The sequence below is a fragment of the Vibrio sp. 10N.261.52.C2 genome (assembly GCF_041471425.1).
In the GTDB taxonomy this organism is placed as follows: domain Bacteria; phylum Pseudomonadota; class Gammaproteobacteria; order Enterobacterales; family Vibrionaceae; genus Vibrio; species Vibrio crassostreae_C.
Window position 1 is genome coordinate 1 of the sequence record NZ_JBFROH010000003.1, and the last position, 91,771, is coordinate 91,771.

The 91,771-nt window shown below is 44.7% G+C and carries 70 protein-coding genes and 2 pseudogenes; 34 read left to right on the forward strand and 38 right to left on the reverse strand.

Annotated features, from left to right (window positions below):
- Nucleotides 1–111 precede the first annotated feature (111 nt).
- Entirely contained in the window at nucleotides 112–1,482 is a 1,371-nt protein-coding gene (locus AB4307_RS00410) for an L-serine ammonia-lyase (protein WP_017068616.1), read from the reverse strand.
- 356 nt (nucleotides 1,483–1,838) lie between these two features.
- Between AB4307_RS00410 and AB4307_RS00415 the strand changes: the two are divergent.
- Nucleotides 1,839–2,719: pseudogene (locus AB4307_RS00415) on the forward strand (YdcF family protein).
- Between the two features lie 130 nt (nucleotides 2,720–2,849).
- Here AB4307_RS00415 and AB4307_RS00420 read toward each other — a convergent pair.
- A complete protein-coding gene (locus AB4307_RS00420; RefSeq protein WP_017059521.1) occupies nucleotides 2,850–3,110 on the reverse strand; it encodes a putative hemolysin in 261 nt (86 codons plus the stop codon).
- Nucleotides 3,111–3,412: 302 nt separating this feature from the next.
- Between AB4307_RS00420 and AB4307_RS00425 the strand changes: the two genes are divergently transcribed.
- The 5 genes from AB4307_RS00425 to AB4307_RS00445 all read left to right on the forward strand — a co-directional run bounded on the left by AB4307_RS00425 (nucleotide 3,413) and on the right by AB4307_RS00445 (nucleotide 8,736).
- A complete protein-coding gene (locus tag AB4307_RS00425) occupies nucleotides 3,413–3,931 on the forward strand; it encodes an NUDIX hydrolase (RefSeq protein WP_017059522.1) in 519 nt (172 codons plus the stop codon).
- A 228-nt stretch (nucleotides 3,932–4,159) separates the two neighbouring features.
- A complete protein-coding gene (locus AB4307_RS00430) occupies nucleotides 4,160–5,923 on the forward strand; it encodes an ABC transporter ATP-binding protein (RefSeq protein WP_372130754.1) in 1,764 nt (587 codons plus the stop codon).
- Nucleotides 5,917–7,701 (forward strand): ABC transporter ATP-binding protein, encoded by a 1,785-nt coding sequence (locus tag AB4307_RS00435; protein WP_372126011.1) that lies wholly within the window; start codon nucleotides 5,917–5,919, stop codon nucleotides 7,699–7,701. Before AB4307_RS00430 ends, AB4307_RS00435 begins: the two co-directional genes overlap by 7 nt.
- 235 nt (nucleotides 7,702–7,936) lie before the next feature.
- Nucleotides 7,937–8,203, forward strand: a complete 267-nt coding sequence (locus tag AB4307_RS00440; RefSeq protein ID WP_017067627.1) for a hypothetical protein — start codon at nucleotides 7,937–7,939, stop codon at nucleotides 8,201–8,203.
- 98 nt (nucleotides 8,204–8,301) lie between these two features.
- On the forward strand, nucleotides 8,302–8,736 hold the full coding sequence (locus tag AB4307_RS00445) for a hypothetical protein (RefSeq protein WP_372126013.1): 435 nt from the start codon (nucleotides 8,302–8,304) through the stop codon (nucleotides 8,734–8,736).
- Nucleotides 8,737–8,816: 80 nt separating this feature from the next.
- Here AB4307_RS00445 and AB4307_RS00450 read toward each other — a convergent pair whose 3' ends face one another.
- Nucleotides 8,817–9,332, reverse strand: coding sequence for a cytochrome b (locus AB4307_RS00450; protein WP_104216171.1), 516 nt, complete (start codon nucleotides 9,330–9,332; stop codon nucleotides 8,817–8,819).
- Nucleotides 9,333–9,608: 276 nt separating this feature from the next.
- Between AB4307_RS00450 and AB4307_RS00455 the strand changes: the two genes are divergently transcribed.
- On the forward strand, nucleotides 9,609–10,448 hold the full coding sequence (locus AB4307_RS00455; RefSeq protein WP_017069419.1) for a tetratricopeptide repeat protein: 840 nt from the start codon (nucleotides 9,609–9,611) through the stop codon (nucleotides 10,446–10,448).
- Nucleotides 10,449–10,609: 161 nt separating this feature from the next.
- Nucleotides 10,610–11,866, forward strand: a complete 1,257-nt coding sequence (locus AB4307_RS00460; RefSeq protein WP_017070643.1) for a peptidoglycan DD-metalloendopeptidase family protein — start codon at nucleotides 10,610–10,612, stop codon at nucleotides 11,864–11,866.
- Between the two features lie 149 nt (nucleotides 11,867–12,015).
- On the opposite strand, the gene AB4307_RS00465 is transcribed toward AB4307_RS00460, so the two are convergent.
- Together AB4307_RS00465 and AB4307_RS00470 are read right to left on the reverse strand one after the other, a co-directional pair.
- Nucleotides 12,016–12,336: a heavy metal-binding domain-containing protein gene (locus AB4307_RS00465; protein WP_004730185.1), complete on the reverse strand. Its 321-nt coding sequence runs from the start codon at nucleotides 12,334–12,336 to the stop codon at nucleotides 12,016–12,018.
- Between the two features lie 36 nt (nucleotides 12,337–12,372).
- Nucleotides 12,373–13,320, reverse strand: a complete 948-nt coding sequence (locus AB4307_RS00470; protein WP_102428808.1) for a LysR substrate-binding domain-containing protein — start codon at nucleotides 13,318–13,320, stop codon at nucleotides 12,373–12,375.
- A 91-nt stretch (nucleotides 13,321–13,411) separates the two neighbouring features.
- Here AB4307_RS00470 and AB4307_RS00475 point away from each other — a divergent pair, with 91 nt between their 5' ends.
- Nucleotides 13,412–14,437, forward strand: a complete 1,026-nt coding sequence (locus AB4307_RS00475) for a DMT family transporter (protein ID WP_017059531.1) — start codon at nucleotides 13,412–13,414, stop codon at nucleotides 14,435–14,437.
- A gap of 42 nt (nucleotides 14,438–14,479) precedes the next feature.
- Here AB4307_RS00475 and AB4307_RS00480 read toward each other — a convergent pair whose 3' ends face one another.
- Nucleotides 14,480–17,503: an HD domain-containing phosphohydrolase gene (locus tag AB4307_RS00480; protein ID WP_102332041.1), complete on the reverse strand. Its 3,024-nt coding sequence runs from the start codon at nucleotides 17,501–17,503 to the stop codon at nucleotides 14,480–14,482.
- Between the two features lie 321 nt (nucleotides 17,504–17,824).
- Between AB4307_RS00480 and AB4307_RS00485 the strand changes: the two genes are divergently transcribed.
- The 4 genes from AB4307_RS00485 to AB4307_RS00500 all read left to right on the forward strand — a co-directional run bounded on the left by AB4307_RS00485 (nucleotide 17,825) and on the right by AB4307_RS00500 (nucleotide 21,410).
- On the forward strand, nucleotides 17,825–18,571 hold the full coding sequence (locus tag AB4307_RS00485; protein WP_017059533.1) for a phosphatase: 747 nt from the start codon (nucleotides 17,825–17,827) through the stop codon (nucleotides 18,569–18,571).
- Nucleotides 18,572–18,715: 144 nt separating this feature from the next.
- Nucleotides 18,716–19,111, forward strand: coding sequence for a cytochrome b562 (locus AB4307_RS00490; protein ID WP_017059534.1), 396 nt, complete (start codon nucleotides 18,716–18,718; stop codon nucleotides 19,109–19,111).
- A 301-nt stretch (nucleotides 19,112–19,412) separates the two neighbouring features.
- On the forward strand, nucleotides 19,413–19,763 hold the full coding sequence (locus AB4307_RS00495) for a hypothetical protein (RefSeq protein WP_017064798.1): 351 nt from the start codon (nucleotides 19,413–19,415) through the stop codon (nucleotides 19,761–19,763).
- Nucleotides 19,764–19,874: 111 nt separating this feature from the next.
- The gene (locus AB4307_RS00500) at nucleotides 19,875–21,410 is read left to right on the forward strand and encodes a PepSY-associated TM helix domain-containing protein (RefSeq protein ID WP_371724808.1); all 1,536 of its coding nucleotides are present in this window, start codon (nucleotides 19,875–19,877) and stop codon (nucleotides 21,408–21,410) included.
- A gap of 94 nt (nucleotides 21,411–21,504) precedes the next feature.
- On the opposite strand, the gene gloA2 is transcribed toward AB4307_RS00500, so the two are convergent.
- Both gloA2 and AB4307_RS00510 read right to left on the reverse strand, forming a co-directional pair.
- Entirely contained in the window at nucleotides 21,505–21,888 is a 384-nt protein-coding gene (gene gloA2, locus AB4307_RS00505; protein ID WP_372130756.1) for an SMU1112c/YaeR family gloxylase I-like metalloprotein, read from the reverse strand.
- Nucleotides 21,888–22,820, reverse strand: coding sequence for a LysR family transcriptional regulator (locus tag AB4307_RS00510; protein ID WP_065584581.1), 933 nt, complete (start codon nucleotides 22,818–22,820; stop codon nucleotides 21,888–21,890). The genes gloA2 and AB4307_RS00510 overlap by 1 nt, the downstream gene beginning before the upstream one ends.
- A 455-nt stretch (nucleotides 22,821–23,275) precedes the next feature.
- Here AB4307_RS00510 and kbl point away from each other — a divergent pair, with 455 nt between their 5' ends.
- Both kbl and tdh read left to right on the forward strand, forming a co-directional pair.
- Entirely contained in the window at nucleotides 23,276–24,469 is a 1,194-nt protein-coding gene (kbl, locus tag AB4307_RS00515; protein WP_136974879.1) for a glycine C-acetyltransferase, read from the forward strand.
- A 110-nt stretch (nucleotides 24,470–24,579) separates the two neighbouring features.
- The gene (gene tdh, locus AB4307_RS00520) at nucleotides 24,580–25,611 is read left to right on the forward strand and encodes an L-threonine 3-dehydrogenase, zinc-binding type (protein WP_017059546.1); all 1,032 of its coding nucleotides are present in this window, start codon (nucleotides 24,580–24,582) and stop codon (nucleotides 25,609–25,611) included.
- A gap of 128 nt (nucleotides 25,612–25,739) precedes the next feature.
- Here the strand turns inward: tdh and AB4307_RS00525 are convergent, their stop codons facing one another.
- From AB4307_RS00525 to AB4307_RS00535, 3 genes are all read right to left on the reverse strand, one after another.
- Nucleotides 25,740–26,966 (reverse strand): DUF819 family protein, encoded by a 1,227-nt coding sequence (locus AB4307_RS00525; RefSeq protein WP_102397919.1) that lies wholly within the window; start codon nucleotides 26,964–26,966, stop codon nucleotides 25,740–25,742.
- Nucleotides 26,967–27,507: 541 nt separating this feature from the next.
- Nucleotides 27,508–29,433 carry a monovalent cation:proton antiporter-2 (CPA2) family protein gene (locus tag AB4307_RS00530; protein WP_017069426.1) on the reverse strand — a complete coding sequence of 642 codons (1,926 nt, stop codon included), beginning with the start codon at nucleotides 29,431–29,433 and terminating at the stop codon, nucleotides 27,508–27,510.
- A complete protein-coding gene (locus AB4307_RS00535) occupies nucleotides 29,433–30,050 on the reverse strand; it encodes an NAD(P)H-dependent oxidoreductase (RefSeq protein ID WP_372130758.1) in 618 nt (205 codons plus the stop codon). Before AB4307_RS00535 ends, AB4307_RS00530 begins: the two co-directional genes overlap by 1 nt.
- Before the next feature lie 303 nt (nucleotides 30,051–30,353).
- Here AB4307_RS00535 and AB4307_RS00540 point away from each other — a divergent pair, with 303 nt between their 5' ends.
- Nucleotides 30,354–31,430, forward strand: coding sequence for a threonine aldolase family protein (locus AB4307_RS00540; protein ID WP_017071139.1), 1,077 nt, complete (start codon nucleotides 30,354–30,356; stop codon nucleotides 31,428–31,430).
- 102 nt (nucleotides 31,431–31,532) lie between these two features.
- Here AB4307_RS00540 and AB4307_RS00545 read toward each other — a convergent pair whose 3' ends face one another.
- Nucleotides 31,533–31,658 (reverse strand): hypothetical protein, encoded by a 126-nt coding sequence (locus AB4307_RS00545; protein WP_017060906.1) that lies wholly within the window; start codon nucleotides 31,656–31,658, stop codon nucleotides 31,533–31,535.
- A gap of 247 nt (nucleotides 31,659–31,905) precedes the next feature.
- Between AB4307_RS00545 and AB4307_RS00550 the strand changes: the two genes are divergently transcribed.
- Complete coding sequence (locus AB4307_RS00550; RefSeq protein WP_004730224.1) at nucleotides 31,906–32,340, forward strand: YccF domain-containing protein; 435 nt, start codon at nucleotides 31,906–31,908, stop codon at nucleotides 32,338–32,340.
- Between the two features lie 164 nt (nucleotides 32,341–32,504).
- On the opposite strand, the pseudogene AB4307_RS00555 reads toward AB4307_RS00550, so the two are convergent.
- From AB4307_RS00555 to AB4307_RS00565, 3 genes and pseudogenes are all read right to left on the reverse strand, one after another.
- Nucleotides 32,505–33,368 (reverse strand): annotated as a pseudogene (locus tag AB4307_RS00555) (hypothetical protein).
- Nucleotides 33,369–33,563: 195 nt separating this feature from the next.
- Nucleotides 33,564–34,712, reverse strand: a complete 1,149-nt coding sequence (yiaY, locus tag AB4307_RS00560) for an L-threonine dehydrogenase (protein ID WP_372130760.1) — start codon at nucleotides 34,710–34,712, stop codon at nucleotides 33,564–33,566.
- 260 nt (nucleotides 34,713–34,972) lie between these two features.
- Entirely contained in the window at nucleotides 34,973–35,125 is a 153-nt protein-coding gene (locus tag AB4307_RS00565) for a hypothetical protein (protein WP_017060903.1), read from the reverse strand.
- Nucleotides 35,126–35,338: 213 nt separating this feature from the next.
- On the opposite strand from AB4307_RS00565, the gene yjjG reads away from it, so the two are divergent.
- Complete coding sequence (yjjG, locus tag AB4307_RS00570; RefSeq protein WP_372130761.1) at nucleotides 35,339–36,013, forward strand: pyrimidine 5'-nucleotidase; 675 nt, start codon at nucleotides 35,339–35,341, stop codon at nucleotides 36,011–36,013.
- Nucleotides 36,014–36,267: 254 nt separating this feature from the next.
- Entirely contained in the window at nucleotides 36,268–37,200 is a 933-nt protein-coding gene (gene yddG / locus AB4307_RS00575; RefSeq protein WP_372130763.1) for an aromatic amino acid DMT transporter YddG, read from the forward strand.
- A gap of 47 nt (nucleotides 37,201–37,247) precedes the next feature.
- Here the strand turns inward: yddG and AB4307_RS00580 are convergent, their stop codons facing one another.
- Nucleotides 37,248–38,144: a cation diffusion facilitator family transporter gene (locus tag AB4307_RS00580; protein ID WP_017060900.1), complete on the reverse strand. Its 897-nt coding sequence runs from the start codon at nucleotides 38,142–38,144 to the stop codon at nucleotides 37,248–37,250.
- Between the two features lie 288 nt (nucleotides 38,145–38,432).
- Here AB4307_RS00580 and AB4307_RS00585 point away from each other — a divergent pair, with 288 nt between their 5' ends.
- A complete protein-coding gene (locus AB4307_RS00585) occupies nucleotides 38,433–38,783 on the forward strand; it encodes a hypothetical protein (RefSeq protein WP_052880051.1) in 351 nt (116 codons plus the stop codon).
- A gap of 34 nt (nucleotides 38,784–38,817) precedes the next feature.
- Here the strand turns inward: AB4307_RS00585 and AB4307_RS00590 are convergent, their stop codons facing one another.
- Nucleotides 38,818–39,696: a LysR family transcriptional regulator gene (locus AB4307_RS00590; protein ID WP_016797108.1), complete on the reverse strand. Its 879-nt coding sequence runs from the start codon at nucleotides 39,694–39,696 to the stop codon at nucleotides 38,818–38,820.
- A 161-nt stretch (nucleotides 39,697–39,857) separates the two neighbouring features.
- On the opposite strand from AB4307_RS00590, the gene AB4307_RS00595 reads away from it, so the two are divergent.
- The 3 genes from AB4307_RS00595 to AB4307_RS00605 all read left to right on the forward strand — a co-directional run bounded on the left by AB4307_RS00595 (nucleotide 39,858) and on the right by AB4307_RS00605 (nucleotide 43,356).
- A complete protein-coding gene (locus AB4307_RS00595) occupies nucleotides 39,858–40,457 on the forward strand; it encodes a class I SAM-dependent DNA methyltransferase (RefSeq protein ID WP_017060898.1) in 600 nt (199 codons plus the stop codon).
- A 362-nt stretch (nucleotides 40,458–40,819) separates the two neighbouring features.
- Complete coding sequence (locus tag AB4307_RS00600; RefSeq protein WP_372130765.1) at nucleotides 40,820–42,385, forward strand: YjjI family glycine radical enzyme; 1,566 nt, start codon at nucleotides 40,820–40,822, stop codon at nucleotides 42,383–42,385.
- Nucleotides 42,386–42,441: 56 nt separating this feature from the next.
- Complete coding sequence (locus AB4307_RS00605; protein WP_372130767.1) at nucleotides 42,442–43,356, forward strand: YjjW family glycine radical enzyme activase; 915 nt, start codon at nucleotides 42,442–42,444, stop codon at nucleotides 43,354–43,356.
- A gap of 24 nt (nucleotides 43,357–43,380) precedes the next feature.
- On the opposite strand, the gene AB4307_RS00610 is transcribed toward AB4307_RS00605, so the two are convergent.
- From AB4307_RS00610 to yccS, 5 genes are all read right to left on the reverse strand, one after another.
- Nucleotides 43,381–44,292 (reverse strand): LysR family transcriptional regulator, encoded by a 912-nt coding sequence (locus tag AB4307_RS00610; protein ID WP_059018893.1) that lies wholly within the window; start codon nucleotides 44,290–44,292, stop codon nucleotides 43,381–43,383.
- A gap of 76 nt (nucleotides 44,293–44,368) precedes the next feature.
- Entirely contained in the window at nucleotides 44,369–45,631 is a 1,263-nt protein-coding gene (locus AB4307_RS00615) for a hydroxymethylglutaryl-CoA reductase (RefSeq protein ID WP_029235254.1), read from the reverse strand.
- Between the two features lie 161 nt (nucleotides 45,632–45,792).
- The gene (locus AB4307_RS00620) at nucleotides 45,793–46,113 is read right to left on the reverse strand and encodes a hypothetical protein (protein WP_017060893.1); all 321 of its coding nucleotides are present in this window, start codon (nucleotides 46,111–46,113) and stop codon (nucleotides 45,793–45,795) included.
- Between the two features lie 121 nt (nucleotides 46,114–46,234).
- Nucleotides 46,235–46,420 (reverse strand): hypothetical protein, encoded by a 186-nt coding sequence (locus AB4307_RS00625; RefSeq protein ID WP_017064780.1) that lies wholly within the window; start codon nucleotides 46,418–46,420, stop codon nucleotides 46,235–46,237.
- A 332-nt stretch (nucleotides 46,421–46,752) separates the two neighbouring features.
- Complete coding sequence (gene yccS / locus AB4307_RS00630) at nucleotides 46,753–48,936, reverse strand: YccS family putative transporter (protein ID WP_372130769.1); 2,184 nt, start codon at nucleotides 48,934–48,936, stop codon at nucleotides 46,753–46,755.
- Nucleotides 48,937–49,113: 177 nt separating this feature from the next.
- Between yccS and helD the strand changes: the two genes are divergently transcribed.
- Complete coding sequence (gene helD, locus AB4307_RS00635; protein WP_372130771.1) at nucleotides 49,114–51,189, forward strand: DNA helicase IV; 2,076 nt, start codon at nucleotides 49,114–49,116, stop codon at nucleotides 51,187–51,189.
- A gap of 87 nt (nucleotides 51,190–51,276) precedes the next feature.
- Complete coding sequence (locus tag AB4307_RS00640; RefSeq protein WP_017060889.1) at nucleotides 51,277–51,627, forward strand: VOC family protein; 351 nt, start codon at nucleotides 51,277–51,279, stop codon at nucleotides 51,625–51,627.
- Nucleotides 51,628–51,747: 120 nt separating this feature from the next.
- Here the strand turns inward: AB4307_RS00640 and AB4307_RS00645 are convergent, their stop codons facing one another.
- Together AB4307_RS00645 and torT are read right to left on the reverse strand one after the other, a co-directional pair.
- Nucleotides 51,748–52,203: a methylglyoxal synthase gene (locus AB4307_RS00645; RefSeq protein ID WP_017060888.1), complete on the reverse strand. Its 456-nt coding sequence runs from the start codon at nucleotides 52,201–52,203 to the stop codon at nucleotides 51,748–51,750.
- A 60-nt stretch (nucleotides 52,204–52,263) separates the two neighbouring features.
- Nucleotides 52,264–53,292, reverse strand: a complete 1,029-nt coding sequence (gene torT, locus AB4307_RS00650; protein WP_372130773.1) for a TMAO reductase system periplasmic protein TorT — start codon at nucleotides 53,290–53,292, stop codon at nucleotides 52,264–52,266.
- A gap of 92 nt (nucleotides 53,293–53,384) precedes the next feature.
- Here torT and torS point away from each other — a divergent pair, with 92 nt between their 5' ends.
- Nucleotides 53,385–56,390 carry a TMAO reductase system sensor histidine kinase/response regulator TorS gene (gene torS / locus AB4307_RS00655; protein ID WP_372130775.1) on the forward strand — a complete coding sequence of 1,002 codons (3,006 nt, stop codon included), beginning with the start codon at nucleotides 53,385–53,387 and terminating at the stop codon, nucleotides 56,388–56,390.
- A gap of 135 nt (nucleotides 56,391–56,525) precedes the next feature.
- Here the strand turns inward: torS and AB4307_RS00660 are convergent, their stop codons facing one another.
- From AB4307_RS00660 to AB4307_RS00670, 3 genes are read right to left on the reverse strand one after another with little or no spacing between them, the layout of a single operon-like run.
- Nucleotides 56,526–58,106, reverse strand: a complete 1,581-nt coding sequence (locus tag AB4307_RS00660) for a hydantoinase/oxoprolinase N-terminal domain-containing protein (RefSeq protein ID WP_372130776.1) — start codon at nucleotides 58,104–58,106, stop codon at nucleotides 56,526–56,528.
- A 4-nt stretch (nucleotides 58,107–58,110) separates the two neighbouring features.
- Nucleotides 58,111–59,235, reverse strand: a complete 1,125-nt coding sequence (locus tag AB4307_RS00665; RefSeq protein ID WP_017064776.1) for an S-methyl thiohydantoin desulfurase family protein — start codon at nucleotides 59,233–59,235, stop codon at nucleotides 58,111–58,113.
- 5 nt (nucleotides 59,236–59,240) lie between these two features.
- Nucleotides 59,241–60,566 (reverse strand): cytosine permease, encoded by a 1,326-nt coding sequence (locus tag AB4307_RS00670; RefSeq protein ID WP_017064775.1) that lies wholly within the window; start codon nucleotides 60,564–60,566, stop codon nucleotides 59,241–59,243.
- A 93-nt stretch (nucleotides 60,567–60,659) separates the two neighbouring features.
- Between AB4307_RS00670 and AB4307_RS00675 the strand changes: the two genes are divergently transcribed.
- Complete coding sequence (locus AB4307_RS00675) at nucleotides 60,660–61,598, forward strand: LysR family transcriptional regulator (protein ID WP_372130778.1); 939 nt, start codon at nucleotides 60,660–60,662, stop codon at nucleotides 61,596–61,598.
- 101 nt (nucleotides 61,599–61,699) lie between these two features.
- Here AB4307_RS00675 and AB4307_RS00680 read toward each other — a convergent pair whose 3' ends face one another.
- The 3 genes from AB4307_RS00680 to AB4307_RS00690 form a co-directional block, all read right to left on the reverse strand.
- Entirely contained in the window at nucleotides 61,700–64,054 is a 2,355-nt protein-coding gene (locus AB4307_RS00680; protein ID WP_017064773.1) for a fatty acid cis/trans isomerase, read from the reverse strand.
- Between the two features lie 215 nt (nucleotides 64,055–64,269).
- The gene (locus AB4307_RS00685) at nucleotides 64,270–65,934 is read right to left on the reverse strand and encodes a VRR-NUC domain-containing protein (protein ID WP_372130780.1); all 1,665 of its coding nucleotides are present in this window, start codon (nucleotides 65,932–65,934) and stop codon (nucleotides 64,270–64,272) included.
- A 57-nt stretch (nucleotides 65,935–65,991) separates the two neighbouring features.
- Complete coding sequence (locus tag AB4307_RS00690; protein WP_017067032.1) at nucleotides 65,992–67,230, reverse strand: L-lactate MFS transporter; 1,239 nt, start codon at nucleotides 67,228–67,230, stop codon at nucleotides 65,992–65,994.
- 594 nt (nucleotides 67,231–67,824) lie between these two features.
- On the opposite strand from AB4307_RS00690, the gene AB4307_RS00695 reads away from it, so the two are divergent.
- Nucleotides 67,825–68,205 carry a hypothetical protein gene (locus AB4307_RS00695; protein ID WP_017064770.1) on the forward strand — a complete coding sequence of 127 codons (381 nt, stop codon included), beginning with the start codon at nucleotides 67,825–67,827 and terminating at the stop codon, nucleotides 68,203–68,205.
- 180 nt (nucleotides 68,206–68,385) lie between these two features.
- Here the strand turns inward: AB4307_RS00695 and AB4307_RS00700 are convergent, their stop codons facing one another.
- Complete coding sequence (locus AB4307_RS00700) at nucleotides 68,386–68,730, reverse strand: YajD family HNH nuclease (protein WP_017060876.1); 345 nt, start codon at nucleotides 68,728–68,730, stop codon at nucleotides 68,386–68,388.
- A 284-nt stretch (nucleotides 68,731–69,014) separates the two neighbouring features.
- Here AB4307_RS00700 and yghU point away from each other — a divergent pair, with 284 nt between their 5' ends.
- The 3 genes from yghU to AB4307_RS00715 all read left to right on the forward strand — a co-directional run bounded on the left by yghU (nucleotide 69,015) and on the right by AB4307_RS00715 (nucleotide 75,146).
- A complete protein-coding gene (yghU, locus tag AB4307_RS00705; RefSeq protein WP_372111645.1) occupies nucleotides 69,015–69,872 on the forward strand; it encodes a glutathione-dependent disulfide-bond oxidoreductase in 858 nt (285 codons plus the stop codon).
- A gap of 276 nt (nucleotides 69,873–70,148) precedes the next feature.
- Complete coding sequence (locus tag AB4307_RS00710; protein WP_372130782.1) at nucleotides 70,149–74,618, forward strand: SslE/AcfD family lipoprotein zinc metalloprotease; 4,470 nt, start codon at nucleotides 70,149–70,151, stop codon at nucleotides 74,616–74,618.
- A gap of 204 nt (nucleotides 74,619–74,822) precedes the next feature.
- Complete coding sequence (locus tag AB4307_RS00715; RefSeq protein ID WP_017060873.1) at nucleotides 74,823–75,146, forward strand: DOPA 4,5-dioxygenase family protein; 324 nt, start codon at nucleotides 74,823–74,825, stop codon at nucleotides 75,144–75,146.
- Nucleotides 75,147–75,311: 165 nt separating this feature from the next.
- Here AB4307_RS00715 and fruA read toward each other — a convergent pair whose 3' ends face one another.
- From fruA to fruB, 3 genes are read right to left on the reverse strand one after another with little or no spacing between them, the layout of a single operon-like run.
- The gene (gene fruA, locus AB4307_RS00720; protein WP_372130784.1) at nucleotides 75,312–77,054 is read right to left on the reverse strand and encodes a PTS fructose transporter subunit IIBC; all 1,743 of its coding nucleotides are present in this window, start codon (nucleotides 77,052–77,054) and stop codon (nucleotides 75,312–75,314) included.
- A 15-nt stretch (nucleotides 77,055–77,069) separates the two neighbouring features.
- Nucleotides 77,070–78,047, reverse strand: a complete 978-nt coding sequence (gene pfkB, locus AB4307_RS00725) for a 1-phosphofructokinase (protein ID WP_372130785.1) — start codon at nucleotides 78,045–78,047, stop codon at nucleotides 77,070–77,072.
- A 9-nt stretch (nucleotides 78,048–78,056) separates the two neighbouring features.
- Nucleotides 78,057–79,190, reverse strand: a complete 1,134-nt coding sequence (gene fruB / locus AB4307_RS00730; RefSeq protein ID WP_050633085.1) for a fused PTS fructose transporter subunit IIA/HPr protein — start codon at nucleotides 79,188–79,190, stop codon at nucleotides 78,057–78,059.
- 385 nt (nucleotides 79,191–79,575) lie between these two features.
- On the opposite strand from fruB, the gene cra reads away from it, so the two are divergent.
- Entirely contained in the window at nucleotides 79,576–80,580 is a 1,005-nt protein-coding gene (cra, locus tag AB4307_RS00735; protein WP_372072850.1) for a catabolite repressor/activator, read from the forward strand.
- A 67-nt stretch (nucleotides 80,581–80,647) separates the two neighbouring features.
- Here cra and AB4307_RS00740 read toward each other — a convergent pair whose 3' ends face one another.
- The 4 genes from AB4307_RS00740 to nirB all read right to left on the reverse strand — a co-directional run bounded on the left by AB4307_RS00740 (nucleotide 80,648) and on the right by nirB (nucleotide 87,210).
- Nucleotides 80,648–82,438, reverse strand: a complete 1,791-nt coding sequence (locus AB4307_RS00740) for a bifunctional protein-serine/threonine kinase/phosphatase (RefSeq protein WP_372130787.1) — start codon at nucleotides 82,436–82,438, stop codon at nucleotides 80,648–80,650.
- 167 nt (nucleotides 82,439–82,605) lie between these two features.
- Nucleotides 82,606–84,075 carry a NarK family nitrate/nitrite MFS transporter gene (locus AB4307_RS00745; protein ID WP_372130789.1) on the reverse strand — a complete coding sequence of 490 codons (1,470 nt, stop codon included), beginning with the start codon at nucleotides 84,073–84,075 and terminating at the stop codon, nucleotides 82,606–82,608.
- A gap of 143 nt (nucleotides 84,076–84,218) precedes the next feature.
- Nucleotides 84,219–84,563 carry a nitrite reductase small subunit NirD gene (gene nirD, locus AB4307_RS00750; RefSeq protein ID WP_372130791.1) on the reverse strand — a complete coding sequence of 115 codons (345 nt, stop codon included), beginning with the start codon at nucleotides 84,561–84,563 and terminating at the stop codon, nucleotides 84,219–84,221.
- Nucleotides 84,564–84,630: 67 nt separating this feature from the next.
- Nucleotides 84,631–87,210 carry a nitrite reductase large subunit NirB gene (nirB, locus tag AB4307_RS00755; protein ID WP_372130793.1) on the reverse strand — a complete coding sequence of 860 codons (2,580 nt, stop codon included), beginning with the start codon at nucleotides 87,208–87,210 and terminating at the stop codon, nucleotides 84,631–84,633.
- A 472-nt stretch (nucleotides 87,211–87,682) separates the two neighbouring features.
- On the opposite strand from nirB, the gene AB4307_RS00760 reads away from it, so the two are divergent.
- Both AB4307_RS00760 and AB4307_RS00765 read left to right on the forward strand, forming a co-directional pair.
- Complete coding sequence (locus AB4307_RS00760) at nucleotides 87,683–90,265, forward strand: molybdopterin oxidoreductase family protein (RefSeq protein ID WP_372130794.1); 2,583 nt, start codon at nucleotides 87,683–87,685, stop codon at nucleotides 90,263–90,265.
- Nucleotides 90,266–90,594: 329 nt separating this feature from the next.
- Nucleotides 90,595–91,185: an AbiU2 domain-containing protein gene (locus tag AB4307_RS00765; RefSeq protein WP_372130796.1), complete on the forward strand. Its 591-nt coding sequence runs from the start codon at nucleotides 90,595–90,597 to the stop codon at nucleotides 91,183–91,185.
- The last annotated feature ends 586 nt before the right edge of the window (nucleotides 91,186–91,771 follow it).

The following is a 91,771-nucleotide window of genomic DNA, read 5'->3' on the forward strand; positions in this document are numbered from 1 at the left end:
CGATGAACCATAAAAAAGCCAGCTTGGTGGCTGGCTTTGTTGAGATATTGAAAACTAAGTTTACAAGAATGCCGTCTCTATAGAGGCTTTCTCTACTCGTGTTCCTGTCTGTTACTCACACGGGGGTGCCATGTGAATCACGGCCAGGCCGCCTAGAGAAGTTTCACGGTACTTCTTGTTCATGTCTTTACCTGTTTGATACATGGTCTCGATAACCTTGTCTAACGAGATAAGACACTTGCTGGTACGTTTCAACGCCATGCGCGATGCATTGATGGCTTTCATTGCACCCATTGCGTTACGTTCGATACATGGCACCTGAACAAGGCCACCGATCGGATCGCATGTCATGCCCAGTGAGTGTTCCATCGCGATCTCAGCGGCAATACAAATCTGTTCGTTGCTACCACCACGTAGGGCAGTTAGGCCTGCTGCGGCCATTGATGAAGAAACGCCGACTTCACCCTGACAACCTACCTCTGCGCCAGAAATCGAAGCGTTGGTTTTGTATAAGATGCCGATTGCGCCAGAGACTGCCAAGAAGTCTTTAAGCTGCTTGGTGTCTAGCTCCTTGATGAAACGATGGTAGTACATCAATACCGCAGGAATAACCCCAGCTGCACCGTTGGTAGGTGATGTCACGACCTGACCGCCCGCTGCATTCTCTTCACTCACGGCAAAGGCAAATAGGTTAATCCAATCCATGATCTCCATTGGATCGTTTTCAATCGAGGCATTCGCTTCAAGCTTTTTAAGCAGAGCAGGTGCTCGACGAGTGACTTCTAGGCCGCCATCAAGGATGCCTTCCGTGTCAAAGCCACGCTGCATACACAGAGACATCACCTTCCAAATTTGGTCGGCTTTCTGGTCAATCACATCCATACCTTGGAATGAAACTTCGTTACGTAGAATTAAGCCACCAAGGCTCAGTCCTTGTTGTTCGGATAGTTCAAGCAACTGATCAGCAGAAGAGAAAGGGAACTCAACTTGAGTTTCTGCTTCCTGTTTGCCGTTTTGTAGCTCATCAGCGGTTGCGATAAAGCCACCACCAATCGAGTAGTAGGTTTCCATATCCAGAAGGCTGCCGCTTTCGTCAAAGGCAGAGATAGTCATGCCATTTTCATGCAACGGAAGGTTAGTTTTGTGGAAGAGCAGATCGCTTTCTACATCGAAATAAATTTCATGGTTACCGCTAACCAATAGAGATTTATCTTCAATCGCCTTACGCATTGCTTGGTTAGCACTGGTGATTTTAATGGTGTCGGGGCGGTTACCTAGCAAACCTAACAAGGTCGCTCTGTCTGTGTGGTGACCAATACCCGTCAATGATAACGAGCCGTATAAGTCGATTTGAATACGCTTCACTTGCTTAAGCTGAGCATCAATTTTTTGGGTAAAGTTAAACCCAGCGATCATTGGTCCATTTGTGTGGGAGCTGGATGGTCCAACCCCAATTTTGTAGATATCAAAAATAGACAGCATAGTAACTTCCTGTGAAGACGGTTCGATGGACGAACTCTGTGTAAAATTTGTATTTGGTTAGTTGCACTTCTTTGAGTGAACCTGTTCTTTGGGTGAAATAGTTATGCGATAGAGCGTATTCATTGATTGAAAGGGCTCTTTTATCGACTAGTGCTAACAAGCATAGAGCGATGAAATACAAGAGCGTGCTATGTTTGCTGTAAAGCGACACGTTTATTCTTGTATTACCTAAGATGTCGCTATCAATAGTGAGCATTATTGCGAGCAACATATAAGAATTTCAAAATACTTTTGTTAACAAGTATTGTATACATAATTCACTCCATCTAATCCCCAAAACGAGACTTGAACATAAAATGAGCATTAATCACCTCCTTATTGTGCTGGGTAAGCGACTTAATAAGAATAAATTGACTGATGAAGGAATTAGTCGAGTTGATGCTTTGGTTGAGTATCTGGCGGAGCCTTTGGTAGAAGAGTCGAATCAGCAAACTGCGGTAGCATTTTGTGGTGGGGTAACAAAAGGGCAAACACTGTCTGAAGCCGATGCGATGCACCAGTACTTTAGAAAGCTTGAAAAGCAGCGTGAACATCCGTTTTCTTTAGGGGCGATTTTGCTCGAGCAGCATTCGACCAACACTGTCGAGAACATACAGAACTTGGCCTCAGAGATGATTGCAAGCGGGCTGTTTACTCGTGGGCAAAGTGTGCAAGTGACATTCGTTTCGAATGACTACCACTTACAACGTATATTTGAGATTCAATCGCTCATGGACGAGCAAGGTTTGCTTAAAGTTCTCGTCGAGAAGTGTTCCGCACTTGGGGTTGAGCTGCAAATAGATCGCAGGTTGGATGCTCATGTTGCGGTGCCATACCCACATCAAAGTGCTCAAGGGCAATTGTTTCTGTTGATGGATGTACTGACGACCTACCGAGTTTATCTTGAAGGTGTTTGTGCGGGCACATTTAAGCGAGATTTGGAGTTGGTTAGACAAGAACCAGAAAGACTGTCTTTGGAAGCACTGATAGCCGTAAAGGAACTCGTTGGGCGTTCATCTGACTTTGACATTGTGGAGAGTTTGCTTCCAGTATTGGATCGCTGTATCCAGCAGACTTTAGTGGGGACCGATATAAAAAAAGTCAGGGAATACCTAGCTCTACTAGATACTAACCTGACTTTATTGAATCGTTATTTAGACCCGGAATCGGATCACACAAATATCGCTGGTGGCGATAGATGTTTATTTCTTTCTCGTGATGCCAAAAGCTAGAAGTTCAGTGCCTTCTTCAGCGATGTTTTTAACCGCTCGAACGTAATCATCGCCCATAACATTGTGCCAGAAGGCTCATGTGTTTTTTTACAGTGATTAACTTTGGTTTTCTGAATCTTGCTCATGGTTATTGCGGTAGTACTCCCACTGTTCAATGCGCTCGCCGTCATCGAATACACAGTAAGTTGTACGCTGATTGTTTTCAGTAACCGTGTCTAATTCACCGTCTTGTTGAACACAATAAACCGCTGCTGGGTTAGCGACTGAAACACGTTGGCCCTCGCTATATTCTGCATAGTCGTTTGCACAACCGCCTAATACAACGGCACATACAGCCATCAAACCAATTTTCTTCATGTCTATCTCCTACGTGATAACTCTATAATCGAATGCGTTAAGTTCTACAGAACCAAATGAGAAGCTCTATGAAATTAGTATATTTTAGATTTCAGAAAAGGTTGTCCTAATTTGGTCAAGATATTGAAATAGGTTGATATTTCTTCATGTTTAACGACTTTTTGAGTGTTAGATCAAGCTAAGTGGATTCAAGTTACCGTAGGAATATCCCCGTCCGATCCGTTCTGGTTAGCGGTTGTGAACCTCGAATCTATTGATGATTATGATATGATGCCGCCAAATTCAGTAGAGCAGTCAGAATCATGAGACACCTAAAAACAACCATCCATCCTGATATCGACCATCTAGACAATAAAACGGTCTATAAGCGCAACGCTGCCCGTGCCATTGTGTTAGATGGTGAAGACATTCTGATGCTGTATACAGAGCGTTATCACGACTACACCATTCCTGGTGGTGGTTTGGATGAAGGGGAAGATGTGATCGCAGGTATGGTTCGTGAACTCGAAGAAGAGACTGGCGCGAAGAATATCCATAGCATCAAGCCGTTCGGCATTTTTGAAGAGTTTCGTCCTTGGTACAAAGACGATGCAGACATGATGCACATGATTTCTTACTGCTACTCATGCAAGATCGATCGTGAGCTTGGTGAAACGGCTTACGAAGATTATGAAGTGAAAAACGGGATGAAACCGGTGTGGATGAATATCCATGAAGCGATCGCTCATAACGAAAAGACCATGGCAGAGAGCCCTAAGAAGGGCATGAGTATTGAACGTGAAACCTTTTTGCTGCATTTGATTGCCAAAGAGATGCTTTAGCCGTTATCAATACTAGCCTGCTAAGCTATTTATTTGCCGCCACTTTTGGCGGCAAAATTGTTTCTAGCAATGCTAAAATTTAATAGCGGAAACTAATTATTGAATATGGTTGATATTGTCAACTAAGTGTTTTTGATGTATCTTTACCTCAGCGATGAACCTATCTAGCTTAACTGCCCGGTTATATCGTTAAATCTCGCTGTGAGCCTGCCCTAAACAAAGAATACTATGAATAAAAGACAGTTTATTGCCCATTATCTGCGCATGAATCGCACCTCGTACTTATTGGCGATTGTGTTCATCTTTCTCGTCAACTGGTTACAAGTAGAGATCCCTCGTTATATCCAATTGGCGATAGATTTGATTGATGATGCCTCTTCAACTGGCCACCAACAGCTTCAAACCTATGTTTGGATTGTGGTCGGGATGTCGGTTGCCATGGTGGTGGTGAGAATTCTGTCTCGTATCTATGCGCTTAATCCGGGGCGAATTACAGAGGCCGCACTTAAAAGTACACTTCTACAAAAGTTGAATCGCTTACCGAGCAGCTTTCACGAACGCTTTGCTTCGGGTCGACTGATCTCGATTATCAACAATGACCTTAGTGGCATTCGACTGCTGTTTGGTGTCGGCTTCTTGCAGTTCTTCAATGCCTTGCTTGCGTTGTCGTTGACGCCTCTTTACATGTGGCGCATATCGCCAGAACTCACACTGTATTCGATCATTCCTATCTCAATCGCTTTTGTGATTTTCCGTGTGGGCTTCAAGCGTATGAAAACGCTGCATTTAGAGCACATGAAGCGTCTACAAAACCTGTCTGCTCAACTAATGAGTTACCTGTCTGGGATTGATCTCATTAAGAGCCAGCAGATGTCACCCTGGGTGAAAGCCGAAACTGAAAAGCTGAACCAGTTATTGCTTGAATGCCGCCTTAAAATTACACGCATTCAAGTCTTCTTTATGCCGGTACTCGACTACGCCAATGACCTGATGAAAATCATCATTCTTGGGCTTGGTGGCTACATGTTAATGAGACAGGAACTCACACTTGGTGAGATTACCGCCTTTCTGACTTACTCGGTTTTGCTCGCTATGCCATTGATGCAACTTGGCAGAATCGCGACCATTTATCAGCGTGGCATGGTAGGTATTCAAAGTGCACAAACCATTCTTAATGCCAAAGTCCCGGAGCTTGATGAAGGTAAGCTGACTGAACTAGATGTTGAATCACTGAAGGGAAAAACGTTTTCTGTTCGCAACCTCAGCTTCAGCTATTCAGGTGAAGAACGCGTGATTCTCGATGACATCAGCTTTGATATTCCAGCAGGTAAGAAAGTGGGTGTGTTAGGCGGGATCGGAGCGGGTAAAACGACATTAGTGAACTGCTTAAACCACCACTTGGATGTACCACAAGGTTCTGTTTTCCTTGGTGAAAGAGATGTCACTAGCTTCTCACGCAGTGACTTACGCCGTTACGTGAAAACCGTGACTCAAGACCCTTACCTGTTTTCAGCAACCGTCGAAGACAATATCCGCTTTGGTAGCCTAGATACCGATTTGGCAAAGAGTCAGGTTGATGAAGTGCTAGAGCTCAGCCAGTTGGCTAGTGATGTGACACGTTTTGAACACGGCGATCAAACCTTAGTCGGTGAGAAAGGGATCATGTTGTCAGGTGGTCAGAAGCAGCGCTTAAGTATTGCGCGTGCTTTATTGCAACCCACCGACCTGATCATCATGGATAACGTTCTATCGGCTGTCGACTATGAAACAGAACGTAAGATCTTGGGAGGTTTGTTTAAACGTTTGGAAAATCAATCGGTTCTTGTGGTTTCACACCGCGTTAATGCCCTTGAATATATGGATGAAGTCATCGTGTTGAACGAAGGTAAAGTGATCGCGAAGGGCGACCACGCCACGTTATTGAAAACCTGTGATTACTATTACGATACATGGCAACTACAGCAGAATGAAACGGAGGCAGCAGCATGTTAAAAGGTGTTGATCTCAAATACCTCAAGCACTTTTTTAAGTTTGCTAAGAAATACAAAGGCTCTGCGATTCTGGGCATCGCTATGCTTCCTCTTTCTGTCATCACGAGCTTGTTGTTCCCTTGGCTGATCATTCAAGTGATCGATGTTCACCTGAGTCATGGGGATATGGATGGTCTGCTCGAATACGTCTTCTATCTCGTTGCCGTGCTGGTGGCGAGTTATGTGGTGGATACCACCTATTCGTACAACCTTCGTAAAACTGGGCAATACACGATAACTGACATGCGCTCAGTGTTGTTTGCTCGCGTGCTCAAACTGCCACGCAGCTATTTTGATAACACACCGATTGGCGTAACGCTTTCACGATTAACCAGTGATTTGGAAACCATCGGCGAGACGTTTGTTCAGTCGGTTGTCGGGCTAGTTAAAGACAGCATCAATACCATTGCTCTGTTAGTGATGATGTTCTTTATTGATTGGCAGTTAACGATGATTGTATTGATCATTATGCCACCAGTGATGTACTTGACGGTGTATGTGAGAAACCGACTTCGTGCTTTGTATAAGGTGACTCGTTCTTCTTTGGCTCGCAGTATTGGCTTTTTACAAGAAGTCTTATTTGGCATGAAAACCGTTCAGATGTACCGAGCGGAAGAGCAAGTCGAGCAACGCTACCAAGGCTATACCGATGAGTTTTTAAGAGCGCAGAAGAAGATCAATAAATACGATGCGATTTTGTTCTCGTTTATCTCCGGCATCACTTCAATCACTATCGCGATTATGATCTGGTATGGCTCTGAGCAAGTGATAGAAGGAGCGCTCACCTTGGGTGTGCTGATTGCGTTCATCAATACTTTAGAGAAAGTGTTTGTTCCGATCCGAGACTTTACTTCGCAGATCGCTTCGATTCAGAGTTCATTTGCAGCGTTTGACCATATTGAAGAACTGTTTGTTGAGCCGACTGAAGAGGAAGGGCGTAACCTGCTGCCATCTAACAAGGTTGAGAAACAGCTTGAACAGTTTGTGAGCCTAGAGTTTAAGAACGTAAGCTTCCGCTACAAAGACGACTCTCCCTACGTTCTAAAGAATGTCTCGTTTGTATTGGAGAAAGGGCATCAAATTGCCCTTGTGGGTTCGACGGGTTCGGGCAAGTCGACGATTCTGCGTCTGATCTCTAAAACCTACCAAGATTATGAAGGCAGCATTTTGTTGAATGGAATAGAGCTGTCACAGATCTCAAGTGAAGACTCTGCTCATTTGTTCTCAATGATGATGCAAGACGTGCACTTATTTGAAGAGACCATTCAATTCAATATCGCGCTGGGCAAAACGCATCTATCTAGAACTGAGGTTGAACAGGCGGCGCGCTATGTTTATGCCGATAAGTTTATTGAACAATTGCCACAAGGTTATGACTTCCACTTGGAAAAGAACGGCTCCAACTTGTCTGTAGGGCAAACGCAGCTTATCTCGTTCGCTAGAGCGGTTGCACAGGGTGGTCAATTGATGATGCTTGACGAGGCGACCAGTTCGGTAGATTCAATCACCGAAGACCTGATTCAAAAAGCAATGCAGCGCCTTTTCAAGGAAAAAACTGTGATTGCGATTGCACACCGTTTGAGTACCGTTCGTCACTCAGATACGATTTTGGTGTTGGAAAAGGGTGAAATTGTTGAGCAAGGTAATCATCAACAGCTGGTGGCACACAATGGTATTTATGCTGGCTTGTTACAAGAATCGATTGTAGAAACGGGCGATTCTCAAGTAACGGTTGCCTGATCACCTCAAATCAGGTTTACCGTTATCGATACTATGAATTGGTGTTGCTTATGTTTCACCAATTTCTATTCTTTTCTAGTATTCCCAGTAGCTTAGGAAAAATAAAACATATTTTACGATTATTAATATGTTATGATATCCCTACTACTAAAGGGGTGTCTTAGGGCATCGGGATGTATGCAAGCAAAAAGAACCGGCTTGTGTCAGTCACTTTCTGGCGAATATGGAATCGAAAATGTTGTTGGAAGAAGTTGTAGAAATTATCGAATTAACCGACTCAGACCATTTATCTCAAGCAATGGAACTGTTTAACGAGCATGGTTTTGTTGATACTGAGTCTTTACCTTTTATGAATGTTGTTTTTGAAACAGCACCAGATCAACTTGCGAAGAAGCTGTCGCAGATTGGTTTTAAAGGTTTAGTGCAAGTCGAAAAGAACGAAGATGCATCAGGCTTCACCATTATTGATGCTGACCGTGTTCTGCTAAAAGACTCTGCTTAACTGTAAGATTCTTCTTAATGACAAGAATAAGATTCAGCTTAGTGAAAAGACTCTATCCAGTTCAGTAACACCCGTTATGATTATTTGAGGTTAACACAGTGACAACAGCAACCGTTTCATCAACAGAGCAACACATTTCCAATGAACATGCGCTTTTAGGTGCATCGTTATTAGCGTCTCAAAAAGTTGAGTTGGCTCTGTTCAGTGTGATCTCTAAATTAGTTAAAACCCTATCAAAAGATCAGCAACAGGCATTAGGTCTGGATTTGGATACCTTTTTAAGGGAGAAGCCAAGTGAACAAGCCTCGACTCTGAGCCACTACGAAAATACGTTTGGTGAGCAACTTCCTTTGAAGGCCAATGAACTCAACGATTTTATTTATCATCGAAACTTGGTTACTCGTGGATTTTGGCGTGTGACTGGAGCTGATGTTAAAGGCGGTGAGAAGCTTGCTAACCCAGAGCTTTATTTAAAAGAGTTCTTGGCCAAGTGTGAATACTGGCAAGTGATGCTTGATACTCAAACCAAGTAATCAAATAGAAATAAGAAAGCCATAGCGAACATGCTATGGCTTTTTTGTTGTTTGTGCAAATTGTCTTGAATTCTTTGAATCTAGAGCATCATCTTCAATACATAGTTCCTAGAGACAAAGTGGTGTTTAAGTGTGGCACTGATATGCAGCACAATTAAACAGGCTAGGGCAATACAACTGGCACGATGGAAATAGAAAAAGAAGCCGTTGATTGCAGAGTCGGTAATTAGATTATTTACGCTCACTAACCAAAATAAAGAGTACGGTTCTTTTAGCATTAAGTAGCCGGTGCTGAAAACCATAAACATCACAAGATACATCAAAGAGTGTGCAAGCTTGGCAACGCATTTTTGCCCTTCAGGCACAGAGGTTGGCATGCTTGGCGACGAGCGAAAGTGGCTCCAGATATAACGAACCACAAGCAGTGGCGTCGCAACGGTCGCCAATGACATGTTGAGCACTGACAGCAAAGAAAACAGCTCTGGATGACTGGTGACATTGTGCATCACATACCCTGCGATTGTTGCATAGATGATTACAGAAGCCATTACCCAGTGCAGTACACGGCTTACTAAATCGTATCGTGGATTATTCAAATTAACCTCGTTCTGATCGTTATTAATATAAGATTCATCTCGATGCAATAAACCATTTTTCGGTATATTCGCATCGCGAATTAATCATATAGAACAGTATTACGCGGTATTTTTATAATTTAGAAATTAATGATGTTGCTTCAGGTGTTTTATAATTATCAATGATGTTTTAGAGTGTTAATTCCAATATGGACATAGCAAACTTGTCGACTTCCTAGCTTGTATGCCTATTACGAGATACAGTTAGTCTAAAGATAAATATATAAGGAATGTATAATGCTTCGAATCTTATTGATTGCAGTTATCTCGGTGTTCAGCACGATGAGTTTTGCAAGCGAAGAGGTTAAGTACTCGGAACAAGAGTATTTGGATAGACCGCTGATGGAACGCTATATCTTGGATGAGTTGAAGCAGCTTCGAATGGAACAGCAGGATCTTGAAAGACGCTTGACCATTCAGATGACTGACCGGGAACTGACTGTGGCAGACAAGTCTCTGAATTACGCCAATGTAACCGTAACCTACTTCTTCTACATTATTGCTGGTGTGGCCTCTCTTATCGCGCTGGTGGGTTGGCAATCCATCAAAGAGCTTAAACACACAACTCAAGACATGGCTGATAAGCGACTTAATTCTATCGCTCAAGACTATGAGAAGAAGTTTAATGTTCTTGAACGGGATCTTAAGCGCAAGACCAGAATCATTTCCGACAACAACCGCGAAATTGAAATTATCAATGAGATTCATAACCTATGGTTGAGAGCACAGAACGCACAAACGGCAGAGCAAAAAATTGAAATCTACGATGAAATACTGAAGGTTCGTCCTGGAGATTTAGAAGCACTTACTGCCAAAGCTGACGCTGCTATGGATATACAGGAATACCACTGGGCAATGAGTCTTTGTAACCGTGTATTAGAAGTCGATGACCAAAATGCTCATGCCTTGTATCAACGTGCTTGCGCCTATGCTCGATTAGGGGCAGAAGGTCAAGCTATCGATGACTTAGAGCGCGCTATTGAAGCCAGTGGGTCCATGAGAGAGCTGCTAACTGAAGAGCCGGACTTTGAGATGCTGCGAGGCTTAGAACGCTTCGAAGTACTTCGTGAAGAGTAATATGAGGTAAAGATCCGTGTAAACTAAGGTGGTGGGCTTTGCATGCTCACCATACTTTCACACCTATCGCGCTATGGTTTCTTACATTTCATTTATTTTTTTGATTTAATTGTTATGTTATAACACTTTCTAAGTTCCTCGTTATAACCGCTAAGTATTTTATGAAGTTCCTCCGTATTGGTCTGATCGTTACTGCGATCAGCGCATTTTCCCTTGCTGCTTTGCTCTCTTTTCACTCCAAACCAGCACCAGAAATCTCTATCAAAATAACCCCTTACCAAGGTTCTCAACCTAATGATAAGGAAGTCATCGACTCGCAAGCGACTCCCAACTCTTTGGTTAAGGTCCATTATTTTGTGAAAGTTGGCGATACGCTAAGCAACATCTTTTCGTCATGGCAACTGCCATATGGAACCGTTCAAAAGGTGATGGAAGCGGATCTGGAGTCTTTGAAACTCGACACAATAAAACCTGGTGACCATCTAGAGTTGCTTTTGGATAGTGACTCAAAACAGCTTGTGGAGCTGATTTATCACGAGAGTTTGGTTGAGCAAGCAGCCTTTACTCGAAACGATGATGGTAGCTTCACCTATAAATTCCACGAGATCCCAGGCGAATGGAAAGAAAAACTCTATGCGGGTAGTGTTCACGGTAGCTTTTCAACGTCAGCCTACAAAGCGGGGTTAACTACTAACCAGATAGCCAATATCACCCGCACACTAAAAGACAAAGTCAACTTCGCTCGAGAGCTGAGAGCTGGTGATAGCTTCAATGTATTGGTCAAAGAGCAGTACACGGATGATCACCTAACGGGTAAAACAGAAATTCAAGGTATCTCAATTCAATTAAGAAACCGAGAAGTCGCAGCTTTTCTAGCACCAGATGGTCTTTTTTATGACAGAGAGGGAAATAGTCTAGAGCAAGCCTTTGATAGATACCCAGTCGACAGAAAATTCCGAAGAATCACTTCTTCGTTCAATCCGACACGAAGACACCCAGTAACTGGGCGAATCTCACCGCACAATGGTACCGACTTTGCGACACCTGTTGGTTCACCTATCTACTCAACTGGTGATGGTCGAGTGGTGGCACTTCGTGACCACCCGTATGCTGGTAAATATTTGGTGATTGAACACAACAGCGTATATACGACGCGTTATCTTCACTTGAGCCGCTTCTTAGTTAAGAAAGGTCAGCAAATTAAGCGAGGTCAGAAAATTGCGCTATCGGGTGCTACTGGTCGTATTACTGGCCCGCACTTGCACTTTGAGGTATTGGTTCGTGGTCGCGCCGTCGATGCGATGAAGGCGAACTTACCAATGGCAAGCTCAATTATGCCTAAAGATAGAAAAGAGTTTTTGGCTCGAATTGCCTCTTTTGATGCCATGCTCTCTGAGCCCGCAGATCGCGCGAGTTAGAGATATTCATATCTAACTTGGCAACGCATACAATCACGCCCCTTAGTTAGCGATTTAGCTAAGGGGCGTTTTTTTAAAGAATCACACGATTAAGCGACTGAATCCGTTATTCGATGGATAGAGCTATTGAGCGATAGGTTTGCCACTGATTAAGCAACCACCACTGCCGTGCCACTAGCAGAGACCATCAACATGCCATTACCTGTTCCCAAGACTTCGTAATCAATATCTACGCCTACCACCGCGTTGGCACCCGCTTCAATCGCTTTCTGTTCTAACTCTTTGAACGCGTAGTTACGTGCTTTTTCCAGTTCTTTCTCGTAGGTGCCAGAACGTCCACCCACAAAGTCACGAATTCCTGAAAACATATCTTTGAAAACGTTCACCCCTAGAATGGCTTCTCCGGCAATAACCCCTTTGTAATCGACAATGCGCTTGCCTTCGACTGATTGTGTGGTGGTAATAATCATAATGGCCTCTTGTAAGCTTGCTGAGCTGTCACTCGCTTATTGATTGATAGTTTGGTCTTGCTCTTGAATGTCATCGTTCAGTGCTGTCTCTGAGCGTGTGAATTCATGTCTTAACCATGTTCTCAGTTTTAGCACACTTTCTTGTTTTAATTTGTTTTTTGGGCAAACAAAGTAAAAATCTTGGTGCGGGTTAGCAACCGGTTTACCCAGTTCGACAAGCATCCCGTGGCTGATGTCATCCTTCACAAACAAGCGATGTGTAACCAATACGCCTAGTGAACGAATCGCAGCTTGTACTGCTTGAATGGAGACATCGAATGTCAGGTTGCTATGGAATGTGGGCATTGGGATTTGGTAATTGTCGCACCACACTTGCCAGTCGTGTTGTCGCCTGAGGTTAAAAACGCCAATGGTCGGGTTTTGTTTGACGAGTTGTTCGACGCTCAATCCGGTCTGGTTTTTTAATATCGTAGGGCTACACACCAAGATTAGGTCATCGTCGCCCAGTTTCTCGCTGTAATATTGTTCCCACTCGTTGGGTTTGCCATGTACAAGCGCAACATCGACCCCTTCCTGCTCGATATCGAAAGGGCCAGTTAGCGTCGAAATGCGGATATCAAGTGAGGGAGCGAAGGCTTGGAAGTCGGGAACTCGTGGGATCCACCAGTGCATCGCTAGCGAATTGACCATGTTGAGGGTAATGCGGTGGTCGTTAGGCGTTCTGGCAAGCTCTTCGGTCGCCTCTATCACTTGCTCAAGTGCGGGAGCAACTTTGCGGTAATATCGCTTACCTGCGGCATTAAGAACAACACGACGACCGACTCGTTGAAACAGAGGCTTGTTGACCAGTTGTTCTAACGACTTTATCGCTTGGCTTACCGCAGAGTGACTGACGTACAATACCCGCGCGGCGTCGGTCATGCTGCCAGTCTCAGCAACAGCAATGAAAGCATAAACGGATTTAAGCGGAACGAGTTTTTTCATTGGTAAGTTTTCCTTACAGTTATAGTTAATATTACTCGCTATTTTTCATTACGTCACGCCTCTAAAATAGATGTCATAGGAGGTGATAATTATGTCTGATATTACCAAGGCGACGACTTTCATGTTGTTGTCGACGTTCAGTTTGTCTTTAAGTGGCTTGATGGCCAAGTATCTATCTGAAGTGATGCCCACTTCGTTACTCAGTTTTGTGCGTTTTTTGTTACCCAGTCTGTTTTTATTTCTTTTCCTGACCTTTTACAAAATCAGCAAGCCGACACGAGAAATGTGGAAACCTTTGGTGATGCGGGCGATCTTTATGGTGGCGTGTCAGTGGTGTTTCCTTACTTCACTGCAAACCTTAACGCTTGTTGAAGGGGTTGTGTTGTTCAGTACGGGGCCTCTGTTTATTCCATTGTTAGAAAAGTTAATATTTAGAACCAAGATTCATACAACGACGATAGTGTGTTTAGCTGTCACCTTTGTTGGCGTAGTGATGATGGCGGGGGATTGGTCGCAGTTTGAGTTGGGTTCGGAGTTCTTTAGACCTGCGCTTCTGCTTGGGCTTCTCGCGGGGGTATTTAATTCTGGCTCGCAAGTGAGTTTGTACCGAGCGTCTAAAACCAGCCTGACACCAGCAGAGCTTAACGCGTGGACCTTTTTAGTTGCGGCAATTATTGTGATACCAATGGTGGTGTTTACTTCTGTTTCTGCGGTGCCTGATGTACTTGAAAGTGCAGAGAAAGGAACCTTGTCGGCGTTGCTGTCTTTTGACGATTTACGCTGGATTGTTCTCGGATCACTTGGTCTTGCACTGTTTACCATCAATACCCAAATCTTCCGTTCCAAGGCGTATAAGCTTGCAGACAGTGGCTCCCAGTTGGCACCTCTGATTTTTACTAACATGCTGTTTAGCGCGCTTTGGCAGGGCTTGTTCTTTGATGATGTGTTTTCTACACAGCAGATGATTGGCATTAACCTGATTGTCGTGGCGAGCATCACCAATACATTGCTGGCAAAAAGACACAGCAAGGCGAAAGCCAAACAAAAACCGCACACCACAGTAGCTGTAGCGACTGTAGTGGACGTTGCGGTATTGGACTCGGCAGCTAAAAGCTAACCATTGAGTTATGGCTTATCCTCTGAATGGTTAATTTAAAACTTAGAACAATGAGCGTATGTATTCTTTTACTCGGTCGATGTGTTCGTGCGGGTCAATCTCGCAGCGTTGGTTCATTTCTAGGAATCGCTCAGCGTATTTATCGTAGATTTTGTTTTCCAAAAACAGTAAATACAACTTGGGATCGATATGACCGCTGGTGGCCATGTCGGTCATGATGTTGAGTGATTCGCTTAAGAGTTTACCTTTCTTATAAGGGCGATCACTAGAGGTGAGCGCTTCAAAGACATCAGCAATTGCCATTGCTCTGGACGGCAGAGGTAACTGGTCTTCGTTTAAGCCTCTTGGGTATCCCTTACCGTCGATACGTTCGTGGTGTCCGCTGGCGATATCCGGAATGTTTTGAAGGTAAGGCGGGTAAGGCAACTTGTTGAGCATGGTGAAGGTTTGGATAATATGATCGTTGATCATGAAACGTTCTTCATCGTTTAGCGTACCACGGCGTACTTTCAAATTGTGCAGTTCACCTTGGTTGTATTTAACTTCTCCGGGCTTAAGTACAAACGCTTCTTGCCATACATCGGCAGGGTTAAAGCCATTGTCCCAAGGTATTTTATGCTCCGGTTTGTCTGCAAGCAGAGGCTCCATGACAGGCAAACCCTTTTCCTGACTTGTTGGCTCAGTTCTCTCTTTCTCAACCGACTCTTTTTGGGTGTTAAATCTCTCTTTTTCAGACCAAGACAAACCCAATTGATCATCCAGTGTACGTTTCCATTGGCGTTTGGCTATTTGATCTAAGCGTTCTAGCTGCTCTTCCGTCATAGATTCGCCGCCAAGATTACACTCAGCAACGAAGGCAAACTCCTCATCCAGTTCAGACAGGCTTTGTTCGAGTATTTTGAGTTGTTCTTCTTGTAGTGCACCGTTCGCCATCGCTTTCCAGTAATCGGTTTCCGCTTGCTGTTTCAACAACTCAAAACGCATTCGCACTTCGTGGATTCGGTCGTAAATGGTTTCCAGTTTTGTTGCCTTATCTACCACATATTCAGGCGTGGTCACCTTGCCGCAGTCATGAAGCCAAGCGGCGAGCATCAACTCTTCCCACTGTTTACTGTCCAATGAGAATTGCGGGTAATAGCGGTCATCATCTATGGTTGCTTGAGTTAGCCATTTGGTGAGCTCAGGCACTCGTTGGCAATGCCCGCCCGTATAAGGTGACTTGGTATCAATCGCCGATGCAATCAGCTCAATAAAGGCATTAAGCATGTCTTTTTGTTGCTGCATTTGGTCGATGTTGTCTTTCGCTATTTCCGCAAAGCTGAGCAGCTCTCGTAAAAAGGCGTGCTTATCGGCCTGCATCTTGGTGATCGGTCTTTCATAGCCAATTGCCACAATCCCTACTAACAGCTTCTCTCGGTTTAATAGTGGAAACAGGTACAGATCTGAATTGAAGATCGAATCTTGGTAATAGTTGAGAACATTGTCTTTTCGGTTCAAATGGATCGTCTCACCAGATTTAAGCTGACACAGCAACCAAGGCGTGTGTTTGATGAAGTCATTGATGTCGGCCTTAAAAGGAAGAATGGCAAGGTTGGCTGCCGTATCAAACACGTCTTTCTCTTTGGATTGAGTGAAAAGGACAATGGTTTCTGCTTTGGTAATTAAATAGCTTTGATGAGCAATGTTCTTGGCTAAGATCGAAAACTCCTGATTCCCGGCGGTGTCTCGAAGTAGGGTAATCAGATCATGAAGCGTGTGTTCCATTAGCTCAATCGAGTGGGCGAGGTTAGCCACTTCTTGAATCATGCTTTTGGGATAATGAGTACGCCTGAAGTCGAACCGAGCGATGTTGTCGGTGAGTTGCATCAGCGTATTGAGCGGCTGAGACAGTCGATTAGCAACAAACCATACGATAGCGAAGCAGATGAACAACATCCCAATCGCGACCGCAACTTGCTTGTCTCGCATCGAGATAAGATCAGCGAGCAGCTCATTGTGTGGCGTCGCTTCTGCCAAGTATAAGGTGACATTTTGAGTCAGTTGAACCGGCGTTAGCGTTAGTGCCCAAGTGTTTAAGTTGTACTCAACGTTTTTTAGATTGAGGTTAAACTTCTCTTCATCAGAGATAAGCGGCGCAATAACGGACGCTTTCAATGCTTCCATCTGTTCACGTTTGGGCACATTAAAGAAGCTTTGGTCTTGCTCACTGCCAGAGAGATTCCCCGTCGTTTGGTTGTTCGTTTGCTCAGTTTTACTTGTGTCATCAGATTGGGAGTCAGGCTTGGGTACTGATAGCTCAAGTTGATGCTGACCGAGAAGATTAAAATGTTGATCGAACAAGGCGAGTCGGGTTTGCGGAGAATAAGCTAATTCACTGATCTGAGAAGAGAGGGAACTCAACGTAAAGTCGGCACCAACCACATGCTTGCCATCGGCAGAACGCCTAGAGAGTGTAATGCCATTGGTTTGCAGGAAATAGAATAGATAGGGCTCAGAGAGTTGTATTGAGCCATCAGGCTTTGCGTTACGAAACCAAGGACGAGTTGTGGGGTTGAACTTACTCTCTGCTTGTCGAGTACTGATCACTTGATGTGCGCCATCAAGATAGGTAATAAAGTTTTCACCGTCTAGATTGGTGCTGCTGACCATCATGGTCGCTTTAGCGGGCGCGCTGTTTTCGGCTCTCTGTTTATTGGTGCTTAATGGACGAAAGATTCTGAAGTCACCATCTTCAGAACCATAAAATAGAGCGACCAAATTGGTGTTTTGCTTGAAGATGATATCGACCGAAGCAAGCCAAGAGTCTTTTTCGACAGCGGAAGCTTGATGAGCAACAAACGGGCTCACCGCCATCACATTTAAGGTTGTGATAACAGGGGCAATGGCTTGTTTAAATACTGATTCCAGTTTGTCGCGGTGCTCATTACTGATCTCGCGCACTGTGCCTAGCAGCAGCTCTTGGGAGTGCCGATAACTTATCGAAATCAATACCGCACCGACAAGTGTTGTCAAAATTAGGAAAAGGCTAGTGATGTGGATACTCAGCGGATATCGTCTTCTTCTCATCTAACACTCCGGTTTGTAGACTGGTTTAAGTATTGACGAACTTGGGTAGGTTGCAAAAAATTGGCGCAATTACCGAGTGTGTGCGGTTCTACTTAGATAAGGCCAAGCGCTGGCTGGCTCTGGTTAGCCACGTATTCCCGTGTCGTGTAAATGAACCAGTAATAAACCTTTATGTTAGGGTGCTAATTGTCACTTTCAGCTGATAAACTGGCCGAATTGTTGCCATTAGGCATTCATTTTCTGAAGTATTCTTTTCCTGAAAGAGATTCAGAGTTACTTTCTGAAAAACGTATTTTGACCGAGCGAAGAGGGCATTGATTCATGGAACTCAAAGTAGATACTCACACCCACACATACGCAAGTGGTCATGCTTACAGCACATTGATCGAAAACGCCAAGTCGGCAAAGCAAAATGGTTTAGCCATGTTTTGTACTACTGATCATTCAGAATCAATGCCGGGCGCGCCACACTATTGGTTCTTCAGCAATCAGCGTGTGCTCCCTCGTTTTATTGAAGATGTCGCAATTATTCGAGGTGTTGAGTCAAACATCATGAACACACAGGGTGAAATCGACATTCATCCGAGTGTGGATAAGAACTTGGATTGGGTGATCGCGAGTTTTCATGAGCCAGTATTTCGCCCATCGGATGTCGCTACCCATACAGAAGCATTGTTGAATGTGATTAAGGGCGGTCGAATTGATGCGCTTGGTCACTTAGGCAATCCTAATTTTGATTTCGATTTCGAAGCCGTTATTCAATGTGCGGTTGAGAACAACGTGGCGATTGAGATCAACAACACCACACTCAAAGGCAATAGCCGAGTTGGCAGTGTTGACCGCTGCTATGAGATTGCAAGAATAGCGAAAGCGAAGGGTGCATTTATTACAACAGGCAGCGATGCGCATTTCTGTTTAGATGTCGGTGGCTTAGACTTAGTCGCAGCATTGTTAGATGAAGTGGGCGTAGATTCGAGTAAAGTGATTACCCATTCGCCAAAGCAGTTCCTAGCCTTTTTGGCCTTGCGCGGTCGTAATGAAATCCCAGAATATTCAGATCTTGTTTAAGAGAATGTCGGCGGGTTTGCATTTCGACACAATCAATTTTTGTGCCTGAAAGATTTTTGTATACACTAGCCGAAAATAATAAAGTCGAAGTGCCACAGTAATGACGGCTCTAACTTCAAAGACACCGCTTCACTTGGAGAAACAATGAAAACTCGCTCAATCCTTTTATCTGGCTTAATCGCTGCTTCAGTATTGTCTGGCAACGCATTTGCTAATGTAGACCTTAAGAAAAACATGCAAGAAATGAAGCTTGCGTTCAAACAAGCGGCAGAAGCTCAAAGCATTGAAGAGATGCAAAAGCCTATCGTTCGTTTAGATACGCTAGTGGCAGAGCTGAAAACGGGTGTTTACCCAGTCGAGAAAGAAGACAACTTCATGGAAGGCTTCAAAAAGATCAGTGCATCACTGGATAGCATTGAGCAGAAGCTAGACCAAGGTGACTTAGCGTCGGCACAGCAAGAACTTCGTACTATTGATGGCCTTCGTGAAGAGTACCATGAGAAGCGTAACCCAAGCATCTGGAGCAAGATCTTCGGTTAATTCGTTAATCATGAACGTTTGCTAGATAGGTAACAAAGAGCAAACCTCAAGATTCGATTTCTAAAACGCCGCCTTACATTACCCTCTTTCGAGGAAGGTGTAAGGCGGCGTTTTTATTGTCTCTTTTATCGAAAGCCTGCTGCAAAGAGATGAGTATTACTTTCTTAGTTTTAGTGTTGTAACCAGTATTTAACGAAAAAGAGTGTGCGTTAGCTTCAATTTTTTAACTTGCTGTTAATCTTTACGTTTACCTATATTCCAAGTCCCTCATAATAAGGGAAATTTATAAAGACTTGGAATAATGCGCCGAACCTCGTTCAACTTCTTCATGTTACTTGCAACAGCATTAAGCTGGGCGCTAGTGACATTAATGCCTGTTATCAATGCTCATGGTAATAGTGCGGGAGTATGGGCGTCGTTATGTACGGTCAATGGCTTTGAATTGGTTCAAATCGAAGAAGGCGAACCTAATACTCATAAAGGAAAGCCGTGTCCGTTTAGCCATTTTTCCACGTTTCACCAAGATGAACTTCCCACGACACTACTGACAACTCGACTGAGTTCTATTGTCTCCGACAGCTACGCTTTTTTGGCTCTAAGCGAACGCTACACGAGGCAAGCCCCGCGCGGCCCTCCCTTTGTTATTGCTTAAACCTAACCCATTAAAATAATTAAAAAATAAAGTATTAAGTAAAGTTAAACATGCTCAGATTACTTTCTGATTTTTCAGAAGGTATGTTTGCGTGTGTCAAAGGAAATTATAATGTTGAGAAATGAATCTCAAACCCCTGCGAAAGCACAAGCAACTTCGCAGTCTAAAAGCAGTGCAACAACCGGTTCGGAAACCAATATAAAAAGCAAAGACCGCAATAAAACCCTCTATTTCCTCACATGGCGCTGGCACTTCTATGCTGGGCTATTTGTTATCCCGTTTATGTTAATGCTGAGCATTACAGGTTTGGTGATGCTGTTTGATGATGAAATCGAATTGACTTTCCACCACGAAGCCCTAGAGATTGTTGCATCGGGCGAGCCGATTAAAGTGTCACAACAGTTAGCTGCAGTACAACTTCAATACCCACAAGGTTCGGTTACCCAGTTTGTTCCGAGCAAAGCTCCTGATCTGGCTAACCGCTTTTCGGTAGCACTTGTAGACGGCACATCGGTCTTCGCCACGGTAAATCAATATACGGGCGAAGTGGTCGGAGAGATTCCGCGTAGCGACAGCCTGTACCAACTCGCGAATGACATTCACGGCACTTTGTTGATTGGTGATTGGGGTGATTATCTAATTGAAGTCGCAATAAGCTTGTCTATTCTGTTGCTCATCAGTGGTATTTACTTATGGTTACCTAGAGATAACGCGAGCCGCGCTGGTTTTCTTAAGCTTCGATTTGGTTCAGGAACGCGTATTTTAATGCGTGATCTGCATGCGAACATTGGAGGTGTGTTATCGCTCGTTCTGTTGTTGTTTATTCTGTCTGGATTGGCATGGACAGGTTTTTGGGGCGGTAAGCTTGTTCAAGCATGGAGCACTTTCCCTGCTCAAATGTGGGACGATATTCCGTTGTCTGATAAGACGCACGCTTCCCTCAACCATGGCTCAGAAGAAGAGCTACCTTGGAACTTGGAGCAAACACTATTGCCTTTGTCTCAAGATAAGCCAGCAGAACACGTTCATCATGTGGAAGAGGCGACGGAACCTCATGATCACTCTAAGATGGGTGAAGATCACTCTCAACATGTGTTGTCAGCAAGCAACTTCGACATTGATGACGTTACTGAAAAAGCATACTCACTTGGCTTTACACGATACAAGGTGAATTTCCCGCGTTCAGAAACGGGTGTTTACACGGTCACAGCCAACACTATGGGCGGTGACATCATTGATCCAACGCAGGACCGTACTACGCACCTCGACCAATACTCAGGTCGTATTCTGGGTGAGGTGACATGGCAAGATTATAACTTCATTGCCAAAACGTTAGCGGTAGGTATTTCATTGCATCAAGGTGACATCAGCATCATTAACAAGCTTCTAAATGCTTTGTTTTGTTTGGCGTTCATTGTTGTGTCCGTGACTGGCGGTGTGATGTGGTGGATACGTAGACCTTCAGGTCAAAGAAAGCTTGGCACGCCACCGAAGTTTGGCGATGCAGGGCTTTGGAAGACAGGTTTAGTGATCGTGATAGTTATTTCAGTACTGTTTCCACTGGCGGGAGCGACGATCGTGACAGCAATGCTGCTGGATTGGTTACTATTTTCACGCGTTGAGAAATTCAAGACGGCATTGAGTTAATTGATATACAAACTGACCTCCTTTTTGAGGAGGTCAGTTTCATTATTCAGATGGCATGCTCTGTTTATTAAGAAGACGTTAGACTTGTACAGCTCTATATTTGATAAAGCTCTAACGGAAGCCCGTCAGGATCGGCAAAAAAAGTAAATGCTTTACCTGTAAATTCATCAATTCGGATCTGTTCGACTTCGACTCTTTGTTCTTCCAAATAGCTTTTGATTTGTTGAACGTCATCAACACAAAAAGCTAAGTGTCTTAGCCCTTGAGCTTCAGGAAAGCTAGGTCTTTCCGGTGCGTTAGGGAAGCTGAATAGTTCTATCTGAGCACCATTAGGTAGCGCTAAATCAAGTTTGTACGACTGGCGAGCCTCACGATAGTTTTCGGCAATTATCTCAAGTTTCAAAATCTCAGTGTAAAAGTGTTTCGACGCGTCGTAGTTTGAACAGATTATGGCCGCGTGGTGTATTCCTTTCAGCATCAGTTTATTTCTCCTGCCAACTTGTCACCTAAGTGCTTCATGGCGTAATCAATGAATACACGCAGTCGTGCGGGCATATACTTGGTTTGAGCAAATTGCATCGCGATAGCACCATGGTAGTTACTCTTGATGGTCCAATCTTCCAACACTTGTACCACGGAGCCTTCAGCCAACGCATCTTGAATCACGAAGTCATGGAAAATACCGACGCCGAGACCTTCTTTCACACCTTTCAGTCGCATCTGCGAGTGGTTAACTGCGTAACGTCCACTGACGGGTACTGTGTGAAATTCATCATCTTTAAGAAAATCCCAAATGTGATCTTTGTCTGTCTCTGCAAGATACAAACAGTCGTGTTCAGACAGCTCGGTAGGGTGGTGAGGAATCCCCTTGGCATCTAAATAGTCAGGGCTTGCACACAACACGAGGTTTGTTTTTCCTAACTCTTTCAATACTAAGCTTTCGTCGGGCTTATCAGTCAGGCGGAAAGCAATGTCGATGCCTTGACGTAAAATATCGATGTCGCCGTCAGCCGCTCTCAATTTAAGTTGGATTTCTGGATACTGATTTAAGAATGGAACAACGAAAGGCTGCAATACCGAATTCAAGAAGGCTTCAGGCGCCGCTACCGTTATCGAGCCTGCAGGTTCGGTATGGTCGGAGGTAGACAGTTCAACGGCTTGTTGCGCTGCGTTGATCATCACCACACTCTGATCATAAACCAATTGACCCGCTTGCGTAATGATAAGGGTACGAGTGGTACGCTCAAACAGTTTCACCGATAGCGCTTTTTCCAAGCGGGTGATGAGCTTACTCAAGGCTGATGGTGTCACGCCTAACTGTTTTGCTGCAGCCGTAAAACTACCTTCGTTAACCACCAAAATGAACGAGGCGAGATCCGGAAGCAGGGCGATGAGTTTTGGGTTAATCATAAGTATCCAGTTAAGCTAGTTTCAACGATGAACTTAATGGTCATTGTGAGCGATTTACTTTGATTTGTGAATCAATTTCATTAATTGATTGACGTGATTGCTCTGATAAGTTGTTGTGTTTGAAGCTCATCTGTATAGCGGCGTTGCTGCTGCGCATTCTGAGATGAAAAATTGAGATTTGATATGAAAGCGAAATTAGACGGAAATTATAGCTAATTTGGCGTTTAAAAAAGCAGGTGAAGGGCGTTAATGTGCCCTATGTCACTGGGATGAACTATTATTAGTGCCTGTGATTCATTAATGTTTTTCCAACTAAAGGGATAATCGGAACGGGGATGTTCAACTAGAATATAGGCATAAGTTTTACAGTGTAAATGATCGTGTTGAGATCGTTTACATCCCTACATAAAGCGGCGCGCGATGCTGCTAAATTATAACTAGGAAGGAATGAGACAATGTCTTCTGCATTTTACCAACAGATTCAAACTCAAATCGAAGAAGTTAAAGAAGAAGGTCTTTACAAGTCTGAGCGCATTATTACTTCTGCACAAAAAGCAGCGGTTTCTATCTCGACTGGTGAAGAAGTACTAAACTTCTGTGCAAACAACTACTTAGGTCTTGCTAACCACCCAGCTCTTATCGAAGCAGCTAAAGATGGTATGGATCAGCACGGTTTTGGTATGGCTTCAGTACGTTTCATCTGTGGTACTCAAGATTCTCACAAAGAACTAGAGCAAAAGCTTTCTACGTTCCTAGGTAAAGAAGACACTATCCTTTACACATCTTGTTTTGATGCAAACGCTGGTTTGTTCGAAACAATTCTAGGTAAAGAAGACGCAATCATCTCTGACGCACTAAACCACGCATCTATCATCGATGGCGTTCGTCTGTGTAAAGCAATGCGTTTCCGTTACTCGAACAACAACATGGAAGAGCTAGAGCAGCAACTTATCGCTGCTAAAGAAGCTGGCGCTCGTCACACACTAATCGTAACTGACGGTGTGTTCTCAATGGACGGCGTAGTGGCTAACCTTCCTGCTATCTGTGACCTTGCAGACAAGTACGATGCACTAGTAATGGTTGATGACTCTCACGCAGTAGGCTTCATGGGTGAAAACGGCGCGGGTACTCACGAGTTCCACAACGTTGTTGACCGTATCGACATCATCACAGGTACGCTTGGTAAAGCAATGGGTGGCGCTTCAGGCGGTTACACTTCTGGTAAGAAAGAAGTGATCGACTGGCTACGTCAGCGTTCTCGTCCATACCTATTCTCTAACTCTGTTGCACCAGCAATCGTATCTGCTTCTATTCGCGTTCTAGATCTTCTAGCGGAATCTGGCGACCTACGTACTCAACTATGGGAAAACTCTGCTCACTTCCGTACTCGCATGGAAGCAGCTGGTTTCACTATGGGCGGTGCTGACCACGCAATCATCCCAATCATGCTGGGTGATGCAAAAGTAGCGGCTGAATTCGCAGAGCGCGCACTAGAGAAAGGCATCTACGTTGTAGGTTTCTCTTTCCCTGTAGTACCAAAAGGTCAAGCTCGTATCCGTACGCAAATGTCTGCTGCACACTCTCGTGAGCAACTAGACCGCGCAATCGATGCGTTCATCCAAGTTGGTAAAGACATGGGTATCATCTAATTTTAAAGGGGTGCCACGAGCATCCTTTAATTAGATAGAACAACACCCAGTAGAACATATAGATTTTTGATTCTCGCCTTACAGTTAGGCGAGATGAACTAGGTAACATTATGAAAATTAAAGCACTTTCTAAGCTAAAGCCTGAAGAAGGCATTTGGATGACCGAGGTTGAAAAACCTGAAATGGGTCATAATGATCTTCTTATTCGTATTAAGAAAACCGCAATTTGTGGTACTGACGTACATATCTACAACTGGGATGAGTGGTCACAAAACACAATCCCAGTACCTATGGTAGTAGGTCACGAATACGTGGGTGAAGTTGTTGGCATTGGCCAAGAAGTTCGTGGTTTTGAAATCGGCGACCGTGTATCTGGCGAAGGTCACATCACATGTGGTCACTGTCGTAACTGTCGTGGCGGCCGTACTCACCTTTGTCGTAACACAACAGGTGTTGGTGTTAACCGCACTGGTGCGTTCTCTGAGTTCCTTGTGATTCCTGCGTTCAACGCATTTAAGATCCCTGCAGAAATCTCTGACGATCTAGCTTCAATCTTTGACCCGTTTGGTAACGCAGTACACACAGCACTTTCTTTCGACCTAGTTGGCGAAGACGTGCTAATTACTGGTGCTGGTCCAATCGGTATCATGGCTGCAGCTGTTGCTAAGCACGTTGGTGCTCGTCACGTTGTAATCACTGACGTAAACGAATACCGCCTAGATCTTGCTAAGAAAATGGGTGTGACTCGCGCAGTAAACGTGATGGAAGAGAAGCTTGAAGACGTAATGTCTGATCTTGGCATGACAGAAGGCTTCGATGTAGGCCTAGAAATGTCTGGTAACCCATCTGCGTTCAATAGCATGCTAACTAACATGAACCACGGCGGTAAGATCTCTCTACTAGGTATTCCACCATCAGACATGGCGGTAGACTGGAACCAAGTAATCTTTAAAGGCTTGGTTATCAAAGGTATCTACGGTCGTGAGATGTTCGAAACTTGGTACAAGATGGCTTCATTGATCCAATCTGGCCTAGATCTAACACCAATCATTACTCACCACTACAAAGTGGACGATTTCCAGAAAGGCTTCGACATGATGCGCTCTGGTATGTCTGGTAAAGTAATCCTTGATTGGGAATAAGCTTTAGCTGAGTAACAAGATATTAGAAAGGCGACAGTTTTTACTGTCGCCTTTTTTACATCTCGGAACTCAAGAAAATGGGCGATATGATCAAGGTTCAGTTGCCCATTTTTTACAGCAATGAGTTGTTAACCCAATGCAGCAGCCTGCATGATTAGGCCACAGATGTAAGCGCCGTATGTACCGAGAGCGTAACCCAATACTGCCATTAGGATACCGACTGGAGCCAATGCTGGGTGGAATGCAGCTGCTACGATAGGTGCCGATGCTGCGCCGCCTACGTTAGCTTGGCTACCGACAGCCATGAAGAACAGTGGTGCACGGATAAGTTTCGCCATCACAATCATTAGAATGGCATGGATAGTTAGCCATGTGATACCAATGAAGAAGTAGCCTGGATTGTCTAAGATAGCCGTCACATCCATTTGCATACCAATCGTTGCAACTAGGATGTAGATGAATGCCGAGCCCACTTTAGACGCGCCACTGTGCTCAAGGCTGCGTGTTGATTTGAAGCATGAAGCGATGAGCGCGAACGTTGTCACCATTACGATCAACCAGAAGAAACCCGATGTTAGGCTGTATTTCGCAAGTTCTGGAGCGTTGGTTGAGATCCACGGTGCAATCATGTCACTGAAAAAGTGAGCTAGGCCGGTAAGACCGAACGCAATACCCGTTATCTTCATGAGATCGGTTGTGGTTGTTGGGCGAGCGTTCTCTTCTTGGTATTTAGAAACGGTCTCTTTTAGCTCTTCAATAGATGAAGTATCCGCTTTTAACCATGCGTCAATCTTCTTCTGACGACCTGCCATGATAAGTAACACGGCCATCCAAATGTTTGCACAGATAACATCAACCGTAATCATTGCAGAGAAGAGTTGGTCATCAACCTCGAATACTTCTTTCATTGCTGCTTGGTTCGCACCGCCGCCAATCCAAGAGCCAGCAACGGTTGTGAGGCCGCGCCATACGTCGCCAGATACAAGGTCAGGGTTGATTTGGTCGATGATCAAGATAGCCAGCGGGCCACCGATGATAATGCCGACAGTACCAGTTAGGAACATGATGACGGCTTTTGAACCAAGGCCAAAGATTTTACGGAGGTCTGCTGAGATGATCAGCAGAACGAGTGCGCTTGGTAATAGGTAGCGACTTGCAACGAAGTATAACTTAGAGTTTGATGCGTCGATGATGCCTAAACTGTTCAGTAGAGAAGGAACAAAGTAACAGAGCAATAGACCCGGAACGAACGAGTAGAATTTTTTCAGTGCGCTATTTTGGCTACTTTCCGTGATAAAAACACCGCCAAGAATAACAGCTAACATGCCCATTATTACAGCATCATTAGTAATCATTATTATATCTCCTTTAAGGTGAGCGCAAAGGTCTCACTTTTTGAATTGCAGGACTATACCGATTACCGCTATTCGTTACAAATTGTAACGATAGACATGTTTTGAAATGTTTGTGTTAATTTTAACGGGTTGAATTTGTGAATGCAGCACGCCACTTATTTGCACGGTGAATGATTAGGCTGGAGCTTGTGCGGCGTATTTAGATATATGCAATGTAACTCAAGCCTTAGAGGGTGGTCGCTATGAATTGGGGCGATGGTTGAATGACTTAAATGAGTGCATATATAGCCATGTTTACGGTGTGGTTTATGCGAGGTTGGAATGTTTCAATAATGTAAAAAGTGAATTCACTTTTGCCATGTGGTCAGAAATTAAAAATTTTAGCTAGATCACATAAATCTTTCGGATTACGAGTTCTAGCACCCGCTACTCATGCTCATTTGACGTTTTGTAGGGGTTCAATGAAAGAAAAAGCGGCCTAAATAGCCGCTTTTGATGGTTGCCTAGTATGGTTATCTAGCGCCGTTATTTAGAGTTCTGCTTAGGACTCTTCTTCCTCAAAGCCATCAGCATAGCCTTTCGGTGGCGGTGTCCAACCTCGTTCAGAGCGAGAGTGCTTGTCTGAACGGTCTTTTTTCATATCTTCTTTCATTGCTTCTTCAAGGTGAATGAAGATTTGTCGGTAGTTGTTGTCGTAGCGCGGGTTCTCTTCCGCTTCAGACCAAGCTTGGTAGAGCTTTTCAGACTTACGGCTTTCAACACGTTGATACGTCGATTTCTGTTGTTCAACGAAGAATGGGTGATGACCCAAAGAACGCAAGGCTTCTGCACCCATTTCAAGAGCAGAATGGTAGGTCTCTGATTCCACGAAGTCTGCACCTGCTTCTCTTAGGCGATAACTATGACCACGGTCGAATGCACGCGCTAAGATTTTCACTTTAGGGTAGTTGTGTTTAACGTATTTGACCAATTCAACACTTGAGTCTTGGTTGTCGATAGCCACAACCAACATTGCGGCTTCTTCGATACCAGCGGTATGTAATAAATCATGACGAGTCGCATCACCAAAGTAAGATTTGATGTTGATTGAACGTAGCAAGTCGACTTGATTAGCTTGATGATCCAAAACCACAGTATTGACATCATTCGATACCAATAAGCGGTTAACAATCTGACCGAATCGGCCAATGCCCGCAATGATTACGGTGCCTTTCTCTTCTATGGTATCTTCTTCGCGGTCGTTAGATTTTTGTTCGTAACGAGGAAGAATCACTTTATCAAATAGAATGAACAGCCCTGGTGTTAGGAACATTGAAAGTGCCACAACCAGCGACAATGTTTGGACGATGTCAGCAGGTAATACGTGGTTTTGAGCTGAGAAGCTTAGTAGTACAAAACCAAACTCACCGGCTTGCGCCAAGCTCAGTGTAAACAGCCAACGGTCACTGTTTTTGATTTTGAATATCAATGCCAACGTAAATAGCACCAAGGCTTTAAGAAGCATAACGCCAAGGGTGAGGCCAATGATCAAACCAAAGTCGTTGAATAGAACATCAAAGTTAATGCCTGCACCTACGGTGATGAAGAACAAGCCAAGTAGCAGCCCTTTAAACGGGTCGATATTGGACTCAAGTTCGTGGCGGAATTCACTGTTCGCTAAAACCACACCCGCAAGGAAGGTACCCAAAGCCGGAGATAGGCCGACTAGGCTCATCAGTGCAGCAATGCCAATCACCAACATCAGTGCGGTTGCAGTAAAGATTTCACGCAGGCCTGAGCTTGCCACGAAGCGGAACAATGGACGACTCAAGAAGTGTCCGCCGACCACAACAATCGCAATAGATGCTGTGATCACAAGGCCATAAGCCCAACCGGGTAGGCCAGCGACGAGGCTTAACTCTTCATGGTGATCAGAAGCCGAAGCAACCGCGCTTTGTGCAGCTTCAATTAATTCTGGCAAGGCTAATAGAGGGATAAATGCCAACATAGGAATGACGGCAATATCTTGGAACAGTAGGACTGAGAAAGCGTTCTTTCCGCCTTCTGTTTTGGATAGCCCTTTTTCGTTAAAGGTTTGGAGTACAATCGCGGTAGATGACAGTGCGAAGATCAAACCGATAGTCAGTGCGATCGTCCAAGGCTGCCCAAAGAACAGAGCAATACCCATTACAATCGCGGTAGTACCACCAACTTGCAGGCCACCCAGCCCCATAAGTCGGTTCCTCATTGCCCAAAGCATCTTAGGTTCAAGCTCAAGGCCGACTAAGAACAGCATCATAACCACACCGAACTCGGCAAAGTGTTGGATCGTTTTGGTCTCTTCACCTACCAGACCAATGATTGGGCCAATCACAACACCAGCAATGAGGTAACCCAATACAGAACCAAGGCCAAGTCTTTTGGCAATAGGCACGGCAATAACTGCTGCGACTAAGTAGATAAATGCTTGTAGAAAATATCCCGTCATTATTTAACCTCTGCCATTAGTTCTTCTACGTAGTGGTTGAGTTTTTCTGCTTGGCTGGCTTTCTTGATATTGATCTTGCCAGCAACTAACGCCTCTAACAGCACTTTATAGCTATCGACATGCTCTTGAATGCGGTTTTCTTCCAAAGCGGTACGCGAGCCAAATAACGCAAAGGGCGCGAGATAGTTCATCCCGCACAGAGAAGCGGTTTGTTCGATTGGGTGAAGCAGTTCTCGAATCGTGAAATGGTTGTAACCATCACTTTGGTAGGCATCTTTTTTACCTCCTGCAGTAATGCTACATAACAATTTCTTACCCTGTAGTTCATTGCCTTCGGCGCCGTAGGCGAAGCCGTATTCAAGAACAAGGTCTTGCCACTCTTTAAGAATTGCCGGTGTTGAGTACCAATACAAAGGGAACTGAAAAATGATGATGTCATGGTCTAACAGGCGTTTCTGTTCACGGTCGATGTTGATTTTAAATGTCGGATACTCGGCATAGAGATCGACACAGGTAACACCGTCAACGCGTTTGGCTTGTTCAAATAAGGGTTTGTTTGCTTCAGAACGATGTTGAGAAGGGTGAGCGAATAGCACCAAGACTCGATTTTTCGACATATAGCCCTCTTTGTCCATTAACGAATAATATTTATTGGAATTATAGATATACAATAATAGAAGAATGGTTGAACAACAACGAATTAGCCCATACTTATCTATCTAGATGCGTGTGTTTTTAGGTACTTAATTATATAAAACATCCGTCAATTTGAGTATTTCTGGCACAAGCCGCCGATGACTGAGTAAAACTAATTATTCACGAATAGTAAAAGCGAATATGGGCATTTTATGTCACCGTTGGTGGGTAACGTAAATAATCCAATAACCCTACATAGAACGATAATGAATAAAGGAAAAACTATGAGCATGGACTTGCGTCAACAATGTGATTTGTTGCTTTCCGGTCACCTAGAACCGACTCCAGCACAAACATTCGCTCAGATGGCTGAATGGTGTGAGACACACAATGTGAGCCATGATAGCTACGGCGATGGTGAGTTTATCGAGAGCTTCGAAAACAAAGTCGCGGAACTGCTAGGTTATGAAGCGGCTGTATTTGTGATTACTGGCACCATGAATCAACCAACAGCATTAGAAATTGCGTGCCAAGAGAAAAGAAACCCAGTAGTGGCGATGCATGAATCGAGTCATATTATGCGTCATGAACGCCAAGGGTATCAGCTCCAAAACCGATTCAACGTACTTCCCGTTGGCAACGTATTTCGCACTTGGAATGTTGATGACTTAAAGGCGTGGCCTGATGAGATTGCAGCCGCTCTATATGAATTACCCATGCGTGAAATCGGCGGCCAATTACCAGAATGGGATGAGCTTGAAGCGATCAAGCAGTACTGCAAAGAACAATCAATTCACCTTCATATGGATGGTGCGCGTTTGTGGGAATGCGGCGCCTATTACCAAAAGTCATACAGCGAGATTGCTCAGGGCTTCGATAGTGCTTATGTTTCGCTGTACAAAGGTCTCAATGGCCTTGGTGGTTCGTTATTGTTGGGCGATAAAGCCTTTGTAGCGAAAGCATCTGCGTGGATGAAGCGCCAAGGTGGCAATGTTTATCACCGAACGCCTTATGTGGTTTCAGCAGCAATGCAGTTTGATGAGCGATTAGAGTTGATGCCATCACTGTTTGAGCGAACAAAACAGATCTACCAAATCTTATTAGACTATCCTCAGTTCACTGTTAATCCGCAGCAACCGCAGGTCAACATGCTTCACCTATATTTACCTGTGAGCTATGAAGACGGCATTATTGTGAGAGATAACATAGCGAAGAAACACAAGATTTGGATAGGAAACCCAGCGATCAGTGAGTTGCCAAACCAATGTAAGATTGAATGGTATGTAGGGGATAACCTACTAAATTTGCCTGATCATGAGCTGATAGACATTCTAGATTTTATTAGCGAAGAGCTGATTTGATTAACGAAGAGCTGGCTGAAGAAGAACTGATCTAATTGGAACTGAAATGGATACAGGAAAGGGTTCTTATATCCATTTATATAGATAGGATGTCCGGCTCTGTTACATATACTGGTTGATGTACACATCAACTAAGAACATGAACACTGGAACAGTGCTGAGAAGTCCGAAGAAGACGATTGGCACCCAGTTTTTCATTTTCTTTTTAGGTTGCTCAGTGTTATTCATAAATTCGGCCTTAAATTCGTTGTTGAGTCTGTTTAGCTTTTTGGTACTAAAAATCTAAGTGTATGGTATCAAATAAATAGGTTTAGCCCTATGTAGATTTAGAGAACCGTGGTGTATATCAATCACATAAAATGTAAGTGATTCATAAACGGTTCATAAAGGTTCAACAATAATGAACCTATTACAACAATCATTGCCTTACTCGGCATATTAAATAAATAGCATTCAAAGATTTGGAGAATACAGAATGAAAACAATAGGAAACATCATTTGGTTTCTGTTCGGTGGCGTATTTATGGGACTAGCTTGGTGGTTCTTCGGACTGCTCGCATTCCTAACCATCGTTGGTATTCCATGGGGTAGAGCATGTTTTGTTATGGGTAACTTCTCATTCTTCCCATTTGGTCAGGAAGCGATTTCGCGTGATGAGCTAACCAATGAAATGGACATCGGCACGAGCCCGCTAGGTGTGATTGGTAACGTTATTTGGTTCTTATTTGCGGGGATCTGGTTGGCGATTGGTCACATCATGTCAGCAGTAGCGTGTTTCATTACTATTATAGGTATTCCGTTTGCGATTCAGCACCTTAAGCTCGCGGTTATCTCATTGGCGCCAATCGGTAAAACCGTTGTCGACAAGCGTGAAGCAGAAGCGGCACGAGTAAGAAACTACAAGGGTTAAGACTACAGTTTAAGCCTTATATAGAACTGAAAAAGCACATCACATGATGTGCTTTTTTGTGCCTCGTTTTCTATCTAACGATGCCCCAATCTTACAAACACTCACTAGACATTGTTGAACAAGACTTCAAGCCTAAGGGTGATGTTGGCTTCTTCGGTGTGTTTCTAATGAGGTTCTCGTTCCCATTGATAACGAGGGATGAGTTCGTAGAACAGCCACTCTTTCCATACGTTTTGTCGGTAGGTAACCGAAACCTGAGCGTATTCGTAATGATTATGAGGCTCATCCGTTGCATTAATCGTGGCGCTATATTGAAGTGCTTGATCTTGGGCAAGGTAGTGATACAAGGTTAGCCCTGTACCATAGTTTCAACCTTTAAGGTCGTCGTTATATCCTGCAAAGCTTGACCATCGAGCCAAGAAATCATCACTTAAAGAAAGATCAAAGTCGATGTCGCTGATCTCACCAGTCTCTTGTTTTTCTTGATATACACGTTGGGTCAGCCTGAATACGGCATCTGTGGTGAGAGGGTAGGTAAATAGGTAGCGAGCTTCGATACGCGGTTGCAATGTTGCCTTAATATTGAAGCTGCTATAGCCCTTGGCATAAGCATCGTAACGTAGGCCGAGTGCATTTTCTAACTCTTCAGAATCTTGTGGGAAGAAGTCTAAGAATTCTTCATCGCCAACAGACTCGTAGATTAGCTTAAGCCTTTTGCTGACAAAGGGTAAATGCAGGCGTGCGTTGAGCTTGGTGGAATAATCCACGTCACCGCCCTCAGAATAGATGAAATCATTATACCAACGTACAGAGGTTCCGGCTCTGGCGTCCTCGGTAATACGGTCATCCACAAATAAGTTATCGAACCATATTGCGGGCTGACAAAACTTGCTGTTTAGGTAGTGGTAAGCTTTTTCGACGCGCGTGTCTTCTAACGGTTGGCTGTGACACTCATCCTGTTCCTCCGCGAAGGCAGAGTGGGAAACGAGCGATGCTAATAATGAGGAGTTAACTATCCAACGACTCAATGGAACCTGTTTGTCATTCTATGTATCAATAGTTTGACTATAACTAAGCAGTTATGACAATGCGACTTTTAAAGAGATTTATCTTAATCAGTGGCTATTCAAAACAGAGACTTGAATAACATATGGCAGGTAAAGAAAACGGGCTCAGTAGGTGAGCCCGTTTGTCGATAAGTTTATAAGTGACTTAATGTTAGATTACATTGCCGCTTCGAAAATCGCAGAGATTTCTTCGTGGGTCGCTTGTTTAGGATTAGTAAAACCACATGCGTCTTTCAGTGCGTTGTCAGACAGAGTAGGGATATCTTCTAGCTTCGCACCAAGTTGCGCGATACCTGTTGGGATGTTCACGTCATTTGCTAGTTGAACAATTGCTTCGATCGCAGCTTCTGCACCTTGCTCTGGTGACATACCTTCAACGTTAACGCCCATTGCTTTTGCAACATCACGTAGACGCTCAGGACAAACTTGCGCGTTGTAGCGTTGAACGTGTGGTAGCAAGATAGCATTACACACACCGTGTGGAAGATCGTAGAAGCCGCCTAGCTGATGCGCCATCGCATGAACATAACCTAGTGACGCGTTGTTGAACGCCATACCCGCCATGAACTGTGCGTAAGCCATTTGTTCACGTGCTTCAATGTCTTCGCCGTGCGCTACTGCCGTTCTTAGGTGAGCTTGTACAAGTTCAATGGCTTTAATCGCTACAGCGTCTGTAATTGGTGTCGCTGCGATAGAAACGTAAGCTTCGATTGCGTGTGTTAGCGCATCCATACCTGTTGCAGCAGTCAGTGATGCAGGCTTAGCAAGCATTAGTTCAGGATCGTTTACTGAAATAAGCGGTGTTGTGTGCTTGTCAACGATCGCCATTTTAATGTGACGTTCCTCATCAGTGATGATGCAGAAGCGTGTCATTTCTGATGCTGTACCAGCCGTAGTGTTGATAGCGATAAGAGGCATCATTGGCTTTTCAGATTGGTCTACGCCTTCGTAGTCTGCAATCTTGCCGCCGTTAGAAGCAACCAGAGCAATGCCTTTTGCACAGTCGTGTGGAGAACCGCCACCTAGAGAAACAACGAAATCACAATCGTTGTCAGTCAGCAATTCAAGACCATCGTTAACGTTCGTGATGGTTGGGTTTGGTTGAGTGCCATCGAATACAACTGCGTCTACGCCTCGCTGGCTAAGAAGGTCTTGTACCTGCTTAACTACACCAATTTGATTCAAGATCTTATCAGTTACGATCAGACCTTTTTTAAAGCCTTGAGACTGAATACTATCGACAGCATCCTTCAGACAGCCAGTACCCATGAAGTTGATTGTAGGGATGTAAAATGCAGTAGACATTGGAAAACTCCGTTAATTATGATTTTTAATTTCCTACATGTTGTCGGCATTCAAGTGGTCGACCATTGATCTGGAACAACTTTGAATTCGAACTACCACTTTGTGGCTAGTCGTTGTGATAGGGCTCATATAGCAATCGTTTTCATGGTTTTTGGCTGTGTTGATTGTCAGTAATAGATCGCGATAAATCGACTAAATTAGAGACAGTATGGAGCTCTATAACAATGAAAAATAAGGTTTTTCATTGAAAACTCTTCTAGTTAGGCTGGTGTCGACGTTTTATCTGAGTCATCGCTGCATTCAATTTCAGGTTCTTGTGACTCTTCAGAATCAAGCGTGTCTTCTGACTCCTCGTCATAGTATTTGACAAGAAAAGGGGTAAGCATGACAGACGATGGTAAAAAGTGCTTCATAGTACCTCCCGGTACCTAAGTGTATTTATTGTATGGTATTGGTTTAATATGTGGCAAAATTTGCGATACATCATGACTTGTGGCTTGTTTTCTATAAATTATTAGAACTATATTCAGGCTCACAAAATTGGTAGTAGAATGAACATCTGGTCTTTGAGCCAATGAACAACTAAAGATAAACGCAGCTCAACAGCGTGATTAATAGGAAATAAAATGAAGTACGACTGGATATTCTTTGATGCAGATGAAACCTTGTTCCATTTTGATGCTTATCAGGGAATGAAGCTGATGTTTTCTCGTTTTGGTGTGGACTTCAACGAACAGGATTATTCCTTTTATCAAGAAGTTAACCTACCACTATGGGTAGACTATCAAGATGGTCGCATTACGGCTGATCAACTGAAACACACGCGCTTCGAAAGCTGGGCTGAGAAATTAGAGACAACAACCGCTGCTTTAAACAGTGCATTCTTAACAGCAATGGCGGATATCTGTTCTTTATTACCAGGTGCACAAGAGTTGGTGGAGTCTTTAAAAGGCAAGGTGAACATGGGCATCATCACTAACGGTTTTACAGAGCTGCAGTCAATCCGTTTAGAGCGCACAGGAATGACGGGTTACTTTGAGCACGTGATCATTTCTGAAGAAGTTGGGGTAGCCAAACCGGATGCCGAGATTTTTGAATATGCGCATAAGCTGGTTGGATTGCCATCTAAGCAAAGAATATTGATGGTCGGGGATAACCCACATTCCGATATTCTAGGTGGACTCGATTTTGGCATCGAAACGTGTTGGTTAAACAGCCAAGAAAAGGCAGCGCCAGCGGGTATCAATCCTCACTACCAAGTGAAGTCTTTGGCTGACTTGCAAGCTCTACTGCTGGCTTAGTGAATAGTTAACAACTGACCGCCACTAGCGAATACACAATCATAATCGGTTGATTTCTTTAATCGACCAATGCTTTGTAAATTGATTGGCGTTTCGTTAATTGACCAATGATTTGTTAATTGATTGATGCTTCGTAGATTGATAGATACTTTGTAAACAAAGTGTTGATGGCCGAGTACGAAAATGTACTAGGCCAATTATTTTGAACTTGGTTTTACCATAGAGTGACCATCAAAACAGATAAAGGAAAAGGTGTGCTGAAATCTCATCGTTATAGCTGCTACGGTATTATCGCCATTTTACTATGGAGCTGCTTGATTGCTCTGTCTCGTAGCGTCTCAGAACAGCTAGGTCCAATTGGTGGTGCGGCCAGTCTTTATACGGTGAGTTCGCTGTTGTTGGTCTGTGTTATGGGGTTACCTAAGCTGTCGCGGTTTTCTAAGTCATACCTGTTGATTGGTGGTGCTCTGTTCGTTTGTTATGAGATCTTCTTAGCTCTGGCTTTAGGGATGGCAAACAACCGACATCAAGCCTTGGAAATGGCCGTTATCAACTACTTATGGCCTGCATTGACGGTGTTGTTCGCGGTATTGCTCAGCGATAAAAAGATTAACTGGTTGGTTTACCCAAGTATTTTCTTAGCCTTCTTTGGTGTGGCTTGGAGTATCAGTGGCGATCAGGGGCTTTCTGTTGATCAAATCGCTGCCAATATTGCCACCAACCCTAAAACCTATTCAATGGCGTTTTTCGGCGCGATTATTTGGGCTGTTTACTGTAACTACACCCAGCGTGTCGCGAAAGGGCAGAATGCGATTGTGTTGTTCTTTATCGCAACGGCAATCACCTTGTGGATCAAATACGCATTGAGTAACGAAACCGGCATGGTGATGACAACCAGTGCTGCGATTGACTTAGTGTTGGCAGGCGTGTGTATGGGCGCAGGTTACGCGCTTTGGAATACAGCGATACTTGGCGGCAATATGGTCTTCTTGGCGACCATGTCGTATTTCACGCCTATTTTTGCGACCTTACTGTCTTCTATTATTTTGGGTTTGTCATTGAGCATGACGTTTTGGCAGGGCGTTTGTATGGTAACGATTGGCTCTTTAGCTTGCTGGTGGGTAACCAGAGACAAAAAGCCGACGGTTACGGCGTCGGCTTCTAAAAAGGTTCAATCAGAGTCTTAGTCAGCGAGAGATTGATTGGTTAGCTCTTGGTTCTTAACTCTCGACTCTTAACTCGCGATATTGAGATTCAATTGAAGCTCATAAGGCATCTTCGATAAGCGTCGCTTAAGTTGGCGGCGCGTACGTTCAATATCATCGACCGCAATCGCTTGTTGGTCGTTGGTATGAATATCAACATTGATTCGTAATTCTGGACCAACCTTAGTCACACCCATCAGCTCCAAATCTTGCTCCGCTTCTTTGTCTACCGCGACAACGTTCTTATCTACCGCATCACAAATATCTTTGTTTGCCGACATCATAAGCAGTTCGCGCATGGCTTCACGTAACATGTCGAAAGGAACTTTGATGAAGTAGAAAGACATTAGCAACATCATCATTGGGTCGGCATACACTGCGTATTCTGCAAGCGGAGAAAAAGTAATTAACCAAGCCGCTACGAAACCCGCTGTTACCGCTACACTCAGTAGCGTATCCATCTGCCACTGCTTAGATTCAGCCTGAATCAGACCTGAAGAAATACGTTTGCTCTTATTCGCGATGTACCACCAAGCGTAACCACAACCCAACACGTTGAAAATACCAAACAGAGTTGCAATAGAAGCATCAACTTCACGACCACCCGTCATTAGGGCACCAATCGCAGAGTAAAGTGAATAACCAACCACAAGCAGAATCACAACGGCTTTAATCGCAATCACAATCGGCTCGATGATAGCTCGACCGAACGGGAACTCTCTATCTGAAGGGCGGTTAATGTATTTTGAAGCAGCTAGTGACAATAAAGTTAACAGTAAGCTGATAAGAGAATAGACACCGTCAAATACTATGACCAGAGAGCCAACGAGAAGACCCAACACCAATCCGCCAATTGCGAAGCCTGATGCTAAAAGGGCTGAGAACAATAGTACTCGATTTTCGTTTTGGCTTTTCCTGTCACACATAATATTTTCCAGATGTTTTTGATAACTTCATTGTTCTAATAATGAGCTAACTTTACAAACTTTATCTGATGATGTTTATATGTCTTATTTAATTCGAACATATAAATCAATAAAATTCAGTGACTTAAGATCAGGGTGTGGTGTCAATAAAGTTGACGTTGAGTGTTTTTTGGTGATGGTGTGCAACTGAAATAGGATCGTTTATGATTAATAAAACACATTAGTCGCTAAGGTCTTATTGGTCTTCTAGATTTGACTGCGACTGCGATGGACAAGGAGTGAATCAATATGAAGTTTGACGATATCAGTGATAACGAGTTGTGGGTGATTGCTAACCCGATTATGGATAATCTGATGGACGGTTCAACCAAGGTCGATCATGAACAGCACTGTCGAGACTTTACTCAAAGGATGAAAGACATTGTTACGCCGGAATATTTAGAAAAGGTGTGTCACCATTATCAGCACAGTAATGGCTTTTTTGCTGAGCGAGAGCAAGTCGCGCTGTTTAGACGTTCAGACTCCATCGCTTTTGTGTGGAAACAAGCTTACACCATCGCCAAAGGCGAGTTTGTCGCCGAAATGGTATTGGTTGAAGAAGACGGACGCTACTTAGTGGATCACGTGATGGTTTTCTAGAGCAAGACTTAAGTATGGAGTAAAAGTCGTCCGTCTAGAAATCAAACAAATAATCACTAAGCTGGTCGGCCAACCAATTCATTCCTGGGTGCTCTGCCATGCCAGCCGCGGTAAACATACAGTAGTCTTCTTGTGTTAAACCGTAGGTGTGTTTGATCACGGCAAGCTCTTGTTCACGCAGTAAATGGCGAATCAATGGCTCAGGCATTACGCCCCATGCTTCTTCACGTAGAATCGTATCCAACATAAAGTCGAAGCTAGAGAAGCCAATGTAACGACGCGAGAAGGGCTCAAGCTCAGGATTATCCTTTTCATTAAGATAAACCATGGTTGCTTGCATCGAATTTCTCAGTACTTCATCAGACACTCGTCGCATCGCACTCAAATCATGTCCTTTCTTACATACAGACATCATTCGAATCTTACCAAGCGGGTTGTAGATAATTCTTGGGTCATCGACGCGTTCGTAATCGACACCAAATGCGAAGTCGACTTGCTGAGTTTCAACTAGGTTAGCTAAGTCACCGCTCGATGCGAGAACGAAGTTGAATGAGGTAGAAGGGTACTTGTTATTTAAGGCGTGAGATAAGTCCTGCCACATTTCATCGGGTAGGGAGTCATCTCGTGCTATCCAAATTTCTGCGTTGAATTCGCCCGAAACATGCAAGCAGGTTTGTTTAATACGCGCGGCTGTCACCAACATGCCTTCGCAATCTTTGTAAATCGCTTTACCCGCTTCTGAAAGCTCAACGTGGTTTCCGCTGCGGACGAACAGCTCGACATCTAACTCTTTTTCCAAGGCTTTAATCGACATGCTGAGTTTGGTTCGGTTGCATTCTAACTGGCGTGCAGCTTCAGAAACTGATCCTAAATCAGCAACGGAACAAAAGGCTTGGACTTGAGAAAGGTTCATTTCATTTCCATATTGAGCGGGGGTCGGTGCATATTATCTGAATATTGTGCTGACTATCTTAGAAATAGTCCATCTTTGCATGATAACTCTATGACGAATTGACTAATTTGGTTTACTCTGGGGAAGTTCCGAACCTACAAGAAGTAAAGATGGAGGCCATGATGGCGAAACAATGGGACGAATACGCCGTTGATTGGGATAAAGATCCCGCAACTGCAGTATTCGCACAATCCGTATTTGACCAGTTAACACAGCTCGTTGATTTAAACGGAACCCGTGTCCTTGATTTTGGTTGTGGTACAGGACTACTCAGCCAGAAAATATCTCCTTTAGCAAAAGAGATCATCGCACTTGATATCTCTGAAGGGATGATTGAAGAGTTAGATAAGAAAGAGTTACCTAACGTTGAACCGGTAGTTGATATTTTATCGCGCGGACTTGCAGCGCAGCATCCAGCATTCAGAAACCAGTTTGACCTAGTGGTAGCCTCTTCGGTGTGTGGTTTTATCCCGAACCTACAAGACACAGTCAGTCTGATTTACACGCTGCTTGAAAACGACGGTACGTTTGTACACTGGGATTGGTACTTGGAAAGCGACAATGAAGACTACGGTGTAAGCCAACAGCGCTCAGAAAATGTATTGAGTGCAGCGGGCTTTGCAGTCGTTGAAGTCTCTACACCGTTCTCGATTGACACTCCACAAGGAGAGTTAAAGGTATTAATGGGTGTTGGACGTAAACAAGCGCTTCCAGATCTGTAATCGTGTGTATGCCTTGAGCTAGCATTCAGAATGCTCATTTAAACTACTAAACCCACATTAACGACTCTAACGTCAGTTATGTGGGTTTTCTCTTTTTGGCGCTATCGTTTTAAACAGAACGAATTAGCGCTTTCTCATTTCTTCACTACTAACTCTGGTTTCTCTATTTCTCTATTTCTCTATTTCTCTATTTCTCTATTTCTCTATTTCTCTGTTTCTCATCTCGCTCATAGAAAACTCAACACCGCTAATTTACAAATTATTTATTTCCATTTTGGAAATGTAGTCTTGCATACATTTCATTAGTGGAAATATAACGGTGAGATATAAAATAAGCCCATAATAACACTAAGGGTTTAATCATGAGCCACCAATCTGCGTCATCTACTTCTTCACCACTTTCAGAGCAACAACAACGCTTTAGCAATATCATTTCAGATGCCAACCTGTCACCAAAACAGAAGTCGAGCTATCTTGCCTTAGAAGCTGAAGCCAGCTTACCGTATATGCCGGTAAGCAAAGAAGTAGAGCAAGCCTTACAACAAGGTGTGCTGTGTGACATGTTTGAAGGGCACGCCCCATTTAAGCCGCGCTATGTACTTCCAGATTATTCTAAATACTTACATCAAGGCTCAGAGTATTTAGAGCTTAGCGCGGCAACCAACTTCGATGAAGCATTGAACATGCTTACCATCCTTTACCACCATGTTCCGTCTGTCACTTCAATTCCGGTTTACCTAGGTCAGTTGGATGATGTGTTGATGCCTTTCGTGGGCGACTTAACAGAAGAGCAGGTATACCAAAAGATTAAGCTGTTCTGGATCATGTTGGATCGCACACTGCCAGACGCCTTTATGCATGTGAATATCGGCCCGACAGACAACATTATCTGCCGTACGATTTTACGTGTAGACGCTGAATTGAAGCAGATCGCGCCAAACTTAACCTTTATGTACGACCCAGCCGTGACACCTGATGATCTACTTCGTCATGCGGCGAGCAACATCTGTGAATGCAGTAAACCACATATTGCAAACTATCCAGCGCATGCCGAGGCTTACGGCGATAAGCGTTTTGGTATTGTGAGCTGCTACAACTCTCTGCCGTTAGCGGGTGGTTCAAACACCTTGGTGCGTATGAACCTTAAGCAAGTGGCGTTGAAGTCTGAGGACAGTGCTGATTTCTTACAACAAGTATTGCCGAACTACAGTGGCATCATGGTTGAGTTGATGAACGTTCGAAGCCGCTTCTTGCATGAAGAGTCTAACTTCTTCGAAGGCTTCTTAACCAAAGAAGGTTTGATCGAAGAGGATCGCTTTGCGCCAATGTTTGGTATTTACGGCATGGCGGAAGCAGTCAACATCTTGTTGGAGAAAGAAGGTCAAGCAGGGCGTTATGGTCACGATGAACTGGCGAATCAGCTTGGTCATCGTATCTCTGAAAAGCTGGCTGAGATCGTTGAACGCTCTGAAGTGAAATATGGATTAGAAGGTAAAGCTCTGCTGCATGCTCAAGGCGGTATTAGCTTAGATGAAGATGTGACGCCGGGTGTCCGTATTCCTTATGGTACCGAACCGGATCCTGTCTCTTACGTTCGTGCAACCGCGGGTCACCATAAGTTCTACACCTCGGGCATCAGTGACATTCTGACCATCGACGAAACAGTGAAATCTAACCCTGAAGCGATGTTTAACCTGTGTAAAGGCGCGATTCAAGCGGGTTACCGAGAGTTCACGGCTAACGTTGCATCAAATGATTTGGTTCGTGTCACGGGTTACATGATTAAGCTATCTGACATTGCCAAATTTGACGAGCAAGGCTCACGCACCAATACCACCTTCTTAGGTGCTGAAGCTGCGAAGAACACGGGCATATTAGAGCGTAAACCACGCGTGGCGAGCTTAGAGATGTCGCCGACATACGAATAGCTTTAACGTGCGTGTGTTATGTGTGTGATGCGTTTCGAATACGAACAATGTGAATTATGAAAATTTCTGATCTAACAACTCAAATGGCTAGGGTTAAAAATAATAAGACAGAAAAACAAGCGAAGGTCAGCCGTGTGCTGACCTTTTCTTGTGTTGACGGCCCGGGAAACCGCTTGGTGCTGTTCCTACAGGGCTGCAACTTTGACTGCATTACTTGTCACAACCCACACACAATTAACCACTGTAACCATTGTGGAGATTGTGTGAGTGGCTGTCCAAGCAGTGCTTTAAGCATGATTGATGGCAAAGTGAATTGGGACCCGGCAGCCTGTACCAATTGTGATCAATGCATTGATGTCTGCGATCACAAGTCGAGCCCGAAAATCACCACAATGGCAGTCTCTGAGGTGCTTGAACTCGCAAGGCATAACCAATTTTTCTTAAGCGGAATCACTATCTCAGGTGGTGAGGCGACCATGCAGTTGCCGTTTATCATTGAGCTATTTCAAGCGATTAAAAGTGATCCGCAGCTAGCGCACCTTACGTGCTTTATTGATAGTAATGGTTCGCTGCCACTGCAAGGCTGGGACAAGGTGTTGCCTTATCTTGATGGCGCGATGATTGACCTAAAATCATGGCAATCGGAAACACATCAATGGTTAGTGGGCAGAGGAAATCATCGGGTGTTTGAAACCATCAATTATCTTGCAGGCAAAGGAAAGCTGCATGAAGTTAGGTTGCTGCATATTCCGAATAAAAGCGATCTTGAAGACGAAATTGAACAAGTGGGGCGTTACTTGAAGACTCTACCAAGTGATGTTCGAATTCGACTGAATGCGTTTCAACATCATGGTGTCATTGGCGAAGCGTTAGATTGGCCGAAATGCAACGAACAACAGATGCAGAGCTTTCACGATAAGCTATACACCATAGTCCAAAGACCGATGCAAACCCCTGAGGTTTATACCTAACCTCTATGTTGCTTAGGCGGTCAATCAGGCTTCTAAAAACAGGTCACACAACCACTTGATCGCTTGATCATTCATGTTGGGCTTGTTCCATACCAAGCTATACGCCACCTTACCGTAATCAAAAGGCAAGGGCTTGCTCACTAAGCCCTGAGCTTGCTTAGCACGCTCAGCCCACTGTTTAGAGCAAGTGAACAGGAAAGGCGTGTGGTGACACAACACAGCCGCAGCGCCGAAGTCCGCGACCGATATTGCCATCTCTCTTGGTTGGTGGCATTGAACCAAGTTTTGTTCAAAGTAAGGCTGAGACAGTTCGTTATCTAAAATCCCAATGTGCTTGTAATCTAAGTAGCCTTCTACCGTCAGTTCTTGCTGAGCGAGAGGGTGGTGTGCGCCCATCAAACAAACCATTTCATCTGGAAGAATTGTTTCCCAAACCAGCTCTTTGTTATCGGTCGGCGGCTGAGATATATCATGAGGCAACAAGATCAAATTGACCTTGCCACTGAGTAAAGCATCGAAGCCGAGCTGTTGTTTCGAGTAGATGTTGAGCTTCGCGTTTGGCGCGAGCTCAGTGGTAATTTTACTGATCTTTGAGGCAAATACTTCGAAAGTACTTTCACGCATCGAAAGTGAAAAACTGCCTTGGTACTCCTGAGGGGTAAAACTCTTCTGATGAAGCAGTCCGTTCATGCTTGAAAGAATTGCATGAACAGTGGGCGCTATCTTCAGAGCAAAGGGAGTCGGGATAAGCTTGGTACCATCTCGATAGAAAAGCTCATCATTCAGGATGTCACGCAGCTGAGATAAGGTTTTGCTTACACTCGAAGGGCTGACACAGAGTTGCTCTGAGGTCTGAGTGACGCTGTGAGTGTTCAGCATAATATGCAGCGCAGTGAGGTGCTTAAGGCTCACCCTAGATAAGTGTAAGTAATCCATTTATGACTCACGCATTCAGATTGGCCTGTGATTTTGTATGAACGGACAAAACCGAACAAGCCAAATTGGATAAAGGTTATTTACGAGCTAGCTTATGGTGCGCTCGTGAAAAGTGGCCTGCACAAAATGCGCCCACAATCGATAGTTCACCCGCCAAACACAGTGCAGCACAAACTTCAGCTAGGGCTTGTGATTTACCGTTACCATGCAGCCCAAGTAAATCTAAACAGGCTTTTTGACTTGGCAAGCCAGTACCACCGCCGACAGTCCCCACCATTAGGTTAGGCAGTGTCACGCTAGCGTATAAACCGCCTTCTTTGTTGAGTTCCATACGCGTCATACCAATCGCTGACTCAGCGACACAGGCCGCGTCTTGGCCACAAGCGATATAGAGTGCCGCCAACGCATTCGCATAATGGGCATTGATACCGATAGTACCACTCAAAGCGCCACCGACTGTGGTCATTTGGCCAAACTGGACCATCTTCTCTGGTGTCGTGTGTAGGTACTTCGCGACAAGCTCTGCAGGGATATTAACCTCAGCAGTTACCTTTTTGCCACGAACGCTGCGCAAGGTTTGGGTATTGGCTTTCTTATCGCCTGACAAGTTGCCATCAAGGAAAGCGTGGTCAGGCTTAACTGGCGTATTTTCGATGATGTACTCAAACACGGCATTGGTTGCGATGGTCACCATATTCTGACCAGAAGCGTCTCCGGTTAGAAATTCGAACACCAAGTAAACATGGTTACCTTCGATGTTGATATTAATGTCGGTCAGCTTGCCGTGTGATGTTGTTGATTCTGCCAAGATCTTGAACTGGTCATACTGAGTCACAGCCCAAGCCACAAACTGTCCGGCTTCAACTAATCCTTGAAATGCAAAGCCAGGAGTACGTGTTACGCCTTCATTGAGCAACATAGCACTTGCGCCACCACAAGCCGTAATCAGCTTAGAACCACGGTTATAAGACGCGACAAGCGCAGCTTCTGTGGTCGCGAGTGGTACGAGGTAATCGCCCGTAGCAAATAGGCCATTGACTCTTAAAGGGCCAGATATTCCCACAGGGACTTTAACGGTGCCAATAAAGTGCTCAATGTTTTTCTCATAAGCTTGGAACTGACTTTGTGTATGAGGGTCGAGCAGTTCTTGCTGTGAATCTGCATTATCGAGCGCTGTCCAGCGACGTGTGAGATTCTTTTCTGTCAGGTAGGGGCTAGGTGTCAGCTTATTTACTGGCTTTTCAAAATGAGGCTGAAGCTTTTTTTCTAATTCGTCTGCGGAGATGTCGCCTCCTAAAATAGAAACATAGTCACGGCGATGCAGATTTAGTTTTGGCATAAATAGTATGAAGTAAAGTTTGTGCAGCAAATTGGTTTGCGCTGATTCTACCGAGTAATAAACCAGAAACAAGCGCCTGATATAATGAGTTACAGTTTGTGTGGTTGTTGAAGCAAAAAGCAGCGAAGTTTCGCGAAATATAGGCTGTATTTGAGCGAAATTTAGATATGAATGTCGAGAAGGCTACCGATGGCTTCGTTTTGACGATCAACCACACTTGCACCAACGCGGTTATAACTTGCGCTTTGTGTCAGTTTAATCAGGGAATCGGTTGAAGATGAAGCAGGTTCAGGTTCTTTGTCTTTAAAGGAAATGGCTTGTTCAGGCTCTATTTGATTAAAGCTGAGATCGCTAGCTTCGAAAGTGTCGTCGGATTCTAGAGCGTGTTTGGAGGCTTGGTTGAGCTCGATTGCGGCTTCTTCAGCCATGTTGGTGGATTGCTGAATAATGGCGTAACCAGATTGAATACCAGATATCGACATATCAGAACCTTTTATTGACGTATGAAATGAGTCTAGGCGGACGATATTTTGAGCGCAATGGTGAACAGATGAAATTTACGGTGAAAATGTGAACTTAAGCTAAAATAGTGATGTCTGTCTATTAACTGAACAGGTCATTTAGCGCGTTTAATTCTTCATCAGTAAGCAAAGAAGGCTTCTCTGTTTCAAGGTTACCGTCGATCTCACCCTGAAGTGCTTTTAATTGTTGTGGGCTAAGAAGCTGTATTTGCTGCTTAAATGCTTCAAATTGCTGTGTATTCATAGTGTGACCTTTGTTCAAATTCATATGCTCTTTAGAGCATAGCCTACTGATTCAGGAAATCAAACAAGATTAAGTGAATTTTAAATGATGTTTGAAGTTTCTTGAAACTAAGACAACTATAAATTCCTGTGGTCGTTTTTTGTCCGAGAAATGTTAGGAAAAGTTAAGGCTTGGTCAATCAAAGTCAGAAAATTCCTACAATGTAAAAACGCCTTCAACCCTTGTGGCACAAGGGTAGGTAAGTAATTTCTCTACCCAATTAGGGGTATGGGTAAAGCAATGTATAAATATTTGTGATGATCAAAAGATAAGCAATTGGCGTTATCTTTTTGTTTTTACGGTATTTTGTTTGTTGCTCAAGAAGCTTCTGTTTCAAACGACTTGTCGATCTTAACCTTAACTGCAAACTTGGTCGCTAAGGTATGCAGTTCTGGAAGCATGCGATAGATCAAATGGAGCTGTTGTAGAACCATTTTGACAGAATTCTCATCTTCTTCTCGCCATTCACTCAAACGTTTATCCAGCTCCGGGTCATAAGCGTTTTTCACTTCACAATGCTCTTTATGAGAATAGAGTTGATCATTTAGAGCGTCGAGATGCTGGTGGATTACTCTGTGCGCATCTAGCACCAGTTTGTGTGTCGCTTCATCATCAATACGCGTTCTGTGAGCACCCAGAGCCGAGATATAGCTAAGTAGAGCATGATTGAGTGTTAAGAATCGGAAGCTCTCATCTTCAGAGGTGCGGTACTTACCCGGTTCAACCAACATGCTACTGATCGCGGCAGTCAGGTTTGCATCATTATTATGCGCACTACGTCGAGCGATACGATAGTTTAGGCTATCTTTCTTACCGACACGGTATTGGCCGATGATCTGAGCGAGATAGTTCTTATTGGAATCGAGCGCATTCGCCATCACTTTGTGCAGTCGCTTCGACTGCCAATCAGGTAACACATAAATGACAGCAAGCACGGCGAGAGCACAACCAATAAAGGTATCCGCTAACCTTGGCAATACTACCGCGTAGCCTTCACCTAATTGGTTAAAGCAGAAGAGCACAAGCAGTGTGATAAAGCCGGTCGCAAACCCGTAGTTATTGATTCGAAACGCAAAGAACATCACGCCACTGATCACAATGAACACTAATTGGCTCTCTTGCGACGGGAAGAAAGTCAGTAACGGTACTCCGATCAATAAGCCTGCGACCGTGCCAATGACACGCGCCGTCAGTTTTTGACGGGTTGCACTGTAGTTTGGCTGACACACAAACAGTGTCGTCAGTAGAATCCAATAACCTCGTTCGATATCAAAACCCTGGATAATCCCGTAGCCCAGCGTCAAAGTGATCGCCATGCGAATCGCGTGGCGGAATAGCATAGAATCGGTGTGCAAGTTAGCTTTGATCTTGTGCCACATTGCCGTCAAAGTATGAGGGTTGGTATCGTCCAATACACCTTCTTCAATCTTCTCTGCATCTGGGTTGCTGATATTCGAGAGCTGTTTTTCAACGGTTGCTAGGTTATTGAATAAGTAATCCAACTGGTTCAGCAGTGATTTCCATTTAGGATTATTCTGTTGGTGCAGATGATTGAGCGAAGACATCAGCTCATCGAGTGCCAATACAGACTTGTCACCATGCTGGTATTCAGCGCCAACTTTCAACGAGCTCGCCACTTCTTTACACGCAGTGGCCTGCGCTTCCAGTAGATACTTAAATCTAAACAACACGTCAGAGCGCTCAAAGTGTTTTGCTAGCTCTTGATAGCGATAGTGGCTAGAGCTGACGCGTTCATGAATATCTTGTGCGATGAAGTAGGTGTTAAGAAATCGGTCACTAGGGCCGTCAATGTGTCCGCGCTTAGAGCGATTAAGCAGCGTCGCTTTACACATGTTGAGTGCGTTAACGGTACTCGCGTTGAGTTTGGCTTCAATGATTCGGTGTGGCTGGGGAATCAAGTCTGAAACGGGGTAGAAGAGTTCCGCTTTTGAATCGATGTAATTACCGATTTGATCGAATACTGTTGCTAGGTTTTGCTGCACAGGTTGCATTGGCCATACTATCTGCCAAATCATCGACATGAAGTAGTACCAAGCTGCGCCAGTTAACAGTAGAAGCGGTTGAAACCAAAGGTTGGTACTCTCGTGTGCACCAAGCATGGTATAGATGGCAACTAAGAGAGAGCCAAACGCGATACTCGCGTATTTAGGGCCAATTGCCCCGAGAATGATAAAAGAGAAGGTTGAAACAAAAAGCCCGATCGCGAACAGCCAAGGCGTATCGAAGAGAAGTTCAATAGAGAAAGCCGCAACGGCGAAACAGATAAAGGTCAGCGTGAGTGCTTTCAAGCGTCCGGTAAAGCTGTCATCACTTTCCGCAAGAGCCGCAGCAATAACGCCCAAGATCAAAGGCGTGATCAGTGTGTTTTGTCCATAATACCAAGCAGGCACCACCACACCGAGCAGAGTGATGAGAATTAATATGCTGTAATTTATGGTTTTATTCGCCCAATAGAGGCGCAATTTGGCTGAGAAGTCCACAGTCGCTCACTTGACACACTAAAAACCATAATCCTAACAGAAATCAAGCACAAGAATTTGATACTTATCCATAATTGCCCGTAGGTGGTCATGAAAGCGTCGATAAGATATGAGATATTATTAATTCTCATTGCATCATGATATAAATTCAATATTCCCAATTAAGAGCACACTCCAATGCAGCTAAGCGCTAACAAGACTGCACAGTTTTTTATTCAAAATGAATATCATCAGGTTGAACTTGATGGTCCACGCTTGCTGTTATCTTCAGTAGGCAGTGAAGAGCGTATCCCATTTACTATTTGGAGTGGCAAGATCGCGATAAAACGCGGATTGTTCTGGGGATCGCTACAATTTTTTGCTAATCAACAAGATGGAACACAGCGCAGTTGGTTAGTACAAGGCTTACCTTGGGATCAATGTCGTCAATTTGCACGCGCCTCAGTTAGCGCTTATCAGAAGTGGCACGACACTCAATGTGAACAATTGGCTGAACACGTACCTCAGTGGGAAGCTGAATTAACACGTCTTGAGCAACTCCCAGCCTTTCTACCGCATTCTAAGGTCAACACTTGGGTTGATATGGTCAACTCAGGCTTAGAGAGTATGACAATGACGCTAGAAGAGGCCGCACAACGCATGCCAAACCGCATCGCAAGAATGCAGCCATGGTTATCTGAAACGGAAATCAAGCAAGCTGAAAGAAACCAGCAATGGCTAGAGACCGAGCGAAAAAACTGGGAAGTGTTGTTTGCGCAATGTGAGTCGTCACCACTGAACTTATCGCAGCAATATGCGGTGTTGATGAATGATGATCACAACCTTATTTTAGCAGGTGCAGGCTCGGGTAAAACCAGTGTTCTAACGGCTCGCGTCGCGTATTTACTGCAAAGCCATCAAGCTCAAGCTGAAGAGTTGCTATTGCTCGCTTTTGGTCGTGAAGCGGCAGAAGAGATGAAGCAGCGCCTCGACAGTAAAATTGGTTTATCAGCTGAGAAGGTGCAAGTCAGCACTTTCCACCAGTTGGGTTTAAAGATACTGACTCAAGTTGAACCTGAACGCGTGGTTATTTCTCCTTTAGCGCTCGATGACAACCAACGCCAAGCATGGTGCATTGATTGGTTGAAGAAGCACTGGATGACACCGACCAACTTTAAACGTTGGCAAAAGCATTTGTCTAAATGGCCAATCGCTTATTTAACCGGTGACGATGAGCTTGGTAGCCACGTTTCAAACCTCAAATTGATCGGTTGGCTTGAAAAGCAGCTAGAACAGTTGAATGCGTCGGGTTTAACCAAAAAAGAAGTACAGCAACAGCTGATTGATCACCGAGACTATGCGCGCCTCAACAGCGAGCTTTCACTGTGTTGGCCATGTGTAACCGCGTGGCAAAAGGAGCTGAAAGAACAGAATCATATCGACTTCTCAATCATGATCAGCCGAGCGACTCAGTATGTCGAGAAGGGCAAGTTTATCTCACCTTGGAAGTTCATCATGATCGATGAATACCAAGATATCTCACCTGATCGTCTTGCCTTGGTTGAAGCACTGTGTAATCAGTCTAAAGCCGAGCATCAAGCCTCTATTTTTGCAGTAGGCGATGACTGGCAGTCGATTTACCAGTTTGCAGGTGCGGATGTGGATTTGACCACGGGCTTTAAGGATCGCTTTGAAAGCTCGACCATTCATCACCTAGATACCACTTATCGCTTTAACAATCAGCTAGGTGCAGTGGCTAATCGCTTTGTACAAGAAAACCCAATTCAGATTCCGAAAGAACTGAACAGCTTCAAGCAACAGAAGCAGAAGGCGGTGTACAGTGCGCCAAGTAAAGAAGTTGAGAAGATTCTTGATCAACTGAACCGTCAATCCAAAGGCAAAACCAATAAATCGGTGCTGCTACTTGGACGTAATCATTACCACAAGCCAGAGTTGTTGGAAGACTGGAAGAAGATCTTCACTTCCATTGATATCAAGTTCATGACTTGCCACGGCAGTAAAGGTAAAGAGGCGGACTTTGTCATTATTCTTTGTGTTGACGAAGGACAGTTCCCGACCAAGAAGAAACAGCTGCATATTGATGGCGCATTGACTGAATCATCAGACGCGTTCCCTTATGCTGAAGAGCGTCGTTTATTCTATGTAGCAATGACGCGGGCAAAAGAGAAAGTATGGATCACGCACAGTGGCGACGGCTCTGGCTTTGTGCAGGAGCTGCATGGTTCTGATTACCCAGTTGTTCGTAAAAAGTGATGTTACTTGACTTGATTGTCTAAGATTAGATCTTCAATCCCTGCCCTAATATCACAAGGCAGACGCATAAAGCATAAGGAATTTGCTATGGAACACGGCTCTATTAACTACATTGAATTTGCTGCGAAAGACATCTCAGCAACTAAGGCATTTTTCAGTCAAGTGTTTGGTTGGAGCTTTGAAGACTATGGCCCTGAGTATTCTGCGTTTGAAGGCAAAGGCTTAATGGGCGGCTTCTATTTGGCGGATCTGGCGTCGAATACGGATAATGGCGCGGCGCTGATGGTTTTTTATAGCCAAGATCTTGAGCAAACCGAGCGCGATGTAATTGATGCTGGTGGTCAGATAAACCGTGAGATCTTTAGCTTTCCCGGCGGCAGACGTTTCCATTTCAGAGAGCCAAGTGGCAACGAGATGGCAGTGTGGAGCGATAAATAGAGAGACTCTCGCACTGTTTTATGATTGAACTGTTTAATGTCTGAAAACGAGACATAAAAAAGCCTGCGATAAAATGCAGGCTTTTTAGTCTGTTCAGTAGAGAGCACATTTAACGTGCGATTACGTGCGCTCAGCTAGGTACGCTTCGTAGTCTGGGATCTCGATGATTACTTCTTCTTCAAGCAGTGAAGAGTTAAACAAGAAATTAGCGGTAGCGCGGTTAGTGGCCACAGGAATGTTCCAAACACTTGCGATACGAAGCAGTGCTTTTACGTCTGGGTCATGTGGTACAGCATTAAGTGGATCCCAGAAGAAAATCAGCATATCGATCTTGCCTTCAGAGATAAGCGCGCCAAGTTGTTGGTCACCGCCCATAGGGCCGCTGATCATGCTCTTGATTGCTAAGTCTGTCTCTTTACTTAGTAAAGAACCAGTCGTGCCCGTTGCGTAAAGGAAGTGCTTTTGTAGTTTTTCTTTGTTCTCTTTGACCCATCTTAGTAGCTCAGGTTTGAAGTGGTCATGAGCGACCAAAGCGATATGCTTATGTGTTGGCATAGTGCGCGTCGTTTTTTGCATGAATGTTCCCTAAATTGTTGTTTCGTTTTTATTGTTTTGAGTTCTTCAGCCAATATAGCACTAAGGATTCACACTGAATACCGGACGAAACTCAGAAGGTGACAATGAGTCGGCGATAATTTGATCTTTGAGAGTTGCAGGTGTCAGCGCTTCGATAATCGGTGCGCTGTGTTGCTCGTAAGGTTGACCGCGTAAGTAACTCGTGGCTTGTTTTACCGACAAGCGACCTTGCTCAACCATTTTATCTGTTGGCGCAAAAAGTACCTTGTTACGAAGTAAACCACGGTAGGTTCCGTGACTTAGGTAACTTGAAATTAACCCAATATCTTCGGTTTTATCGGCCGCGCGTAGCTCACTGATCGCTGCTTCAATCGCGACGGCACTTCCGACTATATATTGGATATCAGGTTCTTCTATCACCTGTTGTACTAGATTTCTTTGAAGTTCTTTATCGTTATCTGCCCAATAGCTGATCGCAATTTTGATATCACTCGACTTGATCGCATCATAAAATCCCAGTGCTACAGGCTTAGTGCCACCACTCGCTTGCGGGCCAAGTAATAGGGCGATAGGTGTTTCGCCTGATCCTTTCGGGTGTCGTTTCGACAAAAACTCTCCGACTTGGTAACCCATTTGATACCAGTCGACGCCGACTGTGCCTTTCAGTACCTTCTGTTGTTCTTCATTGACGGTTAACTCATTCACCGTAGCAAACACAGGCGTCGAGCCAACCCAATCGCTGAGATTGTCATGATACGCATCGGGTGAAACCGTACCTAAAATAATGGCATCGGCTCCCCATTGTGTGCAAAGCACCAGTTGCGAGGCTTGTTTAGCCACGTTGGGGTAACCGCCAGCTTCCAATACTCTTAGCTCAACTTGCTGCTTTTCTGCTTCAGAGATCATTCCGTAGTTCACAGACAACCAGTATGAGTCTTTTAGGTGCGGATAAATGGCACAGATTTTCTCTTTTTGCGATGTGGCTTCGGCGGGTTTTATTGGGCTCAAAGGCTCGCTAGCACTTGCGACAGTAGTCACTGAGGCCAGTAGTGAGAGAAGAATTATTGAAGCGAAAGGTCTAGATAGCATGAATTGCCGTTTTATTGGTTTTAGATAAGAAACACTGCAAAATATAGCGTATTCTGCATGGGTAAAGAAGAACGTTTTAAGGTTTAGAGTTTATGTTGTTAGCTTCAGCGAGTATTGGACGCAAGCTGCTGGCCTCATTCTTAGTGATGGCACTGTTGGTTCTATTGTCTGCATTGATCGGTGTTTCTGGTTTTAGCTTTGTAGCCAAAACGGAAAGAAACGTCGTTGATTCGGCGCTTCCTGCCATGATCGAAGCTCGTCAGGTTTCTGAGTTGAGTAACCGTATTATTTCGTCAGTACAAACACTTTCTAATGCGAGAAACGAAGCTGAAAGAAAAGAGGCTGGCACCGTACTGTTTGACCAACTTGAGTCGCTTCTTCAACATATCAAAGAGCTTGGTGTCGACAGTTTCGATTCTCAGCTCCTCAATAAACTCGAAAACAATGTTCAAAGCGTTATTAACACACTGGCTGAGCTGGGTGTGTCGGTTGAGCGTAAGCTTTGGTTAAGTAAAGAGTTATCGTCTCGTGTCGAAGAGATGCGCCTATTAGCCGAAGAGCTAGAGCAGTTGACGCGAACCCAAGTTTTGAACACGGCTACCATTGCGGTTGCTAACGTCACGCATATCTATGACCTGCTAGAAACCAAAGAAACGGATAAAGCCTACCAAGCCTTAGATGCGCTTGTAGAGGTTGACCTTGATTTGTCTGAGCGCCTACACGAATTGCATTTGTTGGCGTTCAAAATGCTTAACCAAATTGAAGAAACGCAAACCGTTACCAACGTAGAGCGTATTCATCAAATCCAATCAGAATTTGAATCCAACCTAAGAATCATGGCGCGCCGCGTTAAAGCGGTCGAAGATCCTACTCGTTCAGCGCAGATGTCTCAGCTTCTAGAAGAGCTCAGAAAACGCCAAGTCGTGTTCGATATTTCATTAGAACAATATGAGAACACCAAAAAGTCAGAGTTTCTGATGCAAAATACGTTGGAGCTGTTCTCTCAGCTGAATACAACGGTTAACCAACTGGTTGATGATTCAAACCGCAGTACCAAAAAAGCGGTTGATGAGCTGACCAGCACGTTGAATTTGGCTCAATGGTCACTGTCTGTGATTTCGGTTATTGGTTTGGTTATCGTTGCATTTATCGTGTGGCGAGTGGTGTATATCTCGGTTGTTAAACGTCTTACTGAATACTCATCGGCCTTGATGTCTATCGCACAAGGTCGCCTGAATATTGATATCTCGGTAAAGGGTAATGATGAGCTGGCTCATATGGGCGAGGCGATCATCACTGCCAGAAACACCGCGCAGGCGCTACAAGTGGTTGCGGTGGGTGAAGCAAAGGCGAAACGCGAACTTGAAGAGCACAAAGAACACTTAGAAGAGTTGGTCACAGACCGAACCTACCAGCTGCAAAAGACCAATGAGAAGCTGAACATCGAGGTAGGGAACCACGCTAAGGCTCGTAACGCCGCAGAACAAGCAAGCCGCGCAAAATCCGCTTTCCTTGCGACGATGAGTCATGAAATACGAACGCCGATGAACGGTGTATTAGGTACTGCAAGATTGCTCAAAGATACCGGGTTAGACCCGCTGCAATCCGGCTATGCAGACATCATTAACCGCAGCGGTAAGAACCTACTCGCGATTTTGAATGACGTGTTGGATTACTCAAAGATTGAAGCGGGGCATTTAGAAATCCGCACTGTTTCGTTTGATCTTCATCAGATGGTTCAAGATACCTACCAATTGATGGAAGGGCGTGCCGCTGAGAAGAAGCTGAACTTTGATTTCCATATTGAAAGTGATGTGCAACGCTATTGGCGTGGTGACGTAACGCGAATCAGCCAAATCTTGAATAATTTGGTCGGTAACGCGATTAAGTTTACGGAAAGTGGCTCGGTCGATATCTTTATCAGCTTAGATATCGAAGATGAAAATCGAGTGATGTTTGAAGTGTCAGATACAGGTGTCGGTATTGATGCTAGCGAACAAGCTTGTCTGTTTGATGCCTTTACCCAAACCGATAGCGGTCGCAACAAAACCGGCGGCACAGGGCTTGGATTAGCGATCAGTAAAAGCATCATGTTGGCAATGAACGGGGATATTGGCGTTCATTCTGAAGAAGGCGAGGGTAGCCAGTTTTGGTTCTCACTGCCACTTGAAGCCGGTGAGAAGATAGAAACGAAAGTACCGGTCATTGAAGCGTGTATTCGAGCTAAAGTATTTCTGATTGAAGATAACCCCGTAAACTGCATCGTTGCTGAAGGCTTCTTGCATAACTTGGGGCACGAGGTTGTGATTGCGACAGCCGGACAAGAAGCGAGAGCCATATTCAGTGAGCAAGAGTTCGATATTGCGCTGGTGGACATTAACTTACCCGACTGCGATGGCGTCGAGTTAATTCAACAACTCAAAGACGATGCGCTTCAGCATAAAAGTGAAGAAGACGTAATTCGAAAAGTACCCCCAATGATCGCAGTATCGGCTCATGTGTTTAACGAAGAAGTGGAAAGCTATTTGTCGTCTGGCTTTGATGGATTCTTACCTAAGCCGTTAGAGAAGGAAGCATTATCGGAATTGATTGTTGAGCAGTTGGACGGTCACACGCTGTTGCTGCCTCAGCCGGATCCGTCAGATGCTGTTTGCTGTCAGCTAAACTCTAAACCTCAGGAAACCGAGCTAGACTTATCAGCATTGGCATTTGCAAGCTCGACACAACGAGCAAACCAAGACGCGGAACATAATCAAGGAGAACCGATTGTGCAGATGATTAACCCTAAGATTATCAAAGACGACTTGGCCATTCTCGGTCGAGAAAAAATAGTGCAGATTGTTGGGTTGTTTGACCAAAGCAGCCAAGTCACTCTCGATGAACTGATTGTGGCAAGTGCCGCTGACAACGCTCGTGAAATTAAGTCTTTAGCTCATAAACTGAAAGGGTCTGCCGGCAGCCTAGGATTATCTGCACTGTTTGCTTTATGCCAGAGCATTGAAGCGAGCGAGGATCCATTACTTCAATATCGCGATAATGCAGACTCATTACCTGAATTGGTGAAAGACTCGTTAGCAGCGCTCCGAGAGCAACTATAGAGTGGCTATTGGGCGGAAAGCCCCAAAATAAGAACAGAAAACAAAAAGCAGGCTATTTCTCCGTTTTAATATGAAGAAGTGACCTGCTTTTTTATTGTCGAATAAGAATCTAATTAAGGCTTTCAAGGAACGGCTCTAAGCCATCTTGATATGTCCAGCAGCTTTGATCTTAACGTGAACCATATTGCCTTGTAGGTAGCTTAATGGAATCTCGCTGCGTTCAATGATCGCGACATTATCGCTGCATGCGCCAGCTTCAATCGCCAGTTGCTTTGATTGCGCTTCCAAGCCCTTTAAGGTCTCTTCACGTGATGCTGGGTCAATCGGTACGATCTTATCGAATTGACCTGATATTTCACCCAACGCAACACCAATCGCATTAGCCACTTCAAAGTGCTCAGGACGAACCACTTGGCTCACACCTTCAAAATGATCTGGGAATAGGGCACTACCACCACCAACCATGATTACGGGTACACTCGCCGCAGAGGTCTTCATCTTATCGATGCCTTCTTCAACATCCGTGACCATTTGTTGATAAATCTTGCTTGCTTGTTCGGCTGAAACACCAATCTCATCACTCAGTTGATGTTCTGCCTGCCACTGCATTTGTCCTGTTTTGAGTGCAATATCGGTGAGCGTAAGTTCATCACCACCAAAGCTACGCGCCGTTTGCGTCAAGGTATGGCCAACACTTTCTGGGCCTAGCTCTATACGCTGCTGTTCAAAGCGAACCTTGGTACCACCACCAATGGCTAACGCCAAAATATCAGGCATACGGAAGTTGGTTCTCACTTCACCGATTTCTACTGCTAAGCTCGATTCTCTTGGGTAGCCGTGAGTCAGTACGCCGATATCAGACGTAGTGCCGCCCACATCGACCACAATCGCGTCTTTTAACTTAGTTAAGTGACTCGCTCCACGAATCGAGTTTGTTGGCCCACAAGCCACGGTAAGAATCGGGTACATCAATGCGAACTGCTGTGACATCAGTGTTCCGTCGTTCTGACCGAAATAAGGCGTGGTGTGGATTTCATGATTGATGAGTGCACTGCAAAAGCCGTCAACGAATCGTTTTGCTGTCCCTTGCAGAGCCGCATTGAGGATAGTGGCGTTCTCACGCTCTAAAAGCCCTAAGCTGCCCACTTTATGGGATAACGAAAGGTTCACCTCCGGAAGTTCTTGTTGAATCCACTCTGCGGCTTGAAGCTCTTGGTCACCATTGACAGGAGAGAACACACCGCAGATAGCGATTGAATCCACGTGGCCTTTCATTTTTTGGCAAAGCTCGCGGATCTCAGATTCTTGAATGTCGGCAATCAACTGGCCGTCGTATTCATAGCCGCCGTGTGCTTGGTAGAAGTGCTGACCAAGCAGGTTTTGCCACGCTTCACTCCAACCACAAAGGGGCGGGACGCTATCACCACTGGGAAGCGCTAAGCGAATCATGCCGACTCTGTCTAAGCCTTTTCGTTCAACGATTGCGTTGGTGCATTGAGTCGTGCCAAGCATCGCGTGTTTCACTTGCTGACCATCAATGTTTGCTTGGTTTAATAGCGCAGAAATCGCGTTGTCGATCCCTGTTGAAACATCATGTGTGGTTGCGGTTTTTACTTTGGCAATCACATTTAAGTCTGCGTCGAGCAGCACACCGTCGGTATTGGTGCCACCTACGTCAATGCCCAAACGGCAGTAATCAAGCGTAATGTTTGTCATGCGACTACCTCTTCAATGCAGACTTTAGTTGTTCAATGGTTTGATACTCGACGGTGTAGCCAAAGTAACCCGGGCCCGCGACTTCAATACCTTTGTCAGTGCGCCATTTGGGGTCGCAAGGGTAAGCGATAAGGTCGATGCGCTGCCCGTAACGAAGTTGTTCGGTTGTGATTGGCTTACCCGTTTCATGATCCAAGATCGAAATAAGATCCGGTGTTGATGCCAGCAGGTTATCTTGACTCATGTCTGCGCGGCTTGTACCTTTGTGCGCGAGAAGTAATTCGTTTTGGAACTGCACAAACACGTTATCGACGCCGGTATCTTCAAACTGAGCCAGCTTTTCAATCACGACACCACCTGTTGCAAAACCACCATCGGTTTCACGTTGAATATCAACAATCTTGCCACTGATGATGGTATGGCCGCCGACAATGTCTAATACGGCCTGTGTGCCACTTTTATTGTTGTCGTTCGCCAGTCTAATCGCTTCACCAATCTTCATTGCTTGGGTCAGTGTCGCAGGCAGTGCACTGCGTTTTAGGTTCTTACCGTTCATTGGGTAATCGCACATTGCTGCAGAGCCACCCATCTGTTCGGTAATCGGCCTCGCAAACTTTTCAGACCAAATACCGTCAATCGGATAAAGCGTGACGACATTGCCACGCTCATCGGCCAATGTGTTCGGTGCCGAAGGGAGACCATCAAGAAAGAAGGTCACCATCTGAGCTTCTGGGAACGCACGTCCCATCGCATCACAATCGATCACAGGAATGTTCTTTTGTGCTGCAACGAGAATTGGAATCAATGAATTGAAGCCGCCTACTTCGATAGGAAACGTTGCCGCTACTTCAGTGCCGAGCGCTTTTTCCATCGCTTCGAAAGCAATCAACATTTGATCTTTCGAATTGAGTTTCTCTACTGCGACTGTTGGTGCGCCAATCATTGAAGAGGGCACTGTCATCCAATCGTCTTGCACGTCTTCTAAAGGAATCATACGTACAGGGTGCTTTGCCGTTGCAATGGCTACTTTCGCCATCAAGGCACCGCTGTATGGGTCACCGCCGCCGCCAGTACCTAATACCGTCGCACCCAGCGCGATATCATCAATCATTTGTTCAGTAATAATCACAACTACTATTCCTTATCACTTGAAGGAGAAAGCTTCATTAGGGCGAGGTAAATCACACCAGCGGCAAGAATGCCGTCTAACGCCGAGATGCTGGTGAACGAAAACAGGTTGAAAAACTCTGGTGCAGTACAAGCGCTGAATGCAGTACCAAATGCCCAAGAAGCCAAGCCTTTAAACATCCAAGCTGGAACTTGTTGGATGTTCTCAAAGCTCATTTTTGTCGAATCTAAAACATAATATTGAACGATGTAGACACCCGCAGCAGGCGCAATGGTTACGCTGAGTAGCATTAAGAAGTCGGTAAACTTGTTCACCATGCCGAGTTGAGCGATACCAATGCCGACGATGGTCATGATCACAACCAGAACAGGGCGCGGAATCTTAGGTAGAACCATCGACATGCATAAGCCGCCAGAGGTTAGGTTGCTACTGTTGGTGGTCCATTGTGCGAATACCAGTACTATAATGGCCGCCATGCCTAAACCTAGGGTGAAGAAGACTTCGACTAGGTCGTCGGTGCCGGTCATTTTGGTCAAGATCAATGCGATAAGAATGATGGCACTGTTGCCGACGAGGAAACCGATACCCGCTCCTAAAATCGCATCACGGCGTGTTTTGGCGTAGCGAGCAATATCAGGTGCAGCAACCGCAGCTAGAATCCAGATAGACATAACAAAAGAGATGGCTTGGCCAAGCGTCAAAGGATCTTCAATCGATGGCGCTGCGCCACCTTGATAATCAGCAGCCATAAACAAACCGATGGTAATCAACGTCACCATCAATGGAACAGAATAGGTACTGAGTTTGCCTAAAGCACGAACGCCATAGATAGCCGTCATCATCATTAACACACTGCCGCCAATAAGAGCGGTGAGGTGTGAAATTATGATGTCGTATTTCGCCAGTGCATCGACCATGATGAAAGCGAAGAAATCAGCCTGGAATGCGAACCAGCCGACTAATGAGATGCCGTTGATGAAGCCAAGAATTTTACCGCCGTTACGGCCAAATACCGCGCTGCTCACCAGCGGGGTAGACACGCCAGCTTGAAAGCCAATGTTGGCACACAGCATCGCGATGATCGCCAATAAGCCTGAACCAATAAACGTGGCAAGCAGTGCGTCTTCAAAACCAATACCGCTGCTTAGAATCGAGCCGAGAAACAGTCCCGAAATGTCGATGCCGATTGCCAACCAAATAAGGCTGATGACCCACCAAGATCGTTTGGCCTTCTCGGGAACGGGTTCCAACTCGAAGTCATCTATCTTTTTGTGGCTGTGTGTTGCTTCGGGTTTATTCACGTAAGCTTCTGCCGCCATAGTGCCATCCATGCATTGTTATTCCATAAGTGTGAATAAAGCATACTGATGTATTTATTGTTAATAAATGAATATAATCAGATGTAAACATAACAAAAAACAAATGTGAGTGGCAAAGTGAATCCAAACAATAAGTTAGATAAAAGAGACCTACGTAGATTAGAGCTTTTTTGTGAAATTGTTGAGCAAGGAGGCATCAATCAGGCGGTAGCAAGCACTGGGATTAGTCAACCAGTGCTGAGTAATCAGCTTATTGCCTTGGAAAAAAGCTTAGAATTAACATTATGCCAACGTGGTCGACGTGGTTTTAAGCTGACTCATGAAGGTGAGCAAGTGTATAAATATGCGAACCAACTAAAATCGACCTTAACCGACTTCGCTTATAAGTTACGAGGTGTACAGACGGAACTCTCTGGGCATGTGCGAATTGGATGTTTGGATAACACCGTCACTTTGCCTTATAACCCACTTCCCAAAGCGATCGAGACGTTTTACCAACGCAGTAACAGTGTAGAGGTGAGTGTTGATGTCGGGGATTTCACCCAGTTGAATGAGAAGTTAGCAAAGAGCCAGATTGATATGATGATAGTGGTTCTAGGGTCACATCAAAAATCAGCGTTTCAACATAAATACCCACTGTTTGAAGAGCACAGTTATCTGTATGCGCGTAAGGATCTGGCTGAGAAGATCATGGACAAGGATTTCTCATTGGATGGCTGTCGTATCAACATGGGCGGCTATGCCAAAGATGAGATGTTCCGATTACTGAATATTGAGCAGTACGATTCCGTAAAGCCTTTTGATGGCTGGCATGTCGAGTCGGGTGTAATTTTAACCTTGGCGGGCACACACCTGAGTTTTTTACCGTCTCATTTAATCGACCGTGGCCATTATGACCAAGCCTTGATTCCGCTTCAGCCCGAGAAGTGGAGCCTTAAGAGTCAGTTTTATGTGGTGTTGAAGCAACCTGTAGATTCCCTTTCCCCCGCCGCGCGTGTGTTTTTTGATGAGCTACACCAACCGGAAGCATCGGATTCAATATAGAGAACTCGTCGCTTCTCAATAGCACTTAAGATACTTTCTCATATACAAAAAATCCTCTACCAAGACAGAGGATTTTTGCTTTTATGCTTTATGAGTGAAAACTAACGGTTCTCGAAGCGGTTGTAATCCAACAATCCGAACTCGATCGGTTGGTCTTGTTGATACCAACGATGCACGCGATCACTGAATGGCCAGAACTCGCTAGAACTGCGTCGTACCGCAAACTTATCTAGCAGCGCCACGTAGTCTTCTTCTGTGCTTAAGTTTTGCAGCGTTTTAACCAGAGTAGGAATCTCGCTCTCGGTTAATGATAGGTAAGCCGCAGGGTAGCTACCGACAACGCCTCGTACGAGGGTAAGGTCATCATTGGCGTAATCACGGTTACCTTCTTCATTAAACAAGCTAGAAATGTTGCTGTGCGCGTTATTGTGAATCATGGTGAACAGTTGCTCTTCGCCGTTTTCGCCTTCAATCATGATCATCACTAATTGAGGCACATGACGCAGGCCTTCGCCCTTTATCAAATTCACTTGGTTAAGCAGTGCTTCATTCTTCCTACCAAAACCTGTTTCAACAATCTCAAAGCGATTATCGAGAACAGGTGCGAGCTTATCTTTGATCATATCAAGCAGTTCGTGTTTCGGATCCGCCGTTTTGTAAACCACGCTGGTCGGCTGATCAAAAGGTGCAATGTTTCGCTGCAAATAGTCACTCAGTTGTGCGCTTTGGTTCTGGTACCAACTAGAGTGTTCAATGTGACGAACGTCTTTAGGAAGAAGGCTTAAGAAGTTACTCTCACCTTCAAGACGCAAGAAGTCCATGAACATGCGTGTAATCAGCTGGTGGCCAAAGTTGCCGTAAACATCGAAGCCTGCAACGAGAAGATAATGAATACGCTCTAGAAGAGCATAATCAAGAATCCACGCAGTCTTAGGTTGCGTGCCAACTAACCCTTGTACAACAGAGGCGCTATCGAAGTGCCTAAAGACGGTGAGAGCAGCATTCGGGTTGATGCCATCGCCATCCCAAATGATGCCAGTGTCTAGGTGGACGCCACTCTCGAACCATTGGTTAGTGAAGTCTGATTTCGCGTTTAGGTATTGCGCTTGTTGCTTTGCGTATCTTACCCAGTTGGTCACAGGTACGGTGTTACTTTTTAGTTCGCTAGGCAGCTTTAAGTTTTTCTTTTGACTTGCGTAGAAGGCGTTGATTTCCGGAACATCGGCTTTCTCTGGGTCGATGAAGAAAACCCAAAAACGGTCGTTAATTACGTTCAAGGCAAGTTGACCACGACACACAGGTCCTTTGATGTAGGCCATGATGGTGTTTTGCGCGTTATCTAACATGAAGTTGAAGCGCGAGTTTACTGGCAGCGCTTCAAATGATGTCATTGGGTTTGCTGAAACATCGATGTCGTAACTAGGTAGTTGTTTTACTTCGTAATTTACGTCGACAAACCAGGTATTCCACTTTTGTAGACGCTCTTTATTAAGTGCGAAAGGCATGTGCGTTTTGTCGACGATAGTGCCTTGTTCTGGAATCAGACGGTAGTAAACACTGTCTACTTTTGGATCGTCATAAGGGCGACGAGTCGTGATGCGTTGTACCGCTTCACCTGGTGGTGTTGCAGAGCGAACAACAGTAAAGAAACGCGTTGGTTGAGCTAAATCAGAAAAATAGACATGAGATAAAAACAGGTGCTCGTAGATGTAACGTGCTGAAAGTTGACTCTTATTGTCACTCTTGTTTAAAAAGCTTTCGTAGACATTAACGAGCTCTTGTTCTGCATCAGTCAATGGAATGTGGTCGTTCATTAACGCGCCATTTTCCAACCAACTCATTAAAGTCGCGTATTCGGTTTTGTCTAAGTTTGGCATCCCATAAGGCATTCCCCAAGTTGGGTAATCTCTCTCGTATTGAGCGTATTCTTCAATGGTTGGGCACTGTTGGTCGCGATCGATTGAAAAGTCGAAACCTTCAAGCTGGGTTTGATCGGGCAGAGGGTGATTCTCTTTCTGGATCAACATACGAGAAACAAGACCAGCATCGAGGTTAGCCGTTGAGTTTTGCATGCGCTCATTGAGGACAGGATGAAAATCCGCATCGCGCCACTCTTGCGTGGTTAAAGCATCTTCAAACAAGCGAGTAGGGGCTGATGCCGTTAAGCGGGTGCCTTGATAAACGAGTGCCTTGCTCGCGCCTCGGTCTATACCTTCCACTGAAGACATTTTGAGTTGGCAAGGGGCGTCATAACAAGCGTGACAAACCACGCATCGGTTATCAATGATGGGCTTTACTTCGTCAATGAAGTGCTGCGCTTGAGCTGAAAGAATAGGTGCTTGGCGATCGCGTACTTGTTGTTCACCAAACAGTTCGTCGAAGTTTAAACCCGCGTAGACGGCACAACCTGAGAAGACGCTAACAAAAGCTAAAATGAAGAGTTTTTTCAAATTCATACGTATTTAAATATTAGGCATTTTCTATAATTATATCGAAAATGATTGAAAATGCTCATGTTCTAACAATTTTGTAGACAAGATCTTGATGGGACGAGTGACTTGTCGATGCGCGTTACTCGCTTGTGATCAGAAATTGGAGTTTAGACTTAGCTAGATTTAAGTCCCAAGAGCTAAAAGCTAGCAGTTAAGAGTTAAGAGTTAAGAGCTAAGACTCATTGATTGACGTAACAAACAGAGAAGGGGACAGACAATCGCTCAAACTCTTTGATCCAGCGCCACTGGTTGTCTTGCAGTTTATCGCCAGGGCCTTTGACTTCAATCCAATGAAACTCATCGCCCTTGAACGCAATCAAATCCGGCATCCCAGTTCTAAATAGCTTTAAGTCACTCAATATCACTTTGAAGAGGTCTACAACCAAGGCATTTGGAATTGAAGCCATGCCGTGTTCGATGAGTGCTTTAGGAAAATAATTCCAATGAACAAAGGGGTTCGCGATACCTTGCTTTTCATCGTAAGTATCAAGAAAATGGTTCAGCCCATGTTTGGATATCGTTTGAAACACGGCTTCAATCTGTTCGGCTCGCTTGTCTACGAAATCTGAATGGTACAGATCCAATGGTCGATGTTGGTAACGATTGATAAAGGCGCCTTCAACGTCTGCGAAAATGACATCCCAGAAAGCCAAACCAAACAAGCCACACAGAAAACTGTTTTCTGAAAAGTAGACGTCCCAACCTTGGTTCTCAAAATGCTGCTTTACCGCAAGCTCGACTCGAGTTTGGCTGAGGTCTAATTCCAGTTTTAACTCTTTGCAGCTCGGCTTTATGGTTCGTGAAACTTTGTGCCCCTGTTTCCGTAGCAGTCGGTCTTCAAGCTTAATAGCGATTTCCAACTCTGACACATCCGATGGAGTAGCTTTCATTTGCGTGACAATGTCACACATTAAGTCTAGCGTACCTTGCTTATCATAGATGCGTGCAAGTCGTTCTCTGCTCGGAGGAAGTGTAGATTGTCTGAACCAAAAGATAGCTTGGTCGTTTAGATTAAGCCTTTCAAGATCGCGAGCAATATCATTGATCAAACGCGATCGTTTTCTGGCAATACTTCTGTGTTCTGATTCTTCAGGAATCGCATTTAAAAGCAGTTCCAGAAACTCGCCATCTTTGCGGTCACCTTCTGAATACAAGCGTTGAATATCGCGCATCTGGATTAATTGATTGAGCTGATCCCTAGAGGTGAAGAAGCGGCGTTGCTTGCTTAATGGGTAGTTCTCAAAGGTGTTTAGCCCAAGGTCGCTTAACACTAACTGACTTAAGTCTTGATAGGTGTTGGCAAAGAACAGCAACAGTAATACATCAATCACTTGAGATTCGATGACGTAAATACAGTCGAAAGAGAGGTTTTGAAATTGATCAAAAGGTTGCTGATCAAGCCGTAACAACAGCTCGTCTTTCTTGGCATTTCTATGGCTCTTAAGGGCGGGGAATACACTCAACAGCTCTGGTTTGGTGAGCAAGTGAAACCCGAGCTCGACCTCACTAATGGCGAGGTCATGCTGTTCTTCGGGATGACTCAACCCAATGAAGCCTGAGCTGTTTAGCTCTTGCAGTACGGTCTTTAGATCTGGGATCTCAACATAGTTGAGTTTATCGCTGCGAAACCAACGGCCTTTACGAGAAAGCAAACGGACCATTAGGCATTGGCTTGAAACAGAAAGACGTTTGTATGCGGACAACCAACGACATTCATCATCACTCAGAAGATCGGGGTAGAGCGTTTGAGCGTGTTCAACCAGTCGATTGAAGTTGTCGAGATAATAAGTGGGGGAGAGCTGAAGAGTGGTTTCGGTCGTCAATGGAGAAGTCGCTTGATACAAAAAGAGCCTAACCCTAAGGTTAAGCTCTTCAGTAACAAATTCAATCTTTTCTGTTGATTAAGCTTGTGATGCTTTTAGTTCAGCAACTTTAGCTTCAGAGATTGGTTTAGTGATGATTGCTAGAACAATACACACTGCCATCATAACTGCAGAGATTGTGTAAGCTAGGCCGTAACCTTCGCCGTTTGACATTGAGAAGCCAACAACTGCTGCACCGATAGCGCCGCCGATACCCCATGCCGTGTAAAGCACGCCGTAGTTAGTACCGTAGTTTTTCAGGCCGTAGAACTCAGCAGTTAGTGTTGGGAATACTGCTAGAAGCGTACCGTAACCAACCGCTGCGATAGCCGTACCAATGATTAGCGTGAATTCAGAGTTGAACGTAGCGAATAGAGCCATGTTCGCGCCTTGAAGGATGAACGCTAGAAGTAGAGTACGTACGCCACCGATTTTATCTGCAAGCATACCCGCAGCAACACGGCCGCCTGAGTTGAATACTGCAAGGATAGACGCTAGGTAAACTGCGTTTGGCAGGTTAGCTTGAACGCTAGCAATTGTAGTGATGTTACCGATGATCATTAGACCAACAGATGCAGCGAATGCGTACATGATCCATAGAGAGTAGAACTGAGGAGTCTTCAGCATTACTTTCCAAGTTAGGTCTTCAGTCTTCTTAACCGCTTTAGGAGCTTGGCCTGCTTTTACTTTAGGCTCAGCTGGCGTGTAATCCGCTGGTGGGTTGTTGATTGTTGCTGCTAGAGGTACTGCGATTGCAAGTACACCAACACCAAGAATCATAAAGCTAGTTTGGATACCCATGCTGTCGATTAGCGCAGAAGTTACTGGTGCTAGGTAAATAGCCGCAAGACCGAAGCCTGCTGCGATAAGACCGTTAACCATACCTTTCTTAGAAGAGTGGAACCACTTCATTGCTGATGGAGACAGACATGCGTAACCGAAGCCGATACCTGCACCTGTTATAATACCGAACGTGATGTTCAGCATCATAGGCGTTGTAGCGAAACCAGAAGCAATCATACCTAGGCCTGTAAGCGCTGTACCTAGGATAAGGATCTTACGTGGACCCATACGGTCTTGTAGGATGCCCGCAACAAGAAGACAAACAGAGAATGTGATAGTTGCAATAGCGTAAGGTGAAGATGCTTCAGCAGCACTCCAACCAGCTTCAGTTACTAGCGCTTTGTTAAATACACTCCAAGCATACAGGATGCCAAGACAAAGGTTGATACAGAAGCCTGCTAGCAGGATACGTGTTGCTTTATCAATCTTGCTCATTTTTATTCTCAGTTTTGTCATCGGTTAGTGGAGAGCCACTTAACTAAAGACGGGTTATTGTGATTGTTTCTTCAAAATTAGTTTGCGTTTATCAACAGATAGCGCAAAAGAGCGCGGATTATAACCAATTAAAATGTGATTGGAATCTCTTTTTCCATTTTTGGTAAATTAAATTCAATTTGTTAATAAGTTGTTTTTCATTGGTTTTTGAAATGTTTTTAACACCTCTCTATTTTGTTCTTTTTCGCTCTGTCTTCTTATTATTTCAGGGATTTTGAGGTGATGGTTTTTGAATAGACGCGTATTGCGTGCGGATATCACAGAGTTACAAATAATTTTAATTAATTTCCAAGGTTAAATTTGTGTAACAAAATAAATCGTAACAGCGCTTTGTTCATATGAGACAAGGAGTAACGGAGTTTTATTAAAAACAGAATGTTAAGCAATTGTTAAGGGTGATTTTTGTTAGTACTTTTGCTTACATTTTGTTCGATTGGAGGGGTTGTGTTGTCCGTAAAAAGTGGGAAAATAGCATGCAAACTGAGATTCCAAATTTGAAAGGATGCGTTTCCAACTTATGGTGAGGCGAGTATTATGAAACTGTTTTTAATTTTATTGATGTCAATTTCTGGTGGTGTAGCGGCAGCTGACCATATTCACTCTTTCCTATTCGGCTTCTATGTTGCGGCTCTAGCAGTTGGTAGTTGCTACTGGCTTGCATTCCGCAGTACGCGTTTCCCACAGTTGGCATTAGTGCTATTGATGTGTGGCTTTTTTGCGAAAATTGCAGTGACTGTTATCGGTGTTTCTTGGGGTATCTCGAACGATATCATTCAATCGCCGTTCATTTTCTCATTGTCATACCTGTTCTTCTTAGTGGTTGTGTCTTACGTTTGGTTTGCATACCGCGATAAATTGACGCTAAAACAACGCGCTAAGAAGGTAGAAGAGTCTCGCAAGCAAGCGGCAGCATAATTCGATTTGATTCTTAAAAAGCCTTCTTCGGAAGGCTTTTTTGATCCTGCCTACCTGAACTCTATTATTTGGTTATGACGGCAGATAAAAGAAACCCCAGTATGGTGACATACTGGGGTTACTTGTTATGTATCTATTATCTAGCAGTTACCATCTACCAAAGACTACTCTGAAGGTGTGTTATTTCTTCATCATCTTAGCGAGATCGGCGAACGGGTTGTGTGTCGCTGACTGATGATCATCTAAACTCGCTTTTGCATCCACACCATAACGCTCATGGTCAGTGTATTTTGAATGCTCATGATCGTGACAGTACAGGCACAGTAGCTCCCAGTTGCTGCCATCTTCAGGGTTGTTTGTATGGTCGTGATCCACGTGGTGAACGGTAAGCTCTCGGAGGTTTGAGTAAACAAATTCGCGCGCACATTTACCACAAACCCAAGGGTACAGTTTTAGTGCTTTTTCGCGGTAGCCTTTCTCTTGGCGAGCATACGCTGCACTCGAACCTGTGAAATCAGAAGACATTGCCAAATCCTTATCAATTGTAATATCCCGATTTTATCACAGCTTTCTTGAAGCTGTCGGTATGTCGTTCGTAAAATCATTGCTAAATGATGCAGTGGACTTATCGATATTAGATTGAAGTTTGAATACAGACTTACCTTCTACACACTAACGCTTAAGCGGGTTATGTCTTTCTGGAATAAGCCATGCTTAACAGTTTGAAAATAAATCGTATTCAGGGGTTTTAACCGCAGGCATGTGACCTAATATCAGTTTGTGAGACCCTATATTAATAAGGAAATATCATGTCAGAACAATACACTCCGCCAAAAGTTTGGGTTAACGATACTGCTGGTGGTAACAAGTGGGCAAACATCAATAGTCCTGAATCTGGAGCTCGCTTTGATAAAGAGCTTCCTGTTGGTGACCATGCTTTTCAATTGTATTCTCTTGGCACACCTAACGGTCAAAAAGTCACTATCTTGCTGGAAGAGTTGTTAGCGGCGGGTGTTAAAGAAGCTGAATATGATGCGTACTTGATCAACATTGGTGAGGCTGATCAGTTCTCTTCTGGCTTTGTTGGCGTGAATCCAAACTCCAAAATACCAGCACTTGTCGACAAGTCTGGTGACGAAGACGTGAATGTATTCGAATCGGCATCTATCTTGATGCATCTAGCAGAAAAATTTGGTCACTTCTTACCAAAAAAAGGGGCAGCAAGAACACAAACCATTAACTGGTTGTTCTGGGCACAAGGTTCTGCGCCATTCCTAGGTGGTGGTTTTGGTCACTTCTACGCTTACGCGGATGAAAAGCAAGAGTACCCAATTAACCGCTTCGCAATGGAAGCTAAGCGTCAACTAGATGTGTTAGACAAACAGCTCGCAAATAACACATTTGTGGCGGGTGACGAGTTAAGCATCGCTGATATCGCGATTTGGCCTTGGTACGGTAACTTAGTACTTGGCAAAATTTACGACGCAGCCGAATTTCTACAAGTTGAGTCTTACACCAACGTTGTGCGCTGGGCGAAGCAGCTAGAAGCGCGTGAAGGTTTCCAACGCGGCCGAGTGGTTAATCGTTCATTTGGCGAAGAGTGGGAGCAAGTACCAGAGCGCCATTCTGCAGAAGACATTGACCGAGTTTTAAAGCTTAAGCCTTAGTTCTTTTTTGAACGTGTTTTTGGCAGATATACCCTATCGGTCTTAATGTTAATGGCTAATTGAAACGCCATATCTCAATCGAGATATGGCGTTTTTCCGTTTTAAGGTAGGGAGAGGTTTTGTAATTGGAATGAGAGTCTCAATTATCATTTTGTTTTTCTTATTCAATCGCTTATGAGTAATGGTCTTTGTGGTTAAGACAAAAAACAATAGTCATCGAGGTGGAGTAAATCTATAAGATAACGGTCCACTTTAAATTACGACTAACTTCGCTCAATGAAAAAAAACTTAATTGCGTTGGCTATCATATCCACGGCTCTTTCCGGGTGTAATCACGATTCACTAAGCTATAGTGACGGCCCTGATACGGTTCCTCCAACAGATATTGTACCACCAACGGACATTCTTCCTCCGACAGATATTGTTCCACCAACGGATATTCTTCCGCCAACAGATATTATCCCCCCAACAACTTACATAGGTTCACTGTTGTCGAGTGGGGCGTTTGTGTCTGGAGATGTGTACTGTGACGGCATTCATCTTGAAAACGGAACGTTCAGTGTTAAACAAGGCGTGAGTTTTAGTTGTACCTTGGGTCACCTTACTTTAGGTGATTTCACTGCTCCTTTCCCTGAAGTTACAGAAAGCACGATTTCAAATGATGCGCTTCATGCGGCATTTGAGTTGACAGAATTACATGGAGACAACGTTACTAAGGTACTCGAATCAATTGATGTTTGTGAGACTGAAAGTGCTATCTGTTTAAAAGAACTGGATGCTTTTGATATTGAAGGTGTGTTCTCGCAACTTGATGATCAAGATGCTGTCGATGCGTACTTTTCATCGAAAGAAGAAGAGTCTACAGATGAAGTAGGTAAGGCTCCTAGTTCACACGTAGACACAACAGTTGTTCCTGCGGTTGACCCTAATGCGGACAATAACCTTAACGCTGGTTTTGTTTCTGCAGACGCAGAGTCTACCTATGCTTATAAGCCAAGTGTTGAAGGTAAGGTGTTAACTCGCAGTAAGCTTACAGACGCTAATGGTAAAGCGATTTCTGGGATCAGTTTCTTTTCGGCTAACGCGACGGGCGTGACGGATGAAGAGGGAATCTTTGAGTACCTGTGGGGCGACAGAATCGTTTTTGGTATTGATACGTTTGAGTTTGGCTCCATTACGGGTAATCAGATTGCTTATAAATTGTCTGATGTGACCAATAATGTGGTTGAGAAAGCGAATATCCAGTCATTACTAGAGCGCTACGCGCTTGATCATGTAAGTCATTATGAGATATCTGAAGAAGTCCAAGGTACCTTTTCAAAGTACCCTAACGTTATAAATGAACTGATCAACCTAACTCTGCCAAATGGGGGATTAATAGAGGGTACAGACTTTGAACTTCCTAATGAGTTTGTTGGTCAGTTTAGCCAAGGGTTAACGGCAGTAATCGATGAGCAGCTGCGCCAAACGCCTCAGTTTATGGATTATGTTCGTCAACCTGCCGTTTTATCAATGGATTCTGGTCAGTATGTTACGGAGTCTCTGCAGCAAATCTTCCACAACGTCACCACATTCCATGTTTTCAATGACAATGGTAGTTTTTACGGTGCGACGGGGTATACCCGTGGTATGCGAGCTCTGAACATATCGAACAGAGCATTCCCTGTGATGATGCCAAGAACTGATAAAAACCGTCAGCTTTATTTTGGTGAGAAGCAGGCTTGGACTCGTGAAGGCAAACCTTACATCGCACAACACCCAAGTATCTCGATGCCTCCGATTCCTTTAGTCTCTGAAGACAACGCGACTTATGGTTTCCCATTCGTTACTGCAGGCGAGATAGGCAAAGGTAAGGTCGTGTTCATGGGCAATGGCTTATATCCAAGTATTCTGTCATGCCCAGAGAATTATTGGGCTAATCGCACATTACATATCGACAGCAACAAACAACAGTGCACTGTTTCGAAGTTTGAAAACCTACTACATGATGACCAAGGCAGCATGAGGTTGTTTTTCTCGAACTTGTTTGAGTGGTTCAATAATGGTTTGCCTATTGCTGGGATGAATGCAGTGACCAATATTGACCAAGCCTATTCGGCTTATCACCACTCCACAATGGGTAAGCAGTACACGTTTTTTGTTAGTCCTCAGTATGGTTTTGCGTCAGTAGAAAAGCGTGGTTCAGGTGACTTTGATGATTTGGATGCGAGTAATACGCCGATTTTGATCCTTCAGGCATATCCCCCTAAGTTGGTTCAAGATGGCATGACTAACCAGTTTGTTGCTGACTTGGATAACCCGAACTTAAACCAAGACGATATTACGGCTCTTATTAACTATGTTAATGACGGTGGCAATATCTTGTTTATGGATGCGATTCAAACGACTAATCCTGAACCTGTTGGACGCTTGGCAGATGCCGTAGGTGTATCTCTTGGTGGTGAAAACGTTACCCCGACAAACCAAGCTTTCTGCGGTAGCTCTTATTACTGCCAAGCACCTTATCCTAATCTTCACGTGAAGAGTCAAAAGGAAATGGTGGTTCTTGAGCGTTTTCAAGATAACCAAGGAGAGCCTCCATTCACGGTAAATCAAGATGGTACGGTTGAGTGGATCAAAGATGAGTCCAAGATTAAGTTTGAGATCCCGACTTATGAGGTTACTAAGTTAGACGCTGAAGGGAAGCCAGTGCTTGATGCGTCTGGTGTAACAGTAATGGAGAAAAAATCCGCACGTATCTTTGTTGAATCGGCAGAAGAGCGTGAAGCGGCGATCAAAGAACTGCAATCTGCATTTGTTGGAACTGATCTTTGTACAAACGATTATGAATATGAATTTAACTGTATTGAGACTCGTTCTGGAGACGGTGTTACTGTTCGTGGTGCTTATCATCGCGCAGACTTTGATCGCTATGAAGTAAGTGAAGCTGTTGTTGGTAGCATGGTTAAAGCGGCGAACTTGGGCACTAACTTTACGGCGCTTTATGAGCATGAAATTTACTATAGAACAAAAGGTACTCAAGGTAAGCGTCTGTCTAACAGCGAATTGAATCAAGCGTTTGATAACCTGTCTGTTTGGATGTGGAATGACAACGCATACCATTTTGAAACAGAAATACAAGATGAGTTGGGGTTCAAGCAGGCTGTTCAGTTCCTTAACTGTTATACCGAAGACTTACATCAAACAGACACAATGGATGCACAGTGTCCTGTTGACCTAAAAGCGTCGTTAGTCGCTAATGGAATGATTCATGGCGAAGGTGAGTTATCTGGGCAGTTGAATCCTAGCTATCCATTAAATTACATGGAGAAACCTCTGACTCGTATTATGTTGGGGCGCTCATTCTGGGATCATGAAATCGTTGTTGATACCACAATGTATCCGGGTCGAACTTCGGGGGCATCTTCGTCAAGTACGGTAATGGTTCAGACCAACGGTAAAGCGGTGACGTATTCGGCAGGAAACAATCAATCGACAGGTCTGTGGGCACCTCAATTACAAGAAGTAACCATTCAAGATGGCGTGGCAGCTACGATTACTGTGATGATCGCGGATGATCTTACAGGTAAGCCGAATCACGAAACGAGTTTGAAACGCCCTCCACGTATGCAAACCAGCTTTGACTACAATGGTTCGAGCTTAACTTTCAAGGTTCCGTATGGTGGCCTTATTTACATTCAACCGAAAGTAAAAGAGCTTGGTGAAGTCTCGTTTAGCATTGATGGCGCGTTAAAAGCGGCTTGGTGGAAAGAGGGACAGTGGATTAACACTATTCAATCGGCAGACGCACCAATTGCAGAAATCGATACGGGTTCATTTATTTACACTACACCAATCAGGAATCTAGAATCCGCTGATTTGAACCAATTCGCAACAGATATGAATCGATTCGCTGAAGCGGCAAGTGACTTCTACGGGCGTGATGAGAAACAAAGCACTGGTTTACACCGTAGGTTCACTTATCCAGAACTGAATGCGTTCCGCCATCGTTTTGTGAATGACGTGCAGATTTCGATTGGCGCTGCTCACTCTGGCTACCCAGTGATGAATTCAAGCTTTAACGCAAATCGGACATACATTCCAACCAACCCTGTGAACGATTGGTTGTTGTGGCATGAAGTTGGTCACAACTTAGCATCAGCTCCTTTCCTTGCGGCTGGTAGTACAGAAGTGACCAATAACCTTCTTGCGTTGTATATGCAGGAGTTAGAGGGGCGCAATGCAAACCCTGAAATGGATCGTATTAAATCGGATATTAAGAAAGCACCTAAATGGCTAGAGCTTAATAATGAACATGCGTGGTCACATGGTGATGCAGGTTTACGATTAGTTATGTTTGGTCAGCTAAAAATCTGGGCAAAATCGAACTTTGCAATTGATGATTGGTATACACGCGGCGCAAGCCAATCTGATGTGTATGGTGAAGATGAAGGCTGGAACATGTTCAAACTTATGCACCGTAAAGCTCGAGGTGATAGAGAAGGCGACTCGAATACGAACTATTGTAGTGCTAGCGATACTGGGCTTTCTGGTGGAGACCTAATGATGGTGTGCGCTTCTTATGTTTCAAACTATGACTTAAGTGACTTCTTTGAAGTTTGGAACGTGGGCGAAACGTCCATGACTAATGCTGATGGCACGAAGTCTTATAGTGGCGGAATTAGCTCTAAAGGTCTTAGTGCGGTTGAACAATTAAAACTAGAGAAACCAAACAACAGTCCTTTGAATGTTGATTCAATTTACTAACGCTAATTATTGCTAAAGCATTTTATAGCTTAAAAACAAACGCCACACTGAAACTACGTGTGGCGTTTTTGTTGGAATGCTCTAGAAATTTCAGCTAGATCAGTCTTCTACATGATGTTTAATACTTCGGCTGCCATTGGTTGACTGTCCTTGCTAGAGAAAGCAGGTTAAACTGTTCGCATCATAATTCTAAAGGATGGTGCCATGTACCACGGTCATATCTATTTCCCTCTGCGATTTGCAGAGCAAGCAGAAACACTGCGTCAGAAAATTTTAGCGGAACGTAAAGATGTATTAGAGGTTTTCCCATTAATACAGCGTTTGGTTGGTCCACATAAGATGCCAATGTTTGAGATTCACTTTGCGAACAAAGAGTCGGGCATTGTTGAATGGCTTGAGCAAGAACGCGGTGATATGTCGGTGCTTATTCACCCCGTAACTGGCGGTGAAGAAACTTTGGATCACACAGTACGAGCGATCTGGCTTGGTCGTGAATTGGGTGTCTTTGAAGAAACGCTTACTAGCTAATCAAATATACCAATATTGCACTTAACTCATTCCGACCGGAAAATACATGAACAATAAAAAGGCTCCTCAAATGAGGAGCCTTTGTTTTAAGAAGCCGTTTTACCAAGAAACCGGTTATCAAGAGCCTCTGGTTATCGGGCTGAACCGTTAACCAGATTCGGGGGATTAAGCCTCTGCTGTTGCCTTAGAATCGCTCATCTTTTTAAGAGCTGCGTAACCAAAACCTGTTACTGCCGTACCTGCTGCAATCGCCACTAGGTACATCAGTACTGGAGAGATAGCGCCAGGAATCAGTAGTACGAATAGACCGCCGTGTGGAGCCATTAGCTGTGCACCAAACATCATTGATAGAGCACCTGTTAGTGCACCACCTGCCATACAAGCTGGGATAACACGCATTGGATCTTTCGCTGCGAATGGGATTGCACCTTCAGAGATGAAACATAGGCCAAGAACGAATGATGCTTTACCTGCTTCACGCTCGCCTGCTTCAAACTTGTCTTTCACTAGGAAAGTCGCAAGGCCCATACCTAGAGCTGGAACCATACCTGCTGCCATGATTGCTGCCATTGGTGCGTAAGTTTGCGAAGCCAATAGACCAACACCGAATGTGTAAGCTGCTTTGTTTACTGGACCACCAAGGTCGAAACACATCATTGCGCCTAGAATCACACCCAGAAGAATCGCATTAGACGTTCCCATGTTGTTTAGGAAAGTTGTCATTGCGCTCATCACGCCAGAAACAGGGCCACCCACGATGTAAACCATCACAAGACCAGTGAACAAACTCGCGATAAACGGAATGATCAGGATTGGCTTGAGGGCTTCCATGGATTGTGGAAGTTGGACCTTGTCGGCAATGAATTTCGCTGCGTAACCGGCAATGAAACCTGCTGCGATACCACCTAGGAAACCTGCACCCGTTGAGCTAGCCAGCATACCGCCGATTAGACCTGGAGCTAGACCCGGACGGTCAGCAATTGAGAATGCAATGAAACCAGCAAGAACAGGAATCATCAGTGCGAATGCAGAACCACCACCGATAGTCATCAGTGCTGCAGCCAGTGTGCCTTCTTCTTTAAACGCTTCGATACCGAATACGAAAGAGAGTGCGATGATCAAACCGCCCGCAACCACTACTGGAAGCATGTGAGAAACACCTGTCATTAGGTGCTTGTATACGCCTTTCTTCTCGTCAGCAGGCGCTGAATTTGAAGATGCTGTGTGTTGGTATGGTTTAGCTTCTGCGAATGCTTTTTCCATCTCTTGCTTTGTTTTCTTCAAAGCAGGGCTTGTCGTTGTTTTGTATAGCGCTTTGCCGTTAAAACGATCCAGAGGAACGTCGATATCTGCTGCGATGATAACCAGATCAGCGTCTGCGATTTCTTGGTCTGTCAGTTGGTTTTTCGCACCTACAGAGCCGCGAGTTTCCACTTTGATTTGGTGACCTAGGCGTTTGCCTTCTGCTTCAAGCGCTTCAGCTGCCATAAAGGTGTGTGCAACACCCGTTGGGCAAGCGGTAATCGCTACGATTTTTTTGCTACCTGTAGCAGGTGACGTACCAGTCACTTCAACAGTGCTTTCAGCTTGAGAAGCGTCTAATACCGTTGCTTCTACTACCGCTTTCTCTAGGAATGCTTTTGCATCAGCTGTGCATTCAGAGATTGCCGCTTGGTACACTTTCTTACCAACAAAACGTGCTTTATCAACATTTTTGTTAGCTGCGATAACCACAACGTCGCTGCTGTCGATAGCGTCTTGCGATACAGTTGAGTCAGGTAACACGCTTGATTGACATTCAATAGCGGCGTTCCAACCCAGTGCTTTTGTCGCTTGCTCTAACAAGCCTGCTGCGATGATGCTGTTTGCTACGCCACTAGGGCAAGCTGTGATAATGGTAATATTCATAATAAACCTTTTGTCCTATTTGCTTGTGTCTAACTGGCTAGTTGGAGCACTAAGCGACTGTAATTGGATATTTTGTAGTACTGAATCCAGCTCTTGTTGGCTGGTGATGCCCACGCCTACCTGTGAAACTGCTAGAGCAGATAGGGCGGTTGCGAATTTAATAAGTTCTGGTTTTGGCATCTGTTGCATGTGACCCCAACATAGGCCAGCAACTAAGGTGTCGCCTGCACCTACTGTGCTTACTACTTGCATGCGCGGTGGTTGAGCATGTAACCATTCACCTTGGTTAAGCCACATCACGCCTTCAGCGCCAAGTGATACCACGATGTTCTCAATACCTTTTTCACTTAGGGCTTGGCCCGCGTGTTGGCATTGGTCACGAGTTGTCAGTTCGGCATTGAACAGCTGAGACAGCTCTTCATCGTTTGGTTTGATCAACCATGGTTGTGCATTGATACCGGCTTTAAGTGCGTCACGGCTGCTGTCGAAAAGAACCTTTTTGCCTAGGTCACGTAAGCGTTGTACCCAAGAAGCGCACAGCTCTGGTGATACGCCTTGCGGCAAGCTGCCAGCAATCACGAAATAATCGTGTGTTTCAGCCAGTTCTAGCAAGGTTTCTTCAAACGCTTTAATCGCGTCAGCATTAACAGGAACACCAGGGAAGTTGATGTCGCTTACTTGGCCAGAGTTCTCTACCAGTTTCACGTTGATGCGAGTTGCGCCATCAACACGGATGAAACGGTCTGTTGCGCTCATTTGTTCGAACAGTTGGCAGAAGGCCTCTTCGTTATTGCGACCAAGGAAACCTGTTACGGTCACTTTCGCGCCAAGCTCTGAAAGAATTTTTGCTACGTTTACGCCTTTGCCCGCTGCATGCAGAGAGCCTTTGTTTACTAGGCTAACTGAACCTACATTTAGTGCGTCGATAGCGCCTGTCAGGTCTAGAGCAGGGTTAAGCGTTACAGTAACGGCTTTGATTTGTTTATCAGACATATCGACTCCTTAACCTTCGCCAAGGCCTGAAGCGATAGCTTTACCAATCGATTCAAGTGCTTGTGCTGCGTCATCACCTTCAGCAACAAACTGAAGTTGGTGGCCGTGTTTAACGCCAAGTGCGATGACTTTCATCAAGCTCTTCGCGTTCACTTCTTTTCCGTCGCCATCTAGGTTTGAAACGCGGATTGTTGATTCGAATTTCTTCGCTTCAGCGACTAGCATTGCACCCGGACGAGCGTGTAGGCCGTGTGCGTTTTTGATTTTGAATACTGCGCAGTTGTCGTCGTCTTGAGAAGCTGTAGAAACCGCTTCACCTTTTAGAAGGCCAATTACTTGCGCTGCGTCAGCGGTTAACAGTTGTTGCTGTTTACCTTCGAAAACCATCTTGCTTAGGTTTGCTAGAATAGATTGGTGTGCGCTGTTGCAAGCTGCGAATGCTACCAATGCTTTCACTGGTGTGCCTTCGTATTCACAATGGTTCGCTGTTGAAACGAAAGATACGCCAGTGCGTGTTACGCCTTTATCGCTGCCCAACAACCACAGGCCTTGGCCTAGGTGAGTCGGTGTTTTTGTTACTAGGTCAGCAACGAATGCGTTGTCTGTGCAACCTGTGTTTTTAAGTAGGCCGCCCGCAACTGCAGACATTTGAATCATGTCGCTCGCAGGGAACAGTAGTTGAACCAAAGAAGCGTCTAGGTCGGCTTCTAGCTGAACTTCACCGTTAAGTAGGGCGATGATTTCGTCTTCTGATTTCGCTTGCTTTAATTTATCTTCAACACCGTCAGCCGCCAGAACTTTGGTCAGCTGCTTAAGAATGCCTAAGTGCTCGTCTGATTTAGCTGCAATACCAATCGCAACGTAAACACGGTTGCCGTCTGCCCAATCAATACCTTCAGGGAAGTGGTGTACTGCAACGCCTGTCTCTTTCACTAGGCCACGAGTATCCGTCGTTCCGTGAGGAATCGCGATGCCGTTACCTAGGAACGTAGAGTTCTGGTTTTCACGGTTCAGCATTCCTTCAACGTAACCAGAGTCAACTAAACCTTTAGCTGTCAGGTCGCCAGCAATGTTCTGGATTGCTTTGAATTTGTCTTCGGCAGTTTGGCCTAGAGTGATGTCAGATTTTGATAATTTAAGCATGGTGCCTCTTTAGCGTATCGCTTGAGAATTTGTGTATCGCTACGATTCAGTCTAGAGCAAGATTTATGGAGCTTGGCTCGTTGCTTAACTCTTTGTTTTACATTAGCTGAATCGGTTCAGTATTCAGTGTAAAAAAATTCAGCAAAGCCGATTTTGGTTTTCAAAATAGTTTTGCTGCGTGTCGTAATTCCAGTTTCGTTAACAACAAGAAGCTGAATCACGACAAATGACGCTCAATCCATTCAAAAGGATGATTGAAGTCACTTTTCAGATTTTGCTGAATCCTTTCAGCTTTTATACTGAATCGATTCAGCATATAATTCAACTAATCCAAGGATCAGAAGATTGGTTATATGATCCTACGCACAAAATACAGGTCACCCATATGACACTAGATGAGATTGCCAAACTAGCCGGTGTGTCGAAAACGACAGCCAGCTATGTTATTAATGGCAAGGCGCAGAAATACAGAATCAGTGAAAAGACTCAGCAGAAAGTAATGGCAGTCGTGGAAGAGTATAACTACCGACCAGACCATGCTGCTTCGTCGTTGCGCGCTGGTAATAGCCGTTCATTTGGTTTGATTATTCCTGACTTGGAAAACAGCAGTTACGCGCGTTTAGCAAAATTGATAGAGCAGAACTCACGTAAAGTGGGTTATCAAATTTTGATTGGTTGCTCAGATGATGACGCTGAAACCGAACGTAAAGTTGCGGAAGCGCTTGTTAGCCGTCGTATCGATGCCTTGCTGGTGGCGAGCTCTATGCCAGACGCCAATGAGTTCTACTTGAAACTGCAAAACTCAGGCACACCAGTCATCGCGATTGACCGTCCGTTAGACGATGAACATTTTGCCTGCGTGATCAGTGAAGACTTCGAAGCGGCATTTGAACTGACGCACTCGATTCTTGATGACAGCATTCATAGTGTTGGTTTGATTGGTGCACTGCCTGATCTGAACATTTCACGTGAACGTCAGTTGGGTTTTGAAGCGGCGAATAAAGCACATACTCAACAAACAGGGCTAACCGAAAACAAGCCGACGGTTTTGGGTTATGGTGAGCACTTTGATAGAGAATCAGGGCGTGAGATTTTTGAGGGTTGGATTGCCAAAGGCACAGTGCCCGATGCCATTGTCACTATGTCTTATACCTTACTAGAAGGTGTGTTGGATGTGATGGTTGAAAAGCCAGAACTGATCAGCCAAGTAAAGCTGGCAACCTTTGGTGATAATCGTTTATTGGATTTCTTACCTTTTAAAGTCCACTCACTGCCACAGCAATTCGAAGTGATTGCAGACAGCGCCTTTGCTTTGGCTTTAAACGCGTCTGCTAAACGTTACCAAGCGGGTATTGAGCTAGTGCCAAGAAGCTTAGTAAAACGAGGCTAGCTCGAATTTTACGCTTGGCTAGAAGCCTCGCGTTTAGCTCGAACTTGGTTTTAACTCGAACCTGCAATTAACTAGAACTCAGCAATAAGCCCATTTCTACAATGGCAACAATGCCGAGCAACAAAGCCAACACTTTCCAAAACTGGATCGGGTTTCGGTTTATCAAAGGTTGCTTGGCTTTGCTTTTGACCAAGCTTTGGTTTGGTGTGTAAAGATCTGCCACAAAATCCCCTAACACTTGATGACGTTCGCTTGGTGATTCCGCGCAGGCTTTTTGTAACACCAAATCTACCCAACTTGGCAAGTCAGCTCGTTTCTGTGTGATGGGTTGGTATTCCCACTGATGATGACGAGATTGCTTAAGCGATTGTGCAGTCATTTCAGAGTAGGGCAATCCACCGGTTAGCATCTCATAGCCGATCACAGCGATAGAGAACAGATCCGAGCTTGTGGTGGCCGTGTTGTGCTTGATGGTCTCTGGCGCTATGTAATTGACCGCGCCTAATGGTGTGTCGTCTTTGTCGGTGAGCTCTCCCTCTTCAAGGCCTCTCACTAATACCGCACCAAGGTCGATGATTTTAACCTCACCATCACGTTGAATCATGATGTTTTCCGGCTTTAAGTCTCGGTGCACCATGTCTGCACGTTGTAATACTCGAATGCCTTGTGTGATCTTTTCTAGTATGTCGCGCACTTCATTGAGTGACGGTTTTGGATTGTCGTACATCCATTGTCTTAGCGTGATGCCTTCTACCCATTCGCAGATTTGATATAAGAATTGCGAGTTCTCTGGCGTCGGGTAAACCTTCATTACTCTCTTGTTTTTTAACAAGATCCCTGCCCATTGTTCATTGAAGAAAGCTCTGAGTTGCGAAGGGCTATCGTGATATTGAACGGAAGGGACTTTCAGCACGAACTCAGTTTGTGTCTCTTTCTGCATCACACGATACACATGGCTTCTTGAACCTGCATACAACACCTCAAGCACCATGAAGTTGTCGATACTTTGGCCGAGCTTTAAAGCGGGTGGGATAGCACGTTTAGCCAGTTTTTCATGGAATTCAATCAGCGAAGGTTTAGGCAGATGGCTGACTTGCACAATCAAGCAGCTCACGTTGTCTGAGCTATTGTGGCTTAAAGCGGTGTTACAGATGGTTTGCGCTGCGTATTCGAAATCCGCTCCGGGTTTATCGATGTGTTCTTTGAAGGTGTTGGGAGATACAAACTCGTGCACGCCATCAGATGTCAGGATAAAGCAGTCGTTTTTCTTGATAGGCAGGGTTTGATAGTCAACGTTGAGTTGGTTGTCCATGCCTAAGGCGCGTGTAAGATAATGCTTCTGTCCCATATTTTTACGGGTGTGGTCGCGGGTCAGTTGGCGTAATTCTCCATCTCTGAGTAAGTAAATGCGGCTGTCGCCAACGTGGAATATATGTGCGGTGTTTGATTTTAATATCACGCTGCTGAACGTCGAAACGAGGGCATTGTGGTTCACTTGTTGTGCGGGATGAATATTAGAAACAGACGTGTTGAAGAGCCAAGAATTGAGGGACGTTAAGACCTTTTGCGCCGAACGTTGAATGCTCCAGCTTTGGGGGGTTGCGTAATAGTCGTCGATAAACTGCATCACGCTGGTGTGACTGGCTTTCTGGCCGTGTTCACTGCAACTTGCCCCGTCTGCTATGCAGGCAACACTGCCTTTCAACTCTTGCTCTGCGCGAGTTTTTGGGTGTTTTACAATGATGGCATCTTGATTTTCATCACGTATGCCTTGATTCGAATAACCACCAAACTTAAGCGTTAACTGGTTGTTGGATTCTGGCGTGATGACTTGCCCTTGGCTGAATGAAATTGTCATAACTGGTCTTCTTCTTAACTGCTCTTCTTCCCGCTTCCTTGACAGAACATCCTAGGAAGAACAAAAGCCCTAGTGAACTTAGAGCCTTTGAACGAAGCACCTAGCATTGATGTATCCGCTAAGGTGCTTCTCCCGATTCAATAATATCAATGCTTCATAGTACAGACCTAGCTTGAAACATTAATCAGCGTGACACTGCCATCGTCGTTTACTTCGGCGATTTGACCGTTAGGCTCTTCCATGAACAGTAGAGTCACAAAGCCAAGTACCGCTGTTGCAGCAATCACTAAGAAGAAGGTTTGGTAGCTCACGAATGACAACACAGTTAGGTAAACTACTGCACCCACGTTACCGTAAGCGCCCGTCATACCTGCAATTTGACCTGTCATACGACGCTTGATTAGAGGAACCGTTGCGAATACCGCACCTTCACCCGCTTGCACGAAGAAAGAACACGCCATCGCCGCAACAACCGCTAGCCATACAGGCCATGTGCTGTCGACTTGACCCATTGCGAAGTAACCCACAGCAAGACCAATCGTTAGAATAAGCAGTGTTGGTTTACGACCGAATTTATCTGAAATCCAACCACCACCTGGGCGAGACATTAGGTTCATAAAGGCATAAGCCGATGCAACCATACCTGCAAGAACCGGTGTTAATTCAAAGGTTTCAGAGAAGAACAGTGGCAGCATAGAAACCACAGCCAGTTCAGAACCAAATGTTGCGAAGTACAATACGTTAAGTACCGCTACTTGCTTGAACTTGTACTGGTGAATCTCAGGCACTTCTTCTTTAAATACGTTCTTGTTTACTTTACAAACTTGCGACACTTCGTACACGTAAAGCGCAGCCAAACCTGCATACACAGAGTAAACCGCCATGTCAGACAGCATGTTGATGTTGCTTGGTGATAGCTTCCATGTCAGTAGCGCTAGTGCGGCATACATCGGGATCTTCATAATAAGTAGGAAGAAAAAGTCACCCTTTGATGTCACTTCCATTGCCGTTACTTGAGCCGGTTTGAAGTAAGTAGAACCTTTTGGTGTATCCGTTACGTTTTTGTAGAACACAAACGAGAACGCTAAACTCATTACGCCAGTAATACCGACCGCATAACGCCAGCCGTCTTCACCACCAAACGCTAAAGCCAGAGTTGGAAGCGTGAATGCTGCCGCTGCTGAACCGAAGTTACCCCAGCCGCCGTAAATACCTTCTGCCGTACCCAGTTCATTGTGTGGGAACCACTCAGACACTAGACGAATACCGACAACGAAGCCTGCACCGATGAAGCCTAATAGGAAACGAGCAATCGCCGCTTGAATAAAAGAGTCTGCCAGAGCAAACATGAAACAAGGGATAGAACAGACCGCGAGTAGCGAAGAGTAAACCAACCTTGGGCCGTATCTATCGGTTAGCATGCCTATTGCGACACGTGCCGGAATGGTCAATGCAACGTTGAGGATCAGGAGGGTTTTGATCTCTTCAGTAGAAAGACCAAGCGTAGTTTTTACCATTTGCAGTAGTGGGGCAAAGTTGAACCACACAACAAAGGTAATGAAAAAGGCCATCCAGCTTAGGTGTAATACCTTCATCTTACCCGTAAATGAAAGCAGCGAAAATTTAGTGTTATCCATGGTTTAAATCCTTTAAATCTGGAAAATTACCCGGTTTGTGCACCTGCGTTACTTCCGAACTTAGAACGCTTTTAATGTGCATAAACCCTGTGCCGAAATTGCGCACGCCAATAAGCGTTTGCATGATGGTGTCGGCGGTTTAGTTAACTGTCGATAGCAAGTGGTGCGAGAACTTGAACTTGTTCTCCTTGCTTGCGAACTTCAAATTTCACGAGCTTGAGCTCAGGCTGTTCAAGACATTCGCCAGTTTCTAAGTGGTAATGCTGCTTGTATAAGGGTGAGGCCACGTAAGGTTCTCCGCTTAATGAACCAATTATACCACGTGACATCACATTCGCCTTGCCGATAGGGTCGTAATTAGAGAGCCCATAAAGCGTGTCGCTGCGCTTGCAGTAAAAAATAGCCACTTGGTTATCGTCTACTTTGGCGCAAATTCCCCCGTTTGGGGTTAGATCGCTGGTGCTGCATACGGTTGTCCAATTTTCCATGACTTTCTCCTAGTCTAAAATTGAGTTTTTATTTTTTTATTGATGAACCTGATGAACCTGATGAAATTTATGAAACCTCAGTCACTTCGATTTGGTCTGCTTTAGCGAGCTTTTCATCGCGTTTTGAATCGGAAGAAGAGCTCAAGCTCGGCTTAGGAAAACGCTGCTCTCGTTCTTTGATGAATGACAGGCTAGTGTCCATTTCTTCGCTGTTGATGTAGTGCTGGAAGCGTTTCATCTTTTCAGGGTTTTCGATGGTGGTTTTCCACTCACACTGGTATTTTTCGATGTTGAGGGCGATATCGGCCTCAAGTTCTTCAGCAACGTTGAGCTTGTCTTCAATCACGACTTGCTTGAGGTATTCGATGCCGCCTTCAAGGTTCTCCATCCATACCGATGTACGCTGTAAGCGGTCTGCGGTACGTGTGTAGAACATCAAAACGCGGTCGATGTATTTAAGGAGTGTGGTTTCATCAAGGTCGGTAGCGAAAAGGTCACCATGGCGAGGGCGCATACCGCCGTTACCACAGATGTAGAGGTTCCAACCTTTGTCGGTGGCGATAATGCCAAAATCTTTTGATTGGGCTTCTGCACATTCACGAGTACAGCCTGAAACCGCAAACTTGATCTTGTGTGGTGAACGCAGGCCTTTGTAGCGGTTCTCAAGTCGAATCGCTAAGCCAACACTGTCGTCGACACCGTATCGACACCAAGTGCTACCTACACACGATTTCACGGTACGAACCGATTTACCGTAGGCGTGGCCAGTTTCAAAACCTGCATCAATCAGCTTTTTCCAGATGATAGGCAGTTCGTTAAGCTGTGCGCCAAACAAGTCGACACGCTGACCGCCCGTGATTTTGGTGTAGAGGTCGAACTCTTTAGCGACTTCACCAAGCACGATCAATTTATCTGGAGTAATTTCACCGCCAGCGATACGCGGAACCACCGAGTAAGTGCCGTCTTTTTGCATGTTGCCAAGGTAGATGTCGTTGGTGTCTTGCAGCTCGATATGTTGATCTTCAAGGATGTAATCGTTCCAGTACGAAGCCAGAATCGAACCGACAGCCGGTTTACACACAGTACAGCCTAATCCGTTGCCGTGAGAATCTAACAGCTCGTCGAAGGTCTTGATTTTGTTGACACGGATGATGTCGGTAAGCTCTTGGCGAGAATAAGCAAAGTGCTCACAGATATCGTTAGAGACTTCTACACCTAGGTTACTTAGCTCGCTATCGAGAACCTGTTTCGCAAGGGCAGAACAACCGCCACAACCTGTTGAAGCATTAGTGGTTTCTTTCAGTGCAGCCATCGTGGTGCAGCCAGCAGAAACCGCCTCTTTAATGTCGCCTTTGGTTACATCAAAACATGAACAGATCACTGCGCTGTCTGGCAGAGCTTCAACACCCATTGCCGAGCCAGAATCATCGGCCACGTTAGGTAAAATCAATACCGATGGGTTTTCAGGAAGGGGCATATCGTTTTGCTTGATTTGCAGTAGCGAACCGTAGGCTTCTGCATCACCGACCAATACGGCACCGACAATCTTTGTGCCGTCTGCCGAGATGATCAGGCGCTTATAAACTTGTTCAATTTCATCGTTGTAGGTATACGATTGAGCGCCTTCCGTCTTGCCGTGTACTTCGCCAATACTGGCCACATCGACGCCAAGCAGTTTGAGTTTGGTGCTCATGTCTGCGCCCGTAAATGCATCGTCAGTACCGTCAGAGACAATATGCGAAGCCGCGATTTTTGCCATCGAATAACCGGGAGCCACTAAGCCGAAGATCTTGTTATCCCAAAGGGCACATTCTCCAATGGCGTAAACGTTGTCGATATTGGTTTGACAGTGATTGTTGATCACAATACCGCCACGCTCGCCAATCTCGACATCAGAGCTTCTTGCTAGCTCATCTTGAGGGCGAATACCGGCAGAGAATACGATCATATCGGTTTCTAAGTGGGTGCCGTCTGCGAAGTTCATGCGGTAGCGAGCGTTTTCTCCGTCGACTATTTCAGAGGTCGCTTTCTCGGTATGAACTTGCACACCAAGGTCTTCAATCTTTCTGCGCAGTAGGGCGCCGCCACCGTCATCTAACTGAACGGCCATCAGGCGTGGAGCAAATTCAACCACATGGGTTTCTAAGCCAAGGTTTTTGACTGCGTTTGCGGCCTCTAAGCCAAGCAGACCACCACCAATCACCACGCCAGATTTGCTGCCTTTGCTTGAAAGCTCGATGGCGTCTAAGTCTTCGATGGTGCGATAAACGTGACAGTGTTCTTGGTCGTTACCGGGAATAGGGGGAACAAAAGGGAAAGAGCCCGTCGCCAAGATTAGCTTGTCGTAACTTTCAACGTGACCACTTTCAGTGATGACTTGTTGATTGGCGGTGTCTAGCTTGGCAACCTTCTGGTTCAACAAGTAGTTCACGCCGTTGCTTTGGTAATACTCTTCACTGGTCAATGACAGGTCATCAGCGCTTTTACCATTAAAGTAAGACGTTAGCTGAACACGGTCGTAGGCCAGCCTTGGCTCTTCACTAAAAGTAATCACATCAAACTCATCACTGTCTGATTGCAGGATGTTGTCGATAAATTTGTGTCCAACCATGCCGTTACCAACAACGACGATTTTCTTCTTGCTCATAATCCATTCCTTATTCTCGGCGTCACCATCACTAGCATCTAATTTCTAGTCGTTAGCAGATGAATACCGGGTTGAGATTCCACTCAATTCATAATCATCAAGAAAAACAAAAATGTTTTTTCTAAGTCTTGGTTTTTAGTGGAGCAAGGAGGATGCCAGATTACGTTTCGTTCATTTAAATAAAAATTAACTTATAATTTTCAGTGGTTTAAAAAATAGAGGTGGCACGCAATTACCCCTAAAGTGGTATGTAAAATTTTTGTTAGATTTATATAAATGAGCGTTTGTGGTGCAACTTTCAGCAAGATGGTGCAAAAATTAAGTTTCTATCTTGGTTAAGTTCTAATTGGTTCATTGCTGATATTTGTGTTTTTATTAAGTTGTTGTTTTTAAATTAAATTACTTACTATTCATCAACTGCTATTAAGTGGCGTGTTATTTGCTTGTTTTCACTTATTACAATTATGGATAATTGAGCGAGAAACGGATGACCGATTCAAACAACGGCTGGATAAAATCGACCTGTGCTTATTGTGGTGTAGGGTGTGGAATAGAAGCGAGACCGACATCGCTAGGAAAACTAGAAGTACGTGGTGATAAAGATCATCCATCAAACTATGGAAAGCTATGTACTAAAGGGATCGCGCTCGGCGACACCGTCACGCCTTTGGGTCGTCTTACACAGCCTGCTTATATTCAGAATGAGCAAAAACAAGAGCTGGATTGGAACAGTGCCACTCAGTTGGTCGCAGACAAATTTAATCAAACCATCGAAGAATTTGGGGCCGATTCGGTTGCGTTCTATGTGTCTGGTCAGCTGCTTACCGAAGACTATTACGTTGCCAATAAACTGATGAAAGGCTTCATTGGTAGTGGCAACATCGACAGTAACTCTAGGCTATGTATGGCTTCAACTGTGGTCGGGCATAAGCGTGCATTTGGCGCAGACACCGTACCGGTATGCTACGAAGATCTCGAGCAAGCCGATCTAGTCGTGATTACAGGCTCTAACCTAGCATGGTGTCACCCGGTACTTTTCCAAAGATTAAGAGCCGCGAAACAAGCCAACCCCGCATTGAAAGTTATCGTCATCGACCCGCGTTATACCGACACTTGTGAAATTGCAGATATTCACTTGGCATTGGAATCTGGCTCAGACGTGGCGCTGTTTAACGGCTTATTGGGCTATCTCGACGATAACGACAAGCTAGATGCAGACTACATAGAAAACCACACTCAAGGCTTTACTGAATCGATTCGATCTGCAACTCAATATCGCTATACCGAATCAGGCTGGGGCGACAAAAGCGTTCCTGAGCTGACAGGGTTAACAGAGCAGCAGCTAAAACAGTTCTACAGTTTGTTTGCATCGAACGAGAAGGTGCTGACCATTTACTCCCAAGGCGTGAACCAATCCACACAAGGGTGCGACAAGGTAAACGCCATTATTAACTGCCATTTAGCCACCGGGAAAATCGGTAAACCGGGCATGGGGCCATTTTCTGTAACGGGCCAGCCGAACGCGATGGGTGGGCGAGAAGTGGGCGGTTTAGCCAATACCTTAGCGGCGCACTTTGAATTTGGTGACCCGCAATCACACCAGACCGTCAGCGAGTTCTGGCAAACCGACAGCTTAGCCACACATGCGGGTTTAAAAGCGATTGACCTGTTTGATGCCATGAATGAAGGCAAAATCAAAGCCGTGTGGATCATGGCAACCAACCCAGTTGTGAGCCTGCCTGACAGCGAAAAAATCAAAGCCGCATTAGAGAAGTGCCCATTTGTGGTGGTATCTGACTGCATTGCCGATACGGAAACCACTCGCTTGGCTGATGTAGTGCTACCCGCGCAAGGGTGGAGTGAGAAATCGGGCACTGTGACCAACTCTGAACGCCGAATCTCACGTCAACGCCGCGTGTTACCAAGCCCAGGGGAAGCCAAACCCGATTGGTGGATATTAAAAGAAGTCGCACAAAAAATGGGATTCAAAGAGCAATTCGATTTCCGCCACGAAGGTGAGATCTTTAAAGAGTATTGCGAGATGACAGCGCTCGGCAATGAAACAGGTAAAGCGCGTGACTTATGCTTGATTGGACTCACGCAACTGGATGAGAAAGGCTATGGCGAACTTACTCCACAGCAATGGCCAGTACTTGAGTATCAACCTGAGATCATCGAACAGCGTATGTTCACCAATGGTGAGTTCTTTACAGAATCTGGCAAAGCGCAGTTTATTGCAGTTGAGCACGACAAACCGATTGCCGATACCAGCCTTGAATTCCCACTTATCATGAACACAGGTCGAATCCGAGACCAATGGCACACCATGAGCCGCACAGGCTTGGCCGCAGGTTTAGGTGAACACACCCCAGAGCCTTTTGTTGCAATGCACCCAGATACGGTTTCAGAACTGAACTTGGATGAGTTCGGGCTAGATGCTTTCAACCACGCGACCATTAATCCAGTGGTGAAAGTGCGCAGCGCACAAGGGGAGTGCCAAGCCCGCTTGGTGGTGACCAAAGAGATGCGCCGTGAACAAGTCTTCATGCCTATCCATTGGAACGCACCGACCGCCAAAGACAGCAAACCGTGTGACTTGATCTTGCCTCATACCGATGCTGCTTCAGGCCAACCAGAGTTTAAACACACACCTGTTGTCGTAGAGCCGTGTGGTTATCGCAGCGAAGCGGCACTGGTCAGTGATAAGGTGATGGATTGCAGCGGCTTTGATTATTGGGTTCGCCAAAGAGTGGAGGGCGGTTTTCTGTATCGCATCTCATCATCTAAGAACCCTATGGAGCTGGTTATTCAGCTTGCTAATACCCTCGATGCCTTGCCAGAACCTGACGCAGAAGCGATTAAATCACTCCATTACCACGGCAATAAATCATTCAAGAACTACGGCTCTGCCAAGCTGGGTCAATCTGGTGTAAAGCAAGCATTCGTGGTGAACAGTAAGCTCGACCATCAAAGCATCGATTGGCTGGTGGAATGCCTAACCCGAGAAGCCGATGAAGAGTTCGAAGCCGAGTTTTTGAGTACTATGGCGAAGTAGTAACTACCTCTAACCTATTAATACCAAGAGTTAAGCGCCGACAATTACGTCGGCGTTTTTGTTTGAAAACACGATATTCAAAGATATGACTATTCATTATCGAGCTGCGGTTTACTCACATATTGGGGAGTTTTCTGCATTTTGCAGAAACTATATGGAAAATTTCTGCTTTTCGTCATGTTTGATACGAAGATAAGTAGGTAAGATAATGTTATTAAATGGGTTATTAGACAGAGCCTGAACTGTTTAGATTACTAGACAGAATTGTTTCAGGGACAAAATGAAGAATTATTCTGTCTAATATAGCTGTTATGGTACATAGGGAAATTATGAGTCAATTTGATATTCTTGAAGCGTTTAAAAAGGAATTATGGGATCTAGAGAATCATTGGTATTTGTTTATAGATCTATATGGACATCAACATAAAGAACGCAGACGTGAAGTTCTTTTTCCGTCACATCCGTTATTATTTGATACCGTTAAGTTGAGGTTACATGATCATGTGCTATTGATTATTTCTAGGTTACTAGACCCTGAAAAAACTAGTGGTAAAGATAATCTAAGCTTGAAAAAACTTGTCTCAACCTACGAACCATTTTCGTCGGAGGCATCAGAAATCATTGAAACTGCACAATCTGATATCTCGGCAAATTTTACAAAAATCAAAATGCATAGAAATAAACGCATTTCGCACAATGATCTGAACAATAAGTTAAACTTCGGTTTGCCAACCGTACCAATAAAAGAAATTGAGTTGATCATTGATAGTTTAGAATTGGTGTTTAACACCATCTCAATCGACAAGAGAAACCGTAGTCATGAGTTCTTTTCTAGAAATCTAGATGACAATTATAAGGCTGGGCACCTATTGGACATCTTGGAGGCGGGGCGAAAAGCTCTTGGTCTAGATGTTCGATGAAATGTACCATACAAAGCGTTTAAGACGGATTCTCAACGCTTGGCATTCTCAGTTTGCTTTGAATTTAGTGTTTACTGCACAATAGTTTAGTAGGGTGGTCTGCGTTGCTCACCACTTAACGCGGCTACATGGATTCCCCCGGTTGTCAAACATCCGCTAAACTTATGTTGATGGGTTTTGGACTGCCGCTCTACATTCGGCCTACTTATCGACGATTCGCATACGTCGTGGCCCTGATGACTTGCGCGACTGCGGTGCCTTATTCGTTAGATGACATCTAGTGTGTCCGCCGCATTAACAGGCTCTCCGCAAGTGGTCTTAACCTATCTCCATCATTAGCGTCTGCAATGACCCGGTGGGTTTAACTCTTTATGCTGCTTAGGTTTCTACTTAAGCAGCATCATAGACAGGATCTTAAGAGCTAACTTGTTTATTTAGATAGAAAAAAGGCTTCATTTATGATCAGATAATCGTCGCCAAACAAACTACCTACATCAATAGTGAAGCCGATGACGATTATCTCCTTACAGAAGCAATTTAAGCAATTCTTTAATGCTGACACCCTCCAAAAAATGGCGAAAAGTAC

Coding starts and splice junctions, on each gene's coding strand:
- AB4307_RS00410 (WP_017068616.1), bottom strand. CDS start 1,482: ATGCTGTCTATTTTTGATATCTACAAAATTGGGGTTGGACCATCCAGC.
- AB4307_RS00420 (WP_017059521.1), bottom strand. CDS start 3,110: ATGAAGAAAATTGGTTTGATGGCTGTATGTGCCGTTGTATTAGGCGGT.
- AB4307_RS00425 (WP_017059522.1), top strand. CDS start 3,413: ATGAGACACCTAAAAACAACCATCCATCCTGATATCGACCATCTAGAC.
- AB4307_RS00430 (WP_372130754.1), top strand. CDS start 4,160: ATGAATAAAAGACAGTTTATTGCCCATTATCTGCGCATGAATCGCACC.
- AB4307_RS00435 (WP_372126011.1), top strand. CDS start 5,917: ATGTTAAAAGGTGTTGATCTCAAATACCTCAAGCACTTTTTTAAGTTT.
- AB4307_RS00440 (WP_017067627.1), top strand. CDS start 7,937: ATGTTGTTGGAAGAAGTTGTAGAAATTATCGAATTAACCGACTCAGAC.
- AB4307_RS00455 (WP_017069419.1), top strand. CDS start 9,609: ATGCTTCGAATCTTATTGATTGCAGTTATCTCGGTGTTCAGCACGATG.
- AB4307_RS00460 (WP_017070643.1), top strand. CDS start 10,610: ATGAAGTTCCTCCGTATTGGTCTGATCGTTACTGCGATCAGCGCATTT.
- AB4307_RS00465 (WP_004730185.1), bottom strand. CDS start 12,336: ATGATTATTACCACCACACAATCAGTCGAAGGCAAGCGCATTGTCGAT.
- AB4307_RS00470 (WP_102428808.1), bottom strand. CDS start 13,320: ATGAAAAAACTCGTTCCGCTTAAATCCGTTTATGCTTTCATTGCTGTT.
- AB4307_RS00475 (WP_017059531.1), top strand. CDS start 13,412: ATGTCTGATATTACCAAGGCGACGACTTTCATGTTGTTGTCGACGTTC.
- AB4307_RS00480 (WP_102332041.1), bottom strand. CDS start 17,503: ATGAGAAGAAGACGATATCCGCTGAGTATCCACATCACTAGCCTTTTC.
- AB4307_RS00485 (WP_017059533.1), top strand. CDS start 17,825: ATGGAACTCAAAGTAGATACTCACACCCACACATACGCAAGTGGTCAT.
- AB4307_RS00490 (WP_017059534.1), top strand. CDS start 18,716: ATGAAAACTCGCTCAATCCTTTTATCTGGCTTAATCGCTGCTTCAGTA.
- AB4307_RS00495 (WP_017064798.1), top strand. CDS start 19,413: ATGCGCCGAACCTCGTTCAACTTCTTCATGTTACTTGCAACAGCATTA.
- AB4307_RS00500 (WP_371724808.1), top strand. CDS start 19,875: ATGTTGAGAAATGAATCTCAAACCCCTGCGAAAGCACAAGCAACTTCG.
- gloA2 (WP_372130756.1), bottom strand. CDS start 21,888: ATGCTGAAAGGAATACACCACGCGGCCATAATCTGTTCAAACTACGAC.
- AB4307_RS00510 (WP_065584581.1), bottom strand. CDS start 22,820: ATGATTAACCCAAAACTCATCGCCCTGCTTCCGGATCTCGCCTCGTTC.
- kbl (WP_136974879.1), top strand. CDS start 23,276: ATGTCTTCTGCATTTTACCAACAGATTCAAACTCAAATCGAAGAAGTT.
- tdh (WP_017059546.1), top strand. CDS start 24,580: ATGAAAATTAAAGCACTTTCTAAGCTAAAGCCTGAAGAAGGCATTTGG.
- AB4307_RS00525 (WP_102397919.1), bottom strand. CDS start 26,966: ATGATTACTAATGATGCTGTAATAATGGGCATGTTAGCTGTTATTCTT.
- AB4307_RS00530 (WP_017069426.1), bottom strand. CDS start 29,433: ATGACGGGATATTTTCTACAAGCATTTATCTACTTAGTCGCAGCAGTT.
- AB4307_RS00535 (WP_372130758.1), bottom strand. CDS start 30,050: ATGTCGAAAAATCGAGTCTTGGTGCTATTCGCTCACCCTTCTCAACAT.
- AB4307_RS00540 (WP_017071139.1), top strand. CDS start 30,354: ATGAGCATGGACTTGCGTCAACAATGTGATTTGTTGCTTTCCGGTCAC.
- AB4307_RS00545 (WP_017060906.1), bottom strand. CDS start 31,658: ATGAATAACACTGAGCAACCTAAAAAGAAAATGAAAAACTGGGTGCCA.
- AB4307_RS00550 (WP_004730224.1), top strand. CDS start 31,906: ATGAAAACAATAGGAAACATCATTTGGTTTCTGTTCGGTGGCGTATTT.
- yiaY (WP_372130760.1), bottom strand. CDS start 34,712: ATGTCTACTGCATTTTACATCCCTACAATCAACTTCATGGGTACTGGC.
- AB4307_RS00565 (WP_017060903.1), bottom strand. CDS start 35,125: ATGAAGCACTTTTTACCATCGTCTGTCATGCTTACCCCTTTTCTTGTC.
- yjjG (WP_372130761.1), top strand. CDS start 35,339: ATGAAGTACGACTGGATATTCTTTGATGCAGATGAAACCTTGTTCCAT.
- AB4307_RS00580 (WP_017060900.1), bottom strand. CDS start 38,144: ATGTGTGACAGGAAAAGCCAAAACGAAAATCGAGTACTATTGTTCTCA.
- AB4307_RS00585 (WP_052880051.1), top strand. CDS start 38,433: ATGAAGTTTGACGATATCAGTGATAACGAGTTGTGGGTGATTGCTAAC.
- AB4307_RS00590 (WP_016797108.1), bottom strand. CDS start 39,696: ATGAACCTTTCTCAAGTCCAAGCCTTTTGTTCCGTTGCTGATTTAGGA.
- AB4307_RS00595 (WP_017060898.1), top strand. CDS start 39,858: ATGGCGAAACAATGGGACGAATACGCCGTTGATTGGGATAAAGATCCC.
- AB4307_RS00600 (WP_372130765.1), top strand. CDS start 40,820: ATGAGCCACCAATCTGCGTCATCTACTTCTTCACCACTTTCAGAGCAA.
- AB4307_RS00605 (WP_372130767.1), top strand. CDS start 42,442: ATGAAAATTTCTGATCTAACAACTCAAATGGCTAGGGTTAAAAATAAT.
- AB4307_RS00610 (WP_059018893.1), bottom strand. CDS start 44,292: ATGGATTACTTACACTTATCTAGGGTGAGCCTTAAGCACCTCACTGCG.
- AB4307_RS00615 (WP_029235254.1), bottom strand. CDS start 45,631: ATGCCAAAACTAAATCTGCATCGCCGTGACTATGTTTCTATTTTAGGA.
- AB4307_RS00620 (WP_017060893.1), bottom strand. CDS start 46,113: ATGTCGATATCTGGTATTCAATCTGGTTACGCCATTATTCAGCAATCC.
- AB4307_RS00625 (WP_017064780.1), bottom strand. CDS start 46,420: ATGAATTTGAACAAAGGTCACACTATGAATACACAGCAATTTGAAGCA.
- helD (WP_372130771.1), top strand. CDS start 49,114: ATGCAGCTAAGCGCTAACAAGACTGCACAGTTTTTTATTCAAAATGAA.
- AB4307_RS00640 (WP_017060889.1), top strand. CDS start 51,277: ATGGAACACGGCTCTATTAACTACATTGAATTTGCTGCGAAAGACATC.
- AB4307_RS00645 (WP_017060888.1), bottom strand. CDS start 52,203: ATGCAAAAAACGACGCGCACTATGCCAACACATAAGCATATCGCTTTG.
- torT (WP_372130773.1), bottom strand. CDS start 53,292: ATGCTATCTAGACCTTTCGCTTCAATAATTCTTCTCTCACTACTGGCC.
- torS (WP_372130775.1), top strand. CDS start 53,385: ATGTTGTTAGCTTCAGCGAGTATTGGACGCAAGCTGCTGGCCTCATTC.
- AB4307_RS00660 (WP_372130776.1), bottom strand. CDS start 58,106: ATGACAAACATTACGCTTGATTACTGCCGTTTGGGCATTGACGTAGGT.
- AB4307_RS00670 (WP_017064775.1), bottom strand. CDS start 60,566: ATGGATGGCACTATGGCGGCAGAAGCTTACGTGAATAAACCCGAAGCA.
- AB4307_RS00680 (WP_017064773.1), bottom strand. CDS start 64,054: ATGAATTTGAAAAAACTCTTCATTTTAGCTTTTGTTAGCGTCTTCTCA.
- AB4307_RS00690 (WP_017067032.1), bottom strand. CDS start 67,230: ATGAGCAAGATTGATAAAGCAACACGTATCCTGCTAGCAGGCTTCTGT.
- AB4307_RS00695 (WP_017064770.1), top strand. CDS start 67,825: ATGAAACTGTTTTTAATTTTATTGATGTCAATTTCTGGTGGTGTAGCG.
- AB4307_RS00700 (WP_017060876.1), bottom strand. CDS start 68,730: ATGTCTTCTGATTTCACAGGTTCGAGTGCAGCGTATGCTCGCCAAGAG.
- yghU (WP_372111645.1), top strand. CDS start 69,015: ATGTCAGAACAATACACTCCGCCAAAAGTTTGGGTTAACGATACTGCT.
- AB4307_RS00710 (WP_372130782.1), top strand. CDS start 70,149: ATGAAAAAAAACTTAATTGCGTTGGCTATCATATCCACGGCTCTTTCC.
- AB4307_RS00715 (WP_017060873.1), top strand. CDS start 74,823: ATGTACCACGGTCATATCTATTTCCCTCTGCGATTTGCAGAGCAAGCA.
- fruA (WP_372130784.1), bottom strand. CDS start 77,054: ATGAATATTACCATTATCACAGCTTGCCCTAGTGGCGTAGCAAACAGC.
- pfkB (WP_372130785.1), bottom strand. CDS start 78,047: ATGTCTGATAAACAAATCAAAGCCGTTACTGTAACGCTTAACCCTGCT.
- fruB (WP_050633085.1), bottom strand. CDS start 79,190: ATGCTTAAATTATCAAAATCTGACATCACTCTAGGCCAAACTGCCGAA.
- cra (WP_372072850.1), top strand. CDS start 79,576: ATGACACTAGATGAGATTGCCAAACTAGCCGGTGTGTCGAAAACGACA.
- AB4307_RS00740 (WP_372130787.1), bottom strand. CDS start 82,438: ATGACAATTTCATTCAGCCAAGGGCAAGTCATCACGCCAGAATCCAAC.
- AB4307_RS00745 (WP_372130789.1), bottom strand. CDS start 84,075: ATGGATAACACTAAATTTTCGCTGCTTTCATTTACGGGTAAGATGAAG.
- nirD (WP_372130791.1), bottom strand. CDS start 84,563: ATGGAAAATTGGACAACCGTATGCAGCACCAGCGATCTAACCCCAAAC.
- nirB (WP_372130793.1), bottom strand. CDS start 87,210: ATGAGCAAGAAGAAAATCGTCGTTGTTGGTAACGGCATGGTTGGACAC.
- AB4307_RS00765 (WP_372130796.1), top strand. CDS start 90,595: ATGAGTCAATTTGATATTCTTGAAGCGTTTAAAAAGGAATTATGGGAT.